The following is a 115343-nucleotide window of genomic DNA, read 5'->3' as shown; positions in this document are numbered from 1 at the left end:
CGCTGCCGATCCAGAATTCGTCGGCCGAGCGGAAATGGAACATTCGCGAGTGTTCGAGGAAGCGTCCGAGAATGGAACGTACTTCGATGTTTTCGCTGAGGCCGGGAACGCCCGGCTTGAGCGCGCAGATTCCGCGGACCACGATCTCGACGGGGATACCGGCCTTGGATGCGCGGTACAACGCGTCGATGACCTGCTCGTCGACCAATGCGTTGGCCTTCAAGCGGATACCGGCATCGCGGCCTGCGAGCTTGTGAGCGATCTCGTTGTCGATCCGCTCGATGATCCCGCGGCGAACCCCGTACGGCGCTACGAGAAGGTTGCGGTAGCTCGTCTTTCGGGAGTATCCGGTCAGCGAGTTGAAGAGGTCGGTGAGGTCTGCACCGATCTCCGGTGCTGCGGTGAGCAATCCGACGTCCTCGTACATGCGCGCGGTCTTCGGGTTGTAGTTGCCCGTGCCGATGTGGCAGTAACGACGAATGGTCGAGCCCTCTCGTCTGACGACGAGGCACGTCTTGCAGTGAGTCTTGAGACCGACGAGACCGTAGACGACGTGAACGCCGGCCTGCTCGAGTTTGCGTGCCCACTTGATGTTGGCCTGCTCGTCGAAGCGGGCCTTGATCTCCACCAGCGCGACAACCTGCTTGCCCGCTTCGGCGGCGTCGATCAGTGCATTGACGATGGGGGAGTCGCCGGAAGTGCGGTACAGGGTCTGCTTGATCGCGAGCACCTGCGGGTCGGCGGCGGCCTGTTCGATGAAGCGTTGAACGCTTGTGGAAAACGAGTCGTATGGGTGGTGGACGAGCACGTCGCCTTCGCGCAGGGTCGAGAACACGCTCTTCGGAGTCTCGCGTTCACCGAACGCCGGATGCGTCGCCGGGACGAACGGAGCGTCTTTGAGAGCGGGGCGGTCGACGGCGTAAACCTGCCAGAGGCAGGACAAGTCGAGGAGACCGGAAACCTCGATCACGTCGGCCGGATCGACGTCGAGTTCACGCAGAAGCAGTTCGAGCATGTGCTCGGTCATGTCGTCGGCAACTTCGAGGCGAACGGGTGAACCGAAACGACGACGCGCCAATTCACGTTCGAGTGCCTGCAGCAGATCCTCGTCCCGATCTTCTTCGACCTCGAAATCGGCGTTGCGTGTGATTCGGAAAGCGTGATGTTCGACGATTTCCATTCCGGGGAACAGCACGTCCAGATGAGCCGAAATCAGTTCTTCCATCGGGAGGAAAGAATCGATGGTGGACGAAGATGTCGTGCTCTTGACTCGCACGAACCGGCCGACGTTGTCGGGAACCTTGACGCGAGCGAAGTGTTCGCCGCGGGTGACGGAGTCCTTCACTGTCACGGCGAGGTTGAGGCTCAGTCCGCTGATGTAGGGGAACGGGTGGGCGTGATCGACTGCCAACGGCGTCAGTACCGGGAAGACCTGCTCGTGGAAATGCGCCGAGAGCCGGCCGTGATCGTCGGCACTGAGGTCGGCCCATCGAACAATTGAAATGCCTTCTGCCGCCAGGGCAGGGCGGACCGAGTCGAGAAACACGTGTGCGTGCTTGTCAGCGAGTTCCTGGGTGCGACGCGCGATGAGCGCCAATTGTTCGCGTGGGGAGAGGCCGTCGGCGGACCTGACCGACAGTCCCGTCTCGTCGCGGCGCTTGAGTCCGGCGACCCGGACCATGAAAAATTCGTCGAGATTGGAAGCGAAGATGGCGAGGAACTTTGCGCGTTCGAGCAACGGCAGTGACTCGTCGGCAGCCAATGCGAGAACACGGGCATTGAAATCGAGCCAGCTGAGTTCGCGGTTGAGGTAACGATCCTCGGGAAGTCCGACGAGCAATTCGGGTAGCTCTGCCTTGGTAGCTGCAGGGGGAGCGCCCGGGATGTTGGTGGCGACCGCGACGGCCTGAGATCGCGGCGAGGTGGCCGCGCCGTTCTCGTGCCGGCCGGAGCTGTGGTCTCCGTCCGACTGGTCTTCGGAAATACGGTTTTCGAGTGCTTCGCCATTGCTCACTCGTCGATCATCCCCCACAATCGCGCGGTCCGACAATCGATGAAAGAAAATTCATCGACTGTTCGACGGCGTGGCCTTGAGTCTGGTCAACGAAGCCGATGTCGCGGGGCCTACTCCCAGTGCTCGCACAGTGCCGAGATCGGCATGGGTGTCGACGTCGGTGCGCAGTCCCGGCCATTGGCCGTTGAGTGGACGAGCACCTGAATTGGCATGTCCAAGTGCGGATTCCGGCCCGAACCGAGGGTCGAGCGCGCTTTCGCCGCACGCAAACAATGCGGAAGTGCCGGTGCCGTGGTGATCGACGACGACTGAACGTCCGCCGCTTCGGGCCGCGGCCACGGCCTCCGTCAGTTCGCTCGGTTGCATGGCGGGCAAGTCGGCTTGCAGCACAACGAGGTCGACCACTCCGCGCTTGGCTCGGATATCGGCGGCCGCTGCACTCAACGCCGCGTTGAGGGTTTCCTCCGTGCGCGGTGTTGCGCCGTTGGTTCGGGCGCCGTCGGGAGCTGGATCGGCGTAGACCGTCACGCCGACGGAATATGCAAGGGCGGCAACGGTGGGGTCTGGGGTGACCACTGTGACGCTGTCGATGGCCGAGACGGCTGCAACTGTGGCGAGGGTGTCGTGAAGCATGGCCAACACGAGGTCTGCACGCGCGTCCGAGTCGAGTTCGCCCGCGAGGCGGGACTTGGCCGATCTCAAGGACTTGACGGCCACTATCGCATGCATGGGGCGTTCGATCTCCGTGCGCGCATGCGGTGTCTCCACGGCGTGTGGGTACGGGGGTTCCGCGCTGTCCATCCCTCGATCTTGCCAGTCATCACGCTCGGTGTCCGCGGCTGCCCACCGCAGTGCACCACAGGCGATACTCTGTGCAGACGATTTTTCTGGCGGCGACCCGCTTCGCCGGGTAGACGGGGTGAGCGTGTGAGTAAGGCAGCTGTATTGGGCGCAGGTTCGTGGGGAACGGCGTTGGCGAAGGTGATGGCCGAGGCCGGAACCGACGTGACGATGTGGGCCAGGCGTGAAGAGGTCGCGAAGCGCATCGACACCACGCACGAGAACAGCGACTATCTGCCAGGCATTGCTTTGCCTTCGTCGATTCGCGCGACCCACCACCACGAGGAGGCGATGGCAGGTGCTGACTTCATCGTGCTGGCGGTTCCCTCGCAGTCGCTACGAGCAAACCTGGAGCAGTGGAAAGGCTCGATCGGACCCGATGCGACTCTGCTGAGTCTGGCCAAGGGAATCGAGACCGGGACGCTCATGCGCATGAGCCAGGTCATCGTGTCGGTGACCGGCGTGGAACCGGGGCGCGTCGCGGTGCTCTCGGGCCCGAATCTTGCACACGAGATCGCCGGCGGGCAACCCGCGGCGACGGTGATCGCCTGTTCGGATTCCTCGCGTGCCCTCGCTCTCCAGGATGCTTGTGCTACCGGCTATTTCAGGCCGTACACCAACTCCGACGTCATCGGATGCGAGATCGGTGGTGCGTGTAAGAACGTGATCGCGCTGGCCTGCGGCATGGCCGCCGGCAGTGGATTCGGCGACAACACGGTCGCCAGCATCATCACCCGTGGGCTCGCCGAGACGATTCGTCTCGGCGTTGCGCTCGGCGCCAAGGCGTCGACTCTTGCAGGCTTGGCGGGTGTCGGTGACCTGGTAGCGACATGCACGTCCGAGTTGTCGCGAAACCGGACGTTCGGAGAGCGGCTCGGACGAGGCGGGTCGATGGAGTCGGCACAGAAGGCAACCAACGGTCAGGTCGCCGAGGGCGTGAAGTCGTGCACGTCGGTACGCGCACTCGCTGCCGGATACGACGTGGAGATGCCGTTGACCGACGCGGTCCACCGGGTGTGCCACGAAGGCATGGCCGTCAGCGATGCGATCGGTCAGTTGCTCGGACGCCGGACGAAGCCGGAATGAGTGAAATCGGTGTGGGTCGCTTCGAGGATTACGGGGATTCGACGCGCAGCGTGAGCGCCGTCGCGCGCGAACACGCCGCGGGTCAGCCCATGCAACTGGGCCCGATATTCGCTGCGCCGTACCAACTTTCGGCGGACGAAGGTTCCGAGTCCGATACCTATGCACGTGCATCGAACCCGGGTTGGCGCGGACTCGAATCCGCGCTCGCGGCGCTCGAGAGAGCGGACCACGCCCTCGTCATGGGATCGGGGATGTCCGCGATCACCGCTACCTTGCGCAGCGTCCTCGTCGCGGGGGATACCGTCGTCGTGCCCTCGGACGGGTATTACCAAGTGCGGTTGTACGCGAACGAGCGCCTCGCGCCGTTGGGAATCACCGTTCGCGAGGTTTCGACTCTGCAGATGGGCGACGCGAGCTTCGTAGATCTGCTCGACGCGTCACCGGGCCGCGTGGTCGTCGTCGCCGAGACGCCGTCCAACCCGGTGCTGGACGTGGTCGACCTTCGCGTGCTCGCCGACGTGTGCCACCGTTCGGGTGCGCTGCTGATCGTCGACAACACGACCGCGACACCGCTGGGTCAGCGCCCGCTCGAATTGGGTGCCGACGTCGTGGTGGCCAGCGGTACCAAGGCTCTCAGCGGGCACAGTGACCTCCTGATGGGTTACGTCGCCACCTCCGATGCGGCAGTGAGTCGGCGAATCGAGCGTGAGCGACTTCTCTCGGGAACGGTGCTCGGCCCCTTCGAGACGTGGCTTGCGCACCGGAGCCTCGGCACGGCAGGCCTGCGATTCGGGCGTCAGTGCGACAACGCGCTGGCGCTTGCCGAGATGTTGGTAAATCACAAAGCAGTCCGGTCCGTTCGTTACCCCGGCCTTCGCGGTGACCCGTCCTATGCAACGGCATCCGGTCAGATGAATCGATTCGGCGGATTGGTGAGCGTCGAGTTGGATTCGGCTCAGGCATTCCACTCGTTCGTCGAAGCGAGCGCTCTCGTCACGGCTGCTACCAGCTTCGGCGGGATCCACACGACGGCGGATCGCCGTGCGCGCTGGGGCGATCCGGTCAGTGCGGGGTTTGTCCGAATCGCTTGTGGCATCGAGGACACCGCCGATCTCCTGGCCGACATCGAGCGCGCACTCGACGCGTAAACGGGCCGGGTCGACGAAATCGGTCCGGCCCGATCGCGTGCCGCAGTCGATTCGGCGGTACGGTTTGACGCGTGAACAGCAGTCGTACCCGCGTGGCCGTGATCTTCGGTGGCCGGAGCAATGAGCATTCAGTGTCCTGTGTTTCCGCCGGAAGCGTCCTGAGCAACCTCGACCCCGATCGGTACGACGTCGTACCGATCGGCATCACCGTCGACGGTTCCTGGGTGCTCGGTTCGAGCGACCCCAGTTCCCTCGCGATCAGCGGGCGCGCGCTGCCGTCGGTCGACAAAGACGGAACGTCGGTGGTCCTCAGCGCGGACCCCACCCGCGAGGGCGAGGTAATCTCCTTCGACGGCTCCGACGCCGGTGCTGTGCTCGCGTCGGTCGACGTCGTGTTCCCCGTTCTTCATGGGGCTTACGGCGAAGACGGCACGATTCAGGGTCTGCTCGAACTTGCCGGGGTTCCGTACGTCGGACCCGGAGTTCTGGCCAGCGCCGCCGGCATGGACAAAGAGTTCACGAAGAAGCTTCTTGCTGCTGAAGGACTTCCCGTCGGAGTGCAGGTCGTGCTTCGACCGGGAACCGCAACGCTGACCGAAGAGCAGAAGGCGGAATTGGGCCTTCCGGTTTTCGTCAAGCCCGCTCGTGGAGGCTCGTCCATCGGCATCACTCGGGTGAGCAATTGGGACGGTCTGGACGGGGCGATCGCTCATGCACGCCTGCACGATCCCAAGGTGATCGTCGAAGGCGCGATCATCGGCCGCGAGGTGGAATGCGGCGTCCTCGAATTCCCGAACGGCGACGTCAAGGCGAGTGTGGTCGCCGAGATCCGGATGCCGGATTCCGACGCCGATTCGGACGCGTTCTACGACTTCGACACCAAGTACCTCGACGACGTCTGTGAATTCGACATCCCCGCGAAACTCGACGAGTCGGTGAGCGACCAGATCAGGGAGCTTGCTGTCCGCGCGTTCAAGGCACTCGATTGCCAGGGACTCTCGCGGGTCGATTTCTTCGTCACGGCTGACGGCCCGGTGATCAACGAGATCAACACGATGCCCGGGTTCACTTCCATCTCGATGTACCCGAAGATGTGGAACGCCACCGGAATCGATTACCGCACTTTGATTTCGACTCTGGTCGACACCGCCGTCGCTCGCGGCACCGGCCTTCGCTGATCAGGGAACCGCGACCGGCGCCGGGTCGAGAGGCTTCTGTTCGAGAGTCGCCGTGATGGTGTCGGAGATTTCCTGAATCGGCGTCGGACCGGTCCCGTCGGGGATCGTGATACCGATGTATTCACCGCGGTCTACGGCAAACCAAGTGCTCGCCGCCAAACCGATGTCGGTTCCCGAGACCTGGAACCACTGGACACCGTTCACGACCTGTAGTGCTGCAGCCTGGTCGAACTCGGACGGACGGTCGAGTCCGCAGCGCAAGACGATCGGCTCTCCTTCGCTGCGCTGCCACGCTGCCGCACCGGCCGGAGCAGGTTCTACCAATTCGGCTTTCGTGAAGTCGTCGATCTTGTCGGGGAGCGCGCCGAGAAGGGAAACGCAGGCCGGCGACTCCGCTGCCGGTGCCGGCACGGGTCCCAATGCAACCGGCGAGAGTTCAGGGTTGTTTCCCGCGACGACGGCCGCGATCACTACTCCGACGATCAGGGCTACCGGGAGTGCGATGGCGGTGGCGATCAGCGCCGGACTGCGGCGCTCTGACGGATCGTCGTCGCCGTCGGGGTCGATGTCGGCGTTGTCTGCGGTGGAGGTGTTTTCTGCCATGCTCAGTTCTTCGCTCGGGTCCTGGTCCAGTCGATCAGCGGTCTTGTCACTTCTGAGAGCATGTCGGTGAATCGGTAGGATTGCCGACACACGCGTGAGCTTGCAGAAGCATTCACGACCACAGCTAGAAGGTACCGCAGGCCGCTTACGAGCGAATTGCGTCGGCATTGGAGAGACTCATCGCATCATCGGAGTTCACTGCATCATCGGAGTTCGCTGCGTCATCGGAGTTCGGGTCGGAGCCCACTGTCGAGCAGGTGGGGGAGTTCGACGTGATCGCGCGATCTCTTCTCGGCCGAATCCAACCGGTCACCACTGAATTGGGGCCGGGTGACGATGCCGCCATCGTGACTTCCGGAGACGGCCGTGTGGTCGTCTCGTCCGACATGTTGGTCGAAGGTCGACATTTCCGAATGGATTGGTCTTCACCACGCGACATCGGCCGGAAGGCAGTGGCACAGAACGCTGCTGATGTGGTCTCGATGGGAGCGCGGCCGACGGCCTTCACGGTGTCTCTGGGGTGCCCGCCTTCGACACCCGTCGACGTGGTCGACGCAATCTCCGCGGGAATCTGGGACGCGGCAACCGATCTGGGTGCCGGTGTGGTCGGCGGTGACCTGGTCCAGTCACCGGTGATCGTGGTGTCGGTGACCGTGCTCGGCGATCTCGGTGGCCGTGCGGCAGTTCTGCGTTCGGGAGCAAAGATCGGTGACAAGATCGCGGTCGCCGGGTTGTTCGGTTGCTCGGCAGCAGGGTTGGCACTACTGCTCGACGAAGCCGTACTGCTCGACAAGCCCGCAAACTTTCCAGATTTGCTTGCCTCCCATCGCGTTCCGAATCCGCCGTATCAATCGGCATGGGACGCCGCAGAATCAGCACATTCCATGACGGACGTGTCCGACGGATTGATCGCGGACCTCCGACATCTCGCAGAGGCCTCGCACGTGCGGTTCGACATCTTCTCGGCTGCGGTTCCGACCTCACCGGATGTCGCATCGGCGGCCGAGGCACTCGACGTCGATCCGCTGGACTGGATCCTCTCCGGTGGTGAAGATCACGGATTTGCAGCAACTTTCGGGCCTGAGGTCGAGATTCCGTCGGGTTGGATCGTGATCGGTGAGGTTGCCGCCGGTTCGGGCGTGAGCGTCGACGGTTCGCTTCGCGAGAGCGACGGGGGCTGGCACAGCTTTTCGACCACCGGTACCACCGCGGTATAGGTTGCTTTCATGGCTGTATACGCACTTGGAGACAGAGTTCCGGACATTCATCCGGACGCATACGTCCACCCGGACGCGGTGGTGATCGGCGCCGTGACTCTCGCAGCGGGTACCTCGATCTGGCCGCAAGCGGTATTGCGTGGTGACTACGGAACCATTTCGGTGGGAATCGGATCGAACATCCAGGACGGAACCGTCATCCATTGCACCGCCATCGATGCGACTGTCATCGGTTCCGGTTGCGTCGTGGGCCACAACGCGCACATCGAGGGATCGACCATCGAGGACCATTGCCTGATCGCGTCGGGGTCAGTTGTTCTCAACGGAACGGTGATCGGGACGGGGTCGATCATCGCCGCGGGTGCGGTGGTGGCCAACAAGATGCAGGTTCCCCCGCGCAGCATGGCACTCGGTGTGCCCGCCAAGGTCCGTGCGGGATACGAAGTTCCGCTCGGCCACCTCGACGGAAACGTCAAGATGTACGCAGCCAATGCGGCGTACTACCGCGACGCGTTGCGCAGGCTCGACTGATGGCGCCGCTTGCAGAGATCGTCGATCCAGGGTGGGCGCGGGCACTCGAACCGGTCTCGGAGCAGATCTCCGCGATGGGTAAGTTCTTGCGCGAAGAGATCGCTGCGGGACGGGAGTACCTGCCGGCGGGGGAGAACGTCTTGCGTGCGTTCACGAACCCTTTCGAGGACGTTCGAGTGCTCATCGTCGGTCAGGACCCTTATCCGACGCCCGGTCACGCTGTCGGGTTGAGCTTTTCGGTTGCACCGGACGTGCGGCCGGTTCCGCGAAGTCTCGGCAACATCTACAAGGAGTATCACCAGGATCTCGGGTTGCCGATACCGCCGAACGGCGATCTGACACCGTGGTCGAAACAAGGTGTGCTGCTTCTCAATCGCGTTCTCACCGTGCAGCCGGGTCAAGCCGCTTCTCATCGTAAGAAGGGCTGGGAGCCGGTGACCGAGCAGGCTATCCGCGCTCTGGTCGCGCGGTCGTCGCCGATGGTGGCGATCTTGTGGGGTCGTGACGCGGCCACTCTCGCGCCGATGCTCGGCGACACACCGATCATCGAATCCGCGCACCCGTCACCGCTTTCGGCCTCGCGTGGCTTCTTCGGTTCGCGCCCCTTCAGTCGTGCGAACGAACTCTTGACCGGACTCGGAGCCGATCCGGTCGACTGGAATCTGGGCTGATCGAACGGTGTCTGCACGAACCGGCCTGCCGAACGTCGAGTCGCGACGTTCGGCACGGCAGTTCGACTAGGCCTGCTTTGCGGAAGTGAAATCGGGCCGACGCTTGTCGACGAACGCGTCGACGCCCTCGCGTCCGATCGGGCTGTTCGCTGCGATGGCGATGGACGCGGCTTCGGCGTCGAGTTGCTCGGCGAGCGAGTTCGTCCGGGACGAACGCAGCAGTGCTTTGATTCCCGAGTACGACGTACTCGGTCCGTTGGCCAGAGCGCGGGCGAGGCGAGCTGCCTCTTCCTGGACCTCGTCGTCGCCGACGAGTCGGGTGAGGATCCCCAGGCGGACGGCTTCGTCGCCACCGATCACCGAATCGTTGAGAAGAATCTCGCGAGCGCGTGCCACGCCGACGATGCGTGGAAGCGTCCACGACATTCCGCCGTCCGGGGTGAAACCGATGGAGGGGTACGCGGGGCGAAGCTTGGTGCCGGTGCCGCCGATTGCGACGTCGGCGAGGCAGACCAGGCTCATTCCGGCGCCGGCAGCCCATCCGTGGACCCCGGCCACCACTGGAGCGGTCGCAGCGTCGAGCGCGCGAACGAACACGTGGAAGACGCGGGCAACCTCGGCGACGTACTCGCCGCGGTCAGGAGCTGCGGCGAACGCACGGACGTTGCCGCCGGCACAGAAGTTTGCGCCTTCGCCGACCAGAAGGATGCTCCCGATGTCGTTTCCGACTGTCTCGAGCGCCTGCGCGCCCTGAACCAGTCCTTCGTCGTCGAGGGAGGTGCCGTTGGCGGCGGTGGAAATGGTGATGCGGAGTACGCCCTCGTCGAGGGTCACTTTGCTCAGGTCATCGATGGAAGTCACTCAACGCACATTACGGGTGTCCGACAGCCATACGAAACACGGGGACACATAGATACAGCCACATAGATACAGCTCTGCCCCCGTCACCGAAGTGACGGGGGCAGAGCCTGCAATAGTTTGTGCTCGGGCAATCAGCCCCGAGCGACCTTGCCTGCCTTCAGGCAGGAGGTGCACACGTTGACCTTACGGGTGTTACCCGGGGCAACCTCGGTACGAACAGACTGAATGTTCGGGTTCCAGCGACGATTGGTACGCCGGTGCGAGTGCGAGACCGACTTACCGAAGCCGGGCCCCTTGGCGCATACGTCGCAGACGGCAGCCATAGTCGCGAACTCCTTGTTAGAAATGAATATTGAAGTGGTTACCCTACACGGTAGGGCAGCCAGAATTACAATCCGAATATACTCGACTTCGAACCGATCCTTGACCGCTCACTGTGCAGCCGAACGTGAAAACAGTCAATCAGCAACAAACAAAGTGCAGCATTATTTCGTGTAGCCCGTTCGAGGCAACCGTGTAAGAGTAACCGCTTCCGGCCCGAATGGCCAAACCGCCCGGTAATGACGGTTGCGCAGAAGCGTCGGACTACCCTCGACTGCACCGATCACCGATCTCTTTTTCATCGTCAGTCTTTCCATCGTCGAGGGGAACCGTCAGTGGGGGAAGTGCAACGCGTCGCCGAAGAAGCGGAATCCGTCGCGGACGGACGTCTGCTGCGGCGCTGGGCCCGCCGGGCGGTCGACAGCCTCCAGAAACGTCGCGGTGAGATCAACAGCCTCAACGTCTTTCCCATCCCTGATTCGGATACCGGCACCAATCTGCTGTTCACGATGCGGGCTGCACTCGATTCCGCCGAGACGATCGAGGACGACGTCCGCAGTGCGGGCCGCGTCGCCAACGCTCTGGCTCGGGGCGCCGTGTCCGGTGCTCGCGGTAATTCCGGAGTGATCCTCTCCCAGGTGATCCGGGGCATCGCCGAGAGCGTTCAAGGTGAGCACATCGACGGCCGTAGCTTCGCGAACTCGCTGACCACGGCGACGACGCTGGCCTCTCGGGCTGTCTCCGATCTGGTGGAAGGCACCATCGTCACGGTATTGCGCGCATCGGGAGAAGCAGCGCAGGAGTGCGTCGACACCAGGACACCGAGCGGCGAGGATCTTGCATCCGTGGTTGCCGCCGCTGCCGACGCCGCTGCGGTCGCACTGAACAAGACGCCGGAGCAACTGGACGTTCTCGCGTCCGCCGGGGTGGTCGATGCCGGGGGATTCGGTCTGGTTCTGATCCTCGACGCTTTTGTCGAGGTGCTGACCGGGAAGCCGCAGGTTCGCGAAGATCTGGGGACGCCGGACCCGAGGTCGAGCGCAGTTGTCGACGTCAGCGCATTCGATCACGATTGGGCTCACAAGAGCCCGATCGAATGTGGTGATCACTCGGAACAGGATTTCGAGGTCATGTACCTCGTCGACGACTCCGACGACGATCGCATGACGGCGCTGCGCACGCGGCTGTCCGTCCTCGGAGATTCGACGGTCATCGTCAGCGACGGTTTCGGCGGCTGGTCGGTGCACGTGCATTGCTGCGATGCCGGTGCAGCCGTGGAAGCCGGCCTCGAGGCCGGGAAGGTGCACGGTATTCGCATCAGCAGTTTTCTCGTCGACGAACGCGACCAGTTGGTGGCACGGGCGGAGAGGCGATTCCCCGGGGCCGGCGCGCGCGGCGTACTGGCCGTCGTTGCCGGTGACAGCGCGGCGGCGTTGTTCGAGAGTGAGGGTGCGACGGTTCTTCGGTGCGACGATGCGCCGGTGACACGCGCACAACTGCTCGGCCGCATTCGTCAGATGGAACGCAGCGAAGTTCTGGTGCTTCCGAACGGAGCTTTGACCGCGCAGGAACTCGTCGCAGTCAGTGCCGCTGCACGCGATCCGCTTCACCAGGTTCTGCTGCTGTCGACGTCGTCGATGGTCCAGGGCTTGGCAGCACTTGCCGTTCACGACCCTCAGCGCAACGTCGCCGACGACGGCTTCACGATGTCCGAGGCGGCGGCCGCCACGCGCTGGGGATCGTTGCGGATCGCGGTCGAGCGTTCGCTGACCTACGTCGGGACATGTGATCCGGGTGACGCGATCGGTCTGATGGGGCACGAGGTGGTGCTCATCGGTCCCGACGTCGCGGAGTCGAGTGCGCGACTGGTCGACCTCGCGCTCGGATCCGGCGGCGAACTCGTGACCCTACTCATGGGCGCCGACGCGCCGGACGACCTGGCCGGGCAGCTCGAGGCGCACGTCGTCGCGCACCACCCGGGCGTCGACGTGCTCGTCTATCAGGGTGATCAGCCGGGTGACCTGTTCCAGTTGGGTGTGGAGTGATCGAACCTGGTCTGTCGGTGACTGCTGATATACGAACACATGTGCTTACCGCGACACTGTGCTGGAGGAACTGATGGCGACGCTCGCCGACCCACTCGATCGGCTGCTGGGAAAGAAGACCGCGGACGCGCTCGACGAGGCATTCGAGATCCGCACCGTCGAGGACCTGCTGCGTCACTACCCACACCGGTACGCGTCGGCAGGCAAGGAACTCGCCGAGAAGGAGCCGCCCGAGGGTGAGCACATCACCATCATCGCGCGGGTGGCGTCGGCCGCCGTCGTGAAGATGAAGAACCGTCCGGGGCAGATGTTGCGAGTATCGCTGGCGACTGATTCGCAGACCGTCGACGTCACGTTCTTCAACCCGCAGAAGGTGCGGCACGTCATCAAGCCCGGCGTTCGGGCGATGTTCTCCGGGACGGTGAAGTACTTCCGCGGCAAGTGGTCTCTCACTCATCCGAGCTACCTGATTCTCCCGGAACCTCGTGTCGGCGAAGAGGATTCGGTAGTTCCGCTTGCATCCATCAAGGGAGCCGGTGACCTTGCGGGCCTGGCTCGCGCAAATCAGGATCCCGGCGCCGAACTCGATCTGTCCGTCTTCGACCGCGCGTTGATCCCGCTGTACCCGGCGACCCGCGAGGTCGAGAGCTGGACCATCATGCGGTGCGTGCGGCAAGTGCTCGACCAACTCGATCCGATCGAGGAGCCGTTGCCCGCCGAGACTCGGGCCGAGCACGGATTCATCGGTTTGGACGAGGCGCTGCGCACCGTTCACCTGCCAGATACCAAGGAAGACATCGAACGAGCACAGGATCGTCTGCGTTTCGACGAGGCGCTGTCTCTGCAGTTGGTCCTCGCGATGCGTCGTCACGACAATTCCGAGCGTGTGGCTCCGGCCTGCGCTCCGGTCGCCGGCGGGATCGCGGACCAGTTCGAGGAGATGCTCCCGTTCACTCTGACGGAGGGACAGCAAGCAGTCGCGGAGGAGATCTCCACCGACCTTGCCCGCCCACACCCGATGAGCCGCCTTCTTCAGGGCGAGGTCGGGTCAGGCAAGACGATCGTGGCTCTGCGCGCGATGCTGCAGGTCGTCGATGCGGGTTATCAGTGCGCGTTGCTCGCACCCACCGAGGTCCTGGCAAATCAGCACGCGCGATCACTGCGCAAGATGATGGGCTCGCTGGCTGCAGGTGGTGAACTCGGTTCTGCCGAACATTCCACCCGTATCGCCCTTCTTACCGGCTCACTGCCTGTCGCTGCGAAGCGCGCAGCGCTGCTCGAAGCCGTGACCGGCGACGCCGGGATCGTCATCGGTACCCATGCGCTCATTCAGGACAACGTCGAGTTCTTCAACCTCGGCATGGTTGTCGTCGACGAGCAACACCGCTTCGGCGTCGAGCAACGTGATCAGTTGCGATCACGTGCCCGTGAAGGACTGAGTCCGCATCTGCTGGTGATGACGGCAACGCCGATTCCGCGAACCATCGCCATGACCGTGCTCGGCGACCTCGAGGTCTCGACCCTGCGAGAGCTTCCACGTGGGCGAACCCCTATCAAGAGCAGTGTCGTGCCCGCGAAGCAGAAGCCGCAGTGGGTCGATCGCGCATGGGAACGAATCCGTGAGGACGTCGCCGACGGCCGTCAGGCGTATGTCGTGTGCTCGCGGATCGGTGACGGCGAGCAGGGTGCAGGCGAAGATCAGTTCACCGAGGAGAAGCAGCCCGAGACCAAGTCGGCGGTCGACGTCTTCGAAGAGCTGTCGAGTGGTCCGCTGGCCGATCTGCGAGTCGGGTTGCTGCACGGTCGACTGCCTTCCGACGAAAAGGACGTGGTGATGAGCGCGTTCAACGTCGGTGACATCGACGTCCTCGTCTGTACGACCGTTGTCGAAGTCGGTGTCGACGTTCCGAACGCGACGGTGATGGTGATCGTCGACGCCGAGCGGTTCGGCGTCAGTCAGCTCCATCAGTTGCGTGGCCGCGTCGGTCGAGGGAAACACCAGGGACTGTGCATCCTCGTCACCGGAAGCAATCCCGGGGGGCCGGCGTACGAGCGGCTCTCGGCGGTGGCAGCGACCAACGACGGGTTCGAACTGGCTCAACTCGACCTCGCGACCAGACGTGAAGGAGACATCCTCGGTGCGGCGCAGTCGGGCACAACCTCGAATCTGCGGCTGCTTTCCCTCATGGCCCATGGAGACATCCTCGAGTCCGCCAGGGAGTTCGCTCAGGGAATCGTCGACTCCGATCCGTCGCTCGACGGTCATCCCGCCCTCGCTTCCATGGTGACCGCTGCCCTGGACTCCGACCGGATCGAGTACCTCGAGAAGTCGTGAAGGGTATGACGACAAGCTGAAATCGAATAGCACGAGGACCGCCGGGTTGGTTTCTCGATTCAGTCCGAAATATGAGACTCCGCATGTAGACGCAAGATGAAATCGGGGTAGTTTTCTCGAATGTTCTCCAAAGTGCTCGTCGCGAACCGCGGCGAAATTGCGATCCGTGCCTTCCGCGCCGCCTACGAACTAGGTGCCGGAACCGTCGCGGTGTTCCCGTACGAGGATCGGAATTCGATCCACCGTCTCAAGGCAGACGAGAGCTACCAGATCGGGGAGAAGGGTCACCCCGTTCGCGCGTATCTCTCGGTCGAGGAAATCGTCGCCGCCGCCAAGAGCGCCGGAGCCGACGCCATCTACCCCGGTTACGGCTTCCTCTCCGAGAACCCGGACTTGTCGGCGGCGTGTGCCGAGGCAGGCATCAAGTTCGTCGGCCCGTCCGCCGAGATCCTCGAGTTGACCGGAAACAAGGCTCGGGCCATCGCAGCGGCAAAGGCCGCCGGTCTCCCGGTGCTCGCGTCTTCGGAGCCGTCAGCGGACATCGACGAGTTGCTCGCAGCCGCCGAGGACATGACCTTCCCGCTCTTCGTCAAGGCTGTCGCAGGCGGCGGTGGGCGCGGAATGCGCCGCGTTGCGGAGCGCTCACAGCTCAAGGAATCGATCGAAGCCGCAGCACGCGAAGCGGAATCGGCCTTCGGCGATTCGACGGTCTTCCTCGAGCAGGCCGTCATCGACCCCCGGCACATCGAAGTGCAGATCCTCGCCGACGAGCAGGGCAACGTCATCCACCTCTTCGAGCGTGACTGCTCGCTGCAACGTCGCCACCAGAAGGTGATCGAGCTCGCTCCGGCGCCCAATCTCTCGGAAGAATTGCGCGCCAAGATCTGTGCCGACGCCGTCGCCTTCGCGAAGGAGATCGGATACACGTGCGCGGGCACCGTCGAGTTCCTTCTCGACAAGCGCGGCAACCACGTCTTCATCGAGATGAACCCGCGAATTCAGGTCGAGCACACCGTCACCGAAGAAGTGACGGACGTGGACCTGGTCCAGTCGCAGCTCAAGATCGCGTCCGGTTCGACGCTTGCAGAACTTGGTCTGTCACAAGAGACGATCAAGCTTCGCGGCGCGGCGCTGCAGTGCCGCATCACGACCGAGGATCCGGCAAACGGATTCCGCCCGGACACCGGCCGTATCACCGCGTACCGCACCCCGGGCGGAGCCGGTATCCGCTTGGACGGTGGCGCCACACTCGGCGCCGAGGTCGGAGCGTACTTCGATTCCATGCTGGTCAAACTCACTTGTCGCGGTCGCGACCTAGAAGCCGCTGTGGCGCGAGCTCGCCGCGCGGTCACCGAGTTCCGCATTCGTGGTGTCTCGACCAACATTCCGTTCCTGCAGGCGGTTCTCGACGACCCGGACTTCCGGGCCGGACGCGTGACGACCTCCTTCATCGAGGAACGTCCTCAGTTGTTGACTCTGCGTTCTTCGGCAGACCGCGGCACGAAGATCCTGACCTACCTCGCGGATGTGACTGTCAACAAGCCGCACGGGGAGCGTCCCTCGGCGGTGTACCCGCAGGACAAGCTGCCCAAGATCGATCTTTCGACACCCCCTCCTGCCGGTAGCCGTCAGCGCCTGCTCGAACTCGGACCCGAAGGTTTCGCGAAGGCACTGCGTGAGCAGAAGGCCGTCGGCGTCACCGACACCACCTTCCGTGACGCGCACCAGTCGTTGTTGGCCACGCGAGTTCGAACCAGCGGACTGCTCGGAGTTGCCGGGCACGTTGCGCGGTTGACGCCGGAACTGCTCTCGATCGAAGCCTGGGGCGGCGCGACCTACGATGTGGGACTTCGCTTCCTGCACGAGGATCCGTGGTACCGGCTTGCCGCATTGCGCGAGGCGATTCCCAACATCTGCCTCCAGATGCTTCTTCGCGGTCGAAACACGGTGGGCTACACGCCGTATCCCGAAAAGGTCACGCGCGCATTCGTTCAGGAAGCCACCGACACCGGCATCGACATCTTCCGAATCTTCGACGCGCTCAACAACGTCGACCAGATGCGCCCTGCCATCGACGCGGTGCGTGAGACCGGAACGGCCCTCGCCGAGGTGGCGTTGAGCTACACCGGCGATCTGTCGGATCCGAACGAAACGCTGTACACGCTCGACTACTACCTGAAGTTGGCAGAAGAGATCGTCGATGCGGGCGCTCACGTGCTCGCGATCAAGGACATGGCGGGCCTGCTGCGCGCTCCGGCGGCCACCAAGCTCGTGACGGCGCTACGCAGCAACTTCGATCTTCCGGTTCACGTCCACACGCATGACACCCCCGGTGGACAGTTGGCCACGTATTTCGCCGCGTGGCAGGCGGGCGCCGACGCAGTCGACGGTGCTTCGGCGGCACTGGCCGGAACCACCAGTCAGCCTGCGCTCTCGGCCATCGTTGCCGCCGCTGCGCACTCCGAGTTCGACACCGGACTGAACCTGCAGAACGTGTGCGACCTCGAACCGTACTGGGAGGCGCTGCGAAAGGTGTACGCGCCGTTCGAATCCGGACTGCCGGCGCCGACGGGACGTGTGTACACGCACGAGATTCCGGGCGGCCAGCTCTCCAATCTCCGGACCCAGGCCGTTGCTCTCGGTCTCGGCGACCGGTTCGAAGAGGTCGAAGCCAAGTACGCCGACGCGGACCGCATGCTCGGGCATCTCGTGAAGGTGACGCCGTCGTCGAAGGTCGTCGGCGACCTCGCCCTCCACCTTGTCGGCGCCGGCGTGCCTTCGGAGGAGTTTGCCGCAGATCCGGCGAAGTTCGACATTCCCGACTCCGTGGTGGGCTTCCTGCGCGGTGAACTCGGTACGCCTCCCGGTGGTTGGCCGGAACCGTTCCGCAGCAAGGCACTCGAAGGACGTGGCCAGGCCAAGCCCGAAGCGACGTTGTCCGCTGAGGACGAGGTGCTGCTCGAGGGCTCGTCGAAGGACCGTCAGGCGACGCTGAATCGTCTGCTGTTCCCCGGCCCGACAAAGGAATTTCTCGAACACCGCGAGAAGTACGGTGACACGTCGCGGCTTTCGGCGAACCAGTTCTTCTACGGTTTGCGGCGCGGCGACGAACACCGCGTCGAGTTGGCTCCCGGCGTTGAGCTGATCATCGGTCTCGAAGCGATCTCCGAGCCCGACGAGCGCGGCTACCGCACTGTCATGTGCATCCTGAACGGTCAATTGCGCCCGGTCTCGATCCGCGATCGCTCCATTGCCAGTGACGTACCGGTGGCGGAGAAGGCCGACAAGAACAACCCGGGCCACGTGGCGGCACCGTTCGCGGGCGTCGTGACGCTCGCGGTGAAGGAAGGCCAGAAGATCGAGGCCGGCGACACCGTGGCCACGATCGAAGCAATGAAGATGGAAGCGGCGATCACCTCGCCGCGCGCCGGCGTCGTCTCTCGGATCGCGATCAGCGCCGTCCAACAGGTCGAGGGCGGAGACCTGCTGGTAGTCGTCTCGACGGGGGAGAGCGCCGCAGAGTGACACGCATCATCTCGGGACTCGCGGGCGGTCGACGCCTGCGAGTCCCGCCGAGCGGCACCCGTCCGACGTCGGATCGGGTTCGTGAGGCGCTGTTCAGTGCTCTCGAAGCGCGCATCGATCTCGAAGGGTGCGCGGTTCTCGACCTCTTTGCGGGTTCGGGTGCTCTCGGCCTCGAGGCGCTCTCGCGGGGAGCCGAGCACGTTGTTCTCGTGGAATCGGATGCCAAGGCTGCTGCCGTCATCAAGGCGAACATCGGCACTGTCGCGTTGCCTGGGGCGACGGTTCGCGCCGCTCCGGTTGCGGCCGTGGTCTCGGGTCCGAGCGCGCGTGAATACGACATCGTGATCGCGGACCCACCGTATGCGGTGACCGACGAGGCCGTCGTGTCCATGCTCACCGATCTGCAGGCCAACAAATGGGTGGGGGAGGGCACGATCGTGGTACTCGAACGATCGTCGCGCTCGCCGGAGACCGTGTGGCCTCAGGGCTACGAGCCGATCAAGGCCAAGAACTACGGTGAAGCCCGCATCGAGCTGGCCACCTGCTACGGTCTGGACTCATGACTGGCGCCGTCTGCCCCGGATCCTTCGACCCTGTGACCAACGGTCACCTCGACGTAATCGGAAGAGTTGCTGCGCAATTCGACGAGGTCGTGGTCACCGTGCTGATCAACAAGAGCAAGCGTGGCATGTTCACGATCGACGAGCGGATCGAGATGCTCGAAGACGCGACGAGTCACCTGCCCAACGTTCGCGTCACGTCGTGGCACGGATTGTTGGTCGACTACGCGAAACAAGAAGGCCTCAGCGCGATCGTCAAGGGTCTGCGCGGCGCGAACGACTTCGATTACGAGCTGCAGATGGCTCAGATGAATCAGAAGCTCACGGGCGTCGACACACTGTTCGTCGCCACGAATCCGACGTACAGCTACCTGTCGAGTTCTCTGGTGAAGGAAGTCGCGACTTTCGGCGGCGACGTCTCCGACATGTTGCCGGCCAAAGTGCATTCTCGGCTACTCGCACGTATCGCCGAGCGAGCAGCCGAAAACAGCTGATCCCCGACACACCGACCACGACGACACCCCGTTGGCCGTTCTTCCGGCAAACTTGGACAGGAACGGGCACAGGTCCGAGTGGACCGGTGACGATGTGGGCCGATTTCGGCCGGTAGAGATTGGGGTTGCTTGTGTACCGCGTATTCGAGGCACTGGACGAACTGGTCGCAATTGTCGAAGAGGCGCGCGGTGTTCCCATGACCGCAGGGTGTGTTGTGCCTCGCGGTGACGTACTCGAGCTACTCGACGACGTCCGGGACGCAATTCCGAGCGAGCTGGACGACGCTCAGGACGTCCTCGATCATCGCGACAAATTGGTCGGTGACGCGCGAGCAAACGCCGAGAAGACGGTCAGCAGCGCCAATGCCGAGGCAACCTCGACTGTGGAGAACGCACGCGACGACGCCGACCGGATTCTGTCCGATGCCAAGGCTCAGGCCGATCGCATGGTTGCCGAAGCGCGTGCGCACGCCGATCAGTTGGTCGAGGACGCCGAAGCAGAAGCGGAACGGACCGTCACCGACGGCCGTCGTGAGTACGAGGCCGTCACCGGACGGGCGCGTGCCGAGGCCGATCGGATGATCGAGTCCGGCCAGGCCTCGTACGAACATTCGGTGGCGGAGGGAACGGCCGAGCAGGCTCGTCTGGTGTCGCAGACCGAGGTTGTCCAGTCAGCTCACGCGGAATCCGCGCGAGTGATCGACGCCGCTCATGCCGAGTCCGACAGGATGCGTTCGGAGTGTGACCTGTACGTGGACACCAAGTTGGCCGAGTTCGAAGAGTTCCTCACCGGAACGGTTCGATCGGTCGGGCGTGGTCGTCAACAGCTTCGAACGGGTTCGGGGGTTCCCGACTACCAGGACGACGATCGTCGTTCCGAGCGGCGCCGATAGAGCAGACAAGTCAGTCGAGGGTGGGTCGTCCGATATGGGGCGGCCCACTTTTTCGTGGATCGAATTGGGATTTGCCTTGTAGCTGCCGTATTGTGGAGTGGTTGCCCATACCAGTTTCAACAGTTAGGTGAGTTCTCTTTGTCAACGCATCGTCGTAGTTCGTCGCATCAGTCAAGTGATGCGGGATTTTTGCTGGACACGGTCAAGCTCGGTCGTCGTCCAGGGTCGATGCGTACCGTCGAGAGAACAATTCAGTCCCCGAACCGTATCGGTCTCGATCTGATCGCGATCGAAGCGGGCGCGGACATAGATCTCGATCTTCGTCTCGAAGCAGTGTCCGAAGGCGTTCTCGTCACCGGAAACGTGCACGCACCCACCAAGGGTGAATGCTCGCGGTGCCTTGAACCTTTCACCGACACCGTGGACATCTATCTCACGGAGTTGTTCGCTTACCCGGACAGCACCACCGAGGAGACGACGGAAGAGGGAGAGGTCTACGCGGTCGAAGACGACGAAATCGACCTCGAACCGGTCATCGTCGATGCAGTCGGGCTGGCGCTTCCGCTCCAGCCTCTGTGCAGTGACGATTGCCTGGGATTGTGCTCAGAATGTGGCATTCGCCTGGCGATTGCGGAATCTGGGCATGGGCATGACATACTTGATCCTCGCTGGGCTGGTCTCGCGGCCAAATTTGGCGTGGAATCAAACACCAGCGAAAATCTTGTGATCACCGAAGCCGAGGAGAAGTAGAAGTGGCTGTCCCCAAGCGCAAAATGTCGCGATCCAACACGCGGTCGCGTCGTAGCCAGTGGAAGACCACTGTGCCCACCCTCGTTACCTGCCCCAACCGTGGCTGTGGCGAGCAGACCCTTCCCCACATCGCATGCCCGTCATGCGGTACTTACAAGGGCCGCCAGGTAACCGCTGCTGTCTAGTTCTCCCCGGAGAAAGACTATGACGAGCGAAAATACAGTTTCAGCCGCCGGCGGCGAGGGCAATCACGACAAGCTCCTCGCCGCTGTCGGCGTAGATATAGAGCCCGGTCTTCTGACCCTGGCTCTCACGCACCGCTCGTACGCGTACGAGAACGGCGGACTGCCCACGAATGAGCGCCTCGAGTTCCTCGGGGATTCCGTTCTCGGCGTCACGGTGACCGAAAAGCTCTACCTGTCCCACCCGGACAAATCCGAAGGTGATCTGGCGAAGATCCGTGCCAGCGTGGTCAACATGCATGCACTCGCCGAGGTTGCCAGGACTCTGGGTGAAGGTGGACTCGGAGCACACCTGCTGCTGGGTAAGGGCGAGGAAATGACGGGCGGCCGTGACAAGCCGTCCATTCTCGCCGACGGTATGGAGTCGATTCTCGGCGCCATCCACCTGCAGCACGGCATCGAGACTGCGCGACGCGTCGTCCTCGATCTGTTCGACGATCTACTCACTCGCGCACCGCTTCTGGGCGCGGGTCTGGATTGGAAGACGAGTCTGCAGGAACTGACCGCAGAACACGGTGCCGGAGTTCCCGTTTACGAGATCACCGCCACCGGACCCGATCACGACAAGGAATTCACGGCCACCGTTCTCATCAGTGGCAAACCCTTGGGTGTCGGTGTCGGTCGTTCCAAGAAGGAAGCCGAGCAGAAGGCAGCAAGTTCGGCATGGAAGACGATGTCGGAGAATGCCGCTGCTACCGCAGTCGCTGCTGACGACACGCCTGATCTTGCCGGCTGAGTTCACTCTTGCCTGAGCTTCCCGAAGTCGAAGTCGTTCGCCGCGGCCTACAGTCCCATGCTGTAGGTGCGGCGATCGAGGCCGTCGAGGTACTCCATCCCCGCGCGATCAGGCGCCACATTCTCGGTTCCGAGGACTTGATCGGCCAACTCACCGGGCAGACCATCGCTTCGGCAGAGCGTCGCGGCAAGTACCTGTGGCTGGTTCTCGAGCCTGCCGGTGTCGGACTGGTGGTTCATCTCGGGATGAGCGGACAGATGCTGGTCCAACCCCCGACAGTCGACTGGGAAAAGCACCTACGCATTCGGTTGGCCCTCGATTCCGGGGCCGATCTTCGATTCGTCGATCAGCGGACCTTCGGTGGCTGGTCGATTTCACCCCTCGTCGAGGTCGACGGAACGATGCTGCCCGAGTCGGTGGCGCACATCGCTCGCGATCCCATGGATGCGGCGTTCGATCTCGAATCCGTCGTGAAAGTCCTGCGGGGCAAGCACACCGAGATCAAGCGCGCGATTCTCGACCAGACGGTGGTCTCCGGAATCGGAAACATCTACGCCGACGAATCATTGTGGCGCGCCAAGATTCACGGCAACCGTATCGCCGAAACGCTTACCAGGCCCAAACTTCGAGAACTGTTGACCGCGGCACACTCGGTGATGGGTGAAGCGCTCGATCAGGGCGGTACGTCCTTCGACGCGCTGTACGTGAACGTCAACGGGGAATCGGGCTACTTCGACCGGTCGCTGTCGGCGTACGGGCAGGAAAATCTCCCGTGTCCGCGATGCGGCGCGCCGATCAAGCGTGAGAAGTTCATGAATCGATCGTCGTTCAGTTGCCCGCGGTGCCAGCCGACCCCGAGGGCACGGCGAATCGCCTAGGTCTCCCGCTCCTTCGGTACGGCGGAGTGGCAAGATTGCGTCATGGCTGAACAGACTCCCGACACCACTGCAACCGCCCCGGCTCACACGGAGCTTTGGGTCGAACGAACCGGAACCCGCCTCTACACCGGCAAGAGTTCGCGCGGCGCAGAGGTTCTCATCGGCTCCGAATCGGTGCCAGGAGTCTTCACGCCCGGCGAACTCCTCAAAATTGCACTGGCCGCATGCACGGGGATGAGCTCCGACTTCCCGATCTCGCGCCGGCTCGGTGACAACTACGACGCGACGGTCCGAGTGTCCGGAGCCGCCGATCGTGAAAACGAAGTCTACCCGCAGCTCGACGAGGTCCTCGAGCTCGATCTCAGCGAGTTGGATGCCGAGGCACAGCAGCGCCTCATCACTCTCGTCGAGCGTTCCGTGGACAAGGTATGCACGGTCGGGCGCACCCTCAAGGCCGGAACCAAGGTCACTCTGTCGTTCGACACGGAAGCCTGATGTTCCGCGCCGGCAGCGTTGTCGCTGCGATCGCACTGGGTTCCGTTGTGGCGCTGAGTGCTCCGGCACAGGCCTCGGTCCCGGCCGACGGCTCGGCCGGTAGTTGCGGCACATGGACGTCGAGCGTCGTGACGACTGGTGCCGGACTGCTCGAGAACCTCGAATTCGACGGCAACGGATCGATGGTGTTGTCGCAGTCGGCTCTGATCGGGCCGGGTGCACTGCTGAAAGTGGCGCCGGACGGAACACGGACAACTTTGGTCGGTGACGTCACCGGACCTGGCGGTCTGGTCGCGCGTGAGGGATCCGTGTACTTCACCACGGGCAACTCGACTGTCTCGGGACTGTTCGGAATCGCCGACGGCAGCCTCCGCAAGGTCGACGTCGCAGACGGGTCGGTGACAACGATCGCCGACGGTCTGGTGATGCCGAACGGGCTTGTGCAGCTGGACGATAACCGTTTCCTCACTGCCCGCACACTCACCAGGCCGGGGCTCACGGTCGTCAACAGTGACGGAAGCAGTTCGATCGTTCGTGAAGACCTCGGCACCGTCGACGGCCTCGCACGCTCCGGTTCGACGATCTACGTGAGCACGACCTTCGACATGGTCACCGCCGTCCACATCCTCGACGCAAACGATCTGGGCGGGCCGGTGCGAACGATCACGCTCCCCGGGTTCGGTCCGGCAAACATGGCGGACGATCTGACCGTCGGACCGGACGGCGCGTTGTACGTCGCATTCAATGCAGGCGGCAAAGTTGTTCGCGTCGATCCTGATTCGGGATCTTCGTGTGAGATCGCCTCGGGTCTGCCGTTCACATCTGCGGTCAAGTTCGGCGCCGGACCGGGCTGGGATCCCAACGCGCTCTACACCACCGGATTCCTGGGTGACGTTCACCGTCTCGAACGTGTGGCGGGCTGAGCGTCATGGCTGAAGCAGCGCCCGTGCGGTTGACGGCGTGGGTTCACGGATACGTTCAAGGCGTCGGGTTCCGGTGGTGGACCAGGGCCCGCGCTCTCGAACTCGGATTGATCGGATATGCGTCCAATCAGCGTGACGGTCGAGTGCTCGTCGTGGCGGAAGGCCAACGCACGCAGCTCGAGCGATTGGTGGAGATGCTGCGCTCCGGCACTACCCCGGGCACGGTGGATCTCGTGGTCGACAGCTGGGACACCGCCAGGGGCGACCTGACAGGGTTCGTCGAACGCTGACCGGTTTGGCGGTAAAGTTTCCCCCCATGCACCTCAAGAGTCTGACACTCAAGGGATTCAAATCCTTTGCGTCGGCAACGACTCTTCGGTTCGAGCCGGGAATTACCTGTGTGGTCGGCCCGAACGGCTCGGGTAAATCCAACGTCGTCGATGCGTTGACCTGGGTGATGGGCGAGCAGGGCGCCAAGGCCCTGCGCGGCGGCAAGATGGAAGATGTCATCTTTGCCGGCACCTCCGGCCGCGCGCCGCTGGGCCGCGCCGAGGTGACCTTGACCATCGACAACGCCGACGGGGCGCTCCCGATCGAGTACTCCGAGGTGTCGATCACGCGCCGGATGTTCCGCGACGGTGCGGGGGAGTACGAGATCAACGGCTCGTCCTGCCGTCTGATGGACGTCCAGGAACTGCTCAGCGACTCCGGCATCGGCCGCGAAATGCATGTCATCGTCGGGCAGGGACGGCTCGCCGCGATCCTCGAATCCCGTCCCGAAGATCGACGCGCCTTCATCGAAGAAGCCGCGGGAGTCCTCAAACATCGCCGCCGCAAGGAAAAAGCGGTGCGCAAACTCGATTCCATGCAGGCCAATCTCGCTCGCCTCAGTGACCTCACCGCGGAACTGCGTCGGCAACTCAAACCGCTGGGACGCCAAGCCGAGGTCGCTCGGCGAGCACAGACGGTCCAGGCTGACCTGCGTGATGCAAAGATGCGTCTGGCCGCTGACGATCTGGTGACCCGTCGAAACCAGTTGAACGACCAGGCGCAGGACGAGAAAGCGGCCCGTGAACAGCACAACCAGGTGGCGGCTGCGCTCGACGAGGCCAACCTCGAACTCGGGCGCCAGGAGCAAGCTCTCGCTCGTCTGACTCCGGGATCGGAAGCGGCTGCGCAGAGTTGGTTCCAGCTTTCCGCGCTTGCCGAACGCGTCAACGCCACCGTGCGCATCGCCCGCGAGCGTGCGCGTCATCTCGACTCCGAACCCGTCGGCAACCGCGGCCAGGACCCGGACGAGATGGAGGCGCGCGCCGAACGTCTTGCTGCCGAGGAGGCCGAACTCCTCGAAGGCGTCGAAATCGCGCGAGCGGCGTCGGAAGCTGCTCGGGACCAGCTCGCAGCCACCGAAGATGCTGCAGCAGAAGCGGAACGGGCGCACATGGCAGAAGTTCGTGCCGTCGCCGACCGCCGTGAAGGTCTTGCTCGACTCTCCGGTCAGGTCGACACTCTGCGTACCCGCGTCGAATCCGTCGACGCGGAAGTGTCTCGGCTGACCGAGGCGATCGACGAGGCTCGTCTGCGTGGCGATGCCGCACAGGCCGAGTTCGACACGGTGCAAGAAAGCATCGGGGACCTCGACGCCGGTGAAGTCGGCCTCGATACCAATCACGAACGCGCCATCGAGGCTCTCGAGATGATCGACGCGCGCGTCGAAGAGCTTCGTGAGGAAGAAAAAACGAGCGGGCAACGCATCGCTTCGCTCCGGGCGCGCATCGAGGCACTGTCGATGGGTTTGCAGCGCAAGGACGGTGGCGGCTGGCTGCTCGAACACCGCGGCGACGACGGCATCACCTCGCTGGTCGGATTGATTCACGTCGAACCCGGCTACGAAGCTGCGATCGCTGCCGCGATGGGGCCGGCGGCGGACGCCGTCGTGGCGCAGTCGCTGGACTCGGCTCGCTCCGCTGTCACAGCACTGGCCGATCAGGACGGTGGACGTGCATCACTGATCGTGAGCGGTGAACCGGCGATCAAGCGCGAGGCCGAGATCGTGCCGGGTAGTCGTCCGGCCGTCGACGTCATCGACTGCCCTGACGAGTTGCGTGCCGGATTGACCGCCATCCTCGATGGCGTCGTCCTGGTCGAGACTCTCGATGACGCGATTCGAGTTGTTGCTGACCGCAAGGGAATTCGTGCAGTGACGCGTTCCGGCGATCTGCACGGTTCGGGGTGGATGATCGGTGGCTCGGATCGGCAACCGAGCACGCTCGAGGTGCAGGCGGCGATCGACGCGTCAGCAGCGGAACTGGCGGCAACGGAGAGCCGATCCGAGGAACTCGACGCGGCGCTGTCCGGCGCTCTGGCCGAACAGGCCGCTCGACGCGAGACCGCGGAGCAAACTTTGGCAGCGCTCAACGAGTCGGACGCCGCCATGTCCGCCATCTACGAGCAGTTGGGCAGATTGGGGCAGGCAGCACGAGTCGCCCACGCGGAATCCGAGCGTTTGACCGCCCAGCGAGTGCGTGCCGAGGAGGGCCGCGGGGAGTCGCTGACAAAGCTCGCGGATCTGGAGGAACGTCTGCGCGTCGCCGAAACCGACGGCAGTGCGCCGGGACACGGCGCGGAATCGACCGCTGCCGATCGTGAAATGGCCGCAGCAGCGCTCGCCGAAGTGCGCATCGTCGAAATGGATGCTCGCCTTGCCGTACGAACCGCCGAAGAACGTGCGGAATCCGTTCGCGGAAAGGCTGATTCGCTTCGCCGTGCCGCGGCCGCCGAACGAGAAGCGCGGATCCGCGCCGAACGGGCTCTGCGCGCCAGGGCGCACGCTGCGGAGGTCGCAGCTGCCGTCGCCGAATCGGGACAGCGCGTGGCGGTCGAACTCGAGACCGTCGTCGCCGCGGCTCTTGCCCACCGTGACGAGTTGGCTCGGGCCCGCGCCGAGTGCACGGCCAAGCTGGATCAGGTCCGCGAGACAGTCCGAGCACTGACCGGACAACTCGCTTCGCTCACCGACGCCGTCCATCGCGACGAGGTAGCGAAGGCGCAGGCAGCGCTGCGCATCGAACAACTCGAGGAGTCGATCCTCGATCAGTACGGTATCGGCCTCGACGATCTGATCGCCGAGTACGGGCCCGAGGTCGAACTGCCGCCGACCGCTCTCGAAATCGAGGAGTACGAGCAGGCCAAGGAGCGTGGGGAGCAGGTCACCGCCCCCGCTCCGCTTCCGTACGACCGCGCGACTCAGGAACGGCGCGCCAAGCGGGCCGAGAAGGACCTCGCCACCCTCGGCAAGGTCAATCCGCTGGCGCTCGAAGAATTCGCAGCTCTCGAGGAGCGGTACACCTTCCTCTCCACTCAGCTCGAGGACGTCAAGACCGCACGCAAGGACCTTCTTGCTGTGGTCGCAGACGTCGACGCACGAATACTGCAGGTGTTCACCGAGGCCTATGCCGACGTCGAGCGTGAGTTCGTGGGAGTGTTCGAGAAATTGTTCCCCGGGGGAGAAGGGCGGCTGGTCCTCACCGATCCCTCGGACATGCTCACCACCGGCATCGAAGTCGAGGCGCGTCCGCCCGGTAAGAAGGTCAAGCGGTTGTCGTTGCTGTCGGGCGGCGAGAAGTCGTTGACCGCGGTGGCCATGCTGGTCGCGATCTTCCGGGCACGCCCGTCCCCGTTCTACGTGATGGACGAAGTCGAGGCGGCGTTGGACGACACCAACCTGCGGCGGCTGATCGGACTCTTCGAACAATTGCGGGAGAAGTCGCAGTTGATCGTGATCACTCACCAGAAACCGACGATGGAAATCGCCGATGCGTTGTACGGCGTCAGCATGCGCGGCGACGGCATCACCACCGTGATTTCGCAGCGACTTCGCGGTCAAGACATGGCCTCGGCGTAAGCCCTGCTCACTTTCCGGGTCGGAGCCTGAAACAATGGGCCGGTGACTACCCAGGCTTGGATCATCATCGCGGCTGTAGCGGCCGTACTACTCGTCGTTCTCGTTGCCGGATTCCTGCGCTACCGCAAGGGGCAGGTATCGCTGAAGGCACCCGAGACGAAGCCGGAGCTCGGCGCCCCCGAGAAGGACAAGTCAGGCGGCTACAAGGCCGGTGGCGGGTTCAACTTCAGTCAGGGGTCGACGGCAACGGCGCCACCTCCGGTGGTTCCGACACCTCCGGTCGCCGAGAAGCCGCCCGTCGTCGAAGAACCTGTCGTCGAAAAGCCGATCGTCGAAGAACCTGTTGCGGAGAAGCCGGCCGTTGTCGAGGAGCCGGTTGTCGAAGAACCCGCTGTTGTCGAGGAACCGGTTGTCGAAGAGCCGGTAATCGAAAAGCCGGTCGTAGAAGAACCAGCGGTAGCAGAACCTGTTGTCGAAGAACCTGTCGTTCCCGAACCTGTTGTCGTTCCCGAACCCGTCGAGCCTGCACCGCGCGTGCTGGACGAGATCGACCCGACCGAGGGTCGGCTGGACCGATTGCGCGGGCGCCTTTCCCGCTCGCAGTCAGCAGTCGGCAAGAGCTTGCTGGGTCTGCTCGGTGGCGGCGATCTGGACGAGGATTCGTGGGAAGAAGTCGAGGACACCCTCCTCATCGCAGACCTCGGCTCCGCGACCACGGAAAAGGTCGTCACGAAGCTTCGTGAGCAGATGGCGGCCCGCAGCGTCCGGACCGAGGCTGCCGCCCGCGCCCTTCTGCGCGAGGTGTTGATCGCCGAACTGCGTCCCGAACTGGACCGCTCCATCCGCGCGTTGCCGCATGATGATCACCCGGCTGTTCTGCTCGTCGTCGGCGTCAACGGGACCGGCAAGACAACGACCACCGGCAAGTTGGCTCGCGTGCTCGTCGCCGACGGTCGTCGCGTCGTGCTCGGTGCCGCGGACACGTTCCGCGCGGCCGCCGCCGATCAGCTCCAGACGTGGGCCGAGCGTGTCGGCGCTGAAGTTGTTCGTGGCAAGGAGGGTGGCGATCCCGCTGCGATTGCCTTCGACGCGGTCTCACGGGGCATCGCGGACGGCGTCGACGTGGTCCTGATCGACACCGCCGGCCGTCTGCACACCAAGACCGGTCTGATGGACGAGCTCGGCAAGGTCAAGCGGGTTATCGAGAAGAAGGCCTCGGTCGACGACGTTCTGCTGGTTCTCGATGCGACGGTCGGCCAGAACGGATTGGCGCAGGCTCGAGTGTTCGCGGAGGTCGTGGACATCACCGGCGTCGTACTGACCAAGCTGGACGGAACCGCCAAGGGCGGAATCGTCTTCCAGGTTCAGCATGAACTGGGTGTGCCGGTGAAGTTGGTCGGTCTCGGTGAAGGTGCCGACGACCTGGCGCCCTTCGAGCCGGGTGCGTTCGTCGACGCCCTCCTGGGCTGACGCCCCCGTGCGCCTTTTTGGTAGCGCGAACTACCGAAAAGGCGCACAGGGTTGGTAGAACCCCCTGGCGAAACCTGTTTGCAACAAAGTTGGGCAATTGGTTCACGTCTGCGAAACGCGACAGCGCCATGGACGAAACACCAGCCCAGCACTCTTCTCCTTAACGACGTGCTGCCCGGCACGTGCGACTAGGAGGTAGTAAGTGAGTACCGACGATTTGTTGGCGAACTCCGGTAACGCCGCATGGATGCTGATGGCTGCATCTCTGGTCTTGCTGATGACACCCGGCCTCGCTTTCTTCTACGGCGGGATGTCTCGGTCCAAGTCCGTCCTGAACATGATGATGATGTCCTTCGGGGCCATGGCCGTCATCGGCGTCATCTACGTTCTGTGGGGATGGTCGATGTCCTACGGCACCGAGAACATCGGGGGCATTTTTGCCAACCCGTTCGAGTTCTTCGGCCTCAAGAACAGCATCACCGATGCTGACGGCAACTTCATCGCCGGCGCCTGGGGCTACCCCAACGTCATCGACATCGCGTTCCAGGTGACATTCGCGATCATCACCACCGCCCTCATCAGTGGTGCCCTGGCCGAGCGGGTCAAGTTCGGCACCTGGCTCCTGTTCTCGGGTATCTGGGTCACCGTCGTCTACTTCCCGCTCGCACACATGGTGTGGGGCGGCGGACTCCTCTCGGGTTCCGAGGACGGCATCGCGGCAAAGCTCTTCGGCACCACGGTCAACGACGACGGAGTCACCGTCGCCAACGTCGCTCCGATCGACTTCGCCGGTGGCACAGTCGTTCACATCAACGCGGGTATGGCCGGTCTGGTCCTCGCACTCATCGTCGGCAAGCGTCTCGGCTTCGGCAAGACCGCCTTCCGTCCGCACAACCTGCCCTTCGTGATGCTCGGCGCCGCACTCCTCTGGTTCGGTTGGTTCGGCTTCAACGCCGGCTCGGCATTCGCCGCCGACGGTAACGCCGGTCTCGCCTGGGTCAACACGACCACCGCGACGTGCGCCGCAGTCCTGGCCTGGCTCGCTACCGAGCGTATTCGTGACGGCCACGCCACCAGCCTCGGCGCAGCTTCCGGTGCGGTCGCCGGTCTGGTCGCCATCACCCCTGCTGCCGGTGCGCTCAACCCGGTCGGTTCCATCTTCCTCGGCGCAGTAGCCGGCATCCTGTCCGCTCTCGCAGTCGGCCTGAAGTTCCGCTTCGGCTTCGACGACTCGCTCGACGTCGTCGGTGTTCACCTTGTCTCCGGCCTGTGGGGCACGATCGGTATCGGATTCTTCGGCACCGCAACCGGCCTCTTCTACGGCGGCGACTACAAGCAACTGGTGGTTCAGATCGTGATCGCACTCGCAGCACTCGTCTTCACCGGCGTTCTGACAACGATCATCGGCTTCGCACTCAAGCCCCTGGGCTGGCGAATCTCGGCCGAGGACGAGGCACGCGGCATCGATGAGACCGAACACGCAGAGACCGCATACGACCTCGCGTGATCAGCACGTGATTAAAGTGAATTCAGGCACTTCAGAGTTTGGAAAGGGATGAGCACATGAAGCTGATCACAGCAATCGTCAAGCCGTTCACGCTCGAGGACGTCAAGACCGGACTCGAGCAGGCCGGAGTGCTGGGTATGACAGTCAGCGAAGTTCAGGGCTACGGCCGACAGAAGGGCCACACCGAGGTGTACCGAGGTGCGGAGTATTCCGTGGACTTCGTACCCAAGGTCCGGGTCGAGGTCGTCGTCGACGACGCGGCCGTGGACAAGGTGGTCGAGGTGATCGTCGAGGCCGCTCGAACCGGCAAGATCGGTGACGGCAAGGTGTGGGTCTCGCCAGTCGAGTCGGTCATCCGGGTTCGCACCGGGGAACGCGGTGGCGATGCACTCTGACCCGAAAGGGTCCGAGAACTTCGGCCCTGGTTCCGTCGCGAAAGCGACGGGGCCAGGGCCGGTCTCGTCAGGGGGATCCGACGAAGCTGCGGACCTGGCCCGCGCACGCAAGGCCCTACTCACCGGAGGCGTCAAGAACAGGAGGCTCGACGCCCCCGCGCTGCGACATGCACTGGTCGATCTGCACGAATTCTGGTTGACCACCAAGGGGACCGAACTGGGCATCAAACCGGATTGTGGGTTTGCCATCGTCGCCGTGGGTGGTCTCGGCCGACGCGAACTGTTGCCGTATTCCGATCTCGATCTGATTCTGCTGCACGACGACATGGACCCAGCAGTCGTGGCCCAGGTCGCGGACAGCCTGTGGTACCCGCTGTGGGACGCGCACATCAAACTCGACCACAGCGTGCGGACGCTTCCGCAGGCGCTTCAGGTTGCGGCCACCGACATGACGGCGGCACTCGGAATGCTCGAAGCACGCCACATTGCCGGCGACGTGGAGCTGAGCAACCTGTTGATCAGTGGTGTCCGTCGACAGTGGCGCATGGACATCCGCAGCCGATTCGACGAATTGATCACCCAGACCCGTACGAGGTGGGAGCGCAGCGGCGAGATCGCCCATCGCGCCGAACCGGATCTCAAGAGCGGTCGTGGCGGGCTGCGAGACGTCCAACTGCTCAACGCCCTGTCCATCGCGCAATTGACCGACGGGATGCCGGGGCTGGGACCCAACTCGCCCGGCGGGGGTCTGGCACTTGCGCACAGGCGGTTGCTCGACGTGCGCACCGAACTTCACCGCGTTGCCGGTCGCGCCCGCGACCAACTGCGAGCACAGGACGCCGACGAGATCGGTGCGGCGCTACGGATCGGTGATCGCTTCGATCTGGCCCGCCTTCTCAGCGAATCGGCGCGCACCATCAGCTATTCGGTCGACGTCGGTATCCGTACCGCCGGAAACTCCTTGCCCCGGCGTGGTTTGTCGCGGCTGCGTCGCGCGCCGGTGCGACGGCCACTGGACGAGGGCGTCGTCGAGCATGCCGGCGAAGTAGTTCTGGCGCGCGATGCGAGACCGAAGAAGGATCCCGGTCTGGTGATGCGGGTCGCGGCAGCGGCGGCCACCAACGGCATGCCGATCTCCGCGTCGACGCTCAATCGCTTGGCAGACAATGCCCCCGAATTGCGTGAGCCGTGGCCGAAAAATGCAGTCAACGATCTCTTGGTCGTGCTGGGTTCCGGATCGCGTGCGGTTCCGGTGATCGAGGCGATGGACCGGACCGGGCTCTGGGGTCGACTCCTGCCGGAGTGGGGGACCATTCGCGATCTTCCGCCGCGCGACGCCGTCCACACGTGGACGGTGGATCGGCACCTGGTCGAAACCGCCGCGTATGCAAGCGGATTCACCACTCGCGTCGCTCGGCCGGATCTGCTCATGCTCGGTGCGTTGATCCACGACATCGGGAAGGGGCGAGGGGGAGACCACAGCGTCGTCGGTGCCGAATTGGCCACCGCGATCGGAAATCGCTTGGGACTCTGGCCTTCCGACGTCGCGACGTTGACGGCGATGGTGCGCTACCACTTGCTGTTGCCGGAAACCGCCACCCGTCGCGACCTCGACGATCCGGCAACGGTGCAGCGAGTGGTCGACGCACTCGAGGGAGACGGGACCCTTCTCGATCTCCTGCATTCGTTGGCGGAAGCGGATTCGCTGGCCACCGGGCCTGGTGTCTGGGGCGACTGGAAGTCGTCGTTGATCGGCGAGCTGGTGCGTCGTTGTCGTTTGCTGATGGCAGGGGAGGAGCTCCCGCAACCCGATCCACTCGCTCCCGAGCAATTGGCCATCGCCGAGGAGGGCGGGGTTCACGTCTCGCTCGTTCCGGCCGAGAATGCGCACACCTACGTCGTGACCGTCATCGCGCCCGACGCTCCCGGGCTGCTGTCTCGGGCTGCCGGAGTTCTGGCGCTGCAGTCCTTGCGGGTGCATTCCGCATCGCTGGGGTCGCATGCAGGTTCGGCGGTCAACTCGTTTGTCGTGACGCCGAGGTTCGGCACACCCCCGCAGGCGGTGCTGCTCCGGCAGGAATTGATCCGGGCTTCGGCCGGTGAACTGAATTTGCTCGAACTTCTCGACGCGAAGGACGAGGAGGCACGGGCAGAGCAGTGGGACGACCCGATCCAGACCAACAAGGATTCCGCGGTTCCGGTGCTCTATGCGCAGGCGCCACCGCGGGTCATCTGGTTCGACGCGCCCGGTGACGGTCAGGCGATCCTCGAATTGCGTACCGAGGACCGCGTCGGCCTGCTCTGCCGACTGGCCGCAGCACTCGAACACAGTGGAGCCGACATCCGGTGGGCGAAGGTCGCCACCTTGGGTTCCTCGGTGGTCGACGCGTTCTGCCTCGACTTCGGTGAGGCCGATACCCGCGCGGCGCGAGAGCGCGTCGAGGAGGCGGTGCTGGCGGTGGTTCCGGTGCCACAACCCAAGAAGAAAGAGGATTGACGGACCGGTTTCGGCAGTTACGCCCGCATCGGCTGGGATCGGTGCGGGCGTAGCGGCTAGGCTGGTGCCCGAGAATATCCACGGCTAACTCGCACGACCTTCAGGAGCGCACTCGGTGTTCGAATCCCTTTCCGACAGATTGACCGGATCTCTCAAGGATCTGCGTGGCAAGGGTCGTCTGTCCGGCGCCGACATCGACGCTACGGCCCGCGAGATCCGCCTTGCCCTGCTCGAGGCCGACGTAGCGCTTCCCGTAGTGCGCAGCTTCATCGCCAAGATCAAGGAACGCGCCAAGGGCGCCGAGGTCTCGGGTGCACTGAACCCGGCTCAGCAGGTCGTCAAGATCGTCAACGAAGAGCTTGTCGAGGTTCTCGGCGGCGAAACTCGTCGACTGCAGTTCGCCAAGACTCCGCCGACGGTCATCATGTTGGCCGGTCTGCAGGGTTCCGGTAAGACCACGCTGGCCGGAAAGTTGGCCAAGTGGCTCAAGGATCAGGGGCACACGCCCCTCCTCGTCGCCTGTGACCTTCAGCGTCCCGGCGCCGTCACTCAGCTTCAGATCGTCGGTGAGCGTGCGGGCGCGGCAGTCTTCGCGCCGCATCCCGGTACCTCCATCGGCGGCGGCGAGAACGCACTGGGCGTGTCCGCAGCCGACCCCGTCGAGGTCGCCCGCGCCGGCGTCGAAGAAGCACGCAACAAGCATTACGACGTCGTGATCGTCGACACCGCCGGTCGCCTCGGTATCGACTCGGAGCTGATGGCGCAGGCCGCCGGTATCCGTGACGCCGTCAACCCGGACGAGACCATCTTCGTCCTCGACGCCATGATCGGTCAGGACGCGGTCAGCACGGCCGACGCGTTCCGTGAGGGAGTCGGCATCACCGGTGTCGTCCTCACCAAGCTCGACGGCGACGCCCGCGGTGGTGCCGCGCTGAGCGTCCGCGAGGTCACCGGCCAGCCGATCCTCTTCGCGTCCACCGGCGAGAAGCTCGAAGACTTCGACGTCTTCCATCCCGATCGCATGGCCAGCCGGATCCTCGGTATGGGCGATGTCCTGAGCCTCATCGAGCAGGCCGAGCAGGTTTTCGACGCCGATCAGGCCGAAGCGACCGCAGCGAAGATCGGTTCCGGTCAGCTCACCCTCGAAGACTTCCTCGATCAGATGATGGCCGTCCGCAAGATGGGCCCGATCGGCAACCTCCTCGGTATGTTGCCGGGTGCCGGCGGCATGAAGGACGCGCTGGCCAACGTCGACGAGAAGCAACTCGATCGCATTCAGGCCATCATCCGCGGTATGACGCCGGCCGAGCGCGACGATCCGAAGATCATCAACGCCTCACGCCGACTGCGCATCGCGAACGGTTCGGGCGTCAAGGTTTCCGACGTCAACCAGTTGGTGGACCGTTTCTTCGAAGCCCGCAAGATGATGGCTGCCATGGCCGGCCGTATGGGTATGCCCGGCGCGCGTAAGCAGGTTCGCAGCAAGAAGGGCAAGAAGGGCAAGAAGGGCGGCAAGGGCCCGACGCAGCCCAAGATGCGCGGAGGATTCCCCGGCATGGGCGGATTCCCGGGTATGCCCGGCGGAATGCCGGCTGGCATGCCCGACCTGTCGAACATGCCCAAGGGTCTCGATCAGTTGCCGCCCGGACTGGAAGGCATCGATCTCTCCCAGCTCAAGCTGCCCAAGAAGTAGTCGGTGGCTGCGCTTCATCTGCGGGGTATCGGTCTGCCCGATGCCGAGCCGATCGAATTGTGGATCGTCGACGGGCTGATTTCCTTCGAGCCGGTGTCCGGTGCGGAGACGATCGTCGAATCGGGTTGGATCACACCGGGTCTCGTGGATGCGCACTGTCACGTCGGTATCCGCTACGGCGGTGGCGGGGGCGAAACCGTCGACGGCTTGCTGGGGCAGGCGAAGACCGAACGTGACGCGGGCGTGCTGTTGCTCCGCGACGCCGGATCGCCGGTCGACACCAGGTTCATCGACGAGCGCCTCGATCTGCCGCGGATCATTCGCGCAGGCCAGCACATCGCAGCACCGAAGCGGTACATCCCGGGCCTGCCGGTCGACCTGGACGACGAATCTCAGTTGCCGGCCGAGGTGGTGCGTCAGGCACGCGCCGGTGACGGTTGGGTCAAGCTCGTCGGGGACTGGATCGATCGTTCCATCGGTGACCTCGCCCCGTTGTGGAGCGACGAGATTCTGGTCGAGGCCATCGCTGCCGCCCATGCCGAAGGCGCAAGGGTCACCGCTCACGTCTTTGCCGAGGATGCTCTGCCCGGCCTGATCAACGCCGGCATCGACTGCATCGAGCACGGCACCGGATTGACGGACGCGACCATCGAGTTGATGGTCGCTCACGGCACGGCCTTGGTTCCGACGCTGATCAACATCGCAACTTTCCCCGAGATCGCGGACTCTGCCACGCGGTATCCGATCTACGCGGCGCACATGCGGGATCTGCACGCTCGTCGACATCGGACGATCGGTGCCGCTCACGAGGCCGGGATTCCGATCTATGCCGGAACGGATGCCGGCGGATCGATCAGGCACGGGCGGATCGCCGACGAGATCGCCGAACTCGAAGTTGCCGGTTTGACGGCGCATCAGGCGCTGGGCGCAGCCTGCTGGGACGCGCGGAGTTGGCTGGGTGCGCAGGGGATCGAAGAAGGAGCGCCCGCCGACCTGGTGGTTTATTCCGAAGATCCGCGCGGAAACCCCGATGTGCTCGCGAAGCCGATGCGTGTGATCCTCCGCGGAACCCCCGTGAGTGGTTAGGGAGTCCCCGCACTCTCGAAGCGCGCACAGGGTGGTTTCCGAACGAGCCCACCCATCTGGCACAATGGACCATTGTTCGTCGCAACCGGTTACGTACCGCTGCGACGGTCACAGGATAGAGGCAAAACCGGGCTCACAAATCGTGTGGGTCGCTGAATTGCACGTGACATGCGCAGCACTGTTGTGCGCGCTGAAGGAGAACTGCAGCTGTGGCTGTCAAAATCAAGCTCACCCGCCTCGGCAAGATCCGCAACGCTCAGTACCGCGTTGTCATCGCCGACTCGCGCACCCGTCGTGACGGCCGTGCGATCGAGACCATCGGCAAGTACCACCCCAAGGAAGAGCCCTCGCTGATCGACATCGATTCCGAGCGCGCTCAGTACTGGCTGTCCGTGGGCGCACAGCCCACCGAGCCCGTCGAGGCACTCCTCAAGATCACCGGTGACTGGCAGAAGTTCAAGGGCCTGCCGGGCACCGAAGGCACCCTGCGCGTCAAGGAAGCCAAGCCCACCAAGCTCGAGCTCTTCCAGGCTGCGCTCGCGCAGGCCGAGAACGAGCCGGTTGCAGAAGCAATCACCCCCAAGAAGAAGAAGGCTGCAAAGGCTGACGAGGCCAAGGCAGAAGACACCGCGGCTGACGCCGAGGCTCCCGCTGCAGACGCCGAGGCTGCTGACAAGTGAGTGCCGTCGTCGCTGATGCGGTAGAGCATCTCGTGCGTGGCATCGTCGCCAATCCCGACGATGTGCGCGTCGAGCTGATCACCGGACGTCGGGGACGGACCGTCGAGGTGCACGTGCACCCAGACGATCTCGGCAAGGTCATCGGTCGGGGTGGTCGCACTGCGACCGCTCTGCGGACCTTGGTCTCCGGCATCGGTGGCCGCGGTATCCGTGTTGATGTCGTCGACACCGATCAGTAGACGGCAGTAAACAGGTGGAACTCGTAGTCGGTCGTGTCGCGAAGTCGCATGGCATCAAAGGTGAATTGGTAGTCGAGGTTCGTACAGACGAGCCCGAGGATCGTTTTGCCGTAGGTTCCGTGCTGCGTGGGCGCAAGCCGCGCGAGTCCACACTGAAGTCGTACACAGTGGAAGCCGCCCGGGATCATTCCGGGCGGCTTCTGCTGCGCCTCGAAGGCGTCAGTGACCGTGGCGACGCAGATGCGTTGCGCGGCACACTGTTTGTCATCGACAGTTCCGAACTCGAGCCTTCGGATGATCCGGACGAGTTCTACGATCACGAACTCGAAGGACTGAAGGTCGTCCTCACGGACGGTGCCGAGGTCGGTTCGGTCATCGAGGTATTGCATTCCGCCGCAGGCGAATTGCTCTCTATTCGCCGCGCCGGTGAGACGTCCGGTGAATTGCTGATCCCGTTTGTCGCAGCCATCGTCACCTCGGTGTCGATCGCCGACGGTGTCGTGGTGATCGAGCCTCCCGAGGGACTGCTCGACCCGGACTTCGGCGACAAGTCGAACAGCGACAATTCGAACTCAGACAACGACTGATCGTTTGTTATGCGTCTCGACGTCGTCACCATCTTTCCCGAGTATCTCGAACCGCTTCGTGCTGCCTTGCTGGGCAAGGCAATCGAACGTGGCTTGATCTCGGTCGACGTCCACGATCTTCGGTCGTGGACCCATGACGTGCACAAAGCCGTCGACGATTCCCCGTATGGCGGCGGACCCGGCATGGTCATGAAACCCACCGTATGGGGCCCGGCACTGGACGACGTGATCGGGCGCTCCGATTCTTCCGGCCCCGATGATGCCGAGACCATTCTGGTGGTGCCCACTCCCGCCGGCGTTCCGTTCACCCAGGAGACCGCGCACCGCTGGTCCAACGCCAAGCACCTCGTCTTCGCCTGCGGCCGATACGAAGGTATCGATCAACGGGTTTTCGACGACGCCGCCAAGCGGGTCAGAGTCGAAGAAGTCAGCATCGGCGATTACGTCCTGATCGGCGGCGAAGCAGCCGTGCTGGTGATGGTCGAGGCTGTCGTGCGACTGATGCCCGGCGTTCTCGGCAATCAGCTTTCACACCAAGAGGATTCGTTTTCCGACGGCCTTCTCGAAGGGCCTAGCTACACTCGCCCGGCTGTGTGGCGCGACCTCGAAGTTCCGCCGGTGCTTCTCTCCGGTGATCACGCGAAGATCAAAGCGTGGCGCCATGAGCAGTCGCTGCAGCGCACGGCCGAGCGTCGACCGGATCTTCTTCCTTAGGTATTTCGCTTCAACCAGGTGATGCTTGCGCCGTCGTCGAGCGATTCGGTTGCAGTCGGTGTGAACGGTGTCGGCTCGAAGTTACCTCTGATCATCGGTATGCCTGCGCCGGCGACTACCGGATACCTCTTGATGATCAACTCGTCGATCTCCGGTAGTAGTTCGCCGGCGAGAGTTCCGCCGCCACACAGCCAGATATCTTGTCCTTCTTCCTCTTTCAGAGATCTGACTACCCCAAGCGGATCGGCGCGAACGATGGTGACGGGGGGATCCTCGGCGTCAGGGATGGTTGTGGAGACGACGAACTGACGCAGGTGCGCGAAGGGGCTTTTCACTCCGGCGGCCAGCCCGGGCTCGTAGGAGCCGCGGCCCATGACGACCGTGTCGAAGGTCCTGTTGGGCGCGTCCTCGATTCCGAGAGCGGGCCGCACATGCGTTGGCACGGTTTCAGGATATCGATCGCATATCCAGGCCGTGATCTGTTCGGAGACCGGGAGGAAATCGAATTCGCCACCAGGCCCCGCGATGTATCCGTCGAGGGAAGCTCCCACGTAGTACACAAGCTTTCGCATATAACGCTCCGTTCGTAGTACTATGTTTGTAGTGGTTTAACTTAGGGTCGTGTCAGGAGTGATGTCAAGTGCGAAAGAACCCGGAACGCCGGCTTGCCCTGATCGACGCGGCAATCGAGGTGTTGGCTCGAGAGGGTGCTCGAGGCTTGACGTTTCGAGCCGTCGACGCCCAGGCGGCAGTGCCGAACGGGACAGCGTCGAACTACTTCTCCAATCGCGACGACCTGCTCACTCAAGCGGGTGGCCGGATCTACGAGCGACTGATTCCGGAGGACCTCGAAGGGATGATCGATCCCGTCAACGGCACCGATCGTGAGCGCCTGGTGACGCTCATGCTCGACGTGGTCGAGCGCGTCACCTCGTTCGGAACGGGTTTCCTCGCGCTCATGGAGTTGCGACTGGAGGCGACGCGTCGACCGGACCTGCGAGCGGTGCTGACCGTCCGCATCCGAGAAGACTTCGATCTGAACGTAGCCAATCATCTGGCGTCGGGCGTGCCGGGTGATGCGATGACCGTTCGCCTGCTCTATTTGTCGCTGAACTGGCTCGCACTGGATCGACTCACATTGCCGGACCTGTTCGGAGAGGAAGATATTCGGACGATCGTCGAGGCGGCGGTGGATCGAGCGTTACCCCGCGAATCGTAGAAGGTCAGTGTCGTTCGGCAGGCTTGCGGCGGAACGAGAAGTATCGATGACCGAAGAAGCTCACACCGGCGACGATCAGCATGACAACCGCCTGGGCGGGAAGCGGCGGGGCATGCAGAATCGACACCGCGATTGTTCCGAGTATCAGATTCAGCACCAGGCCACCGGAATTGACGACGATGAACGCTCCCAGGTCGCGTGCCACATGTCCGCGGACGCGGAAAACGAGAGTCCGATGCAGAACGAAAGCGATGAGGACGCTGATGGAGTACGCGCCGATCACAGCCACTTGATACAGATCCTTGTTGTCGAGGATCAGTGTCCAGATCACGAAGAGCACGTATCCGATCGCCGTATTAGCCACTCCGACAATGGCAAATGCGATGGGTTGATGCTTGACCACCCGAAGCAGTGGGCCGGGGTTCTCGGGTGATGCGATGTCTTCGGTCATGAAGACTCGGTTTTCACGGTGTTGATCCCGTCCTTGCGTCGGGTCCGCAGATACATCCACTCGAGCACGCCGAGTCCGAGGACTCCGGCGACCATCGAAGCGCCGCCGACCTTCCATCCCGGGGGACGCCACGTCAGGACAAGCTCTGCGTCCTTCGTCCCGGCGGGAATGTCCACGGTGACAAAGGACTTCGCGACGACGTCGATCGGGACAGGCTGACCGTCGATGCTTGCCCGATATCCGGGCCAGCCGAGCCGTGCGAACACAACCTTGCCGCCGGTCTCCGAACTGACACGAAGGGTGCTCGACATGTTCGATTCCGCGATCGACGTAGCCTCGACGCCGTGGGCGTCGGCGATGCGTCCGTTGCGTGTCGAGACGGGGCCGTCGACGCGTTCGAGTACCGAGATGTAGTTCTCGTGTCCGGGGTAGTCGACCCATTTCCATCCGTCGGGAGCCGGGTTCTTGCGTGCATCGGGGTAGAGAGCGTTCTGAAGTACGACGCGGTCCACGTTCATCAGGTCGACGATGGTGCGGCCGGTGGTGGGTTCGACGGTGAATGCGCGCCGAAAGGCGTCGGGGCAGACGCTCATGTCCCAACGCATGCAGAGCAGATCACCGAAGTAGAAGTGCCCGTTGGGAGTGTAGCCGCTGGTATAGGTCAGTTCGAGGTCTTTGGGGTAGTTGCCGAAAGCCAGGGAACCGTACGCTCCGTCGAGGGTTTTGTCCCCGGGGGCGATGAGTGCACGGTCGCCCAGTTGCAGTGTCGTGCCTTCGAAGTCGGGGAAGGCCTCTTTCATCTCCGAGCGGGATTCGGGCAGGTTCCAGCTCATCGGGGTTGGTTGCGCGGCCCGAACCTGGGCGTAGGCGATGGGGGAGACCGCGACGATCGCTACGAGGCATGCGAAAGCAGTGCCTTTGGTACGGCCGAGCCAGACCATCGCGGCGCCGAGTGCGGCAACGAGCAGGGCCGAGATCACATGCCATTTCGCGAGCCCGGGAGCTGCCGAGGCTGACCGAATCAGAAGCAGGCCCACGAGGATTCCCGCTGCAACGCAGCGCCCGCGCAACTTGTCGGTCGTGGCGTAACGCCCGAGCAGGATGCACACCAGAAGCAGGAGTCCGATGGCCACCATCGGAAGTACGCGCGCGGGCCACCGCAGTGGGCCGATCGTGCTCGGCCCGGCAGTCCACATGAGGACGGCGACCGTGAAGATCCCGACGGCGGTCAATTCGCGTGCCGCGGCGCGCGCCTTGCCCCAGTCGATGAATGCCAGGGCGGGTATGAGGAACCAGGCGATGTAGACCATGGGCATGGTCTGGATGTATCCCCACCACGAGGTGAACGCGGGCATCGTGCTCGGCAGGCTCGCGTTCAGCGATTCCGACCACGGGACGGCGAGGAATGCGTCGTTCTTGACTTCGGATGCACCGCGCCAGGTGACGTCCGCGGTGAGCAGGCTCGGCAGATACGTCGCGAGACCGGCCAGAGCGGCACACGCGGACACCGCCAGAAGCCGCAGTGACGGCAGCCAACGCCGCTGATAGACAACTTCGCCGATTGCGACCGCGCCGATCATCAAGCCGGATTCGACTGCGGGGAAAACATATTGGACCGACATCGCGAGATACAAGAACACGAAGGTCGGGATCGGACCGCTCTTACCTCGGGCGTAGCGGATTGCCGACGCCCACGCCTGAACCATCCAGGCAGTGCCGGTGAAGGCAGTCATCCAACTGGCCGAGTCGAAGAACAGCAGGAAACCGGTGAACGGAATCGAGACGCCGGCGACGGCAGCCCACGTGGGCTTCGAGCCGTACTCGAGGCAGATCCGATAGACGCCGAGTGCAAGGATGATCGCGAAGATCAACTTCACGATCGTCGCGTACAACGCCAGGTTGTCGAAGGACGGTGCGATCAGGTCGATCAGGAGTTGCGGTGGATTGAGAAGGCCTGCTTCCTCGATCGCGTAGTTGCCCGCCATCCAGTTCTCGGGGACGAGCACCGGGAGGTGTCCTTCTCGCAGACTGCGGCCGAGCATGACCCACAGCGGCGCGTATTGGGACTCGGTGTCGTCGGTGTAGAAGTGACGAGCATTCGCGAGCACCACGGCCAGATAACCGGCGATGACACCGATCGCCGTGACGGCGCCCCACTTGTACACGTCTGCCCGGGCGAGAGTGCGAGTTTCCACCACGAGTTCCAGACCTTAACAGGGCAGGTGGGGCGTACGGAGACGCGAGCGCGTCACGCGCCGCCGGCATCCGAAGTCAAGACATCTCTGCGTGTTAAAGTTCGCGACGGTGTGGGCCCGATCGTGCCTGTCTCTCGGCGCCAGTCGAGCCCCCTGAAGGGAGTGGAAGCGAGTGCACTCGATTTCCGTCGTAGTGCCCGTTTATCAGGGCGAAAAGACGATCACGGCGCTCGTCGAGGAGTTGGACGGCCTGGGCACACCGAGTGCGACGCCCGGTGGTGCGCAGTTCTCCGTCGACGAGATCGTGCTGGTTCACGACAACGGCCCGGATCGCTCCGACGTCGTGTTACTCGAATTGGAGCGCCGTTTCGAGCAGGTGCGTGTCGTGTGGCTCAGCCGCAACTACGGCCAGGACGCGGCGACCATCGCCGGCATGGCCGCTGCAACTGGACAGTGGATCGTGACGATGGACGAGGACGGCCAGCACGACCCGGTGCACATCGGGGCTTTCCTCGACACCGCGCTGACGGAGCGATCCGATCTCGTGTATTCCAAACCCACGAACACACGCCCGCACGGATTCTTGCGGAACCTGACCTCGCGCGGCGCAAAGATCGTCTTGGCGACGGTATTCGCGTTCCCTGATTCGACGAGATTCGAAAGTTATCGCCTGATCCGCGGTGACATCGGCCGACAGTTGGCCGGCGTCGCGGCCAACGGCGTGTATCTGGACGTTGCGCTGACGTGGGTTGTCGGTAACACGGCCACGGCGCCGGTGACACTTCGAGCCGAAGGCCGCGAAGAATCCGGGTACAACTACCGCCGTTTGTTCTCGTTGTTCTGGAAGATGGTGTTGTGTAGCGGAACACGCGGTCTGCGGCTGGTCAGCCTGCTCGGAGTCACCCTGGCGTCGGCCGGCGTGATCATGGCCGCGGTGATCTTCATCGGGGCCATGACCGGCGACAACAATGATCCCGAAGGATGGGCGTCGATCATCATGGCGCTGCTGGTCTGTTCGGGTGCGATCCTGTTCTCGCTCGGGCTCATTGCCGAATATCTCGGTGTGGCACTGCACGTCCTTGTCGGAAAGCCGCTGTATCTGACTGTCGACTCCCCGCGGCCCGGAACCTCGATCGATCGGCGTAGTCTTGAGCACTGATCGCATCATCTTCTCCCGCCCCTATCGGGCATCGAACGAATTGTCGAATCTGGCAACGGTTCTGGAGTCCGACCACATTCACGGTGACGGACGTTTCACCAAGTCCGCGACTGCAGCGCTCAAGGCGATCACCGGATCCACGCATGCTCTGCTGACCACCTCGTGCACGCATGCACTCGAATTGGGTGCGCTGCTGCTCGAATTGGGCCCGGGCGACGAGGTAATAGTTCCGAGCTTCGCGTTCAGTTCGGCGGCGACCGCCGTCGCGTTGCGCGGGGCCACTGTTGTTTTCGTCGACATCGATCCGAGTACCGGCAACATCGACCCGGCGTGCGTCGCGGCGGCGATCACCGAACGCACCAAAGCTGTACTGGTCATGCATTACGGCGGAGTCGCCGCGGACATGGAACCTCTCCTCGACCTCGCGGAACTCCACGGCGTTGCGTTGATCGAAGACAACGCTCACGGACTCGGCGGAAAGTGGCGCGGGCGCTCGCTCGGCACCATCGGAACTATCGGAACGCAGAGTTTTCACGACACAAAGAACGTTCACTGCGGTGAGGGCGGCGCGCTGTTGCTCTCCGACGATCAGTTGATGACTCGCGCCGAAATCATCCGTGAGAAGGGGACCGACCGTGCGCGTTTCCTGCGCGGGCAGGTCGACAAGTATTCGTGGCAGGACATCGGGTCGAGTTATCTGCCCAGTGAACTCAATGCCGCCGTCCTCGACGCACAACTCTCCGAGTTCGACGCGATTCAGGCGGCCAGGCATCGCGTCTGGGATGCCTACAGCGTGAGTCTGGGCGAGTGGGCGGCCGCGAACGGTGTCGTGCCCATGGCGGTGCCCGATGATCGCGAGCACACTGCGCACCTGTTCTATCTCAAGATGCCGACCGAAGAGAGCCGTGACGGCTTGATTCGGCACCTTGCCGGTGACGGAATCGTGGCGCCGTTCCACTACGTTCCGCTCGATACGAGTGCGGCCGGTGTGCGCTACGGACGAACACCGCAGCCGTGCGTGCGTAGTGCCGAGTTCTCCGCGTCGATCCTTCGACTGCCGCTGTGGCCCATGCTCACGTTCGAACAACAGGACCGTGTCATCGGTTCGGTGCTCGAGTACAAGCAGGCTTGAGGACGAACACGACCGCGTGGATCGAATCAGGGCCCGGAAGCTTCGGGCATCGCCGAATCCGCGGTCGTGGATGCCGCTGCCCAGTCGTCGATGCTTCCGCTCGGGAAGAGAATCTGCGTGACGCCGGTGACCGTGTCGCGTGCGTGCAGTGCACTTTCGTCGTCGACGGCATCGGTGAACGAGGTGTCGGGATAGAAGCTGTCCTCATCCGTGTACTGGACGTCTTCTCGCGAACCGATCGCGATGATGTATCGGTTGTCGTCACCGACGATGCCGGTGGACAGATGGATCCACTTGTCCTCGACACAGCACATCCAGCCCTGTTTGACTCCTATGACGGGCTCGCCGAACAAGGCCTCGGGCAGGCCGAATCTCTGGTCGTAACCGTCGGTTCCTTCGGGAGTGGATTGCCGCAGGTACTCGACGAACTGCTCGACCCGTTCAGGTCCGAGTTGATCGGAGTCGTCGAGGACACCGCTGTAGAAGGTGACCAGGTCACGTGTCGTGGTCTCGGTGTTCCACCACATTCCGTCCCAGGGCGGCGTCGTCGCGGTCAGTGCGTAACGCTCGGCGACGCGGGTGATCACCTCTTGGCCGCCGACCTCGTCCCACAGGAGGTTGGCTGCGGTGTCGTCGGAGGATTCGAGCATCGCCGCCATGAGGGTGCGATCGTCGTCCGTGATGGGTCGCTCACCGCGCGCATCCTGATGAAGTAGATCCTCGGCGATGAAAAGTTTTGCCACCGAGGCTGTTTCGATCTGCTGGTCACCGGCGACGTCGAGGTACTTGTCCGAGGAGCGGTCGAGGATGGCGATGGAGACGTCCGCACCACGCCCGAGCGCAGCCACCTGAGCCTGTCCCAGACGGCCGTCGAGGGTCTCGGCTACCGGAACATTGGTGTCGGGAAAGGCGGGGGTCTGCATCGGATCATCCGGGTTCTGTCCACCGCTGCACGAAGCCGCAAAAGTAACTGCGGCCACCATTGCGGCAATCCGGACGTACCGCGTACTCATTTGTTTCCCCCGGTAGCCCTGACACGGCACTGTTGCCGATCTTCTTGTCTCAGGATAGCGGTAGGGTCGGATCTCGTGATTCTCAAGACCGTGAACCAGCGCATTGCCGAGGAACTCGACGTCCGCGAAGGCCAGGTTGCAGCAGCAGTCGACCTTCTCGACGGCGGAGCCACGGTGCCCTTCATCGCCCGGTACCGCAAGGAAGTCACCGGCACGCTCGACGACGCCCAGCTGCGACTCCTGGACGAGCGGCTGCGGTATCTCCGCGAGCTCGACGACCGTCGTGACGCCGTGCTCACGGAGATCGACTCTCAGGGCAAACTCGACGATCAACTGCGCGGTCAGATCATGCTGGCCGAGACGAAAGCGCGGCTGGAGGACATCTACCTCCCCTTCAAGCCGAAGCGGCGCACCAAGGCGCAGATCGCCCGCGAGGCCGGCCACGAGCCCGTCGCCGATGCTCTCATCGGAGATCCCACCACCGATCCCGCGAAGTATTCGGACGAGCAGCTCGACGGTGCCCGGTCGATCCTCGTCGAGCGCTTCGCCGAGGACGCCGATCTGGTCGGTGAATTGCGTGAGCTGATGTGGAATCGCGGCCAGGTCGTCTCCTCGGTCCGCAAGGGCAAGGAAACCGATGGCTCGAAGTTTGCTGACTACTTCGAGTTCTCGGAACCGTTCTCCAAATTGCCCTCGCACCGCATCCTCGCCGTCCTGCGCGGCGAGAAGGAAGAAGTGCTGTCGCTCAACATGGCGGCAGACACCGAAGAACTCGCGCCGGGGGAGCGCACGGTCTACGAAGGCCGCATCGCGTCGCGGTTCGAGATCGCCGACCGTGGTCGGGCCGCCGACGGGTGGCTTCTCGACACCGTCAAGTGGGCGTGGAAGACGAAGTTCGCCGTCACGCTCGGTATCGACACTCGGATGCGTCTGCGGCAGTCGGCCGAAAAGGACGCCGTCGACGTCTTCGCCACCAACCTCAAGGATCTACTCCTCGCAGCTCCCGCCGGCGCCCGACCCACCATGGGACTCGACCCCGGATTCCGCACCGGAACGAAGGTTGCCGTCGTCGATGGAACCGGCAAAGTTGTTGCCTACGAGACGATTTACCCGCACCAGCCGCAGAACAAGTGGGACGCGGCTCTCGCGACGCTTGCCCGACTGGTCGCCGAACACGGCGTCGAACTGATCGCCATCGGCAACGGCACGGCCTCACGCGAGACCGACACGCTCGCTACCGAACTGATCAAGAAGACCGGCGCGCCCAACCTGACCAAGATCGTCGTCTCCGAGGCAGGCGCATCGGTGTACTCGGCTTCGGCCTACGCGTCGCAGGAACTTCCCGACCTCGACGTCTCGATTCGCGGTGCGGTGTCCATTGCGCGTCGCCTGCAGGATCCGTTGGCGGAGTTGGTCAAGATCGATCCCAAGTCCATCGGCGTCGGTCAGTACCAGCACGACATCACCGAATCGCTGCTCTCGCGTTCCCTCGACGCCGTCGTCGAGGATGCCGTCAACTCGGTCGGCGTCGACGTCAACACCGCGTCCGTGCCGCTGCTTGCTCGGGTGTCCGGAATTGCAGGATCCCTTGCAGAGAGCATCGTCGCGCATCGGGACCAGAACGGTCCGTTCAAATCCCGCAAGGGTCTCAAGGATGTCTCCCGCCTGGGACCCAAGGCATTCGAGCAGTGCGCAGGCTTCCTGCGGATCACCGACGGCGACGACCCTCTCGACGCGTCGAGCGTCCACCCGGAGGCATATCCGGTGGTTCGCAAGATCGTCGCGAGTGCAGGCGGGGACGTGCGCACCGTGATCGGAAACTCGCAGGCACTTCGATCGGTCAAGGCGTCCGACTACGTCGACGAGCGATTTGGTCTACCGACCGTCACCGACATCATCTCCGAGTTGGAGAAGCCGGGACGAGATCCACGACCCGAATTCAAGACCGCAACCTTTGCCGCAGGTATCGAGAAGGTCGCGCATCTCAAGCCCGGCATGACCCTCGAAGGCGTGGTCACCAACGTCGCAGCCTTCGGTGCCTTCGTCGACATCGGAGTTCATCAGGACGGTCTGGTTCACGTCTCGGCGATGTCACACAACTTCGTCAAGGACCCACGCGAGGTCGTCAAGTCAGGTGACGTCGTCAAGGTGAAGGTCCTCGAAGTGGACGAGGCACGCCAACGCATCGGGCTGACGCTTCGTCTCGACGACGAGGTGGGAGCGCCCCGCAAGTCCGAAGGCCAGCGAGGTGGGCAACCCCAGCGTCAGGGCCAGCCGCAGGGCCAGCGTCAGGGGCAGGGTCAGCAACGAGGAAATGGCGGACGCCAGGGCGGACGCGAGCAGCGACCGGACAACCGCGCGCCTGCTGCCGGGTCGATGGCCGACGCTCTGCGCAAGGCGGGCTTCGGCAAGTAAATCCGTCCGCCGGGTTTTCGAAGTCCGTATCGTCACAATCGAGTCGGTTGGCGGTATGAATCCGATCAGGGTCGGATCATGAATTCGGTGAAGGGAGGACAGTGATGCGGGAGTGGCTCGAGCGCGAGATCATCGCCCATGGCCGATTGCCGTTGCTGTTCTTCCTGCTCGGGTTCCTGTCCGCCTTCCTTTTCATCCGCCTCAGCGTCCGGATGATTCGCGCGCAAGTGAAATGGTGGCCGGGCAACATCGCGCCCGGAGGCCAGCATGTGCATCACGTCGTGTTCGGTGTGATCGCCATGATGATCTCCGGTGGTGCGTTGATCGCGGTCTACGTCGATGGTTCGCAGACCACCGGTGCCGTCCTGGCGGCGATCTTCGGTATGGGTGCGGCGTTGGTGCTCGACGAGTTCGCACTGATCTTCTATCTGAAGGACGTGTACTGGTCCGAACAAGGTCGGACCTCGGTGGATGCGGTCTTCGTCGCGATCGCCGTGACCGGCCTGGTGCTGCTGGGTTTCCGCCCGCTCGAACTTCTCGACGTCGCCGGATTCCGTGAAGAACGCGATCCGTGGATCAAGTTGGTCTTCGTTTTCGTCGCGTTGATCAACTTCGCCTTGGCAGCCATCGTGATTCTCAAGGGGAAGATCTGGACGGGGCTCGTCGGTCTGTTCGTTTTCCCGTTGCTGGTAATCGGAGCGGTCCGCCTGAGCCGGCCGGGTGCGCCGTGGGCTCGCTGGCGGTACACGCGCAAGCCTAAACGGATGAACCGCGCGCTCGAGCGTGAGCGGAAGTGGCGGCGACCGGTCATCAGGGCCAAGATCTACGTCCAGGATCTGATAGCCGGATCGCCGAGCGTCGAACATGCGATGACCGCGGCCGAGCAGGAACTGGACCACACCATCCACGCAGCTCCGCCGCCACCGATTTCCCCGCTGGTATCCGCGTCTGGCACAATGGACGGGTTGCCTGGACCAGGCAGCAGCACTTGATCTGGGCACGAACCAGACGAGCGCCGTTTCGGGAGACCGAAACGCGTGCCGCTCGGTTCCTCTGCTCCTGCGAAATACAAGGATGACATATGAACACCCTGGACTTCCTGGACAAAAAGTCGCTCCGCGACGACATCCCCGAGTTCCGTCCCGGCGACACGCTCAACGTGAACGTCAAGGTTATCGAAGGCTCCAAGGAGCGCGTGCAGGTCTTCAAGGGCGTCGTTATTCGTCGCCAGGGCGGCGGCGTTCGCGAGACCTTCACCGTCCGTAAGGTCTCCTTCGGCGTCGGCGTCGAGCGCACCTTCCCGGTTCACAGCCCCACGCTGGCCTCCATCGAGGTTCTGACCCGCGGTGACGTCCGTCGCGCCAAGCTGTACTACCTCCGTGAGCTTCGTGGCAAGAAGGCGAAGATCAAGGAAAAGCGCTGATCTTTCCGATGAGCCCGGCACCGCGTACGCGCGGTGTCGGGCTAATCTGGTTTCTGTGGCAGATTCTTCGAAGGAGCAGGCATTGTCGTCCGGACCCGAGAATCACGAGGGATCAAGCGGTTCCGCGGAACCGACCTCACATCGGCCGCAGAAGAAACAGCGATCGTTTCTGCGAGAACTCCCTGTTCTGATCGGCGTAGCGCTGGTACTCAGCATCGTCCTTCAGGCATTTGTCTTCAGAGTTTTTCTCATCCCATCCGAGTCGATGGAACCGACACTGCACGGCTGTGCGGGATGTACCGGTGACCGCATCGTGGTGGAGAAGATCGGATACCGCTTCGGCGATCCGGAACCCGGCGACGTCGTCGTCTTCAAGGGACCCGATTCGTGGAACACGAAATATGTGTCCAATCGGTCCGACAACGTTGTCGTCCGCGGCATTCAAGAGGTCGGTTCGTGGGTCGGCCTCGTTCCGCCGGACGAGAACGACTTGGTCAAGCGAGTGATCGCTACCGGCGGCCAGACCGTCGAATGCTGTGACGATCAGGGCCGAGTCCTGGTCGACGGCAAGCCGCTCGACGAGCCGTACATCAAGATGGATTTCCCGTTCACCCCGGGAACACAGACGTGTGACACCGAACTGAAGTCGGGCCGCTGCTTCGGGCCGATCACCGTTCCCGAGGGCCACGTGTGGGTCATGGGTGACAACCGCAGCAATTCCGCCGACTCGCGCTACCACGTCGACGACGAGTTCCAGGGAACCGTCCCGATCGACAACATCATCGGTCAAGCGCGATTCATCGTCCTTCCCCCGTCGCGAATGGGCGGCATCGATGCGCCTGATATTCAGGGCAACTGAGTTGTCGGACCGCACACATGGATTCGCGTAGTTCCGAGTAGGCAGAGACAGTGAGTAGTTGGCCCCCTCGCGTTGTCATTCGCAGATCGGCAGGTCTGCGGACGATGGAGTCTGCGTTGGCGCGAACCGGACTCGGTCCGGTGGCCGGCGTCGACGAAGCCGGGCGCGGAGCGTGCGCTGGTCCACTTGTCATTGCAGCGTGTGTCCTGGCGCCGAAACCGCAAGCAGCCCTCGCGCGGCTCGACGATTCGAAGAAGCTGACCGAACGTGCGCGCGAGGAGCTTTTCCCGGCGATCAAGCGCTTGGCTTTGGCGTGGAGTGTCATCTCTGTTCCCGCTGCGGAAGTCGATCAGATCGGCATCCACGTCGCCAACATCGAGGGGATGCGGCGAGCAGTTGCGGGCCTCGACCTCGAACCGGGCTACGTTCTCACCGACGGATTCCGGGTTCCGGGTCTGACGGCTCCGTCGCTACCCGTCATCGGCGGTGACGGCGCCGCTGCATGTATCGCTGCGGCAAGCGTTCTCGCGAAGGTGACCCGAGATCGTGTGATGACCGAGATGGACGACACTCATCCGGGATACGGCTTCGCGATTCACAAGGGATACAGCACGCCACTGCACATGGACGCTCTCGACGCGCTGGGGCCGTGCCCCGAGCACCGCATGACCTATGCCAACGTGGTGGCTGCGGGAGTCCGGTTGGAACAACGCGCGGGCCGTACGGGATGATGGACGTTCAGACGAACTGGGAGGACTGGCTAAACCGATGAGTGCCGAGGATCTCGAGAAGTACGAAACCGAGATGGAGCTGTCGCTCTACCGTGAATACCGGGACATCGTCGGACAGTTCTCCTACGTCGTGGAGACCGAACGACGTTTCTACCTGGCCAACACGGTCGAGTTGCTGCCCCACAATTCAGACGGGGAGATCTACTTCGAGCTGCGGATGTCCGACGCCTGGGTGTGGGACATGTACCGCCCGGCGCGATTCGTGAAATACGTACGCGTCGTGACCTTCAAGGACGTCAACATCGAAGAGCTGGACAAGCCGGATCTGCGCCTTCCTGACTGATCTGCGCTTGCCAAACTGATCTCGACAACGAAGTGCCCCGCCGATATCGGCGGGGCACTTCGTATTTCGCGGAGTTGTGCGGGGTCAGTTGCCCTTGACGTTCACAATCTGACGCAGCGTGTGTCGAATCTCGACCAAGTCCTTCGCGTCGTCCATCACGACGTCGATGTCCTTGTACGCACCCGGGATCTCGTCGAGGAACGCCGCGGAACGCTTGTATTCGATGCCGACCATTGCCTTGTCGAGATCTTCGATGGTGAAGGTCTTGCGTGCCTGGTTACGTCCGTACACCCGACCCGCGCCGTGGGGGCTGGACTTGAACGACGGCACGTTTCCCTTCCCGACGACGACGTAACTCGCCGTCCCCATCGAACCGGGGATGAGCCCGGGCGTGCCCTCGTCTGCCTTGATCGCACCCTTACGGCTCAGCCACACACCCCTGCCCATGTGGAACTCCTTCTGGGTGAAGTTGTGGTGGCAGTTGATCCGCTCGACTTCGTCGATGATCGCGGGCTTGCCGTCTCCCATGAAATGCGCGAAGTCCTTCACGACGCGGTCCATCATCTCTTCGCGGTTGAGCAAAGCGAAGTGCTGAGCCCAGTTGAGATCGGTGATGTACGAGTCGAATTCGGGTGTCTTCTCGACCAGGTAGGCAAGATCCGGATCGGGAAGGTTGATGTACCACCGCTCGCACAAGTCCTTGGCGATCTTGATGTGATGCTGCGCGAGCTTGTTTCCGATACCGCGGCTTCCCGAGTGCAGGAACAGCCAGACGCCGTCGCTTTCATCGAGTGTCACCTCGATGAAGTGGTTACCAGAGCCCAGCGTTCCGAGCTGAAACCTCCAGTTGTTCTTGAACTTGTCGTAGAAGGCCAGGCGATCGCCCGCCATTGCCTCGAGTTCTGCGATGCGGATTTTCGCCGTGTCGCTCAGCGTCTTGTTGTAGACACCTGCCGAGAGCGGAACGGAGCGTTCGATGCTGTGGCGAAGTACGCTCAGGTCGCGGCCTTGAAGGTCGCGTGCGTTGAACTGGGTTTTGACCGCGATCATTCCGCAGCCGATATCGACTCCGACGGCGGCGGGCATGATTGCGCCTTCCGTCGGAATGACCGAACCCACCGTCGCTCCCGCACCGAGGTGCGCATCCGGCATCAATGCCAGATGTGGACGGACAAAAGGCATCTGGGACGTGCACAGCGCTTGCTCGCGAGTGTTTTCGTCGAGTATCGATGCCCAGTTCCACAACCTCTTGGTGATCTTCTCCATCAGATTTCTCCCACATAGTTCACAGCCGAACCCATCGGTCCGGTGTGTCGTGCAGGAATGACCATGCGCTCGGTCAGTGGTTGTGTGCAACCCCTTTTCAGGTTCGCAGGCCGTCTGCGAGTTCGTAGATTCGTCCGACGTACTTCTCCTGGAAGGCTTTTCGGGCAGCATCTGCCTGTTGCCGTGCGCCCATCTGGGAGTATAGGTACTCGAGATGAACCAAACTCTCGCCGATGTCGACGCGTCGCTGGTCGAGAACCGTCAGCTCGTCGACCAGTCGAGCCAGATCTAACGCGGTGTCCGGTACCTCGTCCATGGTGATCCTCGATGTCCGTGAGTGCTTCCTGACCCCGAGGCTAACACTCTTCGAACATATTTTCGATACCTGCCCTGTTGTTTACTTCGACAACGTGGCTGTCAGTTGGTCGATGGCATACGGAATGCTCAGGACGGTATTGCCGGACATCGCCGCGCCGACGGGTGGATCTGCGGTGTACCGCACGACTATCGCATTTCCGCTCTTCACGGCGGGTAGTCGCTGGTAGAGCGTGTTGTCGGCGAGGGCTTTCTCTCCCCCCGGATCGGCCATCACGATCAAACGATCAACGGGTTCGAGGATGTCGTATCGCTCGTTCGGCAGCCAGTCGCCGAACTGGTCGCCGACGAATGCGTCGACGGTCGCGGGGAGGGTGAACCCGAGTGACGAGAGGAAAATGCCGCGTGGGTCGTGCGACGAGAACACGTATCCCTCGGGAGTGTCGAGGTTGACGATCGTTGCGGTTTGCCCGGCGAACTCCGGGTGTGCAGCGCGGGCGGCGGCAAACGCGTTTTCGGTATCCGTGATCAGTTGCTGAGCTTGTGGTCCTTTGCCGAGGGCGCGCCCGGCGGTGAGCGTCATGTCGGTCCACGGCGTTGTGTACGCGTCGTAGTCCTTGCTCTGCGCGACAGTCGGCGCAATCGAGGTCAGCTTCTTGTAGGTTTCCGTGTCGATGTCGGCGTACAGCGCGAGGATCAGATCTGGTGCGAGGGAGGCGATTTGCTCGAAGTTGAAGTCTCCGCCGCTGTTGATGTAGGTCGGAGTCTTTCCCTTCCAGTAATCCTTCGTCCACGGCCAGCTTTCATCCATGCCGGACCCCCACCATTCGGCCATGCCGACGGGTTCAACTCCCAAGGCGAGCAGTGGTTCGTGATCGGTGTATCCGAGTGTCACTACCCGCTGGGGTTCGGCATCGATGGTCGTCGAACCCTGTGCGTGCTCGATCGTCACGGGGAATGCGTCGTTGCTCTGGGTCGCTGATGCGGTGTCGACGCCTTGCGAGGTTCCACAGGCGGTCGAGAACCCGATGATCGCGGCCGTCGTGAATAAGGCGGCGAGGATTCGGGTGCTATGTGAGGGCACGTGCATGCTCCTTCGAAGTGGTGGGCGAAGTGATCTGAGGTCCGCGTGAAGTGCTGAGCTGGTCACGTCAGCAATAAAGTGAGGCTAACCTTTGCAGGATCGTCGGTCCATCCTTCAGGATGGACTCGGATACGCCCAGAAAGACGCAAAATGTCCACTATCGAGTACTCGACTCGCCCAAAGTCCTTGCTAGCGCTGCCCGATAGTCGCGGACGGACATTCAAAGATTTTCAGGTCTACACCAACGTCGTCGAGGGCGTGACCGCGTACGGGGCTCACCGCCACCCGGAGCATCAGATCGCCTGGATGAGTGAAGGGACGATGCAGATTGCTGCCGGGGGCAACGTGTGGCACCTGCACAGCGAGCACTTGGTCTGGTTGCCGGGCACCGTTCTCCACGACATGACGCTTCTGTCGGCGGGATGCATGATCGCGGCCTATGCGCGTCCGGATCTACGCCCTGGCGGGCCCAGGTGGACTCAGCCACTGGTTCTCGAAGTCGATGCTCTGTCCGCTCAATTGCTGCGCCATCTCGCAGATCGGACCATCGACGATGCTCGGCGGTTGATGAGTCAGGAGTTGCTCTACGACATTCTTGCTGCCGCGCCCGAACGGCACGACGTCCTCGCGGTTCCTCGCAATGCTGCGGCGAGTTCGGTTTCTGCCCGCATCCTTGCCGATCCGGCAGACTCGCGAACATTAGGGGAGTGGGCGGGTGAACTCGGGGTCAGTTCCAAGACTTTGATGCGTGCCTTTGTCGCCGATACCGGGATTACCTTCGGACAGTGGAGGACTCGCGCCCGAATGTATGCGTCGCTCGAGATGCTCGCGCGGGGTGAGGGTGTCAACGACGTTGCCCCGCAGGTGGGTTACCGAACCAGTAGCGGGTTCATCGCCGCATTTCGGGAAACCTTCGGTACGACGCCGGCCCGGTACGGCGGAAAGCTGACGCGGTGATTTGCTGATGATTTCTTGAACTCGGTTGACGGCAAAGCTTTGTTCGGCAACGTAGAAATGGGCCGAGCTACCAGCATGTGCTGGTGGCTCGGCCCATTTCTAATTCGAACTGAGTCAGCTCATGTTGCCGAGCACATTGCCCAGGACACCGCTGATGACATTGGTCATCGACCCCTGCGGATCGGTGAGGGAACCGAATACCTGGCCCGATCCGGAGTTGAGTGAGCCGAAGCCCATGTCCTCGAGGCTTCCGGCGCCCGCCTCGACGGGGTTCGGCTGCCGGATGGTGACGCACACGCCCATCGGATTGATGTTCCAGTCGCCCGCCGCCAGCACAATGTTGGTGCCGGCGCCGCTGTCGAGCTGAGAGCCGACAACTGCGTTATCGGGAACCTTGTAGGTGGTCTCCAATGCGATGATGCCGCCACCAGCAGTGGTCCATCCGCCGCCCTTTGCCACCACGGAGTTGTTGCCGACGACGACGGTCTTGGTGACGTCGTCCCACTTCTGGTCGCCGATAAGCCATTTGACGTTCAGGCGAGCCTTGACCAGCTGGAATCCTGCCGGGTGGAAATCGCGGATCTGATTGACGAGTGCTCCCGAACCGGAAACCTTTGTCAGGTAGGTGACCGTCTGTCCCGGGGCGACCTTGCCGTCGCCGACAACCTCCTTGCTGACGGTGTACGGCGTCCCGAGGGAACCGGCCCAACTGTCGGTGACCGACTGGTTGAGCGCGCATGCCGGTGCTGCTTGCGCCACCGAGGCTCCAAGTCCAACAGTGACGCCGGCGGCGATGAGAACGAGGGATGTAGTGGTTGCTACTGCGTGGCGAAGTGAGCGGCGGGCCATGTAGAACTCCATTCAGCGGGGTGCGTGACGGTTTGAGCAAAACTGTAACTAGTTCTACTGGACTTTCGTCCAAGATGTGGCTGATTTCAGAAAATTGTCAGGTTTCGGGTCGCCGTTGGTGTGTCGCGCTGCCGAATTCCACAGGTTCCGAGTTGTGAACAGGTTGTTTTCGGATGGCTTGGTTTTGTGGTGGTGGGTTGAGGGTGGTGGTTGGGACGCGTTTCGTATGGGCGGGCGCGGGGTGTGAGTGGTGGGGGCTGCGATGGCGAGGAATATGGCGTTGGGGGCTCGGGGCGAGGATGTGGCTGTCGAGTTCCTGATTGATGCGGGTTTGGAGATTGTCGAACGCAATTGGCGTTGTCGGTACGGCGAGTTGGATGTTGTTGCGACGTCCGGTGATCGAATTGTGTTCGTGGAGGTGAAGACTCGCTCGGGTGCCGGGTACGGGAGTCCGGCGGAGTCGGTGACGTTCGCGAAGCAGCGTCGGATTCGGGTGTTGGCGATGCACTGGCTCACTGATTCGGGCCGGTCGTGGTCGAGGGTCCGTTTCGATGTGGTGGCGGTGTTGATCGGCCGGGACGGCGTGCCTTCGGTCGAGCATTTTGTGGATGCGTTCTGATGGCGTTGGGGCGGGCGCATTCTGTTGCGGTCAGTGGTGTGGACGGGCAGATAGTGGAGATCGAGGCGGATATCGGGCGCGGGTTGCCTGCGGTGCATTTGGTGGGGCTGCCTGATACGGCGTTGCACGAGTCGCGTGATCGGATTCGAGCGGCGGTGACCAATTCTGGTGAGGAGTGGCCGGACAGCAAGGTGATTTTGGCGTTGTCGCCGGCGACGTTGCCGAAGGTGGGCAGTGTTTACGATTTGGCTTTGTCGTTGTCAGTTCTCGATGCGGCGAAGAAGTTGCCGCGGAAGTTGTTGCGGGAGACTGTGTTTTTGGGGGAGTTGGCGCTCGACGGTCGTTTGCGGACGGTGCGTGGTGTGTTGCCTGCGGTGCTTGCGGCGAAGCGGGCGGGGTGGGGGACTGTGGTGGTTCCGGCTCGGGCGTTGGCTGAGGCGGGCTTGGTGAAGGGGATCGAGGTGCTGGGCGCTGACGATCTGTCCGCGGTGATCGGGTGGTTGCGTGGGGAGTTGGCGCTTGCTGTTCCTGATGTTTTCGAGCGTGCTGGTGTGGTGGCGGTGCGGGATTTGAGTGAGGTTGTCGGGCAGACGGATGCTCGGTGGGCGATCGAGGTTGCTGCGGCGGGTGCGCATCATTTGATGTTGACGGGTCCGCCGGGGATCGGGAAAACGATGTTGGCGCAGAGGCTTCCGGGGATTCTTCCGCCGTTGACGGAGGGGGAGTCGTTGGAGGTGACGGCGATTCATTCGGTGGCGGGGGTGTTGCCGGAGGATCGGCCGTTGATCGATATGCCGCCTTTCATTGCGCCGCATCACAGTTCGTCGGTCAGTTCGCTGGTGGGTGGTGGTAGTGGGATGGCTCGTCCTGGTGCGGTCAGCCGCGCCCATCGCGGCGTGCTGTTTCTCGACGAATGTGCCGAGATCGGGGTGAAGGTGCTCGAAGCGCTACGCACACCACTCGAAGACGGGGAAGTGCGAATCGCCCGGCGGGACGGAGTTGCTCGGTACCCGGCGCGGTTCCAGCTGATCCTGGCCGCGAATCCGTGCCCATGCGCGCCGCCGCGAGACGCGGACTGCGTCTGCGCACCCGCGGCGCGTCGCCGTTACCTGGGGAAATTGTCTGGCCCGTTGTTGGACCGAGTCGACATCAGGGTCCGGATGCAGGCGGTAGCAACCGGAGCGCTGATCGACGAAGTGGGGGAAAGCACCAGCGATGTTCGTGCGCGCGTGGCGGCGGCTCGGGACACTGCAGCCCAGCGGTGGAGTGAGTACGGGTGGCGGACCAACGCGGAGGTACCAGGGCCGGCGTTGAGACAGAAGTTCAGACTCTCGCGTGCAGCGCTGGCGCCGGTGGAACGGGCGCTGCGTAAAGGTGTCATCACTGCTCGTGGGGCGGACCGAGCGTTGCGGGTTGCCTGGAGTGTCGCCGATCTGGCAGGTGAAGCGATGCCCGGACCAGACCAAGTTGTCACCGCACTCGACTTTCGAGACAGGGGATTCCAATGACTGCACACGATCCACGACTACTCGCTTGGGCATATCTGTCCCGCGTCGTGCAGGGCCCTAGCGCATATATGTCCATGTTGATCGGCGAGCTCGGGGTCGAAGAAACTGCGAGGGCGGTTCGCAACGGCGATCTGCCACCCGCGATCGAGGAGAAGACGCGAGCCCGCGCTCACATCGACACAGCCCAACGAGACCTCGACCTGATGGAGGCGATGGGTGGCAGACTCGTAACACCGAACTGCGCCGATTGGCCGGCGTGGCGAATGCTTTCCTTTGACGGACTCGATCCCTCCGGGGGTGAGACGGCGCCATTTGTGTTGTGGGTGTTGGGGTCCAGGGATTTGGTTGATCTGACCGAGAGATCGGTTGGAATTGTGGGCACGCGGGCATCGACTGCGTACGGCGAACACGTGACGGCAGAGATTGCCGGTGACCTCGCTGTCGACGGATGGACCGTGATTTCCGGGGCGGCCTTCGGTATCGACGGGGCCGCGCACCGCGCTGCATTGGGCGTAGGTGGAACCACACTGGCTGTCTTGGCCTGTGGGGTCGATCGAGCGTATCCGTCAGGGCATGCGCGACTACTCAAACAGATAGCGAGTTCGGGTGCAGTGATAAGTGAATATCCACCGGGCACAACACCTGCAAAGTTCCGGTTTCTGGCAAGGAATCGACTGGTAGCTGCGTTGTCGGACGGAGTAGTGGTGGTCGAGGCGGGTTGGCGCAGTGGTGCACGCAATACCGCCAATTGGGCTCGAAAACTAGGCCGTCCCGTGATGGCGGTGCCCGGACCGGTTACCTCGGCATCGTCGACCGGATGTCACCGGATGATCCGCGAAGGTGAAGCGCAACTCGTTTCCAATGCCGTGGATGTAGTCGAAGCGTCAGGCCCATTTGGTGTCGGGGATTCCGCGGAGGATGCAGCCGCGACGCGTGACATCGACGCATTGCGAGGCAATTCTCGATTGGTATACGAAGCATTGCCGGGAACGGGGTCTCGCAGTACGCGTGAGTTGTCCGAGGAATCGGGATTGCTCATAGCTCAGGTTCGTGCCACTCTTCCTCTGCTCGAACTGGAGGGATTTGCAAGTTCTGATTCCAGTGGTTGGTTTCGGACGCGGTAGTACGTGAACTACTTCTGCGCCCGTCAGACCATGCGTGGCGATGCTCACTAATCGTTTGCGAAGACCGTGAATCGTCAATACCCGCAGCGCATCGGAAATGCCACGTCAGGGCTATTTTTCACGAATTTGCTCGACTGTGTGCAATGTAATTCTCGATGCGTTTCGCCGACCCGACCTGCAAGTTCGACGGGTCTCAGGAAAGCCTCAGGTCAATGTGCATGGAAGTCCGATTAGTCTGGATCACGATGACGGCGGGCATTGATTGACACCCGGCATCCGAGGGATGAATGTGCAGAATTTTCAGGGTCGTGTTCGGTCGAGGCAATGCCGCTAACCCGCTGCTAATTCGGACCATTGAGTCTGTTCGGAAACGGTGAAGGCTTTCGAACTTCTTTTGTTCATCAACGCTCTATCTGTGTATTGTGAAGGAGAATTGAATCGATCATTGAAAGAGGAGTGCAATGGCTGAGAAGCTGATTCGGCAACTCATCGACGACCTTGATGGTAAGCCGATTGACGATGGATTCGGTGATCGAATTGAGTTCTCTTACCAGGGAACGGATTACGTGATCGATCTGCGCGCCACCAATGCAGAGAAGTTCGACGCTGCGGTGAAGCCGTTCGTCGAGGCTGCTGCGAAGGTGAGCGGGAAGCGTGGCAAGAAGGCTCAGGCTGCATCTCCGCAGGCCACATCAGGTTCCGGACGCTCCAAGGAGACGCTCCAGGCCATCCGTGACTGGGCAGGTAAGAACGGTTACGAAGTTGCTCCGCGTGGGCGTATCAAAGCGGAAATCATCGACGCTTTCGACGCTGCACACTAGATTGAATTAAATACACCTCTGGCTCTCGGCGAACTTCGCCGGGAGCCAGAGGTGTATTTTACTGTTGCTTTGCCGAGTTCTCGGACAGCTTTGTCCGACAGGTCGTCCATGTGAAGCAGATCAGATAATTCGTCTATACAGCACCGAATTTACCCAGCAGATTGGTCGGTTTCTTTCGCTGGGTACAAAGGTCGACAGAGCGCTGTGTGGAGTCGCCGGCGAGGTATTTCGCCCTCGTGCTGCAATTGTCGTGTACATTAGTTAGGTAACACTAACTTTCGGAAGGATCTTTCTGTGGCCAAGCCGACAACTGCATTGACGGTTCTGCGGACCGAACAATTGACCCCCCATATGGTACGAGTGTTTCTCGGGGGACCAGGCTTCGAGTCGTTCACTCCCAGCGAATACAGCGATTCCTATGTAAAGATCGAATTCGGCACTCCTGATCAGCCGACACTGCGCACCTACACGATTCGTTCGTACGATCTTGATGCCAAAGAGATTGCAATCGATTTTGTCGTCCACGGCGACATGGGTGTCGCAGGTCCGTGGGCCGCGTCAGTTCAGCCGGGCGCTGAGATTACTCTGCGGGGACCTGGTGGCGCGTTTTTGCCGTCACCAACCGCTGATTGGTATCTCTTCGTCGGAGACGAGACCGCAATACCCGCTATTTCCGCGTCGATAGCGCGATTGGCGCCGAATGCGGTCGGCTACGCCGTTGTCGAAGTCGGGGGACCGGAAGACGAAATCGCGCTCGATGCCCCAGAAGGTATTGCCGTGACCTGGCTACATCGCGGGGCATCGTCCGATGCGGTCGGCGAAGAATTAGCGGGCGACAACGCTCCGGTTGTCGCCGCGGTCAAGGCACTCGAATGGTTGCCGGGCGAACCGCACGTGTTCATTCACGGTGAAGCACAAGCCGTCATGCACAACCTCCGACCGTACATTCGCAAGGAACGAAATGTCCCGGCGTCGGCCGCTTCCATTTCCGGCTATTGGCGTCGTGGTCGCACCGAAGAGGGCTTCCGGGTCTGGAAGTCCGAACTCGCTGCGGCCGAAAACTAACTCGCGGCGGCCGTGCCGCGAGTCAGCAACACGAGCGCAACGGCCGCGAGAACTCCGAAGGTGGGAATTGCGATTGCCATCGGAACTGCCGTGTCTTCTCCCGCAATTCCCACCAACGGCGAAACCAGCGCCGCCAAGCCGAACTGGCCCGCTCCCATCAGCGCTGAACCGGTCCCGGCCGCGTTGGTGACCTCTCCTTGGGCGAGAGCGGTGGCATTGCCCATGATGAACCCGATGCTCGAAATTGCCACGAACAGTGGGACCAAGATCAACCAGGTATTCGTGGAACTGAAAACCACGCTGGTGCAGAACAATACGGCGCCGCCCATGAGGAGTAGGCACACCCCGAAACGCAGCAGCGTGCGTGCTCCGACGCGACCGAGCAGGCGAGTGGTGATCATCGCTGCCGTGACCATTCCGGTGGCGTTCACTGCGAACGCGATCGAGAATTGTGACGGACTCAGCCCGAGAACGTTCTGAACGACGAACGGTGACGCGGAGATGTACGCGAACAAGGCGCCGAATCCGAAGACGAATGCGAGCGCATATCCGAGGTAGTGCCGATTGCGGACCACGTATCGCAGATTCGAGATCAGGGCCTTCAATCCGCCGCCGTGGCGTCGCTCGGGCGGAAGTGTCTCGGGAACGAGCAAAACGACACCAGCCACCATCACGGCGCCCGCGACAGCCAGGACCCAGAAGATTCCGCGCCATCCGACGGGGCCGAGAAGTGCGCCGCCGATCAGTGGCGCGACGACGGGAGCGATACCGCCGATGATCATCATGATGCTGAAGAGCTTCGCTGCGTCGTCGCCGCGCGCTCGGTCGGCAATACAAGCGCGGGCAAGAACGATGGCAGCGCCTCCACTCAAGCCCTGGACGAGTCGTGCACCGATTAGAAACTCGATGTTCGGCGCCACCGCGCATGCCGCGCCGCTCAGTGCCGTGATGATTGTCGCGGCCAGCAGTATTCGTCGCCTGCCAAGTCCGTCGGAGATCGGACCGATGATCAGCTGGCCGATTCCGAGGCCTGCCATGAAGGTGGTCAGCGTGAGCTGAACGCTGGCCGCAGTAGTGTCGAGTGCAACCGCCATCAACGGTAGGCCGGGCAGGTACATGTCGATGGACAGTGGAGCGATTGCGGAAATCAGTGCCAGTACGCACAACATCTTCAGAGGAATTGCTCGATTCACCGATCAACCCTATCGGCGAGGGAGCTTGCAGTTTCAATCGCGGCGAGCGAGCGTGTGTTCATGACTGACGCATTGCCGGCGAGCTTGAGCGTTCACCTCGATGCGTATGCCGAGCACCTCCGACTGAGCCGAGGCCGGTCGGAACACACGATCCGCGCCTACGTCGGTGACGCGCGGGCATTGCTGACCCATTTCTCCGCGGGTTCGGAGAATGCAGATCTCGACCGCCTCGACCTAAGTGTCATGCGTTCGTGGTTGGCCGCCCAGAATGCCGTAGGAACAGCCCGTACGACGGTAGCTCGACGGGCTTCTTCGGCGCGTGGGTTCACTGCGTGGCTCGCGCAGACCGGACGCATTTCCGTCGACCCGGGCACACGTCTGGCGGCTCCGCCAGCTCGCCGGACGCTGCCGACGGTGCTGCGTCAGAGCCAGGCCCTCGACGCAATGGATGCGGCGGAAAGCGGTGCGCAGCAACAAGAGCCGCTCGCCCTGCGAGACCGACTCATCGTGGAATTGTTGTACTCCACCGGAATTCGCGTCGGCGAGTTGTGTGGACTGGACGTCGAGTCGGTCGATGCCGATCGACGATTGCTTCGTGTTCTCGGCAAGGGGAACAAGGAGCGGTCGGTGCCATACGGCCTGCCCGCAGAATCGGCACTGAACGGCTGGCTGGAGCACGGACGACCCGCGCTGTGTTCGGATCGGTCCGGGCGAGCGTTGCTCCTCGGAGTTCGAGGCGGCCGGCTCGATCAGCGTCAGGCGCGTTCGGTGGTCCACGAAACCATGGCTGCAATTCCAGGGGCTCCCGACATGGGTCCGCACGGGCTTCGGCACTCGGCTGCGACACATTTGCTGGAGGGTGGTGCGGACCTTCGTGTGGTCCAAGAACTCCTCGGTCATGCGAGTTTGGCGACCACTCAGCTGTACACGCACGTGTCGGTCGAACGGCTTCGATCCGTCCACGATCAGGCCCATCCGCGCGCCTGATTTGTGGAGCGACGCGAGTTCTCGGCTGGTATTTGGTAGCGTCGCAGCTCAGAAGAGTGAACAATCGGCAAAGTTCGATCGTCGTATCGAGACACTCGATTACATGCGATATCCGGGGGATTCGTGAACCGCCAAGATGTGAAGCACCTGCCGAACAGCGGCCAACCAGCCTGGCTGTCCGAATCGCCGCAACCGGCTCCCGAGCCGGCGCCGACGCCGGAGCCTGTGGCGCGACTGCAAGAGGTCTGGTCCACGCCACCGCCACCGTCGAGCCAACAGCAGGTGACAAACCAGGATCTGGTTGCCGAAGCTTTACTGAAACGCCCGAAACGGACGCCGCGTGGCGGCTGGCGTAGGGGATTGCATCGTGCGACCGGAGGTGTGGTCAATCTGGGGGATTCGACCAACGAACAGCGCAACCGTGCACTGGCCGCCCGAATCGAGCAGCCGATCCGCAACGACTACCGAGTCGCTCTGCTCTCGCTCAAAGGCGGCGTGGGCAAGACGACGGTCACGGTCGGACTCGGTGCGACGTTTGCTTCGCTGCGTGGTGACTGCGTCGTGGCGGTTGACGCCAATCCCGATTTCGGGACTTTGGCACAACGTGTTCCGCTGCAGACCAATTCGACAGTGCGCGATCTGATTGCTGCTAGACCGGACATAAAGAGCTATTCGGACGTTCGAGTGCACACATCCCAGTCGTCGAGTCGTCTCGAGGTGCTGGCGAGTGAGCAGGATCCGGCGATTTCGGAGGCATTCAGCGAGGCCGACTATCGCCAGGTCATCGACATCTTGCAGGTCTACTACAACATCATCCTCACTGATTGCGGTACCGGGATCATGCACTCGGCGATGAACGGCGTTCTGGATCTTGCCAATTCGTTGGTTCTCGTCAGTTCGCCGGCAATCGACGGAGCGCGCAGTGCAGCGGCAACGCTCGATTGGCTTCAGTTGCACGGATACGGCCATCTGGTCGAGCGGACCGTCGTCGTCATCAGCGCCGCCAGACCCGGGTCGAGCGTCATCGACATGGACGCGTTGGTGGACTATTTCATGCGTCGATGCCGCGCCGTCGAGGTCATTCCTTTCGACGAGCATCTCGCGGAGGGGTCGGTGATGGACCTCGAATTGATGCGACCGGCCACCAGACGAGCGTTCATGGAACTGGCAGCGATGGTGGCCGACGACTTCGCGGACGCTGTGGGTCGGCACGCCGTTTCCGAGTGGCACTGATTCTGCGACCGATTTCTGCGACCGATCAGCCTCCTTTCAATGGCTTGAGCCTGAGCGGGTGCGACCGAACCAGTCCGAGTGGATCGAGATACTCGCGTCCTCTGCGCAAGCCCCAGTGCAAACATGCTTCGACAGCGCACCCTTCGTGCCCGGTTTCGAGGGTTCCGATCACTGACCTGGCTGCGACGCGTTCACCTGTGCGAACGACTGCGGTGACGGGTTCGTAGGTCGTGCGTAGGCCGCCGGAATGATCGATCGACACCGTCGGCTTTCCGGCGACCACTCCCGCGAACACCACGATGCCGTCACCGGCCGCGAGGACGGATTGGCCGGCGCTGCCGCCGAGATCGACCCCGCGATGACCCGGCAGCCAGTTCTCGGCCGGTTTGTCGAAAGCGCGTTCCACGTGCGGCCGCGGAGCGAGCGGCCAGTCGAATCGCGTGTCTGCTGACGCCGTGCCTACGGCGACACAGCAGGAGATCACGGCGAAGGCCACGCCTCGTCGAGCTCCGCGCAACATCGTCATTCCTTGATCTTGCGTGGAGTAGCGCACGCTTCAATGCAGATCAGACGGGTAATCCACAAGGTAGCCGCCGATCCACAACCGCCGGTTCGGTCTGTTGCTTCCGGGGTGGTTATGGCATCGGGGGACGAGGACGTACACTTGTCGAGCGGTCTGTGCTCGCACAGTCCGACTTCGCGCGCCCGCGCACGTTTTCCGGCCTCGGCTGGTCCTGGTTCTCACGAAACAGGTCCGACGGCCGTGCGGGTGCCAGGGCAGGGATCACCCGATCGCCTGCATCAACCGGATTGAAAGTTTGAGGTACACAGCCATGGCTGTCGTAACCATGAAGCAGATGCTCGATAGTGGAACCCACTTCGGACATCAGACCCGTCGCTGGAACCCGAAGATGAAGCGATTCATCTTGACCGACCGCAACGGCATCTACATCATCGACCTCCAGCAGACGCTGACGTACATCGACAAGGCGTACGAGTTCGTCAAGGAGACCGTTGCCCACGGCGGCACCGTTCTCTTCGTCGGTACCAAGAAGCAGGCGCAGGAGTCCATCGCTTCCGAAGCGACTCGCGTCGGAATGCCCTACGTCAACCAGCGTTGGCTCGGCGGCATGCTCACCAACTTCACCACCGTTCACAAGCGTCTGCTTCGCCTCAAGGAGCTCGAGGCAATGGAGCAGACCGGTGGATTCGAAGGTCGCACCAAGAAGGAAATCCTCATGCTCACGCGTGAGATGACCAAGCTGGATCGCACCCTCGGTGGTATCCGCGACATGGCCAAGGTTCCTTCCGCGGTGTGGATCGTCGACACCAACAAGGAGCACCTGGCAGTTGCCGAGGCTCGCAAGCTGAACATCCCGGTCATCGCGATCCTGGACACCAACTGCGACCCCGACCTCGTCGACTACCCGATCCCGGGCAACGACGACGCCATCCGTTCCGCAGCACTGCTGACCAAGGTTGTCGCTTCCGCGGTTGCCGAAGGTGTGCAGGCACGTGCAGGACTGAGCGCCGACAAGGACGCGAAGCCCGAAGCCGGCGCAGGCGAGCCCCTCGCCGAGTGGGAGCAGGAACTGCTCTCGCAGGCAGCTCCGGCCGCAGAGGCTGAGGCAGCTCCGGCTGCAGAGGCTGAGGCAGCCCCCGCCGCAGAGGCACCGGCCACCGAGGCCTGATTCGTTGAAACCGGCCCTGACCAAGAGTTCTTTTGGTCAGGGCCGTTTCACCGTTAGGCCCGAGCACCACCGTCAGGCCGTGCTTCACCGTTAGTCCTAGGTCCGAACCAGACACATGAGGAGGCTCGCTAATCATGGCGAACTACACCGCCGCTGACGTCAAGCGGCTCCGTGAGCTCACCGGCTCCGGAATGATGGCATGTAAGAACGCACTCGCAGATGCAGACGGCGATTTCGACAAGGCCGTCGAGCAGCTGCGCATCAAGGGCGCGAAGGATGTCGGAAAGCGCGCAGAGCGCACCACCGCTGAGGGTCTCGTCGTCGCCAAGGACGGCGTCATGATCGAGATCAACTGCGAGACCGACTTCGTCGCCAAGAACGACGAGTTCATCAAGCTGGCCGACGAGATCGTGACCGTCGCTGCTGCTGGTAAGCCTGCTGACCTCGACGCTCTCAAGGCGCTCGAGCTCGACGGCAAGACCATCGACACCGTCATTGCGGAGCAGTCCGCGAAGATCGGTGAGAAGCTCGAACTGAGCCGCGTCGCTTCCTTCGACGGCCCCGTTGCCGTTTACCTGCACAAGCGCAGCTCCGACTTGCCGCCCGCTGTCGGCGTTCTCGTCGAGTACACCGGTGAAGGCGATGCTGCTGCTGAGGCCGCTCGCGGCGCTGCAATGCAGGTCGCAGCACTCAAGGCGAAGTACGTCACGCGTGACGAGGTTCCCGAGGAGATCGTCGCTTCCGAGCGTCACATCGCCGAAGAGACCGCCCGCGCAGAAGGCAAGCCCGAGCAGGCACTGCCGAAGATCATCGAAGGCCGCGTCAACGGTTACTTCAAGGACGTCGTTCTGACCGAGCAGTCTTCGGTCACGGACTCCAAGAAGACCGTCAAGGCGATCCTCGACGAGGCAGGCGTGACCATCAAGCGCTTCGTGCGTTTCGAGGTCGGCGCCTCCGCTTAATTCGGAGCCCGCACACATGGACCCCGCCTGAAGAGCATTTGCTCTACCGGCGGGGTCTACGTGTACCTGGGGCCTCCGATGAGGCAGGATGAGAGTGCCTCGGGACGAGTCCCGGGGGCTTTCCTATGCCGCGGTGTCCGATTCGGCGGCAGAAGAAGAATGAAGGACCTACAAGGTCTTGTATCGAACTGAGGAGAACAATGTCCGAACCAGCCAACGAACGTCCAGGATTCAAGCGGGTCCTGCTCAAACTCGGCGGCGAAATGTTCGGAGGCGGCAAAGTCGGTCTCGATCCCGACGTGGTCACCAAGGTGGCTGAGCAGATCGCAGAGGTCGTTCGATCGGGCGTACAGGTTGCAGTGGTCATCGGCGGCGGAAACTTCTTCCGCGGGGCGGAACTGCAGCAGCGTGGCCTCGATCGCGCGCGCTCCGACTACATGGGCATGCTAGGCACCGTCATGAACTGCCTCGCTCTGCAGGATTTCCTGGAGAAGGCGGGCGTCGATTCTCGCGTGCAGACGGCCATCACCATGGGCCAGGTCGCCGAGCCGTACCTCCCCCTTCGCGCACGCAGGCACCTCGAGAAGGGGCGCGTAGTCATCTTCGGTGCCGGGATGGGTATGCCCTACTTCTCGACTGACACCACTGCTGCGCAGCGCGCGCTGGAGATCGGTGCCGAGGTAGTGCTGATGGCCAAGGCTGTCGACGGCGTCTACTCGGCCGACCCGCGTCTCGACCCGGACGCGACGATGTACGAACAGATCACGCACCGTGAGGTCATCGAACGTGAGCTCAAGGTCGCGGACGCGACGGCATTCAGCCTGTGCATGGACAACTCGATGCCGATGATGGTGTTCAACCTCCTCACCGAAGGAAACATCGCTCGCGCGGTGTCCGGTGAGAAGATCGGCACCCTGATCAAGTCGTGAGTGACACCCAAAAAATGATGCAGAACAACATGGAGGAACAGCCGTGATCGATGAAGCGCTCTTCGAGGCAGAAGAGAAGATGGAAAAGGCTGTCACGGTAGCCAAGGACGATCTCGGCTCGGTTCGCACCGGACGCGCGAACCCCGGTATGTTCTCGCGCATCGTGATCGACTACTACGGTTCGATCACGCCGATCACGCAGCTCGCGAGCATCAACGTCCCCGAGGCCCGCATGGTCATCGTCAAGCCGTACGAGGCTTCGCAGCTCAACGCGATCGAGACGGCGATCCGCAACTCGGATCTCGGTGTGAACCCGTCCAACGACGGCAGCATCATCCGCATTTCGGTTCCGCAGCTCACGGAAGAGCGTCGACGTGAACTGGTGAAGCAGGCCAAGTCCAAGGGCGAGGATTCGAAGGTCACGCTGCGCAACATCCGCCGCAAGGCGATGGACGAACTCGGCCGGATCCAGAAGGACGGTGAAGCCGGCGAGGACGAGGTCGGTCGCGCAGAGAAAGAACTCGACAAGACCACGGCGAAGTACGTGCACACGGTCGAGGAACTCGTCAAGCACAAGGAAGCAGAGTTGATGGAGGTATAGCCTCCTCATTTGCAGTGTTTGTCGTCGGGAGTAGATCAGGGAGTTTGGGTGCACGCACAAGAGGGAACCGCCGGTGGTCCCGTCACGGACGGGCCTACGGGCGGCGCTGAGGGCGCGCAACCGCCGAAGTCGAAGGCGGGCAGGAACCTACCTGCCGCCATCGGCGTCGGAGCTGGCCTCGGCGCCTTGGTCATCGGCACTTTGATCTTCCTCCCCCCGGGATGGATCGCAGTCGTTGCGATCGCGATGTTCATCGCGACGTGGGAGGTCACCACGCGGCTTCGTGAAGCCGACATCGAGGTGCCGCGAATTCCCCTTCTCGTCGGCGGGCAAGCCACGATCTGGCTCGGCTGGCCGTGGGGACCGGTCGGGGTGCTCAGCGGATTCACCGCAACCGTCCTGGTGTGCATGGTGTGGCGGTTGTTCGACCACGGGCTCAAAGCGACCCCGAAGAACTTCCTGCGAGACACCTCCATCACGGTGTTCGTTCTGGCGTGGATCCCGCTGTTGGCGTCATTCGGTGCGTTGATGGTGCTCGAAGACGACGGCCCCGGTCGCGTCTTCGTCTTGATGATCGGTGTCGTGTGCTCCGACATCGGCGGCTACGCGGCTGGAGTGCTGTTCGGGAAGCATCCGATGGTGCCCGCTGTGAGCCCGAAGAAGTCCTGGGAGGGATTCGTCGGATCCCTCATTTTCTGCGTCATCGGCAGTTTGCTTTCGGTGACGTTGATCCTCGACGCGAATTCGATGATCGGCGTCCTGCTCGGTGTCGTCCTGGTGGTAGTCGCGACGGTCGGCGACCTGATCGAATCGCAGATCAAGCGTGAACTCGGCATCAAGGACATGGGAACCTTGCTTCCCGGCCACGGCGGAATCATGGACCGCCTGGATTCACTCCTGCCGTCGGCATTTGTCACCTGGCTGATTCTGTACGCACTCGTCTGATTTCTCGTGCGTGATTTCTTCTCAGGCCGTTCCAAGCCGATCCCCAGTCCGAACATCTGGCATTGGCCGGACGTGTACGAAATCGAGAACCGTGCGCAGGACGTCGACGGTTCCCTCTGGGCCGCGATGCGAGCCCAGGTCGACTGGTCTGGACGCGATGTCGTCGATGTCGGCTGTGGGGCGGGGTTCCATCTACCGGAGTTCGCTCGTACTGCCCGTCGTGTTGTCGGAGTGGAGCCGCACGCACCGCTGGTGAGGGCCGCGCGGGAACGAACCCGCGATTCGGCGTCGATCGACGTAGTCCAGGGTTCAGCAGAGTCCACGGGTCTGGTGGATGCTTCAGTCGATCTCGTTCATGCCCGTACGGCGTACTTCTTCGGAAAAGGCTGCGGCCCGGGAATTCGTGAGGCCATGCGCATCCTGAGGCCCGGGGGAGTCTTGCTGATCGTGGATCTCGATGTGAGCGCCGGCCCGTACGGGGAGTGGATGAGGGCGGATCTGCCCAAATACGATCCCGCGGCGGTCGAAGCGTTCTTCGAGGCGCAAGGATTCTCGCTCACGCGCGTCGAGACCCGGTGGGAGTTCGAGAATCGAGACGATATGCGGCGGGTACTCGGAATCGAGTTCACCGAGAAGACTGCCGAGCGTGCGTTCTCGCAAGTAACGGGATTGGGCTTCACGGTGCGATACCGGATCCATGTTCGGTCCAAACCACGATCACTCGAACTTGCGTGAAGGCGGGCTCAAAAGACGAACGTCAGGCGCTCCGACTTGAGCGCCTGACGTTTTCTGCACCGATTCAGTAGTAAAAAAATCAGTGATCGGTGGGGATGTGGAACAGGGTGGCGAGCTTGTGAATCTTCTTCGCCTTGGCGAGCTTGGGCAAGTCGCTGCCGTCGCGCACGCGTGAGCCGTCTTCGCCGAGATCGTCGATGACATTCTGAGCCCAGATCGCGTCGGCTACAGAGGGACTCAGTCCTGCGTTGACGGGGGCAGTCTGCGCGGTGGTCATGCAGAGTTTGCCGGCCATGCCGAGTGACAAGGTGATCGCACAGTCTCGGGCGAGCAGATCCAGATCGGGGCCGAGCGTGGGACCGTCGATCGGCGGAGCGATGCGTGCCGCGCGGCTGGCGATGGTGAGCCGCGAACGCGGGTACGACATCGACGTGGGGGAGTCGTCCATCCCAGTGTCGCGCCGGAAGTCGCCGCTGCCGAATGCGAGACGGAAGATGCCGTCAGTGCGTGCGATCTCGGGCGCAGCCTCGAGTCCCACCGCGGATTCGACGAGAGCAAGAATCTTGGTGCCGTCGGGAAGTCGCTCGGCCGTGGCGTCGGCCTGCTGACCGCTTTCGGTCTTTGCGAGCATGACACCCTCGAGTCCGGGGAGGCCCGCGAGTACGGCCAGATCCTCTTCCCAGAACGGTGTCGTGGCGTCGTTGATCCGAACCCAGGCGTGATTGTGTTCGCTCAGGAATGCGGCGACATCGCGGCGGGCAGCTGGTTTGTTGGGTGCGGTGACGGCATCCTCGAGGTCGAGAATGACGGCGTCGGCCGCACTCGCGAGTGCGGCGTCGAAGGTGTCCGGTTTGGACGCGGGGACGAGGAGCCAGGATCTTGCCTGCTGCGGGGCAATTCGCGAGGTCACAGGTCTCTCCATGTGAGTAGTCACATCAGGGCCTTTCCGGTGATTTCCACGACATCAATGATGCCTGCTGGCCCATCGATCGACCCAATTGCGTAACTAGATTTCAGTCACATCTGCCGCTTCGCTGCGCGCCGGATCTGAATGATGCGAACGCCGCCTGCCAACGCCATGATCAATGCGCCCGCGATGGCGGAAAGCAGGATCGTGATTCCGAGCGGAAAGTCGATCTGCCAGGCGAGGATCTTGACGGAGACGCTCTCGAGGTTCTGCAGGATGAACACCAGCAGTAAGATCAACACGATTGCACCTATGACCAGGCCAACCCAGGTCGTGGCGGCTCTGGTTCGGTCGGTGACCGACGTTCCGGTCGGCACCGGTTCAGGCGTCGGTGTCGGTTCCGGATCGTGTTTTTCCACTGCCTTGTTCTCGTCCACCTTCGGAAGTTCCGGATCGGGGCCGAAACCGTCGGCTGGGCCGTACACGGGGGAATTCGACGGATCCTCTGGTGTGGTTGACATGACATGATCATCACTCAACCTGCGCGAAGTTGCACGGGTAATCCGGCCACAATCGGGTGGCAGTGGGGTAGCACCCCAAAACAATGGGACAATGGTGTAACTATGGCTGCCTCTCTTCCCCTCGTTTTCACTGCACCCAAGCGCGGAATGCCTCCACGGCACCTCGCCGATCTCGATTCCGCCGAGCGCAAAGAAGCGGTGAAAGAGCTCGGCCTTCCGGCTTTCCGGGCCGATCAGCTGGCGCGTCAGTACTACGCGCGGCTGGAAGCCGATCCGGAGAAGATGACCGATCTCCCCGCATCGGTGCGCGAGAAGGTGGGGGAGTCGCTGTTCCCGACCTTGTTGACCCCGATCAAGCACCTCGCGTGCGATTCGGGCGACACTCGCAAGACCCTGTGGAAGGCACATGACGGAACGCTGCTCGAAAGCGTCTTGATGCGCTATCCCGACCGGGCAACACTTTGCATCTCGAGTCAGGCAGGCTGCGGAATGGCCTGCCCGTTCTGTGCGACGGGTCAGGGCGGCCTCGACCGCAACCTCTCGACCGCCGAGATCGTCGATCAGGTTCGCGAGGCAGCGGCCGCCATGCGCGACGGTGAAGTCGCCGGCGGCCCCGGACGCCTCTCGAACGTCGTGTTCATGGGTATGGGCGAGCCTTTGGCGAACTACAAGCGTGTGGTGGCAGCGGTACGACGGATCACCTCGCCTGCACCCGACGGCCTCGGCCTGTCTCAGCGGTCCGTCACGGTCTCGACCGTCGGCCTCGCTCCCGCTATCCGCAAGCTCGCTGACGAAGGCCTGAGCGTCACGCTGGCGGTATCGCTGCACACACCGGACGACGAACTGCGCGACACTCTTGTCCCGGTCAACAATCGCTGGTCAGTGTCGGAGGTACTTCAGGCTGCCCGGTACTACGCAGACAAGACCGGTCGCCGTGTGTCCATCGAGTACGCGATGATCAAGAACGTCAACGATCAGCCGTGGCGCGCGGACATGCTGGGCAAGAAGCTGAAGAAAGCACTTGGCGGGTTGGTGCACGTCAACCTGATTCCGCTCAACCCGACTCCGGGCAGCGAGTGGGACGCGAGCCCCAAGGACGTCGAGCGTGAGTTCGTGCGTCGGGTCATCGCCCAGGGCGTCTCGTGCACGGTGCGCGATACGCGCGGTCAGGAAATCGCCGCAGCCTGTGGCCAGCTGGCAGCCGAGAACTGAAGCGTTCCAGGCCTGAAACACGTAAAGAGAAGGCCTCCACGAACTTTCGTTCGTGGAGGCCTTCTCTTTGTCAGGTTTCTAGCGCGGGCGGCGACGGATGACGATGTCGCGGACCAGAATGAAGATCATCAATCCGGCGGTGCCGATGAGCCACAGATCCTCGACCTTGCCGTGATGGTTTCCGATCATCATCAGAAGCAGGAATATTGCGAAGAACCATCCGAGGAAACGGAAAAACTTGAGTCCTTCACCACTCCACCCCCATGCGGCAGAGGGAACCTCGGCCTCATCGACGTGCGAGACCACGACGGGGGCGCTGGACTTGACGTCCAACTGGGTATCGGCCACGGTCGATCCTCCTGCTCATTCGGTTGCACTACTGCCCAATATGGTGACATACGACTGCCTGTCGCACGTAGTTGGGCGTCGATAAGGTTGTTCTCAGGTGTTATCAGGAACAATGGGCGAGTGCAGGAAACCACACGTACCCGCGTCCTCCTCCTCGGCAGTACCGGTTCGATCGGTACCCAAGCGCTGGAGGTCATCGCTGCCAACCCCGACCGTTTCGAAGTAGTCGGTCTTGCAGCGGGCGGCAACAACGTCGAGTTGTTGGCCGAACAGATTCGTGCAACCGGCGTCACGGACGTCGCCGTCGCCGATCCTGCAGCGGCATCGGCGCTGGAATCGGTAACCGCCCGTTCGGGACCGAGCGCCGTGACGGAACTGGTTCGGGACAGCGGTGCCGATGTTGTCCTCAATGCGCTCGTCGGTTCTTTGGGACTCGAACCGACACTGGCGGCTTTGAACTCGGGAGCGCGCCTGGCGCTGGCGAACAAGGAATCGCTTGTCGCCGGCGGAGCGCTGGTGACGAAAGCCGCCGCCCCCGGTCAGATCGTGCCGGTCGACTCGGAGCATTCGGCGCTTGCCCAGTGCCTACGTGGTGGAACAGGCGACGAGGTGGCCCGGTTGGTTCTCACCGCTTCGGGTGGGCCGTTCCGTGGCTGGAGCGCCGAGGATCTCGAAAGTGTGAATCCAGCTCAGGCAAAAGCGCACCCCACCTGGTCGATGGGGCCCATGAACACCCTCAATTCGGCAACTCTGGTCAACAAGGGCCTCGAGCTGATCGAGACGAACCTGCTGTTCGGGATCGACTACGACCGCATCGACGTCACCGTGCACCCGCAGTCGATCGTGCATTCCATGGTCACCTTCTTCGACGGGTCGACGCTGGCGCAGGCAAGCCCGCCGGACATGAAGCTCCCGATCGCTCTCGCTCTAGGCTGGCCGGACCGCATCGAAGGTGCTGCGTCGGCATGCGACTTCACCACCGCCTCCACCTGGGAATTCGAGCCGCTCGATTCGTCGGTGTTCCCCGCCGTCGATCTGGCGCGAAGCGCGGGCAAATCCGGCGGTTGCTTCACCGCGATCTACAACGCGGCCAACGAAGTGGCGGCTCAGGCATTCCTCGACGGTGTCCTTTCCTTCCCGGCGATCGTCCGCACGGTGGCCGCTGTTCTCGACGATGCAGGTCAATGGTCCGCGGAACCGGTTACCGTGGACGACGTTCTGGCCGCAGACGGCTGGGCACGCACACGAGCGCGTCAGCTCGTGAAGCAGGAGGGCTAGAGCTTTCATGGTTTTTGCACTGGGCGTAGTGCTGTTTGCCCTCGGCATCGGCGTGTCCATCGCCCTGCACGAAGCCGGTCACATGTGGACGGCCAAGGCTTTGGGAATGAAGGTTCGCCGCTACTACATCGGCTTCGGACCGAAGATCTTCTCGTTCCGTCGAGGTGAGACCGAGTACGGCCTCAAGGCGCTGCCGCTGGGCGGATTCTGCGACATCGCGGGCATGACGGCCCTCGACGAGATGACGCCTGAAGAAGAGCCGCACGCGATGTACAAGAAGGCGGCGTGGAAGCGCGTCGTCGTCATGTCCGGCGGTATCGCGATGAACTTCATTCTCGGGTTCCTCCTGATCTACGCATTGCTTCTCGGCTGGGGCCGAACTGAGCCCGCTCAGCCAGTGGTCCAAGAGGTCACCTGTGTGGCCCCCGATCAGCTGGGCCAGGACGGCAACTTCGAGCTGACAGAGTGCTCGGGTGGGGGCCCCGCGGGAGATGCGGGCCTGCAATCGGGAGATCGGATCACCGCAGTCGACGGAAAGTCGACGAGCACCTTCCCTGAGGTGGCAGCAGCTATTCGAGGTGTGGATGGTCCGATCGTGTTGTCGGTTGATCGCGACGGAGAGGCCTTGTCGATCACGGTCGTGCCCGAACGAGTCCAGCGATATGTGAACTCGGCCAGTGGCGTTCCCGTGAAGCAGGAAGTATCCGCTGTCGGAATCGGTGGACCGGGCTCGGCGCTGGTCGAGTACAACGCTCTCACGGCTGTTCCGGCAGCCTTCGACTACACCGGCCAGATCATGGTCGACTCGGTGAAGGCATTGGCTGACATTCCGTCGAAGGTGGGGGCACTGTGGGAGTCGATCACGGGCGGCGAACGCGCCCAGGACACACCGATCAGCGTGGTCGGTGCCAGCGTGATCGGTGGCGAGGCCGCAGATCGAGCCGAGTGGCCGATGTTCGTCGGACTGCTCGCATCGATCAACTTCTTCCTCGGTGTTTTCAACATCCTGCCGCTGTTGCCGCTCGACGGCGGTCACATCGCGGTGGTCTTCTACGAGAAGATCCGTGATTGGTTCCGCGCCCGCCGAGGCTTGATTCCCGGCGGCCCGGTCGACTACACGCGACTCCTTCCGATTACTTACGTATTCATCGTGATCGGTGGCGCGTTCATGTTGCTGACACTCACGGCTGACATCGTCAATCCGATCAAGATCTTCTGACCGTGTGAGAAGGGTGACGGTTGCCGCGCGGTAGTGCGGCGATCGCCCGGCTAAACTTGCAGTGAAGCTATGAAAGAAGGCACAGACGTGACCATCCCTATCGGACTGGGAATGCCCTCGGCACCCGCAGCGATTCTTGCTCCTCGACGCAAGACACGGCAGCTGCAGGTCGGCACGGTAGGTGTGGGCAGCGATTTCCCCATCTCGGTGCAGTCCATGTGCACCACGAAGACGCACGACGTCAATGCAACGCTGCAGCAGATCGCGGAACTGACCGCGTCCGGTTGCGACATCGTCCGTGTCGCCTGCCCGCGTCAGGAAGACGCGGACGCGTTGTCGATCATTGCGAAGAAGAGCCAGATCCCGGTTATCGCCGACATCCACTTCCAGCCGCGCTACATCTTCGCGGCAATCGATGCGGGATGCGCTGCGGTGCGCGTCAATCCGGGCAACATCAAGGAATTCGACGGCCGTGTCAAAGAGGTGGCCAAGGCTGCCGGTGACGCAGGCATTCCGATCCGTATCGGTGTCAACGCGGGATCGCTCGATCCTCGGTTGATGGAGAAGTACGGCAAGGCGACGCCCGAAGCGTTGGTCGAGTCCGCGCTGTGGGAGGCCGGGTTGTTCGAAGAGCACGGCTTCGGTGACATCAAGATCTCCGTCAAGCACAACGATCCGGTGATCATGGTCGAGGCTTACCGCCAACTCGCCGCCAAATGCGATTACCCGTTGCACCTCGGCGTCACGGAGGCAGGGCCGGCGTTTCAGGGCACGATCAAGTCCGCGGTCGCCTTCGGTGCGCTGCTCGCGGAGGGTATCGGCGACACGATCCGGGTTTCGCTCTCGGCCCCGCCGGCCGAGGAAATCAAGGTCGGTAACCAGATTCTGCAGTCTCTGAACCTGCGTCCCCGCAAGCTCGAGATCGTCTCATGCCCCTCGTGTGGCCGTGCACAGGTCGATGTCTACACACTCGCCGACGAGGTCTCCGCCGGCCTCGAAGGCATGGAGATCCCGCTGCGCGTGGCAGTCATGGGTTGCGTCGTGAACGGACCGGGCGAAGCGCGTGAGGCCGACCTCGGTGTGGCGTCCGGCAACGGCAAGGGCCAGATCTTCGTCAAGGGCAAGGTCATCAAGACGGTGCCCGAGGCGCAGATCGTCGAGACGTTGATCGAAGAGGCGATGAAAATTGCCGAAAGCATGGAGGGTGACGCCTCGGAGGGTGCGCCGGTCGTCACCGTGAGTTGAGTGATTGCCGGATGAATCTTCCCCGTCGGTGTCAGGTTCGTGGCAATCTGAGTGCATCATGATCGGGTAGTGATATTCGTGGACGCGCAGTCGAGTCGAGGGGGTTGACGGATGCTCAAACTCCTCGGAGCCAAGCAGGTCGGAAGTCGAGATCTCGAAGACGTCCGACGGGTACTCGACGCCGATCCGGTGGCGGCCTGCATGATTGCCGCGCGCGTCGAAGAATGCGGCGTCGACCCACGAATGATTCACGGCGAGCTGTGGAGTCGAGGCGGGCCGTTGTCCTCACTGTGCTTTGCCGGGGCGAACCTGGTTCCGCTTCGAGGCGATCCGGATGACATTCGGGCATTCGCCGACCGTGCCTGTCGGATTCCGCGCATGTGCTCGTCGGTGGTCGGCCGCGCCGAATTGGCGTTGCCGCTGTGGGAGATGCTCGAGCTCGACTGGGGAACTGCGCGGGAGGTTCGCCCCGAACAGCCGTTGCTCGCGGTTTCCGAGCCGCTGGCGTGCCCGTCGGATCCACTGGTCCGGCAGGTTCGCTCGGACGAACTCGAGATCTATCTGCCTGCCGCGATCGCGATGTTCATCGAAGAGGTCGGAGTCGACCCGCGTGCCAACGACGGTGGGCGCGGATACCGGCACCGTGTCGCTAGCCTGATCGCCGCTGGTCGAGCGTGGGCGCACATCGAGGACGGCCAGGTCGTTTTCAAGGCGGAGGTCGGTTCGATGTCTGCTCGCTGTGGCCAGATCCAGGGTGTGTGGGTCAACCCGGAATTTCGTGGGCAGGGCTTCGGCGTGACCGGTACAGCGGCTGTAGCGGAGTCGATCATGGCGACCGGTCGCATTGCGAGCCTGTACGTCAACAGCTTCAATACGATTGCGCGGTCGACCTATTCGCGGGTGGGGTTCCGACAGGTCGCGACCTTCTCGACGGTGCTGCTCGACTGACCGTACAAGCTGCGTGCAATGGTCGCGCCTACGCTGGGTGGAGCATTTGTCGCCCTACTATGGGGCTCGATGAACACTCGGCATTTCTCTCGTAGTCGCTCGGCCCAACTGTTGGCCTCCTGCACCGTGATTTTCTTGGCGGTGGGGATCAGTTCGTGTACTCCGAAACCCGCCGGCCCCGAGCCCGTCGCGCAGCAGTTCCTGAGTGCGTTCGGTGACAGGGATATCGACGAGGCAGCAAAACTGACGGACCGGCCTGATTCCGCGGGTCCTGTATTGAGTGACACCTGGGATGCGCTCCAGGCCGAGTCGATGACTGCCGAGACCACGTCGGTGAAGATGAACGGTGACACTGCGACGGTCGGCTACACCTACGAGTGGCACCTTCCGAAAGACCGCGTGTGGACGTACGACGGCGAGCTGCAGATGGGACGCAAGGACGGCGACTGGTCCGTCCGGTGGAGTTCGACGGACGTTCACCCGCGCCTCGGTGACAAGCAGACGATGTCGTTGCGGGCAACCGCGGCGCCGCGAGCGCGGGTCAACGAGCATTCGGGCACGGATGTCCTGGTGCCGGGAATTGTCTACCGAGTGAAGTTCGATCGCTCCAAGAGCAACGACATCATTGGTTCCGCAAACAATCTCGCAAGTGTTCTCGGTCGGTTCGATTCTTCGCTGACGGGTCAATCGATCGCCGAATCCTCGACGGCCGTCAAGGGCGACTATCTGGTGACCCGCCTGCGCAGTGACGACTACGACCAGGTATCGGCGCAACTGGGAGCCATCTCGGGAGTATCTGTCTCGGACGAATCGGATCTCGTGTCGACCGACCCGGAGTTCGCGCCTGACCTTCTCGGGCAGATCAAGAAGACGATCATCGACGAGGTCGACGGCAAAGCCGGCTGGAGTGTCGTCACGGTCAACCAGAACGGCGTCGACACCGATGTGCTGACCGAGACTGCGCCGCAACCTGTTCCGTCGTTCAGTATCAGTTTGGACCGCAACATTCAGATCGCTGCTCAGCGTGCCGTGAACGTGAACAAGGATCAGGCGATGATGGTGGTCATCGAACCGTCGAGTGGGGCGATCCTGGCTGTCGCACAGAACAAGGCAGCAGACCGCGACGGACCGGTCGCGACGATGGGTCAGTACCCGCCCGGTTCGACGTTCAAGATCATCACGGCAGGCGCGGCAATTTCGACCGGTCAGGCGACCCCCGACACGATGGTGCCATGTCCTGGCCGGATCGAGATCGGTGAGCGCAGCGTCCCCAACTACAACGAGTTCTCACTCGGCACGGTGCCGATGGCAACGGCCTTCGCGCGTTCGTGCAACACGTCCTTCGCCAAGCTGGCCAGCGAGATGCAACCAGACACGTTGACCACTGCCGCAGCGCAGTTCGGCATCGGCCAGGACTACAACGTGGTGGGATTGCCGATCGATTCCGGTTCGGTGCCGCCGGCGTCGGACCTGGTGCAGCGGACCGAAGACGGGTTCGGTCAGGGAAAGGTCGTGGTCAGTCCGTTCGGAATGGCGATGGCAGCGGCGACGGTCGCGAACGGTTCGACTCCGGTGCCGCAACTGATTTCAGGGCGCGAAACCACCATCGACGGTGAGCGCCCGGCGATCTCGCCCGCCATGGTCGACGGCCTGCGCGGAATGATGCGACTCGTGGTCACCAGCGGTACTGCAGAACGCGTCGAAGATCAGGGTGAGGTGTACGGCAAGACCGGGGAAGCCGAGGTCGAAGGGGGATCGCACGCGTGGTTCGTCGGCTATCGCGGGAACCTGGCCTTCGCGACTCTGGTTGTGCGGGGCGGAAGTTCGGACAACGCCGTCGCAGTCACCCGCGACATGCTCACCGCCCTACCTGAAGGCTACTGACCCGTCAGGGGAGCAGTCCCAACCTCCGGGCGGTCACCACGGCTTCGTGGCGTGAGCTCGCGTCCAGCTTTCCCATCGCGCTTCGCAGATAGCTCTTGACTGTTTCAGGGCGAAGGGAAAGCCGTTGGCCGGCTTCGATGTTGGTGCAGCCGAGTGCGACCTGAGAGAGAACATCCACTTCACGCGGGGTGAGCGTGACGTCGGATTCGGCGTCGGCGGTGGGACGCAGCAGGTTGGCCAAACGCTGGGAGAGTCCGCGGAGTTTGGTCTGCAAGTCGGTGTCGGTGACGGTCTGGGCGACACTGCGTAGTTCGGCGTGGACTCCGCGGATCTCTTCCGAAGACATACCGTCGGCGGTAGTCGCGGCGGCGGCCTGCAGTAGTTGCAGGCGACGATCGACTTCGTCGCGGATGGCGAACTCCATCCCGAGACGCCGGGATGCGCCGACCATGACGTCTGCTGTGCGGTCACCCAACGGAGCGGAATCGCGGATCGCGGCGTAGAGCACAGCGCGCGATTTTCCCGAAACCATGACCGGAACGGCGATGATCGAATGCAGGCCCTCGCTGAGAACAGGACGGTCGAAGTGATGAGTGATGGACTGCGAATTGCCGTAATCGTTGACGGTGATCGGTGAACCCTGGGCTACGACGCGTCCGCCCATGCCCGAGCGCGGCGGGATGGCCAAGCCCTTGAGGTTGTTGGTGCGGGTGCCGACGAATTCGCTCAGGTGCAGGGTTCCGTCCTGGACCTCGCCTCCGAACAGCACGGGAACAACGCCCTGAGCTGCGATTGTGCGGAGTTCACCTCGCATTGCGTCCCCGTCGCGGGGGCGCAGAAGTGACGAAGCATGTCGGTTCACGCAGGTACCCCTTTCTGGGGGTAGTGAAGTTCTCTTGTGAGCTAGATCATAGGGGGTGAACAGTACGTATGACGAGCCACCAACGTAACCGGTCGGGCCAACCATACGACGATCGATAAGGAGCAAGTTGATGAGCACCGATCCCACCGCACGGGTGCGCGAGCTGCTGGACCAGTACGACACCCCGCATGCCAGCGCCGCAGAATTGCTCTGCGATCGGCATCCCGCGGATGGCGTTGCATTCACCGTCGTCGAGGCAGACCTTAGCTCGGTGGACCTCACTTACGGTCATCTACGTGAGCAGTCCGCGCGTTTCGCGGCAGCTCTGGCCGACCTCGGAGTCGAGCCGGGTGACAACGTCGCGACCTTGATGGGTAAGTCTGCGGACCTGGTGGTCGCGCTCCTCGGAATCTGGCGCCGCGGAGCAGTCCACGTGCCCTTGTTCACGGCGTTCGCTTCGCCGGCCATCGCTTTCCGCTTGACGGCCAGCGGCGCGAAGGTGGTCATTTCCGACGCCAATCAGCTCGAGAAGCTCGCGCCGGGAGAGGACATCCCCGCCGACGCAGCGTGGCAGGTCATCGTCGCGGGCGGCGCGGCCGGTGACGAGTTGGACTTCGACGCACTTGTCGCAGCTCAGGATGCCGAAGACGCGAAGGGCGCTGCTCAGGCAGTCGGCGGCAACGCACCGATGGTGCAGTTGTTCACCAGTGGCACCACGGGAACACCCAAGGGCGTGCCGGTTCCGGTGCGCGCGCTCGCCTCGTTCCACGCCTACCAGGAGTTCGGCCTCGACGTCCGAGAGGACGACGTGTTCTGGAACGCCGCAGACCCGGGCTGGGCGTACGGGCTGTACTACGCGTTGCTCGGCCCGCTTGCCGCTGGCACGCGAAGCCTTCTGCTGCACGCCGGATTCTCCGCGCCGCTGACGTGGCAGATCATCGAGAAGTTCGGTGTCACCAATTTTGCCGCCGCTCCGACCGTCTACCGCAGTCTGCGTGCCGACAAGGCTCCCGTTCCGGAAGGCATCTCGCTGCGCCGCGCTTCCTCGGCCGGTGAGCCCTTGACTCCGGATGTTGTTGCGTGGTCGAAGAACTCGTTGGGCGTCGAGGTCCGTGATCACTACGGCCAGACCGAGCACGGCATGTTCATCGTCAACGCCTGGGCCGACGGACTTCGCGACGATGTCCGTCCCGGATCCATGGGTCGTCCGTTGCCGGGTTGGTCTGCCGCTGTGCTGGAAGACAATTCGGATGACATTGCACCGGCCCGCACTCAGGGCCGCGTGGCGATCGATACTCACAACAGCCCGTTGATGTGGTTCACCGGGTACGTCGATGCGCCGGAGAAGACGAAGCAGCGATTCAGCGAAGACGGCCGCTGGTACATCACCGGTGATGCGGGAATGACGGACGAGGACGGATTCTTCTTCTTCTCCTCGCGCGACGACGACGTCATCATCATGGCGGGCTACCGCATCGGTCCCTTCGACGTCGAGAGCGTGCTGGTCATGCACGAGCACGTCATCGAGGCCGCCGTGGTGGGCATGCCCGACGAGTTGCGCGGTGAGGTCCTCGAAGCGTTCGTCGTACTTCGCGAAGGTGTCGACGGTGACGACGAACTCGAGAAGGAACTGCAAACCCTGGTGAAGAAGAAGTTCGCCGCGCACGCGTACCCGCGCACGGTGCACTTTGTTCCGAACCTGCCCAAGACCCCGAGTGGGAAGGTTCAGCGGTACATCTTGCGGAAGGGATAAACCCCTGCTGTGCGCCTTTATTAACCCCCGGCGGTTAATAAAGGCGCACAGCAAGGTCAGCGCCGACGAATTCTGCCGACCACCATGAGGGCGACCAGGGTGACTGCAAGCAGCAGTGTCGTATTTGCTGCGGCAAGAAATACCTGGCCACGGTCGGTGAGTCCGAAGATGCTGACCGGCAAGGTCTTCCATGTCGCCGGGTAGACCATGACCGTTGCGCCCAACTCACCCATCGACAGTGCGATGGAAAGCCCGGCGGCCGCACCCAACGCTGGGAGCAGCAGCGGTAGCGTTACCCGTGTCAGCACCCGCACCGGGCCGGCGCCGAGTGATTCGGCAGCTTGACGGTAGGCGGGATCGAGCCGTTCGAGCGCGGCCGATACGGAACTGAAGGCAAAGGCAAGCACCAAAACCGTGTGAGCGAGAATCACGATCCACTTGGTGCCGCCGAGCAGTAGCGGGCGCTCGTTGAAAGTGATGAGCAGACCCAAGCCGATCGCGACCGACGGAACCGCAATCGGTAAATGGAATACGGCATCGGTGATGCGCCGCAGCCACATCGGTGCCTCACGCGAGGCCAGCGCGGCCCACGTTCCGACGATCAATGCCAATGCCCCCGCGATGAATGCAGTCTGCAAACTGACGATCAGGCTGGCGAAGTTCTCGTCGGACAGCGCCGTGGAGAAGTTCTTGCCGCCGAGATTCGACGGGAGTGGACCGGTCCACGATCCGGCCAAGGCAGCCGCGACGACGGTGGCGATGGGCGCGACGAAAACCACCGCGACGACCAGGGTGAAGAATCCGAGTACGAGGGCCCTAGAGCTTCGTGTCCACAGCAGCACGGCTGCCTCCCATCAATCTGTTGAAGGTGAATCGGTAGAGGCAGTACAGGCCGAGTGAGAGTGCGACCTGGACCGTCGCGATCACTGCTGCGCCGGGCAAGTCGAAGGTGACAATGCCGCGGGTGTAGATGAGGACCGGAAGAGTTACGACGTCTTTTGCTCCGGTGAAGAGCACGATGCCGAATTCATTCAGTGTCATCAGAAGTACGAGCGATCCACCGGCCAGGAGGGCCGGCCACGCTTCCGGCATCACCACCTGTCGCAGAACTCGGACGGGTGACGCGCCGAGACTGGCTGCCACGTCGAGTTGTTCACGCGGAATCTGGGTGAACGCTGCCAATAGCGGACGCACGACAAAGGGTGTGAAGAAAGTGATTTCGGCCGCGATCACACCGAACGGAGTGTTGAGGAAATTCAGTGGGCCGCTCGCATCGCCGGTGATGCGGACGATCAAGGCGTTGACGGCGCCGGCTGTCCCGTACAGGAACGTGAACGCCAGCGTGATCAGGAAAGACGGCAGGGCGAGCACCGTGTCGATCAATCGCCCCACCACCTTGGATCCGGCGAACGGAACGAAGGCAAGCACCAAGGCGAGGAAGGTGCCCAGGATCAGGCAACCCAGGGTCGACGCCACGGCGATTTGGATGGTCCGCCAGAGCGCGGTTCTGAACAGTTCCGAACCGAGCACCGAAGACCACGTGGACAACCCGGTGCCATCTGCGGTGCTCAGAGATTCCGTGAGGACACGTGCGGTGGGATAGACAGCAAACACGAGGACAAGAAGCAGTGGTGGCAGCGTCCAGCCGATCCGGCGCCACGGGATCGGGTCTTTGTGCTGGGGCGCAGCGGTTTCGGGGCGTTCCAGGGTTGTCGTCATGGGTGGCGATCCGCCGGAACCAGGACACTGCCGTCCGTGGGCAGGACGACACCCACTTCGGTGTCGACCGGTCGTTCGTCGTGCCCTGGAACATCCGCGTCGACGCGGACATCGTCGAGGCCACATACAGCCAGCGTCAGACGCGTCGTGGAACCGCGCCAGACGCTCGAGACGATGCGCGCCGGGAATGATCCTCGTGTGCCGACGCCGCTTACGCCTACCGCATGTGGACGAACACACAGGTAGGCGTCCATGTCGGACTCCCATTCGATGTGCCCGATCTCGGGCTGCGGGGCGTGAGCAGTGAATGGCGTGCCACCGATCGAGACCAGCGCGGAGGTGCCGATGACGCGTGTGACGGTGCAGGGCAGCAGGTTGGCACCCCCGAGGAACGCCGCGGTGAAGCTGGACGGCGGACGTTTCCACAAGGCCTCAGCGGTGTCGATGTCCGCGAGTCTGGCGTTGCGCATCACTGCGATTCGGTCTGCGAGCGCCAGGGCTTCACTCTGATCGTGCGTCACGTAGAGCATGGCTGTGTCAGGTAGTGCTCCCCGCAGTCTCGCCAGTTCGCCGAGCATGCTCTCGCGAAGTTGAGCATCCAGGGCGGCCAACGGTTCGTCGAGGAGGAGTACTCCAGGGCGAATTGCCAACGCTCGGGCAATGGCGATTCGCTGCTGTTGACCGCCGGAAAGTTCACGGGGAAGCCGCTTTCCGTACGCCGACATCCCGACCATGTCCAGGGCTTCGGCCACGCGAGGGCCGATCTCCGACCGCGGCACGCGATGGGCTCGGAGTCCGAAGGCTACGTTTTCGGATACACGCATGTGCGGGAAGAGAGTGTACGACTGGACGACGACGCCGATACCGCGTTGTGCGGGAGGCAGATTGGTGATGTCTCGGGTGCCGAGCTTGACGGAACCGGACGTGGGGCGGACAAATCCCGCGAGGGCCTTCAGGGCGGTCGACTTGCCGGATCCACTGGGCCCCAGCAGTGCCACAGTTTCACCCGGCGCCACTCGCAGATTGAAATCGACGAGTGCATGGGTTGCGGTCTTCCCGCGGCCGTAGGCGACGTTGACGCGATCGAAGGTGATGGCCGGAGCAGAATGTTCGATCGCTCCGTGAACACCGACGGTCTCGGGGAGCGTCCGCCCCAGTCTGGTTCTTGCCATGATCAGCTCCCGGTGGCTTTCTGGTAAGCGGCGATGTCGGCGTCGAGCGAGCTGAGGACGTCGTTCCAGTTCGGGGTCCACACGTTGACGCCCTGCAGAACTCCGGAAGGCGTGTTCTTGTCGGTGGATTCACCGGCAGCGCTTCGGACGTCCTCGCGGACCGATACGCCGAGTGCATCGGTGGCGACGGTCTTCTGGGATTCTGCGGAGAGCAGGAACTCCATCAACTTCTTGGCTTGTTCGCTGCTCGGTGCGCTCTTGGCGAGGCCCATCACGTAGGGCAGTGCAATGGTGGTGCGAGTGCCGTCGGCTCCAGTGGGGAAGAAGATGTCGAACTTCGATCCGTCGTCGGCGATGGAGGCGAGGTTCATCTGGACGTCACCGTTGGCGACCAGCAGCTCTCCGTTACTGACCTTGGGCTGGAGCTTTCCGGTGGAGGACGACGGCCCGACATTGTTGGCCTGGAGCTTTCCGAGGTAGTCGAGTGCTCCTTCCTTACCCATCAGGTGCTGGAGCAGCAAGAGCACCGCGGTACCGTCGCCGGCCTGGCCGGGCGTGGAGTACTGCAACTTGCCCTTGAACTGGTCAGTGAGCAGATCGTCCCAAGATTGTGGGGCGGGTGATGCAGTCGGATTGGCGATGAACGAGAGGTAATTCTCGACGACGGGCACGTACTTGCCGGCGTCGTCCTTGTCTCCGGCAGGAACGGCGGAGGTGTCGATTCCGCTGGGCTCGAGCAGACCTTGGGCGTCGGCCTTCTGGATGAACGGGGGCAGCGTAATGATCACGTCTGCCTGTGGGTTGGACTGCTCCTTTTCGACGCGGGAGACGACCTCGCCGGATCCGGCTTCCACGAGGTTGACGGCGATACCGGTCTGCGCGGTGAAGGCGTCGAATCTTCCCTTGTACCAACCGGACAGACCGTCGGCGCTGTAGACGGTGACGGTCTCGGTATCTGATCCGGCAGCAGTGCCGGTGCCACCGCAGGCAGTGGTGAACGAAAGGACGGACACGGCGAGAGCGGCCGCAGCGATGCTCGGGCGTAGACGCATGACGATTCCTTTTTCGGAGGTGAGATCAGGAGTGGGTGAGGAGTTCGGCGAACTCCGTCACGGACGGGACGATGTGGGTGGCTCCGGCGTCGCGAAGCTGTTGCTCGTCGTGTGCGCCGGTCAGAGTTCCGGCGACGATGGATGCGCCGGAACGAATGCCGCTGAGCACGTCGTTGGACGTGTCGCCGAGTACGGCGATCTGGCGGACGTCGTCGATCGAAAGTTTGAGCAGGGCAGTCAGAATCAGGTCGGGGTACGGTCGACCGCGACCGGCCTCGGCAGGGGAGAGGGTGAGATCGGCGAGGGTTTTCCAGCCGAGCGCGACGAGGAGTTTGTCCTGGGTCGATCGGCTGAACCCGGTGGTCAAGGCAACTTTGATGCCGGCCTCGCGCAAAGTGGTGATGGCTTTCTCGGCGCCGGGGATCGGCTCGGCCAGGCCCTGGTCGATGAGGGAGTCGTACGTGGTTTCGAAGGCGGCGTTCGCGGCCTGGGCGCGGTCTTCGTCACCGAAGATCGCCCGGAACACGACGATCTTCGACTGGCCCATCGTGTCGAGGACGTACTGGCGAGCGGCGTCGGCTTCCGGGCCTTCGGCGGGCAGTCCGCCGGCTTCAGCGGCGGCAGCGAAGGCGCGAAGAACCAGTCCGTCGTCGGCGACGGTGGTGCCGGCCATGTCGAGAACGGCAAGGGTGATCGGAGACATGAGAAGTCTTTCTTGTCGGAAGGATTCAGAGACCGAGCTGGTCGGCGGTTTGTTCCGCCAGTGCCGGGCCGAGCGTCATACCGCGGCCACCGGGGCCGGCAACCACCCAGACGTTGTCGGCGGCTTGTGCGCGGTGAACAAGTTGTGAGGGGTCGATGCACTGGCTGTAGACGCCCGCCCAACGCTTGACGATTGGCGGAAGATCGCGTCCCAGAAGTGTTTCCACGACTCCGGACAGATGGCGATAGGGCGCCTCGTCGACATCGAAGTCGAAGGGTTCCTCGTATTCGTGGGTGTCGCCGATGGTCAGCCCGCCGTGCAAGCGCTGCACGCACAGGAGTTGCATGCGGTGTTCCTCGGCAGTCGGTTCCTGCGGCTGCACTGTGCGGAGGTGATCGAGGGCAGATCCGGCGAAACCGGGGTAGTAGCGGAAGCTGTCACCGTCAGCGATTGCGGTGGTGAGCTTTTCGCCGAGTGGGGCGCTCTGCATCATCTGCAGGCGCACACGGCGCAACGGGAGATCGCCGGCGAGATCGCGAGCCAATCCGCCGAGTGTCGCTCCGGGGCAGACGATCACGAGATCGGCGTCGAAGCTGCGACCGTGGTCGTCGCGGATGTGTGCGCCGGAGGTGGTCGTCGTGATCTCGCGGGCTTCCGTTCCGGCGTGGAAAGTGTAACGGCCGGTGGATTCGAGGTAAGAACGGATGGCGGGGAGCGCTTGCCGTGACTCGACAGCGGCGTCCAGCGTGCAGTGCAGTCCGCCGAGAAACTTGCCCCGGAGCGCGGGGTTGACGACGCGAACGGCGTCGGGATCCAGAACCGCGAACCCTCGGTTGTCGGCGTCCGGCCGAGAGAACGCTTCCTGCGCGACCGCGACCTCCTCCTCGGTGCGCATGAGGGTGATGGAGCCGGCTGGGCGGTATCCGACGCCGGGGACACGGGCGGCAAGGTCTGCCCACAGTTCGCGCGAGCGCAGCGCAGCTTCGAGTTCGTGCGGGGCTCGCCCGGATACCCAGACGAGGCCGAAGTTCCGTACCGTGGCACCGCGGGCTTCGGGCTCACGTTCGAGATGGATGACGTCGTGTCCCCGACGGATTGCCTCGTCGGCGTGCGCCGTTCCGAGGATCCCTCCGCCCACAATCAAAATTCGCATGTAGAAATAGTGACGTTTGGTCTAGACCAATAGGGGGAATCGAGACGAACTCCAGGTTAACAATTGGTATAGACCGAATTCTTGTACGCTTGCGCCATGAATCAGCAGACGTCCACCGGGCCGGGGACCTCGAGCGTCGTGATCGAACCGGAGTTGAAGTACTACCGGGTGCGCACCGAGATCGAGACCATTCTCAGTGGGCTCGAGGAGGGCGACGCAGTCCCGTCCGAGCGGGAATTGGCGGCGCGGTTCACAGTCGCTCGCGAGACGGTCCGTCAAGCGCTTCGTGATCTTCTTGTCGAAGGGCGAATCGAGCGGCGGGGGCGGGGCACTGTCGTCGCGAGTCCGAAGTTGGTTCAGCCGCTATCGATTCGTTCCTATACCGAAGGTGCTCTGAGCGCTGGGCGAGTACCCAGTCGTAAGGTTGTGACCTTCGAACGAATGTCGGCCGACGACGGTCTCGCCACGGAATTGGGTATCGAACCAGGTGACAGCGTCGTTCACCTCGAGCGTGTTCTCTTCGCCGACGGAGAGAAGATCGGACTCGAATCAACGTTCTTGCCGGACAGCAGGTTCGGTGAGATGCTCGACGCTTTCGATGCGACGACGTCGCTGTACGCGGCTATCCGTTCCATCGGCGTGGTCTTTGCCTCCGCAACCGAACGGATCGAGACGGTGCTCGCTTCACCGCGGGAGGCAACCCTCGTCGAGTCCACCACCTCGATGCCGATGCTTCTATTACACCGGACGTCTGTCGACCCGGATGGTGTGCCGATCGAGCGCGTTCGTTCGCTCTACCGTGGTGACCGTATTGCCTTCTTGACGACTCTTCGCGAGTAGGAGGGGCGTCGAGGGGGTCTGCTGTTACCGGGAACGATAGGCACTCCCAGGCCCGTGGAATTTGTTCTGTACTGGACTCCATCAAACGGGAGGACAGTGAACATGGGTGACAAGAAGGTCTGGTTCGTAACCGGCGCAGGCCGGGGGATGGGAGTCGATATTGCTCAGGCTGCTCTTGCCGCCGGGCACGCGGTGGTGGCAACGGGGCGTGATGCGGACCGTGTTTCTGCAGCGATCGGTGCGCATGACGACCTGTTGGTGATTGCCTTGGACATCACCGACGAACAAGCCGCATATGCCGCGGTGGACACGGCAGTTGCACGATTTGGTGGAATCGATGTACTGGTGAACAACGCCGGAAACTTCTACGCCGGGTTCTTCGAGGTTGTCAGTCCGGCGCAACTTCGCGCTCAGATGGAGACCAACTTTTTCGGGCCGATCAATGTGACACGGGCGGTGTTGCCGGTAATGCGTAGGCAACGGAGTGGACGTGTCGTGACTGTCAGCTCGCTTGCGGGCCTGGTTGGTCAGGAGTTTTGCGCAGCCTACGCGGCGTCGAAGTTTGCGCTGGAGGGTTGGATGGAATCATTGCAATTCGATGTCGAACCGTACGGAATCGGGACGATGATCGTGGAGCCGGGATTCTTCCGGACCGAACTGCTTGTCGAGGGTGCGTCGTCGGTCTGGCCGGAATTGTCGATAGACGATTACGACGCTCGGACTGACGAGACCGTCGAAGCGTGGAAGAGTATGAACGGTGCCCAGGGCGGGGATCCGGTGAAACTTGCCGCGGCACTTGTGGCACTTGTCGATTCGCCGCTACCCCCACGTCGTTGGGTCGCCGGTGCCGATGCAGTGTCCGTGGTTGAGCAGAAAGCCCACCAACTACTCGATCAAGTTGAAGCCCATCGCGGTTTGTCCTCGTCGCTTGCCCACGTGGACGTGACGACCTGATCCGAGTTTGTCAGGTCACGGGAGTGAGGTGAACATGTCCACGAGCCCCTGGGGTGCGTTCTCGCCGAAGCACATGTCCAGTCCATCAGCGGACTGTTGTGCCGCCGCGGCGCTGCGTGGGAATAGGCGCTCTTCGTAGACAGCTAGCCCTTCCTCCGTGCTGCTGTGCGAAGCGATCGCCTGGCCGAGTTCCGCGCCGTCGAGCATTGCCAGGTTCGCACCCTCTCCGGCAAACGGCGACATGACGTGTGCCGCGTCCCCGAGCAGAGTGACCCCGGGAGTACGGCTCCAACTGTGGCCGATGGGAAGGGCATGGATGGGGCGAGGGGTCAGCGAGCTGTCGGCTTCGACGATCAGTGAACGCAGTGACTCGTCCCAGTCCGAGAAGTGTTCCAGCAGAACCTTCTTCGCGATGTGATCGTCGGAGAAGTCGACACTCGCTGCCCAGCTCTCGGGAACTCGCAGGGCGGCGTAGATGTGCAGACTGTTGTCGGTCTCACGGTGGGCAAGGAAGCCCTTGTCGGCACTGAGTGCGAACATCATTCCGCCGCCGACGGTTTCAGCGGCATCCACGTGCTGGTTGTCGGCGGCGTCGAGGTCGAACTCCACGAAAGATATTCCGGTGTACGCAGGAGCGTCGTTTGAAACCAGTGGACGGATTTTCGACCACGCACCGTCGGCGCCGACCAAGAGATCGGTGGTGAAGTGGGTGCCATCCGCGAGGTGAACTTCGTGTCGACCATCCGGCAACGGATGAGCACTGCGGACCTTGGCTCCCCAGTGGATTGTTTCCTTCGGAATTGAGCTGAGCAGTAGGTCACGGAGCTGGCCGCGGTCGATTTCCGGGCGGTCGCCGTCTCCGGTGTCCTGCTCGCTCAGGTGCACGACGGCATTTCGATCGAGGACGCGTGTCTCTTCCCCGCCTTGATGAACGAGGGCGCGGAACTCCTCATAGAGGCCGGCGGCACGAAGCGCGATCTGACCCGAGTCTTCGTGGATGTCGAGCATCCCGCCTTGAGTTCTGGCTGTCGGTCCGGATTCGAGATCGAATACCGCCGAATCGATTCGGCGGAGATGGAGGACTCGGGCGAGGGTGAGGCCGCCGAGGCCGGCGCCGATGATTGCGATGGGGTAGTGGTTCATGGTGGGTTCCTAAGAAGTGAGTGGGGTGTTCTCGATGCCCGTGATGAGCGTGCGGAATCCCCAGGAGAGGCGCGCGGTGGGTTCACCGGCAAGTAGAGCTGTTGCATGGCCTGCGACGAGTGGGTGCGTCTGCGGGTTTGCGTTCTGGATTGCGTCGGTCAACGCGCTCCATCGGGCATCCGCGTCGGCGGAATTGTTCGGCGCCGAGTGTTCGGCAGCAGTGGACGTCGCGTACTGCAGTAGCAAGTCCACGCCCCACGCGGCCTGACCTGGAGGGACTTCGCCTTCGTCGAGCAATGCCAGCAGGCGCTCGAGCAGGCGTACGTAGTGAACTCCGCTGGGTCGGGAAACGAGTGCCGACTGGGCGAGACCGGGATGATCGAACAGCACGGCCGTGTACGAGGTCAACACCCGTTCAAGGCGAGCTTGCCAAGTGCCGGAGGAATTTTCGGCGAGGTCGACCACTCCGAGAAGTGTGTCCAGAACGGCGGCGTGCAATTCGGCGGTATTGCGCACGTACACGTACATCGATGCCGGCCCGGTGTCGAGTTCGAGGGCGAGTCGACGCATGGTCAACTTCTGCAACCCCTCCGATCGCAAGATTTCCACCGCGGTACTGACGATGCCCTCGCGTGTCAGAGCGGGTTTGGCCGGACGATTGCGTCGGCTCGATGGACTTGCTGGCTGGTTGGGCATGTTTTTACCGTACACGAACATGTTCGTAACGAACATGTTCGTTGGATCACGCACTGAACGTCCACCGCTGTGCGGAGCCATATCGGGAGCGGTGGGTTACATGCCTGTACCGCCGGAGAGCATTGCGATCGTCAGCAGGATGCCGCCGACTATGCCCACGAGCGGGCTATCGCTGTCGAGAAGCCAGTCGTTCAACGATCCCATGAGTGCCTCTTTCGGGTTTCGATCTGTCGACGGTCGAGCCTATCGACAGATCGAAACCCGAGATGTCACTTTCGTCCGAATTGTGGATCGGACCCGAGGTGATCAGCCGTAGACGTTGCCCGGGCTGATCAACTTGGTGATCGGCACCATCAAAGCACTGGTCAGGTCGGTCTCTCCGTCGATGTCGGTGTTGATGAAGACGACCAGGGTTGTGTCCTTCTCGGGCAAGTAGACCGAGACTGTCTTGTAGCCGGGCAGGCTTCCGTTGTGACCGATCCAGCCGCCGCTGTTGAACAAACCGAGTCCGTAGCCGGAGCTGTCGTCCCCTTCGCTCAAGCTCACGGTTTGCAGGCGCTGCTTCTGAGTGGCGCCGGTCAGGAGATCGCCTTTGGCCAGCGCCGGAACCCAGATGCGCATGTCGTCCAACGACGAGATCATTGCACCCGCGGCGCCGCCCCACGACGGATTCCAGTCCGTCGCCGCGGTCACGGATTCGTCGAGCGTTTGGTTGGTGTACCCCTGAGCGTGTGGTGTCGGGAACGCGCTGGTGGTGGGAAAGCTGGTGTGCTCCATTCCGAGTGGTGTCGTGATCTTGGTGTCGATGACTTCCGACAGTTTTGAGCCGGAGACCTTTTCGATCACCATGCCCAGCAGAACAGTGTTGGTGTTCGAGTAGTCGACGGTGGTCCCTGGTCGAAGTTGGAGTGGGAGGTCCTTGATGTATCCGACGAGTTCCTCCGGTGTGAAAGTTCGGCGGGGATCCGAAAGATATTCCATCACAAACTGTTCGGACGTCGTGTAGTCCACGAGGCCGCTGCGCATTCCTGCCAGGTGACGCAAGCTGATCGCATCACCTTCCATGACGCCGTCGACGTACTTGGAGATCGGATCATCGAGACCGATCTTTCCCTCGTCGACCAATTGCAGCAGGGCGGTCACGGTAAATGTTTTGGTGACGCTGCCGATCCGGTGGTAGAAGTCGGTTTCCATCGGCGCTTTGGTTGCCGTATCCGAGACTCCTGCAACCTTGACGTAGTTGCCGTCGGGCCCCCAAATGCCCACCATCGCACCGGGAATCCCGGTCGAATTCACCGCTGCGTCGACGATCGAATCGAGCTGGTCGGTGATGGTCGAGTCCATGATCTTGTCGGATGTGTCTGTGGATTTGTCCGTGCTGCAGCTGATTACAGCTCCGACAACCATGGCGCTGCACAGGCCGACAAGCAGGATGCGTCTTGCTCCGGTTTTCATGAGTCGAACTCTGCCCGTCCGAGGGCACTCACACATCGACCCCGGGTACGGCAGACGCAGTCCCCAGGTACCTCCTCAACCGGTACCGGGGGACTACGGAACCCTGGCCTGAACCCTTGGCTTGGGTCAGATTCCGCCGTCGAAGAACGCCGCCAGCGCGGGTGCCGGGTCTGCCGCGGTGCCCATATTTGCTACGCCGACAACGATCAATCCCAGCGTGAACAGTGCAGTGAGAAGACCGATCGACCCCGACACGAATCTCGTCCGTCGCTCGGATCGCGCCGTTCTCGCGAAGCGTGCCCACACGACCACAGTCACGGTCAGTGATATTGCTGCCGCGATCAGCGCGATCACCGCCATGGCCAAGTGATACCGCGCGAAGTCGCTGATCATCAGTTCGAGGACAGGGCTTTGCTGGTTTCCGGTGCCCGTCGACTGAGCGAGCTGTTGGCGGACCTGCCCGACAGTGTCGCCAAGTGCCCCATCCGCCTGGGCCACGGGCAACATCGAGATCAGCGAAGAGAAGGGTGCAACGACACCTTGGATATTTGCCATCACGAGTACCGAGGAAAACATCGCGAGGAGCGTGACCAGCCCTCCCGCCGAGGCGAATGCGAGTTTCTTTCCAGCCGTCAGAGGGCCGGCGTTCACGAACGACGCCTTGAGCATCCGGCCGAGTGCGAGCAGAACCGTCAGCAGGATTACCGCGATCACGGCCTTGGCCACGTGGTACCGCAGCCAGTAGTCGACAGCGGACTCCAAGCTTGGCGAGAAGGCTTGGACACCGGAACTCCAGTATTCGACGAACGCGGCGCGGACCGTCTCGACGAGTTCTCCCTGGTCTGCGTACCCATCACCCGGCCTACTCGTCAGCATGCCCGGGGCGAGAACGAAGGCAGCGGAGAAACCGGCGACCAACGCGATCAACGCGGCGATCTTGCGACCGGAGGACTGCGTCGAGCGCGACGGCCCCGCAGTGTTGTGCCGTGAAGAATTGTGCAGTGGGATTCCTCCAGCGTGATGAGCGATCATCTGGTCACCGTCCACAAAGTCATGTCACCGAGTGTAGAAATCGGTACACCGGACTTCATCGTTCGAGAGGATGATATTTCCTGCGACGGCGTCCGCCCGCCCTCGCCGCTGCCGTCGACATCCCCCTCAGCACTCGACGACATTGACGGCGAGCCCGCCTTCACTTGTTTCCTTGTAACGCACGGACATGTCGTTTCCGGTTTGGCGCATGGTTTCGATGACGGTATCGAGGCTCACCACATGCGTCCCGTCACCCAGGTATGCGAGCTGAGCTGCGGTGACTGCAGTCGAGGCGGCTACGGCATTTCGTTCGATGCATGGGATTTGGACCAGGCCACCAACCGGATCGCAGGTCAGCCCCAGATGGTGTTCCATGGCAATCTCAGCGGCATTCTCGATTTGTCGTGGTGATCCGCCCATGACAGCGCACAAGCCGGCTGCCGCCATCGCGCAGGCAGCTCCGACCTCACCCTGGCACCCCGCCTCCGCACCCGAGATCGAGGCATTCGCCTTGATGATCGATCCGATTGCGGCTGCGGTGAGGAGAAAGGTTCGAACGTCGTGAACACCGGCGCCCGCCGCACGTATGTGGTGGTATAGCACTGCCGGCACGATGCCTGCGGCACCGTTCGTCGGAGCCGTTACCACGCGGCCACCTGCTGCATTTTCTTCGTTGACCGCCATGGCGTAGACGGTCAGCCACTCGCGTGAGGAGGGTGCGCAGTTACGTTGTTCCAGTTGAATGTTCGCGGACCGTGCTCTTCGGCGAACTCCGAGACGCCCGGGCAATACACCTTCGGTCTGGGTGCCGCGTTCGATGCAGTCGCGCATCGCGGACCAGATCGCGTCGATGCCGGTGAATGCCCGATCCTGGCCGTGTATCGCGATTTCGTCCGACAGTGCCAGTTCGGCGATAGTTCCGGAGCCGCATTCCGCCAGTAGCTCTTTCGCGGTTCGATAGCGTGAGTTGATCGAATGCGCGCTTGCTTGCGTCTCCGTTCCGGCACGCAGTACGAATCCGCCACCGATCGACAGATATGTACTCGTACAGACGATTTCGCGACCGCTGAAGGCGGTCAGTGTCATCGAGTTGGGGTGCCCGTGACGGCGAACGAGCGGCTCGAACACCATGTCCTCGTGAGTGAACACAACGTGCCCGAGTGAGCCGCCGACGAGCTTCACCGATCCGCCGTCCGAGAGCTCGGCCCAACGCCCGTGAATGTCGTTCGGCTCGCACGTTTCAGGATCCAACCCACGAAGTCCCGCGATCACCGCGTCGGGAGTGCAGTGCCCTATTCCGGTGGCGGCGAGAGAGCCGTGCAGATTGCAGCGAATTCGGTCGACCGACGCGGTCAAGCCGGCGTCGGAGAGCTCGCCGACAAAAGTGCGGGCGGCTCGCATCGGACCGACCGTGTGTGAACTGGAGGGCCCGATGCCGATGGAGAAGAATTCGAGCGCGGAAACATAGACGCCGGTGGTGCTCATTCGGCGCTCGTGACGGTAGTCGCTCCTGACTCGCGCTGGGCCGCAATCGTCAGGAGGTTGGAGCGCGAGTCCCCGGTGGCGGCTCGGATCACAGTGCGTGCCATTGCAATTGCTCCGTGCAGAACAGCTTCGTCGCCCGCTGCGGAGCGGGCATCAGCGGCAAACTCGATCGTGTGAGGAACTCCGGTAACGCCGCGTAACGCGATCATCGGGTGGATCGAGGGAACCACCTTCGACACGTTGCCCATGTCTGTCGAGCCGCCGGTCAGGGGAGTTCGGGCGGCCGCGGTGCGGCCCAGGCTCGCGATCTCCTCGTCCCAGATCGTCGCCAGCACGCGATGTTGAACAAGCTCCTCGTAGCGCGGTTCGGCGCGTTCGGTCGACCAGGAGCAGTCGCTGGCCACAGCTGCGCCCTCGAAGCAGGAGAGCATACGACGTTTGGCGTCCAACAGCACGTCGAGTTCTGCGGCCCGAACTTCCGCTCGCACCAACGTCGAGGCCGGAATGATGTTTGTTGCTTCGCCGCCGTGCTCGACATAGGCGTTGAGCCTGACGTCGGACGGAAGTTGTTGACGGAGAAGTCCGATGGCGACCAAGGCGATCGTGGCGGCGTCACCTGCGTTGATGCCCTTGTGTGGCGCAGCGGCCGCGTGTGCGGCTCTTCCGGTGTAGGTCACGTCGAACCGGTCGACTGCCTGCGTTCCGGTGACGGTGCAGCTGACGTCTTCACCTGCAGCGCCGTGGACCATGATCGACATCGCCGCGCCCTCCCATGCGCCACGTTCGAGCAGCAAGACTTTCCCGCCGCCATGTTCTTCGGCCGGCGTACCGAGAAGGACGACGGTCAGGCCGTGTTCCTCCGCGACCTCTCCGAGCGCGATCGCTGCTCCCAGTCCGGCAGCGGCGATGACATTGTGTCCACACGCATGACCGATATCGGGAAGGGCGTCGTACTCGGCGCAGACGACGACGCGGAAAGGGCCGGAGCCCCGCACCGCTTCGAATGCCGTCTCGAGGCCGTAGGCGGCGCGAGTAACCGTGAAGCCGGCTTCCTGCGCGGCGTCCGCCAAGAGGGCCGACGCATGATGCTCTTCGAATGCCAATTCTGGGTGAGCATGGATGGTGTGGCTGACGTCGATGAGGCGTGATGCCCACTTCTCGATCGTGCTCGAAACCGAGTCTGTGCGGGTGCGGGTGTCAGCGATGGACATGGGTATTGCTTCCTTTCAACATCTTTGGTTCTCTGTGTCTTCGGATCACGGTGTCTTCGGTTCTCAGCGTTTTCGGGTGCAGTTCTAGTGCCAGAGGCCCAGCGCGAACTCCGCGACGACCACGGAAAGTAGGTAAGAGGCGAGGATCGCGACGATTCCGACGGGCACGATCTTCCAGCCGATCGTCTTGAGCAAGGGAAGGTCCTTGCCGAGGCTGAGACCTGCGACAGTCAAGGTGAGGGTGCAGATCGAGAGAAAGTCGACACTCCCGACGGTGCTCGAGACGAAATCACCGATGGGGGACCACGGTGTTGTCGCCAAGGCGCCGATGGTGATGATTGCGATCATCGCCGCGATCTTGCCGCGGGTCAGGCGGGCCACGCCGACGCCCAGGAGCAACAATCCGGTGAGGATCAAGTAACCGACGATGATCGATCGAGATACGCCACCCGCTGCGATCGAGGAGACGATGACCCCACCGACGAACAGAATCGGAACGATCGTGGTCAGCGGCACGGTGGCGCTCGGCGCAACCGCTCGTGGGGCAGTGTCGGCTTTCCGTTCGCTGGTCGACTTCGAGCGCTTGGTGAGTGCGCCGTAGATTCGATCAGCAAGGGGGAGTGCGACATACATGCCGACATACACGCCGAGGAGGCCGGTGATGATGTTGGATGTGGCCGCCACGGCGAGTACCTGGTCGGCCATCTCGGGGTGCGCCGAAACGACGCTGGCGGCAGCGGCAGCCATCATCGAGCCGGATCCGACGCCGGCACCCATCGCCAACGCGAGGGGGTCGAAGATGTTGAAGGATGTAGCCAGTGACGCAATCAGGCTGATCAGCACGGCACCGAACAGAGTGCCGAAGACGTACATCGACAGGACTCCACGGTACTGGTCGGAATCGGGGCCGTAGCGTTCGCTGACCATCGCGAAGGAACCCTCGCGGTCGATGGAGAAGGTTGCTCCGACGGTGGCCGGCCCCATCCGAAGGAGTACCGCCAGCGGGAGTGCGAGAGCGATAGTGCCGAACAAGTGCCCCAATTCCTGCAGTAGCAGTGCGGGGCCCGCCTCGAACAACAATTGGATGTTCGGGCCGATGGTGAAAGACAACCTTGCACAAAGCAAGAGAACAGCCAGGCCCATGATTGCCGAGGCCGCAGCCTGAAGGTCGAGGCCGAGTGGTTTCCACTTCTGGCTCGAGACGACACCGCCGGCAATCAGTCCCCACACCATGGGCAGGATCGTGATGGCGGCAGCGCCGACGGGAATCACTGCGGGGCCGATCAGTTGCGCGCCTGCCGCAAGCCCGAGGAGCAGAATCACCACGATCCACAGGCGTGGCGACCGCATGGCAAAAACGACTTTTTGCGTCGCGGTTTGATCGCTGACTGGGGAATCGTCATGCGAGACAGGGAATGCTTCGGTCATGTCGGTGTCTTTCTCGAGGGGGCGAACGAACGCAAGAAGTAAGGGTTCTCGAGGCTCAGGATTTGGTGGACTATTGATGTGATGAAGTTAGGATCGACGCGTTTCGATCCTGTTTCGGTGCAGCATTCTTTTGAAAGTGAGGTCCTCGGTGCAGGATCAGATGCTCAAGGACGACGATCTTCGGCTGTTGAACGCACTGCAGATCAGGCCGCGAGCGTCGTGGTCCGAGCTTTCACGCGCGATCGGTTCCGACCCGGTCACCCTGACCAGGCGTTGGGAGCGTCTGCACTCGCAAGGCATAGCGTGGATCGCTGCGTACCGTGGTGGACCCATCGTGTCGGCGACCGCACTTCTCGAGATCGAATGCGCACCGGCACAGACCATGAGCGTTGCCGAACAGATCGCGCACGATCCCGAAGTTCTCACAGTCGATCTCACAACCGGCAATCGGGATCTGCTCGTCACGCTCACCTGCACTGACCTCGATCAATTGTCCAGGTACGTGTTGGAGCGAACACAATCCTTGCCGATGATCACCGCGATGCGAACTCAGATCGTGTCCTCGGCGAACTCCGACGCGAGGAACTGGCGTCTACGTGCTCTCGATGCGGAAGAAATTGCCGCGCTCGAGTCGGCCCCGGCGGGAAAGATTCGTGGTGTACGCGCCGGCGAAGAGGAACAGTCGCAGCTGTTCGACATTCTTTCTCGCGAACCACGTGTCACCGTCTCGGCACTCGCTGCGGCCCTCGGAGTCACGCCGGCTCGCGCTGGGGCGCTCCTTTCTCACGAGCTGTCGACGGGGCGACTGGTCGTCCGCACGGAGATTGCTCGGCCCTACTCCGGCTGGCCGGTCTACGCCTGGTACTTCTTACGTCTCGACGGGCGAAAGGAGGCAATTGCTCAGCGTCTTTCGCACCTGCGTGAGGCGAGGCTTGTTGCTTCTACGATCGGCAGCTACGACATCGCATTGGCGGTGTGGCTGCGCTCGATCGACGACGTGCAGCGTCTGGAAGGTTATCTCGCCGAGCAGTTTCCGGGCGTATCCGTGGTGGACCGGTCGATCGTCCTGCGTACGCCGCATCACCTGCATCGGACGATCGATGTGTCGGGCCGAAGCATGCCGAAGCACGGGTGATCCGCAACTCGTTCGCGCGGGTCGGGTGCTCTCCGACTAGTTGGGGATCGCCACGTCGACGATCAAGCCGAAGTGATCGGAACCTTCGATCTCGATCCGCTCGAGTGACTTCGCCTGACCGCCCCGCAGAAGTACATGGTCGATGCCGACGATCGCGGGAAATTTCTTGTCCGCCGGATAGGTGCGCACGATGCCTACTCCCAATTGGTCTGCGGCATCGGAGTAGCCGACATCGAGGAGGTCACGGAATTGCTTGTGCGTGAATGTGGTGTTGAAGTCGCCACTGACGATGACGGTTTCCTCGGCGGCAGCAGCGTCGAGCGCGTTTCGCAAAGTGCTCAGCTCGGCAGTCCACACGTCGGGCGGGGTCACGTACGCCGGTCCGGGGTGAACCGCCAGAAGGGTGAACGAAGTTGAGAAGCCCACTTCGGCAACAAGATTGGTCGGTCCGAATCCGTTCAATTCCCGAGTGTCCGTCAGCGGATAACGGCTGTAAATACCGGCGCCACCCCCGCCGGCCTCGTCCGGTACCAAGTAGTGATGCGGCAGCAGTTGCTCGAGTCCTTGATCTCTGAGAGAGCCTTCGAGTGATGTGGTCAGTTCCTGAACCGTCAGGACGTCGACTGCCTTCTCGCGCACCGTCGCAGTCAAACTGGCGGGATCTGCCTGCCCGAAGAGAAGATTTGCTTGCATTACGCGCAGAGTCGGCCCGTCGATTTCGGAACTGTTTGCCACATACAGTGGACTGATCACCGACGCGCCCACCGCAATCAGTACCACCGAGATCGCCAGCAGGATCCAGCGGCGAAAGACCAGGCATATCAGGGACGCTGCGAGTGTGACCGCAAGCAGTATCGGGACGAAGGAGGCCACGGCGATCAACGGGTTGATCGGCTTGGTGGAGTACAACGCGATCAGCGCGACAACGCCGACGGCGATACCGCCCACGCCGGCGACCTGAGCGATACGGCGTGCCGGAACATTGTCCGTCGTGAATCCCATACCAAACGGTACCCAATGCAGCCACGGCTCCCGACTGCCTGGCGTTTGTCAGTCGCCGGTTCGGGTGCGGAATGCGTTCACGGCGGCTTCGACGGTCGGGTAGAAGTGCGTCGAATCGAATCGATCCCCGACTCCGAATCGGATGAGTCGATCCTTGATCGGACCTTTCATCTCTGCGAATGCCAACCGAATTCCTTTGCCTTCGAGGAATGTATCCAGATCGACGAGTTCGTCGACTGCCGTTGTATCGAGTCCGGTGATCGGTTCGGCGGCTATAACCACCCAGTCGACCGGATCTGGCGCCTTGGCGACGACGGAGCGAACGTACTCGTCGAAGATCTCGCCGTTCGCGAAAAACAGTGGCGCGTCAAACCTCACCAACACCAGGCCGGGGATGCGATGCCCATCTGGATGGCGTTCGATGTCGTGGAATCCGGTGGGATCGCCCGTCTCGACGAGTTCGGTTCGATGTGGCTGCCATACCTGCGCGATGACCGCTGCGAAGGACAGTCCGATCGCAACAAGGATGCCTTGTAGCACACCGACCAGGGCGACGCCCAGAAACGCCGCGACGGCGAGGCCGAATTCCACGGTGCTCATGCGCCACATGCGGACCATGCCGCCCACGTCGATCAGTGCACACGCGGCGACGATGACGACGGCGGCCAGTGTTGCATCGGGCAGATATGCCGTGAGTCCGGGAGCGACGAGGACGAACACCAGGACCGCGAGCGCCCCGACGACGCCGGCCAATTGTGTGTGCGCCCCACTCTGTTCGGCTACCGGAGTTCGTGACCCGCTCGCCGAGATCGGAAACCCGCCGAACAGCCCGCCGGCCACGTTCGCGACACCGATCGCCTTCATTTCGGTACTGCCGTTCACGTCCTCGCCGTGGCGGGCGGCGAAGGTGCGCGAGAGAACGCCGGTGTCGGCGAAGGCAATCAATGCGATACCGGCGGCGGGCCCGATCAGATGGCCGACGTCCTGCCAGGTGACTCCACCGACGGAAGGGAGGGGGAGTCCTTCCGGCAGCGCGCCGACCATGCCGATGTCATCGGTGAGACCGGCGGCAGCGGACAAGACTATGGCCGCGACAACGGCCACCAGAACGCCGGGAACAACAGGTACCCAGAGCCGGAAGGCGACTATGACGACTAGCGAACCGACACCGATGGCGGCAGCGAGGGGGTCGACGTCGCCACCCACCAGGGCCTTTGAGATCCCGCCGATTTCACCGAGTAGACCGGACGCGTCGACGGAGAATCCGAGCAGCTTGGGAATCTGACCAACTACGACGACGAGTGCAATGGCATTGAGGTAGCCGAGACGGATCGGTTTCGAGAGGAGTTCGGTCACGAAGCCGAGACGAAGGAATCCGCCGATCACGAGGATGAGTCCGACAAGAATGGCGAGAACACCGGCTAGTGCAAGCGCATTCTCCGAATCGCCGACCACTGCCAGCGGTATGACCGCGGCGGCAATCAGCGGCGCCAGTGACGAATCAGGTCCGAGTACAAGGATTTTCGAGGGCCCGACTACCGCGTACGCGAGCAAAGGCACGATGGTGGCGTACAGCCCGGCGTACGCAGGCAACCCGGCGGCCTCGGCGTAGCCCATGCCTGCCGGGATGAGCAGGGCAGTCAAGACGAGTCCGGCAGTGACGTCTGTTCGCAACCACTCGCGGCGATACCCACGGGCAGTCGCGACGCCCGGTAGCCGACCTAGACTCTCCGCCCACATCATCGTTTGATTGTCCTCCCTCAGTGGAGCGAACGGGCGCGCTCGGGGGCAACCGCGGTGGTCGCAGGGAGAGGCGCAGGTGCCTGTGCGAGGCGGCGGCGTCGAATTGCCTTGTCCAACTCGACGACAACCGGGATGATCAGCGACCAACCCAGGCAGGCGAGCCACTGGGCGCCGGTCAGTGAGGTTGTCATGAGGAGGTCCTGGAGGACGCCCGCCTCGACGGCGAATACGGTCACGACCGTGGGGATCGTCAAGATCTTGATGGCACCGAGAACCGGTGGAACCACGCCGGACTCGGGATCACGCCGCATAGTCAGCCCCGCGAGAATCGAACCGAGAGAGAGCACTACGAATGCTGTGGTCATGGGAACATTCGCCTCGGAAGTACTCATTTCACCGGGTGCGAGAAGCATCGCCGCGAGTGTCACGGCAAATTGCAGGACACCGTACGCGAGCCACTGAGCGACTGCGCTTCGATGTGCGATCGGCATCTTGGGATCGCGCGGAGGCTTGTTCATCAGATCCGGTGGCGGCGGGTCGAGCATGATCACGGCGACGGGGAACAGTGTGATGAAGAAGTGCTGGAACAGCACCATCAGTGGCGTCAGTGCCACACCCTCGTTGATGTTGAAGATGCTCGCAGCGAGGAAGAGGAGAACCAAGGAGAAGAGTTTCGACATCTGGTAGCGGATGTACGAGACGATTTTTCCGTAGATGTTGCGGCCCAAAGTGATCGCGGTGATGAGGGTACCGAAGTTGTCGTCGGTGAGCACCATCTTGCCCGCCTGTTTGGTCACCTCACTGCCCGAGCCCATGGCGACGCCGATGTCTGCCTTCTTCAACGCGGCGGCGTCGTTGACCGCGTCTCCGGTCATCGCGACGACGGCGCCACCGCTCTGCATGACATCGACCAAGCGAAGTTTGTCCTGCGGAGTGACGCGGCCGAACACGTGCAGGTTCGGCAACGCGGTCGACAGTTCTTCATCGGTCATCGCTTGCAACTCGCCGCCGCCCACCGAGCCCGGGCCGAGTCCGAGTTCGGCACCGATCGCTGCGGCGGTGATGGCATGGTCGCCGGTGATCATGCGGACCTCGATGCCGGCCCGGTGTGCGGTTCGCACCGAATCGACCGCCTCCGGACGCAGCGGGTCGATGATGCCTGCCATACCGACAAACGTCAGGTCCTCGACAAAGGACATGGGGTCGGCCACGACAGCGTCTTCCCGTCCGTCGAGGCGTCTGACCGCGAATGCCAGCACCCGAAGACCCTTTTCGGACATAGACTGATTTGCTGCCGTGAGTTCGTCTCGGACTTCCTCGATCGGGACCTGCCGACGGCCGGGGAGAAAGGCCGAAGAACACCGAGCGAGGACGACATCGGGTCCGCCCTGGACCAATCCGACGAACTGACTTACGCCGTCGACTTCGAGATGGTGGTACGTGGCCATGAACTTGTACGCGGAATCGAACGGAACCGTCGCCACCCGCGGGTAGGTCCGTCTGGTGAGTGGGGCGTCGGCACCGATCTTTGCCGCGAGCACCACGAGCGCGGCCTCGGTCGGGTCGCCGACAACTTCCCCGGAATCGGAAACCGTTGCATCGCTGTCGAGACACAGTCCGTATGCGAGAAGGGTGAAGTCGGGCGGCGCCTCGCCGGCAACCTGCGTTATCCTTCCCGCTTTGGCATAGCCTTCGCCCTCGACCGTGTACCAACGGCCGTGGACGTACAGCGATCGGACGGTCATCTGGTTCATGGTCAGCGTGCCGGTCTTGTCCGAGTTGATTGCACTGGTCGCGCCGAGTGTTTCGACGTCGGTCAGGTTCTTCACGACGGCCTTGGCGTCGGCCAGTTGACGGGCACCGTAGGCCAGCATCGCCTGGACGAATGTTGGCAGGCCGGTCGGAATCGCGGACACTCCCATTGCGATACCAAGGAGCAGAAGCGTAGTCAGGTCCTGCCCACGAAGGAGCCCGATGACGACGATGACGATCACTGCCGTCCACGCGATGATTCCGAGAAGTTTGGTGAGAGAGTCCAATTCACGTTGAAGTGGCGACTTGCCAGGGGCGACCGCCGACAACATCGACGCGATCCGGCCTATCTGCGTCTGCATCCCGGTCTCGGTGACCACCATGGTCGCCGTGCCGCGGGTGACCGAGGTGTTCTGGAAGACCAGATTGCTGCGGTCTCCGAGCGGAATATCCTCGTTGTTCAGCGTATTCGGGTCCTTCGGTATCGGCGCGCTTTCCCCGGTCAATGCGGCTTCCTGCGTCTCCAGGGTGGTGGTGGCGAGTAACCGTCCGTCGGCAGCGATGATGTCTCCTGCCTCGACTTGGACGATGTCACCCGGCACCAGTTCGGTAGCGTCGAGTTGAATCAGGTTCCCGTCACGAATGACCCGTGCTTGGGGCGTCTGCATCTTGGCGAGGGCGTCGACGCTGGCCCGTGCCTTCAACTCCTGTCGAGTTCCGAGGACGATGTTGAGCACGACGAGCACCGCCACCACGATTGCTGTCGGCACTTCACCGATGGCGATGCTGACCGCGGCCACGGCGACGAGCATCAAGTTCATCGGATCTTTCAGCTGCAACAGCGCGATCGACCACGTCGACGGCGGTGGCGTCGAGGTGATTTCGTTCGACCCGTAGCGTCGTCGCCGTTGGTCGGCCTCATCCGACTGCAGTCCGCGCTCCGGGTCCGACTGCAGTACGGACACGACTGATTCGCCACTCTGCGCATGCCACGGCGTGGGGCTCATGACCGCACATCCTTTCCTTGGCGATCGTCAATACCGGGTCGGAATCCAGTGCAGCGGTTGTTTGGGCGTCTGGTAGCCGTGAGCCTTCTGCCGTTTCGGTAGGGTGATGTCCGTGGATTGCACGGGCTCGTAGGGGATCTGACTCAGAATGTGGCTGATGATGTTGAGTCGTCCGCGTTTCTTGTCATTGTTGTTTGCGACATACCATGGCGCCCAGCCGGTGTCGGTGAAGCGAAACATCTCGTCGCGGGCACGCGAGTAGTCGTACCAATGACTGAACGACTTCAGATCGAGATTCGACAGCTTCCAGATCTTTCGAGGGTCGTCGATCCGGCTCTGCAGACGTAAGAGCTGCTGTTCTTCGCTGACCTCGAGCCAGTACTTGAGCAGAATGACTCCCGATTCGACGATCGCGCGTTCGACGGTCGGAATGAGCTGGAGAAATTGATGTGCTTGTTCTTCGGTGCAAAAGCCCATTACTCGTTCTACACCGGCACGGTTGTACCAACTTCGGTCGAAGATGACGATCTCACCGGCAGCCGGAAGATGCGGGACGTAGCGCTGGACATACATCTGCGAATGCTCTCGCTCGGTCGGGGCGGGTAACGCAACGACCCGGAACACTCGCGGACTCACTCGCTCGGTGATGGCTTTGATGACACCGCCCTTCCCCGCGGTATCTCGACCTTCGAATACGATGCAGACCTTGGCTTCAGACGATTTGACCCACTCCTGCAAAGCCACGAGTTCGCCGTGCAACGGCTTGAGTTTGCGGCGGTACACCTTGTTCTTCATCGGCTTTTCTGCCACGGGCGGCGCGTCGTCGGTAAGGGTCGACGGGGTGTCGTCGTGAAGAATCCGAGCGTTCTTTCCCACTTCCACTCCCTGGCATCATGAGCGCAACGCGAGCGCGCGGGGAACCGTCCGCCCTTATGTGTATGCCCCATATTCGGTGAACCTATTCTCTTCGCAATCGAGACCCGAATCGTGTTGTTTTCGAACCCTTTCCGAGTCTTGACGTGCTCGGCTGGACGGACGACCATTAATGGATGACTGGCGACGAAGAGTTGCTTCACGTCGAGCGGGTGATCACTCGCCTGATTTCCCGCTATCCCGCCGTTCCTCCACCGGAGATCGAAAACAGAGTGCGAACAATTCACCAGCGTTTTGCGGGATGTCGGATCCGCGACTTCGTGCCTCTTCTGGTCGAAAAAGCGGCCAGACAAGAGATCTCGGATCGGAGAATCGTGATTCCGATAATGGATGAGCGGTCGGCGAGTCTGAACTCTTTCGAACTGTAGCCGGAACGGGGATCGTCGGCGCATACTGAAATGACCTTGGACCAGGGAGTTCTGGCCGAATGCAGGAGCTCAGGCGCGGAACGTCAGCCTCCCGAACTCCTGATGTGTAAAACCGAGTACAGGGAGCGTTGACATGGAAGGCTTCTGGGAATTCTTCTGGTTCATCTTCGTCTGCTTTGCCTTTGTGGCGTACTTGAGCGTGTTGTTCTCGATCATCACCGACTTGTTCCGTGATCACGAGACTTCGGGCTGGGCCAAGGCGTTGTGGATGATATTCCTCTTCGTCATTCCATTCCTGTCCGCGATGATCTACGTGGTCGTCAAGAATGACGGAATGACGAGGCGGTCGATGGAAGCCGCTCAACAGCACATACACGCGCAGAGTGATTACATTCGAAAGGTCGCCGGGAAATCGCCGACTCAGCAGATCGCCGACGCCAGAGAGCTTCTCGACTCAGGCGCGATCAACGAAGAGGAATTCCAGGCCATCAAGGCAAAGGCGCTGGCGTAGTTTTCGTATCTTCTGCCCCGGGCCTGGCGTCGTCGGTTCCGCCGTCGTCAGGCCCGGCGTCCTGCGCGGCGGCGCGTGCGGGACGAACCAATACTTCCAGTGCGACGAGAGCAACGAGCGCAATGACGACGATCCAACCAACGACCAATCCGGTGGGGTAGCGCCAGAAGAGCAGCAACAGTGCGGCGATGCCGATGATGGCACAGCGCAGTGGGACACGAAGCTGATTGGCCCACCGCTCCACCTGATTCGGCGTTCGGCCGCTTGCAGAATGCCGGACGAAGTCCAACGCCTGCCCGTAGCCTCGACGAACGGCGATCGCCGACGACGACCCACCGATCAGGTAGGCGCCGAGCCCCACCACCACACCGAGGACCGCAACCGCGCGAAGGCTCGTCCGAAGCGGAACCAGAACTGTGTCGATGACAGCGGTGGCGGCGTCTGGCGAGAGGATATCGGTAGGGACACTGTCGAGGTAGATTGCGCGCCCGATCAGAATTCCGATCGCAAGAACAAGCATTCCCAACGCAATCGACAGACCGACCAGGGACAGCGTACGAAGCCTGCGACCGGTTGGCGCAACGGCGACAGCGGCTGCTGCGCAAGCAATTCCCAACCACGGCAGCACCGCCGAGACCTTGTCGAGTGCCGAGACGGCTCGCTGCGCCTTCACCAGCTCGGGGGACTGGAAGAGAACAAACTCCTTGTCCACGGACGGGATTTTGTCTGCGAAAGCGAAGCCGCGTTCGGTCAGCGCCGTTTTCACCCGGTCGATGATCGTGCTCAGTGAAATGCTGACCGTTCCGCTCTGGTCGACCTCGACCGAGTCGGGTCCGTAGTTTCCGGTCATGACGGCGACGAGGGAGTTGTGCGCCGCTCGGTTCGCCTGAATCCAAAGGTCTTCGAACTGCTGCGTCCGAACGAGCGAGGCCACTGTGTCGTGGACGAAACTCTTCGCCTGGCCGGTGATCACCGGTGCCAAACCCACCAACGCCTGGTCCACGCGAGGCGCGTTGGCTTCGAGATTCGACACATCCGTCAATGCCGTGAGTGCCTCGGTGGTGAGCCCTTCGACGTCGACGCGATCGAAGATCTCGTCCGTGACTTGATTCGTGATCTCCGCTTGCACGGCTGGATTCTCACCCAGTGGCGCTACCGTGCTGACGTAGCGGTCCGTGTCGAGGATCTGACTACGTACGAAGCGGGTGGTTACCGACAAGACTGCGAGCAGTGCGACCAGCACCAGCAGGATTGTCACCGCGGTCCACCGCAGCCCATGTCGAGGTGGTCGGGAGACTTTCTCGACGGTCGTTTCGCGGGCGCTGGGAGTCTGCTCGCGAAGTGTTGCTACCTCTTCGCGCAACCGGGCTAGTTCGGCACGTTCGTCCTCCTGGAGTGGTCCGTCGCTCGTGCCGTTTGCCATGATGGTCCTCCCGGGACGGAAACTACTGGCGCACAGTTGAAATGCTGAACTGCGAAGATGATTCGGCGGGTGACCTCAGATGACCTCGGGATTCCAGGTCGCGACGGCCCAGATGACGAATACGTCGAGCGCGATGATGATGATCGACCACCACGGCGAGTGGGGTAGCCACAGGAAATTCGCGAGGATCGACAGAGAACAGATGACTATCGCGCCTACCCGTGCCCACGTCGCGCCGGTGAAGAGCATGATTCCGACAGCGGTGACGAGCACGCCGAGTACGAGGTGAATCCATCCCCAGGAGGTGAGGTCGAATTGGTACGCGTATTCAGGGCCGACGACTGTCACGTCGTCCTCCGATATCGCCGAGATGCCTTGGAGGATTTCGAGCACGCCGACTGTGATGAGGAGAACGGCTCCGCCCAGCGCGCTTCCTTTTGCCACACCCTGCTTTACCAGTGAATCCTCGGACATGACCGCCCCTAGATTTCAAGCGCGAAATAGCCTGGCATATTTCCCTGTCCCGACCTTTTACGGTGGTGAAGTAGCCCGTCGGAGGGCAAATCAAACATTGAGCGCTGCACAGCATTGCGATATTCATTCGCCTACGAATTCGAAAGAACCTACCGTGACGGCATGGATATGGCGGACGTAGGTGTGGCGATGAGGCCTGCACCGGGTGTGATCCGGACGGACCGGCTGGTGCTCCGTACCTACCGCCCAGGCGATCACCGGGATCTTCTCGCCTTCTACGGGCGCAGCGACGTATGCCGGTATTTGCTCAACGAACCCTGGAGTCTCGCGGAGGCTCGAGAGGCCGTGCAGACCAGAATGTCTCGCCGCGACCTGGCATCGGGCGCGGTGGCACTTGTTGTCGAGTACGGGGGCCGGGTTGTCGGAAGCGTGAGTGCTTGGCGAGTCGAAGAATCTGATTGCACAGCCGAAGTCGAGCACACCGCCGAACTCGGGTGGGCATTTTCGCCCGAGTTCGGCGGCCGAGGATTCGCGACGGAAGCTGTGACCGCTCTGATCGACCTCGCGTTCGCGACACCCCGATTGCGCCGCGTGGTCGCGCGAATGGATTCGAGAAACGAATCCTCGGCGCGACTCGCGCAGCGGATCGGTATGAGGCGAGAGGGACATTTTCGGCAGAACGCGTGGATCAAGAACGAGTGGACCGACACCGTGGTTTTCGCGACACTTCGCGGTGAGTGGCCTTCAGTTGCTTGATCAGACCGAGCGGGCTGCTATTTTGCGACCAGTTCGGTCAACTGTGGCACGAGTTCGTCGGTCGCCCACGGAACACTCAGAAGGCTGACGTACATTGTCGCCGCAGTCAGGCGATTGTCGGTGATCCACAGGTCCTTGCCGTTGGCGATGACCGGCCACCGCGAGAACAGAGTGTTGGCCAATGTGCTGTCGACTTCCGACTGATCGCTTGCCCAACCGAGATACACGTCGGTGTTGATCGTGTCGAGCTTTTCCATACTGATGCCGAAAAGGAACGAGTCGCCGGCAAAGTTCTTGGCGCCGTTCACCACGTCGGGAGCGACTGTGAGCCCGAGGTTTTCGACAAACTTGACGCGCGGATCGTCCGGACCGTAGATGGCGGTTTCGGTTTCTCCTTCACGGATGTAGGAACCGAAGGCGAAAGTGACTCCGTTGAATTCGGGATGACTCGCCTTCGATTCCTGGACCGATTCCTCAACCGATTTGATCAGCGCCGCGGTCTGAGCGGGACGCCCGAGTGCCTTGCCGACATCGGTGGCGAGGTTTTGCCACGAGCTGGGCTGATACGGCTTGGTGTCGTACGGGAGGGTCGGGGCGATCGAGCTCAGGCGCTGGTAATCCTGCTCGGAGAAGCCCGAGTACGGGGCAAGAATCAGATCAGGCGCGGCATTGAGAATCTGCTCGAACAGTAGCTCGCCGCTGTCGGAGTAGTACGGCGCAGGCGTGGGCAGCGTCTGGCCCGACTTTTCGAGTTCGGCGCGGGTCCACGGCAGGAACCCGTCGGCGTCGCCGGCCCAAGAGTCCTTCTGCATCGCGATCGGAGTGACACCCAGGGCGATGACCGTGTCTGCCGCTGCGGAATCGAGGGTGAGGATCCGTGTCGGCTCCTTGTCGATGGTGGTCCCGCCGAAAGCGTGCTTGATCGTCACGGGATAGGCGCCGTCCTCGACGGCGGATGCCGATGAATTGTTTTCCTGGGCGTCCGATGACGACTGTGTGCAGGCGGTCAGAGGCAGTGCCGCCGCCAGCATGAGCGCAACAACGATTCGTCGCCTCCGCTGGGGACGAATTCTCTGACGGGCAGATCTGAACACGCGAAACTCCTCGGGATTGATCAGGGAAGTGCTTGCACGACTCAGCGCAGTACGCACGTGAGAGCAGGCTTACCTAAGTGAATGTAGGGCGCGTGCGTGTAGCGAAGGGGCCAGCCGATGTCGACAACAGGTCAGGCTCGAGTCAGTTGACAGCGGCGAGCGCATTGCCGGGGGTGTAGCCGACCGTCTTGCGAAAAGCGGCGATGAAGGAACTCGACGTCCCGTAACCGACACGGCGGCTGACGGCGTTCACACTCATTCCGGTCCCGAGCATGCCGAGGGCCGTGCTCATACGAACCAGAGTGCGCCACTGCGCAAAGCTCAAGGCGAGTTCCGCGGCAAAAATCCGGGTGACCGTACGTCGGCTGAGATTGAGAACGTGAGCCCACTGATCGAGTGATCGATCGTCGGCGGGATCCGACAGCACTTTGTCGACGAGCATCCGTAGCCGCGGATCTCGGGGGATCGGTACGTCGAAGTGAGGTGCCGATGCCGGGGTGAGGAGATCGACACAAACCTGCTGTGCCCGAAGGCGTTGTTCTGCAGGCATTCCGGTGTGGGCGAGGTGTATCAGCAGTGCCCGGGCTGCCTCACTCAGTGTCACGATGCACGGTTCGTTCCAGGCGGGGGTCCACAGCTCGGGGGTGAAGAGCGTGGCGCGGAATGCGACGTGGGGATTTGCCTGACCTTCGTGGAGGACCCCGCGGGGGATCCACAGGCCGACGCCGGGCGTGACGGTCCAGAGTTGATTGTCGATGATCATGTTGACGACACCGCGGTCGGACCAGATCAGTTCGTGCTCGATGTGAGCGTGCTCTGGCCACCGGGTGATGTGGTCGGTCTCGACGATGTACGTCGTGAGTTGGAACGGCGCCGGGACGGCGCGCGCCATCGGAGTGTGGCGGTCGGATTCCCGTAAGTGGGAATCGTCGTCCAGCTGTGGACCGTCGTCGATTTCACGAAGGGCAGGGATCAGCACCGTGGACTACCTCCAGAGCAAAGTTAGGTAAACCTTACACTGATGTGGGCAGCGATCAGTGACTCGCACCGAGTTCGATGAGAAGCACGCCTGCCGCGATGAGGCCGATCCCGACCATCATGAGCCTGGTCAGCGGTTCGCGAAAGAGAATACGGGATGCGATTGCCGTCAACGCCACTCCGCATGCGGTCCAGATTCCGTAGGCGACGCCGATGGTGAGGCCCGCGTCGAGCGCAAGGGTCAGGAAGGCGAAAGCGGCGAGATACCCCACGGTGACAACCGCGAGCCATCGTTTGTCGCTGCCGTCCTGCGACGCCATCCGTAGTGACAACGTCGCGGTGACCTCGGAAATAATTGCAGCGATCAGAAATACGAAGGTCATGCTGGGTCCACCGGCCCGCTGTCGGCACCAACCTGGGAACCGAGTTCGACGCACAGCACTCCGCCGATGACCAGTGCAATCCCGACGCCCATGGTGGCCGTCAGAGGATCTTCGAAAAGGGCCGTTGCGAATACTGCGGTCAGGACAACTCCGGTTGCGCCCCAGATTCCGTATGCAACACCGAGTCCCATGCCCTCCCGCAGGACGAACGACAAGGCGGTGAATGCTGCGAGATATCCGCCGACGACCACGATGTACCAAGCCGGGTGATCGAGGGCGGCGCGCAACGACAGCGTCGCAGACACCTCGGTGAGGATCGCGGTGATCAACAACAGCCATTTCTTCACGGTTGGGATTCTGTCAGGCTCCACCGATTCCGGTCGCGCACTACGGTTGAGACATGACGTGCGTACTGCTCGGTGGAATCCGCAAAGGTGACATCCGCCACGACGCGTCGGGTGGCGATGTGGCCGCAACTCCGATCCTCGACTGGGGCCACGACGACGTGGCCCGCCTCTACGAGGACATTGCAGAAGGTGCGATCCAGTCGGCGCAGGAGTTCCTGGTGTCGGCGCATCGCAGCGTCGCTGCAAATATTCGGCCGGTGTACGGCCTCGACGACCGGCAACCCGTCTCGGTGACATTGAGTCGAAAGCGCGGATCCTGCAGTCAGAGACTGGCTATCGTCGAAGCGTTGGCTCGCCGCCGAGGTATCGCCACCCGAGTACGCGGTCTCGTACTACGCGGGGAATTCTGGTACCCGAGATTTCGGCGTCTACATGCGGTGATTCCGAAGTCAGTGCTGCTGGCGTGGCCGGAATTTCTGGTCGACGGACGCTGGCAGGACATCTCCGAGATCGTTTCACCTGCGGTGGTCTCAGCGCTCGAACCGTTCACGAATACCGGCGAGGAGACACTGTTCGACGCGATCGGACGCGCTCCGATCAGTTGGGGCAAGTCTGTTTCGTGTGATTGCTTGGACTTTTCCGAATTCGTCGACCGCGATCTGGGCACCTTCGAATCTCGCGACGTGCTCTTCGAGGAATTCGGACAGACGATGTCGACCCCCGTCAGAATTCTCGTCGACCCGGTTTTCCGTAACTGGAGTGCATCCGGCTGACCCGCGACGCGAGGTCTAGGCTGTTCTGCATGTCTGTGCGTACCCCATTGGTCCCTGGAACCGTCTCTCCCGTCCTCGCTGTGCCCTCGAAGATCGAGCGGCCCGAGTACGCGTGGAAGCCGACCGCCAAAGAGGGCAACGAGCCCTGGGTTCAGACGCCGGAAACGATCGAGGCGATGCGCATCGCCAGCAAGATCGCTGCAGGCGCGCTGCAGGAAGCCGGCAAGGCTGTCGCTCCCGGTGTCACGACCGACGAACTCGACCGCATCGCACACGAGTTCATGCTCGACCACGGTGCATACCCGTCGACGTTGGGCTACAAGAGCTTTCCCAAGTCGTGCTGCACGTCTCTCAACGAGGTGATCTGCCACGGAATCCCCGACTCGACTGTGATCCAGGACGGCGACATCGTCAATATCGACGTCACCGCGTACATCAACGGGGTACACGGCGACACCAATGCGACATTCCTCGCCGGTGACGTGTCCGAAGAGAACCGCTTGCTCGTCGAGCGCACACACGAGGCAACGATGCGGGCCATCAAAGCCGTCAAGCCCGGCCGCGCGCTCAACGTGATCGGACGTGTCATCGAGTCCTACGCCCATCGGTTCGGGTACGGCGTCGTCCGGGACTTCACCGGACACGGAATCGGCGAGACCTTCCACAACGGCCTCGTGATCCTGCACTACGACGAGCCCGCGGTCGAGACGATCATCGAACCGGGCATGGTCTTCACGATCGAACCGATGATCAACCTCGGTGGTATCGACTACGAGATCTGGGAGGACGGTTGGACCGTCGTCACCAAGGACCGTAAGTGGACGGCGCAGTTCGAGCACACCTTGGTGGTCACCGAGACCGGTGCAGAGATTCTCACCCTGCCTTGAGTTCGGAGATGCGCGGCGCTCTGCTGGTAGCCGGCACTACTTCCGACGCAGGCAAGAGCGTTCTGGTGGCCGGATTGTGTCGCATGTTGGCGCGTCGAGGCGTCCGAGTGGCGCCGTTCAAGGCGCAGAACATGTCGAACAACTCCGTGGTCACGCTGGACGGCGGAGAGATCGGCCGTGCGCAGGCACTTCAGGCGCGTGCATGCCGTCTGGAGCCGAGTGTTCGATTCAATCCGGTGCTGCTCAAGCCTGGAAGTGACCGCACGTCGCAATTGGTTGTTCGGGGCAAGGCGATGACCACAGTGGGTGCTCGCGACTACATGCAGCATCGGCAGTGGCTTCGCGCCGTCGTGGCCGAAGATCTCGAATCGCTTCGATCCGAGTTCGACGTCGTGATCTGTGAAGGCGCCGGTTCACCGGCCGAAATCAACTTGCGCGCAACGGATCTTGCCAACATGGGATTGGCTGAGGCTGCGCGGATTCCGGTCGTCGTCGTCGGTGACATCGATCGCGGCGGCGTCCTGGCCCATCTGTTCGGGACCGTTGCTGTGCTCTCGCCCAGCGACCAGGCATTGATCGCGGGATTTGTGATCAACAAATTCCGCGGTGACGTTG

General features: G+C 62.5%; 111 protein-coding genes (1 of these 111 running past the window's edge). 69 read left to right on the top strand and 42 right to left on the bottom strand.

Annotated elements, in window-relative coordinates:
- A protein-coding gene (locus QRN54_RS22570; RefSeq protein WP_003942685.1) for an RNA degradosome polyphosphate kinase crosses the window boundary here: on the bottom strand, positions 1–2014 show its 5' portion. Its footprint begins 230 nt before the window's first position; the window shows 2014 of its 2244 coding nt (coding positions 1–2014); its start codon is at positions 2012–2014; its stop codon lies off the left edge, out of view.
- A gap of 51 nt (positions 2015–2065) precedes the next feature.
- Positions 2066–2815 carry a 2-phospho-L-lactate guanylyltransferase gene (gene cofC / locus QRN54_RS22565; protein WP_080552786.1) on the bottom strand — a complete coding sequence of 250 codons (750 nt, stop codon included), beginning with the start codon at positions 2813–2815 and terminating at the stop codon, positions 2066–2068.
- A 126-nt stretch (positions 2816–2941) separates the two neighbouring features.
- Here cofC and QRN54_RS22560 point away from each other — a divergent pair, with 126 nt between their 5' ends.
- From QRN54_RS22560 to QRN54_RS22550, 3 genes are all read left to right on the top strand, one after another.
- Positions 2942–3940: an NAD(P)H-dependent glycerol-3-phosphate dehydrogenase gene (locus QRN54_RS22560; RefSeq protein ID WP_030535420.1), complete on the top strand. Its 999-nt coding sequence runs from the start codon at positions 2942–2944 to the stop codon at positions 3938–3940.
- Positions 3937–5088 carry a cystathionine gamma-lyase gene (locus QRN54_RS22555; RefSeq protein WP_003942728.1) on the top strand — a complete coding sequence of 384 codons (1152 nt, stop codon included), beginning with the start codon at positions 3937–3939 and terminating at the stop codon, positions 5086–5088. The genes QRN54_RS22560 and QRN54_RS22555 overlap by 4 nt, the downstream gene beginning before the upstream one ends.
- Before the next feature lie 71 nt (positions 5089–5159).
- Positions 5160–6266, top strand: a complete 1107-nt coding sequence (locus QRN54_RS22550) for a D-alanine--D-alanine ligase family protein (RefSeq protein WP_042450837.1) — start codon at positions 5160–5162, stop codon at positions 6264–6266.
- On the opposite strand, the gene QRN54_RS22545 is transcribed toward QRN54_RS22550, so the two are convergent.
- Positions 6267–6959, bottom strand: a complete 693-nt coding sequence (locus QRN54_RS22545; protein ID WP_003942765.1) for a DUF3515 domain-containing protein — start codon at positions 6957–6959, stop codon at positions 6267–6269.
- Positions 6960–7036: 77 nt separating this feature from the next.
- On the opposite strand from QRN54_RS22545, the gene QRN54_RS22540 reads away from it, so the two are divergent.
- The 3 genes from QRN54_RS22540 to QRN54_RS22530 are packed head-to-tail and all read left to right on the top strand — an operon-like array spanning position 7037 to position 9288.
- Complete coding sequence (locus tag QRN54_RS22540; RefSeq protein WP_192712519.1) at positions 7037–8086, top strand: thiamine-phosphate kinase; 1050 nt, start codon at positions 7037–7039, stop codon at positions 8084–8086.
- Positions 8087–8095: 9 nt separating this feature from the next.
- Positions 8096–8617, top strand: a complete 522-nt coding sequence (locus tag QRN54_RS22535; protein WP_285183098.1) for a gamma carbonic anhydrase family protein — start codon at positions 8096–8098, stop codon at positions 8615–8617.
- Entirely contained in the window at positions 8617–9288 is a 672-nt protein-coding gene (locus QRN54_RS22530; RefSeq protein WP_007729326.1) for a uracil-DNA glycosylase, read from the top strand. Before QRN54_RS22535 ends, QRN54_RS22530 begins: the two co-directional genes overlap by 1 nt.
- Positions 9289–9354: 66 nt before the next feature.
- Here the strand turns inward: QRN54_RS22530 and QRN54_RS22525 are convergent, their stop codons facing one another.
- Both QRN54_RS22525 and rpmB read right to left on the bottom strand, forming a co-directional pair.
- A complete protein-coding gene (locus QRN54_RS22525) occupies positions 9355–10149 on the bottom strand; it encodes an enoyl-CoA hydratase-related protein (protein WP_003942812.1) in 795 nt (264 codons plus the stop codon).
- 131 nt (positions 10150–10280) lie between these two features.
- Positions 10281–10472, bottom strand: coding sequence for a 50S ribosomal protein L28 (gene rpmB / locus QRN54_RS22520; RefSeq protein WP_003942669.1), 192 nt, complete (start codon positions 10470–10472; stop codon positions 10281–10283).
- Positions 10473–10805: 333 nt separating this feature from the next.
- Between rpmB and QRN54_RS22515 the strand changes: the two genes are divergently transcribed.
- From QRN54_RS22515 to trmD, 24 genes are all read left to right on the top strand, one after another.
- The gene (locus tag QRN54_RS22515) at positions 10806–12515 is read left to right on the top strand and encodes a DAK2 domain-containing protein (protein WP_064444393.1); all 1710 of its coding nucleotides are present in this window, start codon (positions 10806–10808) and stop codon (positions 12513–12515) included.
- Between the two features lie 73 nt (positions 12516–12588).
- Positions 12589–14850 carry an ATP-dependent DNA helicase RecG gene (gene recG, locus QRN54_RS22510; RefSeq protein WP_003942757.1) on the top strand — a complete coding sequence of 754 codons (2262 nt, stop codon included), beginning with the start codon at positions 12589–12591 and terminating at the stop codon, positions 14848–14850.
- Between the two features lie 120 nt (positions 14851–14970).
- Positions 14971–18375: a pyruvate carboxylase gene (locus QRN54_RS22505; protein WP_003942675.1), complete on the top strand. Its 3405-nt coding sequence runs from the start codon at positions 14971–14973 to the stop codon at positions 18373–18375.
- On the top strand, positions 18372–18938 hold the full coding sequence (gene rsmD / locus QRN54_RS22500) for a 16S rRNA (guanine(966)-N(2))-methyltransferase RsmD (RefSeq protein ID WP_030535425.1): 567 nt from the start codon (positions 18372–18374) through the stop codon (positions 18936–18938). The genes QRN54_RS22505 and rsmD overlap by 4 nt, the downstream gene beginning before the upstream one ends.
- Positions 18935–19429 carry a pantetheine-phosphate adenylyltransferase gene (gene coaD / locus QRN54_RS22495; RefSeq protein WP_003942776.1) on the top strand — a complete coding sequence of 165 codons (495 nt, stop codon included), beginning with the start codon at positions 18935–18937 and terminating at the stop codon, positions 19427–19429. The genes rsmD and coaD overlap by 4 nt, the downstream gene beginning before the upstream one ends.
- Positions 19430–19560: 131 nt before the next feature.
- Positions 19561–20322 carry a DivIVA domain-containing protein gene (locus QRN54_RS22490; protein WP_003942696.1) on the top strand — a complete coding sequence of 254 codons (762 nt, stop codon included), beginning with the start codon at positions 19561–19563 and terminating at the stop codon, positions 20320–20322.
- A 189-nt stretch (positions 20323–20511) separates the two neighbouring features.
- A complete protein-coding gene (locus QRN54_RS22485; RefSeq protein ID WP_007729319.1) occupies positions 20512–21072 on the top strand; it encodes a YceD family protein in 561 nt (186 codons plus the stop codon).
- Between the two features lie 2 nt (positions 21073–21074).
- Positions 21075–21257, top strand: a complete 183-nt coding sequence (gene rpmF / locus QRN54_RS22480) for a 50S ribosomal protein L32 (RefSeq protein ID WP_007729318.1) — start codon at positions 21075–21077, stop codon at positions 21255–21257.
- A 19-nt stretch (positions 21258–21276) separates the two neighbouring features.
- A complete protein-coding gene (gene rnc / locus QRN54_RS22475) occupies positions 21277–22050 on the top strand; it encodes a ribonuclease III (protein WP_285183096.1) in 774 nt (257 codons plus the stop codon).
- 8 nt (positions 22051–22058) lie between these two features.
- Entirely contained in the window at positions 22059–22928 is an 870-nt protein-coding gene (gene mutM, locus QRN54_RS22470) for a bifunctional DNA-formamidopyrimidine glycosylase/DNA-(apurinic or apyrimidinic site) lyase (RefSeq protein ID WP_003942752.1), read from the top strand.
- 42 nt (positions 22929–22970) lie between these two features.
- Complete coding sequence (locus QRN54_RS22465) at positions 22971–23423, top strand: OsmC family protein (RefSeq protein WP_003942740.1); 453 nt, start codon at positions 22971–22973, stop codon at positions 23421–23423.
- On the top strand, positions 23423–24346 hold the full coding sequence (locus tag QRN54_RS22460) for an SMP-30/gluconolactonase/LRE family protein (RefSeq protein ID WP_219466843.1): 924 nt from the start codon (positions 23423–23425) through the stop codon (positions 24344–24346). The genes QRN54_RS22465 and QRN54_RS22460 overlap by 1 nt, the downstream gene beginning before the upstream one ends.
- Before the next feature lie 5 nt (positions 24347–24351).
- Positions 24352–24636 (top strand): acylphosphatase, encoded by a 285-nt coding sequence (locus QRN54_RS22455; protein ID WP_054187763.1) that lies wholly within the window; start codon positions 24352–24354, stop codon positions 24634–24636.
- 26 nt (positions 24637–24662) lie between these two features.
- Entirely contained in the window at positions 24663–28250 is a 3588-nt protein-coding gene (gene smc, locus QRN54_RS22450; protein ID WP_058226332.1) for a chromosome segregation protein SMC, read from the top strand.
- 42 nt (positions 28251–28292) lie between these two features.
- Positions 28293–29720, top strand: a complete 1428-nt coding sequence (ftsY, locus tag QRN54_RS22445; RefSeq protein WP_058226331.1) for a signal recognition particle-docking protein FtsY — start codon at positions 28293–28295, stop codon at positions 29718–29720.
- Between the two features lie 247 nt (positions 29721–29967).
- Positions 29968–31227, top strand: coding sequence for an ammonium transporter (locus QRN54_RS22440; RefSeq protein ID WP_042450902.1), 1260 nt, complete (start codon positions 29968–29970; stop codon positions 31225–31227).
- 56 nt (positions 31228–31283) lie between these two features.
- Positions 31284–31622, top strand: coding sequence for a P-II family nitrogen regulator (locus QRN54_RS22435; RefSeq protein WP_003942772.1), 339 nt, complete (start codon positions 31284–31286; stop codon positions 31620–31622).
- Positions 31612–34119 (top strand): [protein-PII] uridylyltransferase, encoded by a 2508-nt coding sequence (locus QRN54_RS22430; RefSeq protein ID WP_003942689.1) that lies wholly within the window; start codon positions 31612–31614, stop codon positions 34117–34119. The genes QRN54_RS22435 and QRN54_RS22430 overlap by 11 nt, the downstream gene beginning before the upstream one ends.
- Before the next feature lie 115 nt (positions 34120–34234).
- Complete coding sequence (gene ffh / locus QRN54_RS22425) at positions 34235–35812, top strand: signal recognition particle protein (protein ID WP_003942713.1); 1578 nt, start codon at positions 34235–34237, stop codon at positions 35810–35812.
- A gap of 3 nt (positions 35813–35815) precedes the next feature.
- Complete coding sequence (locus tag QRN54_RS22420) at positions 35816–36898, top strand: amidohydrolase family protein (RefSeq protein WP_050656640.1); 1083 nt, start codon at positions 35816–35818, stop codon at positions 36896–36898.
- Positions 36899–37107: 209 nt separating this feature from the next.
- Positions 37108–37578, top strand: coding sequence for a 30S ribosomal protein S16 (rpsP, locus tag QRN54_RS22415; RefSeq protein WP_003942818.1), 471 nt, complete (start codon positions 37108–37110; stop codon positions 37576–37578).
- A complete protein-coding gene (locus QRN54_RS22410; protein ID WP_003939023.1) occupies positions 37575–37817 on the top strand; it encodes an RNA-binding protein in 243 nt (80 codons plus the stop codon). Before rpsP ends, QRN54_RS22410 begins: the two co-directional genes overlap by 4 nt.
- Positions 37818–37831: 14 nt before the next feature.
- Positions 37832–38404 (top strand): ribosome maturation factor RimM, encoded by a 573-nt coding sequence (gene rimM, locus QRN54_RS22405; RefSeq protein WP_256520596.1) that lies wholly within the window; start codon positions 37832–37834, stop codon positions 38402–38404.
- A gap of 9 nt (positions 38405–38413) precedes the next feature.
- The gene (trmD, locus tag QRN54_RS22400; protein ID WP_003942745.1) at positions 38414–39118 is read left to right on the top strand and encodes a tRNA (guanosine(37)-N1)-methyltransferase TrmD; all 705 of its coding nucleotides are present in this window, start codon (positions 38414–38416) and stop codon (positions 39116–39118) included.
- Here the strand turns inward: trmD and QRN54_RS22395 are convergent.
- Positions 39115–39690 carry a dihydrofolate reductase family protein gene (locus tag QRN54_RS22395; protein ID WP_042450814.1) on the bottom strand — a complete coding sequence of 192 codons (576 nt, stop codon included), beginning with the start codon at positions 39688–39690 and terminating at the stop codon, positions 39115–39117. The genes trmD and QRN54_RS22395 overlap by 4 nt on opposite strands.
- A gap of 68 nt (positions 39691–39758) precedes the next feature.
- On the opposite strand from QRN54_RS22395, the gene QRN54_RS22390 reads away from it, so the two are divergent.
- A complete protein-coding gene (locus QRN54_RS22390) occupies positions 39759–40337 on the top strand; it encodes a TetR/AcrR family transcriptional regulator (protein ID WP_042450812.1) in 579 nt (192 codons plus the stop codon).
- A 4-nt stretch (positions 40338–40341) separates the two neighbouring features.
- Here the strand turns inward: QRN54_RS22390 and QRN54_RS22385 are convergent, their stop codons facing one another.
- Both QRN54_RS22385 and QRN54_RS22380 read right to left on the bottom strand, forming a co-directional pair.
- Positions 40342–40788: a GtrA family protein gene (locus QRN54_RS22385; RefSeq protein ID WP_030535434.1), complete on the bottom strand. Its 447-nt coding sequence runs from the start codon at positions 40786–40788 to the stop codon at positions 40342–40344.
- Positions 40785–42983 carry a hypothetical protein gene (locus QRN54_RS22380; protein WP_070162269.1) on the bottom strand — a complete coding sequence of 733 codons (2199 nt, stop codon included), beginning with the start codon at positions 42981–42983 and terminating at the stop codon, positions 40785–40787. Before QRN54_RS22380 ends, QRN54_RS22385 begins: the two co-directional genes overlap by 4 nt.
- Before the next feature lie 172 nt (positions 42984–43155).
- Between QRN54_RS22380 and QRN54_RS22375 the strand changes: the two genes are divergently transcribed.
- A complete protein-coding gene (locus tag QRN54_RS22375; RefSeq protein ID WP_042924429.1) occupies positions 43156–44142 on the top strand; it encodes a glycosyltransferase in 987 nt (328 codons plus the stop codon).
- A complete protein-coding gene (gene rffA / locus QRN54_RS22370; protein WP_003942806.1) occupies positions 44132–45274 on the top strand; it encodes a dTDP-4-amino-4,6-dideoxygalactose transaminase in 1143 nt (380 codons plus the stop codon). Before QRN54_RS22375 ends, rffA begins: the two co-directional genes overlap by 11 nt.
- 26 nt (positions 45275–45300) lie before the next feature.
- Here rffA and QRN54_RS22365 read toward each other — a convergent pair whose 3' ends face one another.
- On the bottom strand, positions 45301–46287 hold the full coding sequence (locus tag QRN54_RS22365) for a serine hydrolase (RefSeq protein ID WP_007729299.1): 987 nt from the start codon (positions 46285–46287) through the stop codon (positions 45301–45303).
- A gap of 75 nt (positions 46288–46362) precedes the next feature.
- Here QRN54_RS22365 and QRN54_RS22360 point away from each other — a divergent pair, with 75 nt between their 5' ends.
- The 6 genes from QRN54_RS22360 to QRN54_RS22335 all read left to right on the top strand — a co-directional run bounded on the left by QRN54_RS22360 (position 46363) and on the right by QRN54_RS22335 (position 52058).
- Entirely contained in the window at positions 46363–48702 is a 2340-nt protein-coding gene (locus tag QRN54_RS22360) for a Tex family protein (protein WP_047271289.1), read from the top strand.
- Positions 48703–48806: 104 nt separating this feature from the next.
- Positions 48807–49694 (top strand): hypothetical protein, encoded by an 888-nt coding sequence (locus QRN54_RS22355; protein ID WP_003942742.1) that lies wholly within the window; start codon positions 48807–48809, stop codon positions 49692–49694.
- An 89-nt stretch (positions 49695–49783) separates the two neighbouring features.
- A complete protein-coding gene (rplS, locus tag QRN54_RS22350; protein WP_003942791.1) occupies positions 49784–50125 on the top strand; it encodes a 50S ribosomal protein L19 in 342 nt (113 codons plus the stop codon).
- Positions 50126–50180: 55 nt separating this feature from the next.
- Positions 50181–50984 (top strand): signal peptidase I, encoded by an 804-nt coding sequence (lepB, locus tag QRN54_RS22345; RefSeq protein ID WP_003942787.1) that lies wholly within the window; start codon positions 50181–50183, stop codon positions 50982–50984.
- Positions 50985–51034: 50 nt separating this feature from the next.
- Positions 51035–51715 (top strand): ribonuclease HII, encoded by a 681-nt coding sequence (locus QRN54_RS22340; protein ID WP_076948478.1) that lies wholly within the window; start codon positions 51035–51037, stop codon positions 51713–51715.
- Positions 51716–51752: 37 nt separating this feature from the next.
- A complete protein-coding gene (locus tag QRN54_RS22335) occupies positions 51753–52058 on the top strand; it encodes a DUF2469 domain-containing protein (protein ID WP_003942715.1) in 306 nt (101 codons plus the stop codon).
- 84 nt (positions 52059–52142) lie between these two features.
- On the opposite strand, the gene QRN54_RS22330 is transcribed toward QRN54_RS22335, so the two are convergent.
- The 3 genes from QRN54_RS22330 to QRN54_RS22320 form a co-directional block, all read right to left on the bottom strand.
- Positions 52143–53324: an RtcB family protein gene (locus QRN54_RS22330; RefSeq protein ID WP_256520598.1), complete on the bottom strand. Its 1182-nt coding sequence runs from the start codon at positions 53322–53324 to the stop codon at positions 52143–52145.
- 97 nt (positions 53325–53421) lie between these two features.
- Positions 53422–53640 carry a hypothetical protein gene (locus QRN54_RS22325; RefSeq protein ID WP_003942716.1) on the bottom strand — a complete coding sequence of 73 codons (219 nt, stop codon included), beginning with the start codon at positions 53638–53640 and terminating at the stop codon, positions 53422–53424.
- 81 nt (positions 53641–53721) lie between these two features.
- On the bottom strand, positions 53722–54729 hold the full coding sequence (locus tag QRN54_RS22320) for an iron-siderophore ABC transporter substrate-binding protein (RefSeq protein ID WP_218960093.1): 1008 nt from the start codon (positions 54727–54729) through the stop codon (positions 53722–53724).
- A 144-nt stretch (positions 54730–54873) separates the two neighbouring features.
- On the opposite strand from QRN54_RS22320, the gene QRN54_RS22315 reads away from it, so the two are divergent.
- A complete protein-coding gene (locus tag QRN54_RS22315; RefSeq protein ID WP_007734863.1) occupies positions 54874–55680 on the top strand; it encodes a helix-turn-helix transcriptional regulator in 807 nt (268 codons plus the stop codon).
- A gap of 114 nt (positions 55681–55794) precedes the next feature.
- On the opposite strand, the gene QRN54_RS22310 is transcribed toward QRN54_RS22315, so the two are convergent.
- Entirely contained in the window at positions 55795–56529 is a 735-nt protein-coding gene (locus QRN54_RS22310; RefSeq protein WP_007734864.1) for a hypothetical protein, read from the bottom strand.
- Positions 56530–56791: 262 nt separating this feature from the next.
- Between QRN54_RS22310 and QRN54_RS22305 the strand changes: the two genes are divergently transcribed.
- The 5 genes from QRN54_RS22305 (at position 56792) to QRN54_RS22285 (ending at position 61666) form a co-directional block, all read left to right on the top strand.
- Positions 56792–57148: a YraN family protein gene (locus QRN54_RS22305; RefSeq protein ID WP_039973464.1), complete on the top strand. Its 357-nt coding sequence runs from the start codon at positions 56792–56794 to the stop codon at positions 57146–57148.
- Entirely contained in the window at positions 57148–58656 is a 1509-nt protein-coding gene (locus QRN54_RS22300; protein ID WP_007734866.1) for a YifB family Mg chelatase-like AAA ATPase, read from the top strand. The genes QRN54_RS22305 and QRN54_RS22300 overlap by 1 nt, the downstream gene beginning before the upstream one ends.
- The gene (dprA, locus tag QRN54_RS22295; protein WP_285183093.1) at positions 58653–59780 is read left to right on the top strand and encodes a DNA-processing protein DprA; all 1128 of its coding nucleotides are present in this window, start codon (positions 58653–58655) and stop codon (positions 59778–59780) included. Before QRN54_RS22300 ends, dprA begins: the two co-directional genes overlap by 4 nt.
- 461 nt (positions 59781–60241) lie before the next feature.
- Positions 60242–60601 (top strand): histone-like nucleoid-structuring protein Lsr2, encoded by a 360-nt coding sequence (locus QRN54_RS22290; RefSeq protein WP_003942721.1) that lies wholly within the window; start codon positions 60242–60244, stop codon positions 60599–60601.
- Between the two features lie 294 nt (positions 60602–60895).
- Positions 60896–61666: a siderophore-interacting protein gene (locus QRN54_RS22285; RefSeq protein ID WP_030535667.1), complete on the top strand. Its 771-nt coding sequence runs from the start codon at positions 60896–60898 to the stop codon at positions 61664–61666.
- Here QRN54_RS22285 and QRN54_RS22280 read toward each other — a convergent pair.
- The gene (locus QRN54_RS22280; protein WP_285183114.1) at positions 61663–62835 is read right to left on the bottom strand and encodes a multidrug effflux MFS transporter; all 1173 of its coding nucleotides are present in this window, start codon (positions 62833–62835) and stop codon (positions 61663–61665) included. The two genes, QRN54_RS22285 and QRN54_RS22280, sit on opposite strands and share 4 nt — an antisense overlap.
- An 84-nt stretch (positions 62836–62919) precedes the next feature.
- On the opposite strand from QRN54_RS22280, the gene QRN54_RS22275 reads away from it, so the two are divergent.
- On the top strand, positions 62920–63846 hold the full coding sequence (locus QRN54_RS22275) for a tyrosine recombinase XerC (protein WP_003942767.1): 927 nt from the start codon (positions 62920–62922) through the stop codon (positions 63844–63846).
- 123 nt (positions 63847–63969) lie between these two features.
- Complete coding sequence (locus QRN54_RS22270) at positions 63970–65079, top strand: MinD/ParA family ATP-binding protein (RefSeq protein ID WP_003942711.1); 1110 nt, start codon at positions 63970–63972, stop codon at positions 65077–65079.
- A 25-nt stretch (positions 65080–65104) separates the two neighbouring features.
- Here the strand turns inward: QRN54_RS22270 and QRN54_RS22265 are convergent, their stop codons facing one another.
- Positions 65105–65599 carry a M23 family metallopeptidase gene (locus QRN54_RS22265; protein WP_256520616.1) on the bottom strand — a complete coding sequence of 165 codons (495 nt, stop codon included), beginning with the start codon at positions 65597–65599 and terminating at the stop codon, positions 65105–65107.
- Between the two features lie 313 nt (positions 65600–65912).
- Here QRN54_RS22265 and rpsB point away from each other — a divergent pair, with 313 nt between their 5' ends.
- The 6 genes from rpsB to QRN54_RS22235 all read left to right on the top strand — a co-directional run bounded on the left by rpsB (position 65913) and on the right by QRN54_RS22235 (position 70942).
- Positions 65913–66770: a 30S ribosomal protein S2 gene (gene rpsB / locus QRN54_RS22260; RefSeq protein WP_003942709.1), complete on the top strand. Its 858-nt coding sequence runs from the start codon at positions 65913–65915 to the stop codon at positions 66768–66770.
- Between the two features lie 134 nt (positions 66771–66904).
- Positions 66905–67732: a translation elongation factor Ts gene (tsf, locus tag QRN54_RS22255; RefSeq protein ID WP_007734877.1), complete on the top strand. Its 828-nt coding sequence runs from the start codon at positions 66905–66907 to the stop codon at positions 67730–67732.
- A gap of 200 nt (positions 67733–67932) precedes the next feature.
- Entirely contained in the window at positions 67933–68661 is a 729-nt protein-coding gene (gene pyrH, locus QRN54_RS22250) for a UMP kinase (RefSeq protein ID WP_003942722.1), read from the top strand.
- Between the two features lie 43 nt (positions 68662–68704).
- Positions 68705–69262 (top strand): ribosome recycling factor, encoded by a 558-nt coding sequence (gene frr / locus QRN54_RS22245; protein ID WP_003942777.1) that lies wholly within the window; start codon positions 68705–68707, stop codon positions 69260–69262.
- Between the two features lie 48 nt (positions 69263–69310).
- Positions 69311–70207, top strand: a complete 897-nt coding sequence (locus tag QRN54_RS22240; RefSeq protein WP_003942673.1) for a phosphatidate cytidylyltransferase — start codon at positions 69311–69313, stop codon at positions 70205–70207.
- A 6-nt stretch (positions 70208–70213) separates the two neighbouring features.
- Positions 70214–70942 carry a class I SAM-dependent methyltransferase gene (locus QRN54_RS22235; RefSeq protein ID WP_054827408.1) on the top strand — a complete coding sequence of 243 codons (729 nt, stop codon included), beginning with the start codon at positions 70214–70216 and terminating at the stop codon, positions 70940–70942.
- A 79-nt stretch (positions 70943–71021) separates the two neighbouring features.
- Here QRN54_RS22235 and QRN54_RS22230 read toward each other — a convergent pair whose 3' ends face one another.
- Both QRN54_RS22230 and QRN54_RS22225 read right to left on the bottom strand, forming a co-directional pair.
- Positions 71022–71864 carry an HpcH/HpaI aldolase/citrate lyase family protein gene (locus QRN54_RS22230; RefSeq protein ID WP_030535660.1) on the bottom strand — a complete coding sequence of 281 codons (843 nt, stop codon included), beginning with the start codon at positions 71862–71864 and terminating at the stop codon, positions 71022–71024.
- Between the two features lie 95 nt (positions 71865–71959).
- Positions 71960–72370, bottom strand: coding sequence for a LapA family protein (locus QRN54_RS22225; RefSeq protein WP_073512295.1), 411 nt, complete (start codon positions 72368–72370; stop codon positions 71960–71962).
- Positions 72371–72472: 102 nt separating this feature from the next.
- Between QRN54_RS22225 and rlmN the strand changes: the two genes are divergently transcribed.
- A complete protein-coding gene (gene rlmN, locus QRN54_RS22220; protein WP_003942816.1) occupies positions 72473–73582 on the top strand; it encodes a dual-specificity RNA methyltransferase RlmN in 1110 nt (369 codons plus the stop codon).
- 78 nt (positions 73583–73660) lie between these two features.
- On the opposite strand, the gene QRN54_RS22215 is transcribed toward rlmN, so the two are convergent.
- Entirely contained in the window at positions 73661–73930 is a 270-nt protein-coding gene (locus QRN54_RS22215) for a DUF2631 domain-containing protein (RefSeq protein ID WP_003942762.1), read from the bottom strand.
- Positions 73931–74050: 120 nt separating this feature from the next.
- Here QRN54_RS22215 and dxr point away from each other — a divergent pair, with 120 nt between their 5' ends.
- The 5 genes from dxr (at position 74051) to QRN54_RS22190 (ending at position 80504) form a co-directional block, all read left to right on the top strand.
- A complete protein-coding gene (gene dxr / locus QRN54_RS22210; RefSeq protein ID WP_030535659.1) occupies positions 74051–75208 on the top strand; it encodes a 1-deoxy-D-xylulose-5-phosphate reductoisomerase in 1158 nt (385 codons plus the stop codon).
- A 7-nt stretch (positions 75209–75215) separates the two neighbouring features.
- Complete coding sequence (locus QRN54_RS22205; protein ID WP_030535658.1) at positions 75216–76427, top strand: M50 family metallopeptidase; 1212 nt, start codon at positions 75216–75218, stop codon at positions 76425–76427.
- An 87-nt stretch (positions 76428–76514) separates the two neighbouring features.
- Positions 76515–77672 carry a flavodoxin-dependent (E)-4-hydroxy-3-methylbut-2-enyl-diphosphate synthase gene (ispG, locus tag QRN54_RS22200; RefSeq protein WP_007734888.1) on the top strand — a complete coding sequence of 386 codons (1158 nt, stop codon included), beginning with the start codon at positions 76515–76517 and terminating at the stop codon, positions 77670–77672.
- A gap of 111 nt (positions 77673–77783) precedes the next feature.
- A complete protein-coding gene (locus tag QRN54_RS22195) occupies positions 77784–78620 on the top strand; it encodes a GNAT family N-acetyltransferase (protein ID WP_003942692.1) in 837 nt (278 codons plus the stop codon).
- Positions 78621–78689: 69 nt separating this feature from the next.
- Positions 78690–80504: a penicillin-binding transpeptidase domain-containing protein gene (locus tag QRN54_RS22190; RefSeq protein WP_042450801.1), complete on the top strand. Its 1815-nt coding sequence runs from the start codon at positions 78690–78692 to the stop codon at positions 80502–80504.
- A 4-nt stretch (positions 80505–80508) separates the two neighbouring features.
- Here the strand turns inward: QRN54_RS22190 and QRN54_RS22185 are convergent, their stop codons facing one another.
- Complete coding sequence (locus tag QRN54_RS22185; RefSeq protein ID WP_042450799.1) at positions 80509–81318, bottom strand: LuxR C-terminal-related transcriptional regulator; 810 nt, start codon at positions 81316–81318, stop codon at positions 80509–80511.
- A 178-nt stretch (positions 81319–81496) separates the two neighbouring features.
- On the opposite strand from QRN54_RS22185, the gene QRN54_RS22180 reads away from it, so the two are divergent.
- Entirely contained in the window at positions 81497–83119 is a 1623-nt protein-coding gene (locus tag QRN54_RS22180) for an AMP-binding protein (protein ID WP_042450797.1), read from the top strand.
- Between the two features lie 56 nt (positions 83120–83175).
- Here QRN54_RS22180 and QRN54_RS22175 read toward each other — a convergent pair whose 3' ends face one another.
- From QRN54_RS22175 to QRN54_RS22150, 6 genes are read right to left on the bottom strand one after another with little or no spacing between them, the layout of a single operon-like run.
- On the bottom strand, positions 83176–83961 hold the full coding sequence (locus tag QRN54_RS22175) for an ABC transporter permease (protein WP_003942733.1): 786 nt from the start codon (positions 83959–83961) through the stop codon (positions 83176–83178).
- Positions 83936–84838: a 2-aminoethylphosphonate ABC transporter permease subunit gene (locus tag QRN54_RS22170; protein ID WP_042924412.1), complete on the bottom strand. Its 903-nt coding sequence runs from the start codon at positions 84836–84838 to the stop codon at positions 83936–83938. Before QRN54_RS22170 ends, QRN54_RS22175 begins: the two co-directional genes overlap by 26 nt.
- Complete coding sequence (locus QRN54_RS22165) at positions 84835–86010, bottom strand: ABC transporter ATP-binding protein (RefSeq protein WP_285183092.1); 1176 nt, start codon at positions 86008–86010, stop codon at positions 84835–84837. Before QRN54_RS22165 ends, QRN54_RS22170 begins: the two co-directional genes overlap by 4 nt.
- A gap of 2 nt (positions 86011–86012) precedes the next feature.
- The gene (locus QRN54_RS22160) at positions 86013–87062 is read right to left on the bottom strand and encodes a 2-aminoethylphosphonate ABC transporter substrate-binding protein (protein ID WP_285183091.1); all 1050 of its coding nucleotides are present in this window, start codon (positions 87060–87062) and stop codon (positions 86013–86015) included.
- A 25-nt stretch (positions 87063–87087) separates the two neighbouring features.
- On the bottom strand, positions 87088–87765 hold the full coding sequence (locus QRN54_RS22155) for a phosphonatase-like hydrolase (RefSeq protein WP_285183090.1): 678 nt from the start codon (positions 87763–87765) through the stop codon (positions 87088–87090).
- 25 nt (positions 87766–87790) lie between these two features.
- A complete protein-coding gene (locus QRN54_RS22150; protein ID WP_214514391.1) occupies positions 87791–88918 on the bottom strand; it encodes a TIGR03364 family FAD-dependent oxidoreductase in 1128 nt (375 codons plus the stop codon).
- 96 nt (positions 88919–89014) lie between these two features.
- Here QRN54_RS22150 and QRN54_RS22145 point away from each other — a divergent pair, with 96 nt between their 5' ends.
- The gene (locus tag QRN54_RS22145; RefSeq protein WP_007734901.1) at positions 89015–89758 is read left to right on the top strand and encodes a GntR family transcriptional regulator; all 744 of its coding nucleotides are present in this window, start codon (positions 89015–89017) and stop codon (positions 89756–89758) included.
- A 102-nt stretch (positions 89759–89860) separates the two neighbouring features.
- On the top strand, positions 89861–90712 hold the full coding sequence (locus QRN54_RS22140; protein ID WP_285183089.1) for an SDR family oxidoreductase: 852 nt from the start codon (positions 89861–89863) through the stop codon (positions 90710–90712).
- Positions 90713–90727: 15 nt separating this feature from the next.
- On the opposite strand, the gene QRN54_RS22135 is transcribed toward QRN54_RS22140, so the two are convergent.
- The 7 genes from QRN54_RS22135 to QRN54_RS22105 form a co-directional block, all read right to left on the bottom strand.
- The gene (locus QRN54_RS22135; RefSeq protein ID WP_285183088.1) at positions 90728–91855 is read right to left on the bottom strand and encodes an FAD-dependent oxidoreductase; all 1128 of its coding nucleotides are present in this window, start codon (positions 91853–91855) and stop codon (positions 90728–90730) included.
- Between the two features lie 9 nt (positions 91856–91864).
- On the bottom strand, positions 91865–92551 hold the full coding sequence (locus tag QRN54_RS22130; protein WP_285183087.1) for a TetR/AcrR family transcriptional regulator C-terminal domain-containing protein: 687 nt from the start codon (positions 92549–92551) through the stop codon (positions 91865–91867).
- A 306-nt stretch (positions 92552–92857) separates the two neighbouring features.
- Positions 92858–94006: a serine hydrolase domain-containing protein gene (locus QRN54_RS22125; RefSeq protein WP_285183086.1), complete on the bottom strand. Its 1149-nt coding sequence runs from the start codon at positions 94004–94006 to the stop codon at positions 92858–92860.
- Positions 94007–94132: 126 nt separating this feature from the next.
- Positions 94133–95038 (bottom strand): hypothetical protein, encoded by a 906-nt coding sequence (locus QRN54_RS22120; RefSeq protein ID WP_218960095.1) that lies wholly within the window; start codon positions 95036–95038, stop codon positions 94133–94135.
- 126 nt (positions 95039–95164) lie between these two features.
- Positions 95165–96523 carry an L-serine ammonia-lyase gene (locus QRN54_RS22115; protein WP_050656486.1) on the bottom strand — a complete coding sequence of 453 codons (1359 nt, stop codon included), beginning with the start codon at positions 96521–96523 and terminating at the stop codon, positions 95165–95167.
- Complete coding sequence (locus tag QRN54_RS22110) at positions 96520–97734, bottom strand: amidohydrolase (RefSeq protein ID WP_064112700.1); 1215 nt, start codon at positions 97732–97734, stop codon at positions 96520–96522. The genes QRN54_RS22115 and QRN54_RS22110 overlap by 4 nt, the downstream gene beginning before the upstream one ends.
- 84 nt (positions 97735–97818) lie before the next feature.
- Positions 97819–99162, bottom strand: coding sequence for a DUF3100 domain-containing protein (locus QRN54_RS22105; protein WP_285183085.1), 1344 nt, complete (start codon positions 99160–99162; stop codon positions 97819–97821).
- 136 nt (positions 99163–99298) lie between these two features.
- Here QRN54_RS22105 and QRN54_RS22100 point away from each other — a divergent pair, with 136 nt between their 5' ends.
- On the top strand, positions 99299–100297 hold the full coding sequence (locus tag QRN54_RS22100; RefSeq protein ID WP_228402203.1) for an Lrp/AsnC family transcriptional regulator: 999 nt from the start codon (positions 99299–99301) through the stop codon (positions 100295–100297).
- Positions 100298–100333: 36 nt separating this feature from the next.
- Here the strand turns inward: QRN54_RS22100 and QRN54_RS22095 are convergent, their stop codons facing one another.
- Genes QRN54_RS22095 through ppk2 form a run of 4 tightly spaced genes read right to left on the bottom strand, consistent with a single transcriptional unit; the run spans position 100334 to position 106659 of the window.
- The gene (locus QRN54_RS22095) at positions 100334–101299 is read right to left on the bottom strand and encodes an endonuclease/exonuclease/phosphatase family protein (protein WP_116056849.1); all 966 of its coding nucleotides are present in this window, start codon (positions 101297–101299) and stop codon (positions 100334–100336) included.
- A gap of 48 nt (positions 101300–101347) precedes the next feature.
- On the bottom strand, positions 101348–103042 hold the full coding sequence (locus QRN54_RS22090) for a SulP family inorganic anion transporter (protein ID WP_116056848.1): 1695 nt from the start codon (positions 103040–103042) through the stop codon (positions 101348–101350).
- Between the two features lie 17 nt (positions 103043–103059).
- Positions 103060–105801 carry a cation-translocating P-type ATPase gene (locus QRN54_RS22085; RefSeq protein WP_285183083.1) on the bottom strand — a complete coding sequence of 914 codons (2742 nt, stop codon included), beginning with the start codon at positions 105799–105801 and terminating at the stop codon, positions 103060–103062.
- A 27-nt stretch (positions 105802–105828) separates the two neighbouring features.
- Entirely contained in the window at positions 105829–106659 is an 831-nt protein-coding gene (gene ppk2 / locus QRN54_RS22080) for a polyphosphate kinase 2 (protein ID WP_285183113.1), read from the bottom strand.
- A gap of 191 nt (positions 106660–106850) precedes the next feature.
- Here ppk2 and QRN54_RS22075 point away from each other — a divergent pair, with 191 nt between their 5' ends.
- Positions 106851–107102, top strand: a complete 252-nt coding sequence (locus QRN54_RS22075) for a three-helix bundle dimerization domain-containing protein (RefSeq protein ID WP_050656480.1) — start codon at positions 106851–106853, stop codon at positions 107100–107102.
- Between the two features lie 133 nt (positions 107103–107235).
- The gene (locus QRN54_RS22070; protein WP_003942794.1) at positions 107236–107613 is read left to right on the top strand and encodes an SHOCT domain-containing protein; all 378 of its coding nucleotides are present in this window, start codon (positions 107236–107238) and stop codon (positions 107611–107613) included.
- On the opposite strand, the gene QRN54_RS22065 is transcribed toward QRN54_RS22070, so the two are convergent.
- Complete coding sequence (locus QRN54_RS22065) at positions 107591–109036, bottom strand: hypothetical protein (RefSeq protein WP_285183081.1); 1446 nt, start codon at positions 109034–109036, stop codon at positions 107591–107593. The two genes, QRN54_RS22070 and QRN54_RS22065, sit on opposite strands and share 23 nt — an antisense overlap.
- Before the next feature lie 75 nt (positions 109037–109111).
- Positions 109112–109510, bottom strand: coding sequence for a DUF7144 family membrane protein (locus QRN54_RS22060; protein WP_003942678.1), 399 nt, complete (start codon positions 109508–109510; stop codon positions 109112–109114).
- A 162-nt stretch (positions 109511–109672) separates the two neighbouring features.
- Between QRN54_RS22060 and QRN54_RS22055 the strand changes: the two genes are divergently transcribed.
- On the top strand, positions 109673–110266 hold the full coding sequence (locus QRN54_RS22055; RefSeq protein WP_285183080.1) for a GNAT family N-acetyltransferase: 594 nt from the start codon (positions 109673–109675) through the stop codon (positions 110264–110266).
- A 17-nt stretch (positions 110267–110283) separates the two neighbouring features.
- On the opposite strand, the gene QRN54_RS22050 is transcribed toward QRN54_RS22055, so the two are convergent.
- The 4 genes from QRN54_RS22050 to QRN54_RS22035 all read right to left on the bottom strand — a co-directional run bounded on the left by QRN54_RS22050 (position 110284) and on the right by QRN54_RS22035 (position 113068).
- Complete coding sequence (locus QRN54_RS22050; RefSeq protein WP_232508949.1) at positions 110284–111360, bottom strand: ABC transporter substrate-binding protein; 1077 nt, start codon at positions 111358–111360, stop codon at positions 110284–110286.
- Between the two features lie 142 nt (positions 111361–111502).
- Positions 111503–112339 (bottom strand): helix-turn-helix transcriptional regulator, encoded by an 837-nt coding sequence (locus tag QRN54_RS22045; protein WP_007734963.1) that lies wholly within the window; start codon positions 112337–112339, stop codon positions 111503–111505.
- A 55-nt stretch (positions 112340–112394) separates the two neighbouring features.
- Positions 112395–112721: a DMT family transporter gene (locus QRN54_RS22040; RefSeq protein WP_003942819.1), complete on the bottom strand. Its 327-nt coding sequence runs from the start codon at positions 112719–112721 to the stop codon at positions 112395–112397.
- On the bottom strand, positions 112718–113068 hold the full coding sequence (locus tag QRN54_RS22035) for a DMT family transporter (RefSeq protein ID WP_054825513.1): 351 nt from the start codon (positions 113066–113068) through the stop codon (positions 112718–112720). The genes QRN54_RS22040 and QRN54_RS22035 overlap by 4 nt, the downstream gene beginning before the upstream one ends.
- Before the next feature lie 53 nt (positions 113069–113121).
- Between QRN54_RS22035 and QRN54_RS22030 the strand changes: the two genes are divergently transcribed.
- The 3 genes from QRN54_RS22030 to QRN54_RS22020 all read left to right on the top strand — a co-directional run.
- Positions 113122–113841 carry a transglutaminase domain-containing protein gene (locus QRN54_RS22030; protein WP_285183079.1) on the top strand — a complete coding sequence of 240 codons (720 nt, stop codon included), beginning with the start codon at positions 113122–113124 and terminating at the stop codon, positions 113839–113841.
- A gap of 29 nt (positions 113842–113870) precedes the next feature.
- Positions 113871–114728, top strand: coding sequence for a type I methionyl aminopeptidase (gene map, locus QRN54_RS22025; protein WP_007734970.1), 858 nt, complete (start codon positions 113871–113873; stop codon positions 114726–114728).
- An 8-nt stretch (positions 114729–114736) separates the two neighbouring features.
- The coding region (locus QRN54_RS22020; RefSeq protein WP_285183112.1) for a cobyric acid synthase at positions 114737–115343 on the top strand (607 nt) is incomplete at its 3' end.

The organism is Rhodococcus sp. MEB032, assembly GCF_030208925.1.
GTDB classification, from domain to species: domain Bacteria; phylum Actinomycetota; class Actinomycetes; order Mycobacteriales; family Mycobacteriaceae; genus Rhodococcus_F; species Rhodococcus_F qingshengii.
Note: the sequence above shows the minus strand (reverse complement) of the source record. Positions and strands in the feature narration are given on the sequence as shown.

Excerpts from the sequence above, each read along its gene's own strand:
- cofC (WP_080552786.1), bottom strand. The coding sequence starts at position 2,815 with ATGGACAGCGCGGAACCCCCGTACCCACACGCCGTGGAGACACCGCAT.
- QRN54_RS22555 (WP_003942728.1), top strand. The coding sequence starts at position 3,937 with ATGAGTGAAATCGGTGTGGGTCGCTTCGAGGATTACGGGGATTCGACG.
- QRN54_RS22535 (WP_285183098.1), top strand. The coding sequence starts at position 8,096 with ATGGCTGTATACGCACTTGGAGACAGAGTTCCGGACATTCATCCGGAC.
- QRN54_RS22530 (WP_007729326.1), top strand. The coding sequence starts at position 8,617 with ATGGCGCCGCTTGCAGAGATCGTCGATCCAGGGTGGGCGCGGGCACTC.
- rpmB (WP_003942669.1), bottom strand. The coding sequence starts at position 10,472 with ATGGCTGCCGTCTGCGACGTATGCGCCAAGGGGCCCGGCTTCGGTAAG.
- recG (WP_003942757.1), top strand. The coding sequence starts at position 12,589 with ATGGCGACGCTCGCCGACCCACTCGATCGGCTGCTGGGAAAGAAGACC.
- QRN54_RS22505 (WP_003942675.1), top strand. The coding sequence starts at position 14,971 with ATGTTCTCCAAAGTGCTCGTCGCGAACCGCGGCGAAATTGCGATCCGT.
- coaD (WP_003942776.1), top strand. The coding sequence starts at position 18,935 with ATGACTGGCGCCGTCTGCCCCGGATCCTTCGACCCTGTGACCAACGGT.
- rnc (WP_285183096.1), top strand. The coding sequence starts at position 21,277 with ATGACGAGCGAAAATACAGTTTCAGCCGCCGGCGGCGAGGGCAATCAC.
- QRN54_RS22465 (WP_003942740.1), top strand. The coding sequence starts at position 22,971 with ATGGCTGAACAGACTCCCGACACCACTGCAACCGCCCCGGCTCACACG.
- QRN54_RS22460 (WP_219466843.1), top strand. The coding sequence starts at position 23,423 with ATGTTCCGCGCCGGCAGCGTTGTCGCTGCGATCGCACTGGGTTCCGTT.
- QRN54_RS22455 (WP_054187763.1), top strand. The coding sequence starts at position 24,352 with ATGGCTGAAGCAGCGCCCGTGCGGTTGACGGCGTGGGTTCACGGATAC.
- smc (WP_058226332.1), top strand. The coding sequence starts at position 24,663 with ATGCACCTCAAGAGTCTGACACTCAAGGGATTCAAATCCTTTGCGTCG.
- QRN54_RS22440 (WP_042450902.1), top strand. The coding sequence starts at position 29,968 with ATGCTGATGGCTGCATCTCTGGTCTTGCTGATGACACCCGGCCTCGCT.
- QRN54_RS22435 (WP_003942772.1), top strand. The coding sequence starts at position 31,284 with ATGAAGCTGATCACAGCAATCGTCAAGCCGTTCACGCTCGAGGACGTC.
- QRN54_RS22430 (WP_003942689.1), top strand. The coding sequence starts at position 31,612 with ATGCACTCTGACCCGAAAGGGTCCGAGAACTTCGGCCCTGGTTCCGTC.
- trmD (WP_003942745.1), top strand. The coding sequence starts at position 38,414 with ATGCGTCTCGACGTCGTCACCATCTTTCCCGAGTATCTCGAACCGCTT.
- QRN54_RS22395 (WP_042450814.1), bottom strand. The coding sequence starts at position 39,690 with ATGCGAAAGCTTGTGTACTACGTGGGAGCTTCCCTCGACGGATACATC.
- QRN54_RS22385 (WP_030535434.1), bottom strand. The coding sequence starts at position 40,788 with ATGACCGAAGACATCGCATCACCCGAGAACCCCGGCCCACTGCTTCGG.
- QRN54_RS22365 (WP_007729299.1), bottom strand. The coding sequence starts at position 46,287 with ATGAGTACGCGGTACGTCCGGATTGCCGCAATGGTGGCCGCAGTTACT.
- QRN54_RS22355 (WP_003942742.1), top strand. The coding sequence starts at position 48,807 with ATGCGGGAGTGGCTCGAGCGCGAGATCATCGCCCATGGCCGATTGCCG.
- rplS (WP_003942791.1), top strand. The coding sequence starts at position 49,784 with ATGAACACCCTGGACTTCCTGGACAAAAAGTCGCTCCGCGACGACATC.
- QRN54_RS22335 (WP_003942715.1), top strand. The coding sequence starts at position 51,753 with ATGAGTGCCGAGGATCTCGAGAAGTACGAAACCGAGATGGAGCTGTCG.
- QRN54_RS22330 (WP_256520598.1), bottom strand. The coding sequence starts at position 53,324 with ATGGAGAAGATCACCAAGAGGTTGTGGAACTGGGCATCGATACTCGAC.
- QRN54_RS22325 (WP_003942716.1), bottom strand. The coding sequence starts at position 53,640 with ATGGACGAGGTACCGGACACCGCGTTAGATCTGGCTCGACTGGTCGAC.
- QRN54_RS22320 (WP_218960093.1), bottom strand. The coding sequence starts at position 54,729 with ATGCACGTGCCCTCACATAGCACCCGAATCCTCGCCGCCTTATTCACG.
- QRN54_RS22315 (WP_007734863.1), top strand. The coding sequence starts at position 54,874 with ATGTCCACTATCGAGTACTCGACTCGCCCAAAGTCCTTGCTAGCGCTG.
- QRN54_RS22310 (WP_007734864.1), bottom strand. The coding sequence starts at position 56,529 with ATGGCCCGCCGCTCACTTCGCCACGCAGTAGCAACCACTACATCCCTC.
- QRN54_RS22305 (WP_039973464.1), top strand. The coding sequence starts at position 56,792 with ATGGCGAGGAATATGGCGTTGGGGGCTCGGGGCGAGGATGTGGCTGTC.
- QRN54_RS22300 (WP_007734866.1), top strand. The coding sequence starts at position 57,148 with ATGGCGTTGGGGCGGGCGCATTCTGTTGCGGTCAGTGGTGTGGACGGG.
- dprA (WP_285183093.1), top strand. The coding sequence starts at position 58,653 with ATGACTGCACACGATCCACGACTACTCGCTTGGGCATATCTGTCCCGC.
- QRN54_RS22290 (WP_003942721.1), top strand. The coding sequence starts at position 60,242 with ATGGCTGAGAAGCTGATTCGGCAACTCATCGACGACCTTGATGGTAAG.
- QRN54_RS22280 (WP_285183114.1), bottom strand. The coding sequence starts at position 62,835 with ATGTTGTGCGTACTGGCACTGATTTCCGCAATCGCTCCACTGTCCATC.
- QRN54_RS22275 (WP_003942767.1), top strand. The coding sequence starts at position 62,920 with ATGACTGACGCATTGCCGGCGAGCTTGAGCGTTCACCTCGATGCGTAT.
- QRN54_RS22265 (WP_256520616.1), bottom strand. The coding sequence starts at position 65,599 with ATGTTGCGCGGAGCTCGACGAGGCGTGGCCTTCGCCGTGATCTCCTGC.
- rpsB (WP_003942709.1), top strand. The coding sequence starts at position 65,913 with ATGGCTGTCGTAACCATGAAGCAGATGCTCGATAGTGGAACCCACTTC.
- tsf (WP_007734877.1), top strand. The coding sequence starts at position 66,905 with ATGGCGAACTACACCGCCGCTGACGTCAAGCGGCTCCGTGAGCTCACC.
- pyrH (WP_003942722.1), top strand. The coding sequence starts at position 67,933 with ATGTCCGAACCAGCCAACGAACGTCCAGGATTCAAGCGGGTCCTGCTC.
- QRN54_RS22230 (WP_030535660.1), bottom strand. The coding sequence starts at position 71,864 with ATGGAGAGACCTGTGACCTCGCGAATTGCCCCGCAGCAGGCAAGATCC.
- QRN54_RS22225 (WP_073512295.1), bottom strand. The coding sequence starts at position 72,370 with ATGTCAACCACACCAGAGGATCCGTCGAATTCCCCCGTGTACGGCCCA.
- rlmN (WP_003942816.1), top strand. The coding sequence starts at position 72,473 with ATGGCTGCCTCTCTTCCCCTCGTTTTCACTGCACCCAAGCGCGGAATG.
- QRN54_RS22205 (WP_030535658.1), top strand. The coding sequence starts at position 75,216 with ATGGTTTTTGCACTGGGCGTAGTGCTGTTTGCCCTCGGCATCGGCGTG.
- QRN54_RS22195 (WP_003942692.1), top strand. The coding sequence starts at position 77,784 with ATGCTCAAACTCCTCGGAGCCAAGCAGGTCGGAAGTCGAGATCTCGAA.
- QRN54_RS22190 (WP_042450801.1), top strand. The coding sequence starts at position 78,690 with ATGAACACTCGGCATTTCTCTCGTAGTCGCTCGGCCCAACTGTTGGCC.
- QRN54_RS22185 (WP_042450799.1), bottom strand. The coding sequence starts at position 81,318 with ATGCGAGGTGAACTCCGCACAATCGCAGCTCAGGGCGTTGTTCCCGTG.
- QRN54_RS22180 (WP_042450797.1), top strand. The coding sequence starts at position 81,497 with ATGAGCACCGATCCCACCGCACGGGTGCGCGAGCTGCTGGACCAGTAC.
- QRN54_RS22170 (WP_042924412.1), bottom strand. The coding sequence starts at position 84,838 with ATGACGACAACCCTGGAACGCCCCGAAACCGCTGCGCCCCAGCACAAA.
- QRN54_RS22165 (WP_285183092.1), bottom strand. The coding sequence starts at position 86,010 with ATGGCAAGAACCAGACTGGGGCGGACGCTCCCCGAGACCGTCGGTGTT.
- QRN54_RS22160 (WP_285183091.1), bottom strand. The coding sequence starts at position 87,062 with ATGCGTCTACGCCCGAGCATCGCTGCGGCCGCTCTCGCCGTGTCCGTC.
- QRN54_RS22155 (WP_285183090.1), bottom strand. The coding sequence starts at position 87,765 with ATGTCTCCGATCACCCTTGCCGTTCTCGACATGGCCGGCACCACCGTC.
- QRN54_RS22150 (WP_214514391.1), bottom strand. The coding sequence starts at position 88,918 with ATGCGAATTTTGATTGTGGGCGGAGGGATCCTCGGAACGGCGCACGCC.
- QRN54_RS22145 (WP_007734901.1), top strand. The coding sequence starts at position 89,015 with ATGAATCAGCAGACGTCCACCGGGCCGGGGACCTCGAGCGTCGTGATC.
- QRN54_RS22140 (WP_285183089.1), top strand. The coding sequence starts at position 89,861 with ATGGGTGACAAGAAGGTCTGGTTCGTAACCGGCGCAGGCCGGGGGATG.
- QRN54_RS22135 (WP_285183088.1), bottom strand. The coding sequence starts at position 91,855 with ATGAACCACTACCCCATCGCAATCATCGGCGCCGGCCTCGGCGGCCTC.
- QRN54_RS22130 (WP_285183087.1), bottom strand. The coding sequence starts at position 92,551 with ATGCCCAACCAGCCAGCAAGTCCATCGAGCCGACGCAATCGTCCGGCC.
- QRN54_RS22125 (WP_285183086.1), bottom strand. The coding sequence starts at position 94,006 with ATGAAAACCGGAGCAAGACGCATCCTGCTTGTCGGCCTGTGCAGCGCC.
- QRN54_RS22120 (WP_218960095.1), bottom strand. The coding sequence starts at position 95,038 with ATGATCGCTCATCACGCTGGAGGAATCCCACTGCACAATTCTTCACGG.
- QRN54_RS22115 (WP_050656486.1), bottom strand. The coding sequence starts at position 96,523 with ATGAGCACCACCGGCGTCTATGTTTCCGCGCTCGAATTCTTCTCCATC.
- QRN54_RS22110 (WP_064112700.1), bottom strand. The coding sequence starts at position 97,734 with ATGTCCATCGCTGACACCCGCACCCGCACAGACTCGGTTTCGAGCACG.
- QRN54_RS22105 (WP_285183085.1), bottom strand. The coding sequence starts at position 99,162 with ATGACCGAAGCATTCCCTGTCTCGCATGACGATTCCCCAGTCAGCGAT.
- QRN54_RS22095 (WP_116056849.1), bottom strand. The coding sequence starts at position 101,299 with ATGGGATTCACGACGGACAATGTTCCGGCACGCCGTATCGCTCAGGTC.
- QRN54_RS22090 (WP_116056848.1), bottom strand. The coding sequence starts at position 103,042 with ATGATGTGGGCGGAGAGTCTAGGTCGGCTACCGGGCGTCGCGACTGCC.
- QRN54_RS22085 (WP_285183083.1), bottom strand. The coding sequence starts at position 105,801 with ATGAGCCCCACGCCGTGGCATGCGCAGAGTGGCGAATCAGTCGTGTCC.
- QRN54_RS22075 (WP_050656480.1), top strand. The coding sequence starts at position 106,851 with ATGACTGGCGACGAAGAGTTGCTTCACGTCGAGCGGGTGATCACTCGC.
- QRN54_RS22070 (WP_003942794.1), top strand. The coding sequence starts at position 107,236 with ATGGAAGGCTTCTGGGAATTCTTCTGGTTCATCTTCGTCTGCTTTGCC.
- QRN54_RS22065 (WP_285183081.1), bottom strand. The coding sequence starts at position 109,036 with ATGGCAAACGGCACGAGCGACGGACCACTCCAGGAGGACGAACGTGCC.
- QRN54_RS22060 (WP_003942678.1), bottom strand. The coding sequence starts at position 109,510 with ATGTCCGAGGATTCACTGGTAAAGCAGGGTGTGGCAAAAGGAAGCGCG.
- QRN54_RS22055 (WP_285183080.1), top strand. The coding sequence starts at position 109,673 with ATGGATATGGCGGACGTAGGTGTGGCGATGAGGCCTGCACCGGGTGTG.
- QRN54_RS22040 (WP_003942819.1), bottom strand. The coding sequence starts at position 112,721 with ATGACCTTCGTATTTCTGATCGCTGCAATTATTTCCGAGGTCACCGCG.
- QRN54_RS22030 (WP_285183079.1), top strand. The coding sequence starts at position 113,122 with ATGACGTGCGTACTGCTCGGTGGAATCCGCAAAGGTGACATCCGCCAC.
- map (WP_007734970.1), top strand. The coding sequence starts at position 113,871 with ATGTCTGTGCGTACCCCATTGGTCCCTGGAACCGTCTCTCCCGTCCTC.